This window comes from Micrococcaceae bacterium Sec5.1 (assembly GCA_039636795.1).
GTDB lineage: Bacteria > Actinomycetota > Actinomycetes > Actinomycetales > Micrococcaceae > Arthrobacter.
Window position 1 is genome coordinate 1662327 of record CP143430.1, and the last position, 115343, is coordinate 1777669.

Sequence of the window (115343 nt, forward strand, 5' to 3'; positions counted from 1 at the left end):
TAGAAGCATGGTGTGAGGCCCAGTGCCGCGCAATGGACCAGGAAGCCTGTCGCAGCCTCAGTGTGGTGCTGGCGGGCCCCGAACGGACCCGCCACGGTCAGGGCCACTCCGTTGTGCACCTGGTAGGCGAGGCCAGCCCTCCTGTCCGGAGTGAACCAGTATTGGTTGCTGTCCCACAGGGCCATCCAGGACAGGGTGCCCCCGCCGTCGTGAAGCAATTCACGGGTGTGTCCCAGATCTGCAGCCGGATCCTTTGCCAGCGTCCGGAACCGCTGGAAATTGTTCAGGACCATCAAAAGGATGCAGAGCCAGATAACGTCCCCACCAAGTCCGTAAAGAACTGTACTCAGCAGTCCCTGCGGCAGCTCAACGACGAACGGAACGGGGAAGGGGACCAGGATGTGGGTCAATTGCCCTGCGAGGTCCCACAGCGATGAGCGGCTCGGGTTGCCCTCTACGAACCAGAAGACCACGTAAAGGACCGCCGCCACAGCAGCCATGATGAGGGTAGTCCTGCCCAGGACGCGATATCCGGCATCGCTGGACTCCACCCGGAATTTGTGGCGGTTGATCACCAGCAGGACCGCGATGATCAGCGGCGCCAGGATAGCGGGAACGGCATAGAGCAGGAGGTAACCGATGTCGTCATTGCCCAGTGTCACTTCCGGATCCGTCACGTACTGCAGGATTGCCACGCTCGTCACGAACGCCAGGTAGAGCTGGATGACCAGGGTCAGTCTGTAGGCGAGGCGGCGACCACGGCGCAGCCCCTCGGCACAGACAAGCAGCAACAGCACCGGGATCACTGACAGGATGGTGGCGCCGAAACTCTGAACACCCACAACGCTCTGCAGCGTGACGCAGCTCTTGTCGTTGTCGCAGGCTTCCTTCACTTCGTCCACGCTGGGGCTTGCTTGCAGCATCACCTCGGAAACCACAGAAAGCGGTCCCACCTCCAACGTGCCCGTTAACTGGGTGAGCAAGGGGCCCAGGGCGAATACACCTACCACAGTGCCCACAAGGAACCGGGTCTCACGAAGGCTCGAGGAATGAAGCGAGCCCGCACGCCGTCGCAGCACCAGGGCCTGAACGGCCCAACCGGCCAGAATGCCGATGACAGCGCCGGCAAGGGCCTGCAGTGTTTGTGCGACGCCTACAAACAAGGCAAACATGAGCGTTGCTGCCAGCAGCCATGTCCGGAGGCGACGACGCCAGAGTGCCTCCAGTGCCGCCGTCGAACATCCCAAGGCAGCGGCGGCACCACCGTACGCGCCCACAACGTACTCGCCACCCAGGAAACTAAGCCATTGGTCGCTGTTGTCCGTCCCAAAAGCAACGAGCCCCATCAGCACCAAGGCGCTGAGCGCGGAACCAAAGATAAATGCTGCCAGGGCCAACCATGGACCCATAGTGCGCTCGGCGATGCCCACGCCCACCAGGATCAGAACGGTACATGCCAGATAGTCCAGCAAGGATGAGGCAAAGAATGACGAGGTGAAGATGGACCAACCCGGCCCCGGATCCAGCGCCAAACCCAGCCCGACTTGTTCCAGGAGTGCCTCGTTGGGGCCGGCGATGAGGCTCCCCGTAACTGCGCCGACAAGCCAAAGGAACAGCACGAGTCCCAAGGTCAGGGGCAGACGTCGTATGGCCGCCAGGCCGTAAACAGTGCCCCGATATCCCACAGCCGCACTCATGTGATGTCCCCTTCACCGGCGAAGCGGGGGAAACCCCCGGCTGGCCACCATTCTGCCCTGCCGGGCGCCCTAAGGGGAGGGCTTACGGGGGTCGATAGACCCGGGGCCGGTAGGCCCGATTACGGTTAGTCCCGATTCCAGGGGCCCGGGTTCACCCGGTACAGCAGGGCGGCTCCAATGACGGCGCCAAGTATCGCCCCGAACAGTGCACTCCCGGCCAGGCGGCCCAACAACGCCCCGACGACGGCGCCAAGCACGGCCCCGAGGAAAAGGCCCCTGCCGTTCCGGTGCGGTTTCTTGGTCATGGTCACAGCCTATGGTCCGGTTCTGATGAATGCCGTACTCGTGGATTGAAGGGATTAGTGGATTGCCGGGATTAGTGGATTGACGGGCCTAGTGGATTGAAGGGACCGTCCGCGGCCGGACCACGAGCCACAGCGCGGCGATGGCTCCGGTGATGCAGACCGCCTGGACCGCGCCCATGGGTACCGCTGAATCGACACCGAGCCAGCCGACCACAGGGGGGACAATGCCCGCCATCATGAATTGCGCCGCCCCGAGGAGCGATGCCGCCGTCCCCGCTTGGGCTCCATGGTTCGCCAAGGAGAGGACCTGGACGCAAGGGAACAGGAAGCCTGTAGCGCAAATGTAGAACCACAGAGGGATCAGGATGCCCCAGAGACCTAGGTGCAGGAGATCGAGCACGATAATCAGGGCCGCCATCAGCAGCATGAACACCGTGGCTCCGGCCACGATCCACTGCGGGGCCACGCGTCGGATCAACCTTGAGCTGATCTGGACGCCAGCCACGATGCCCAGCGAATTGACGCCGAAGAGGAGGCCGTATTCCTGGGGAGAGAATTCGTAAATGTTCTGGAACAGGAAAGTGGAGGCCGACAGGTAAGCGAACAAACCACCGAAGTTAAGGCTGCCTACCATTAACATGCCCACGAAGATCCGGTCCGTCAGCACCGTCTTGTACCGCTGCCGCACTGTGACTGCGGACTTCCCGCGGCGTTCCGCCGGCAGGGTTTCGCGAATGAAGAAGATCGCGGCCAATATCACCAACGTGCCGTAGCAGGCCAGGAAGTAGAAGATACCGGGCCACGGGAACACCAGCAGCAACTGGGAACCGATGATAGGGGCAAGGATCGGGGCAAGCCCGTTGACTAAGGACATCCGGGAGAACATGCGGACCATCGAGTAGCCGTGGAACAGGTCCCGAACCATGGCCATTGCGACGACGCCGCCACCGGCGGCACCGATACCCATGAGCACGCGGAAGAGGGACAGGAACCCAATGTCCGGAGCCAAAGCAGCGCCCAACGATGATCCGATATGAAGGGCAGTGGCGAGGATCAAGGGCAGGCGACGGCCAAACTTGTCGCTGAAGGGACCAACCACCAGCTGCCCAAGGCCAAACCCGACGGTGGTGCCGGTCAGTGTCAGCTGGATAGCCGTGGCTGAAACGCCAAAACTCTCCTCCAGCGCAGGGAACGCAGGAAGGTAGAGATCCACCGTAAAGGGCCCCAAAGCGGTCAGGGCACCGAGAAGGACAATGTAGACAAGCTTTTCGCGTCGGCTCAGAGAATCGCCCGGAGCAATGGGATTGGTCACGATCATCTATCCTATGGCCGTCACATCATATTTATGCAGCTACCTCAGGCGCGCCGCGGTGTCATGGGCGAAAGTTGAGCCGGAACCTGAATGATAGTTTTGAGGACAGGTGCCCGCGGCGATCTCTCTCCGGCCGCGTTCGCCCGACACGATGCCCAGAGGAAGCAGTTAGGCGGAACCCAATGAGTGGACGTCACACCGGCCGGACCAGCACGAGACCAGCCATCCGTACTTTGCCGAAGACCCTCAAGCTCGTTGCCCGTTTGGCTCCCAGGCAACTCAACGATGAGATCGCACTTGCCAAGGTCGAACTCAAGCGCAAGGCCACCCAGGTTGGGGTGGCCGGTGCGTTCTTTGGCGTGGCCCTTGTTTTCATGTCGCTCCTTGTGATCGCGCTGGTGGTGGCCGCGATTCTCGGGTTGGCTACCATCATGCCTGGCTGGCTTGCGGCATTGATCGTCGCAGCAGTCTTTCTCATCATCGTCGCGCTCGGAGCCTTGATCGGCGTCGCCAAGTTCAAGAAGGCCATGCCGTTGATCCCTGAGGACACCATCCGTGGACTCAAGCACGATCTGGGAATTGCGAAGGAAGGCTCGGCCTTCGACGAATCGATCCTCGATCCCAATTCGCCCGCTGCCAAGGCGGCGAAGGCCGCGAAGGAAGCTGCCGCTGAAAAGGCGAAGGCAGAAAAGGCCGCAAAGGAAGCAGCCAAGGAAGCGGACGCCGTCAAGGCACCCACCGAAGCAGAACTCCGCCTGCGCCTGGACAAGCGACGCGAACACCTCACGGGCGTGCGCGATGAACTTGGCGAGCAGTTGGACGTCAAGAAGCAGGGCCAGGCTTTGCTGGGCACGGCCACAGTGAAACTCCAGGAGGGAAAGGACTTTGCTTCAGCGAAGTTCGCTGACCTTGGGGAGGCGGTCCCTGAGGACCTCACAGGACGACTTGCTTCCCGATGGAAGGACCTTGTGGCTTTCGCCGCCGCTGCTGCAGTCTTCGTGGTTGCCCTGCGGAAGCTGCTGAAGAAGTAGCAGCCTGCCGCAGTACCGCACACACTGGAGTAGAGGAAGGGGGACACCATGAGGTTTATCGGTGCTGGTTCGCATCCGGACCGTCCCCAGGTGGACCACGACCTCCTCTTCACTGTTCCCAACATGCTCACAGTTCTGCGCTTCATGGGCGTCCCGCTCTTTGTGTGGTTGGTCCTGTGGCAGAAGGAATACGGCTTCGCTGTGCTCGTGCTGGTCATCATGGGCAGCACTGACTGGGTGGATGGCTACATCGCCCGCCGCTTTGACCAAACCTCCAAGCTGGGCAGGATCCTGGACCCCCTGGCGGACAGGGCGGCGCTCATAGCCGTAGCAGTCACTTTGGCGATTGCCGGCGTCGTGCAGTGGTGGTACCTGGCCGCACTGGTGGTGCCGGACGCCATTCTGGCCATTGCCTCCCTGATCTACTTCCGCAGCCATCCGGACCTTCCCGTGAGCATCATCGGCAAGATCCGCACCGGGTTCCTGCTGGTGGGCACGCCGTTGCTGGTTCTTTCCAAATTGCCGATTCCCTACACGGACGCCTACTTCGCCGCCGCCTGGGTTTTCCTCGGCCTCGGACTGCTGGGCCACTGGATCGCGGCCTACAACTACTACTGGGCCATCCTGCGTAAAGGAAAAGAACTGCGGGCCAACGACGGCGGACACGGCTGATGGTGTGGCTGGCGGTTTTCCTTGCCGTGCTTGGTGCCTTTTTCCTTGCCATTGGCGCCCAACGCCAGGGAAGCGCGGTCAAGGCCGATACCGGCGGCCTGGCCCTGAGTTCCAACGGGTTCCTGCGGCTTCTACGCAATCCACGATGGATGCTTGGGCTCTTGCTGTTGTGTCTGGGCATGGTGATGAATGCGATCGCCCTTGTATCGGCACCCCTGACGGTGGTGCAGCCGATTGGTGCGATCGCACTGGTCATTACCACTGTGGTCAATGCCAAGGACCAAGGCCTGAGCATCAACCGCGCCACCGTAGTTGCCATTACCGCCTGCGTCACCGGGTCCGCCTTGTTCGTACTCCTGGCTGTGTTTGTCACGCAGGAAAACCACCACGTCAGCGCTGCAGACGAACTGACAATCGTGCTGCTCCTGGCCCTGGCCGTGGGTCTTTTCGGCACCCTTGCAGTGTTGTTCAAACACCGCATGAGCGCCTTCGTATACATTGTGGGAGCTGGCGTACTCTTTGGCTTCGTGGCCGTCCTGACCCGGATCATCGGCAAGCACCTCCTGGATCCCAACGGCCTGTTCCTGCTCAATGTGCAGTGGTACACGCTCATTGCCATCGCGGCCGCCGGCGGCCTTGGTTCCTGGTTCGTCCAGAGCGCGTATTCAGGCGGCCCTCCGGATCTGGTTATTGCCGGACTCACGGTGGTGGACCCCATGGTGGGCATCGCCATCGGCATCGTCATCCTTGGTGAGCTTCGTCCCGATGTCCAGCCTGTGATGGCAATCAGCATGGCCGCCGCAGCTTCCCTTGCTATCGTGGGGGTTATTGCCTTGAGCCGGCACCATCCGGAAGTCACCAAGCGTAAGAAGGACGCGAAGGCGGCTGCAAGCCGGAAGGCCTAGGCAAAGCTTTATCTTGCGCCACCGCTTCCCAGCGGTCCGGCAACCCGGCGACACCACAGCATTGATCCGTTCAGCGCTGTTCCGCACCGTGACCATCAGGAGTTCTCCACGTGACCATTCCCGACACCAACAAACCCCTTACCATCCTGATCGCGGCGGACACCTACCCGCCGCACATGAACGGTGCTGCGCAGTTCGGCTACCGCCTGGCCAAGGGTATGACCGCGCGTGGACACAACGTGCACGTGTTGGCCTGCCGTCCGGACACGGGCAAGAGCTACACGGAGTTCCGTGACGAGGCCACAGTGCACCGCCTCCGCTCGCATGGAGTGTTCACCCACGAATACTTCCGCATCTGCTTCCCTTGGGAAATCAAGAAGGAAATCAGTCTCCTGTTCGACAAAGTCCAACCCGACGTGGTGCACATTCAAAGCCACTACATGATTGGCGAACACGTACTCTATGAGGCTGTAAAGCGTGGCATCAGGGTTATTGCCACCAACCACTTCATGCCTGAAAACCTGAACCCATTCCTGCCTTTCCCGCAGTGGTTCAAGGACATCGTGGGCCGCATCTCCTGGAAGGATATGGGCAAAGTGATGGGCCAGGCGGACGTCGTCACCACACCTACCCCTCTGGCGGCGAAGGCCATGCACCAGCACGCGTTCCTTCGTAAGGTCCTGCCATTGTCCAACGGCATTGATTCTGCCGCCTATGAGCTTCAGCCGGGCGAGACGATCGAACCCCATGCCAATCCGACTGTTCTTTTCGCGGGACGCCTTGCGGAAGAGAAACACGTCAATGTGCTGATCGACGCCGTTGCCAAGACCCCGCGCGAACTCAACGTCCAGCTCGAGATCGTGGGCGGCGGTGAAGTCCGCCCGGCCTTGGAAGCACAGGTGGCCAAGCTTGGCTTGGGGGAGCGGGTGAAATTCCTTGGACTGGCAAGCGATGAAGAGCTGCGCGAGGCCTACATCAAGGCCGACATCTTCTGCATGCCAGGCACCGCAGAACTTCAATCGTTGGTGACACTCGAAGCAATGTCTGCCTCCACTCCGGTGTTGTTGGCTAATGCCATGGCACTCCCGCATCTGGTCCGCGATGGCGAAAACGGGTACCTCTTCACACCGAACGACAGCACGGAGCTCGCGGCGAAGATCACCAAGCTGGTGGAGCTTCCCGAGGACCAGCTGAAAGCCATGGGCAAGGTAAGCCGCGAGATGGTGGAGCCGCACAGCATCAACGGGACACTCCAGACGTTCGAGGACCTCTACCGCGGGGCTTCCTATGAGGACATGGTGGTGTGACAAAAGCACTCTTAAGTAGCTATTAGTATTGCTAGAGTGCATTTGCCCCAACTGCTGCTTCCTAGCGGCCGGGGGGGGCGTCACGGGGCTATAGCTCAGCTGGTTAGAGCGCGGGACTCATAATCCTAAGGTCCTCGGTTCAAGTCCGAGTAGCCCTACCTTTACACAGGAGCCGTGGTTGGCGTTTCATACGTCAGCCACGGCTCTTTTCTGTACTCTGGCGACGCCCGAATTCTTCAGCGCCTTGCCCGCGGGCTGATGACGCGTAAATCCGGGCGTCGCCAGCCCCTTTCGTGGGCACCAAGGAATTTGCGTGGCGCCGGCTGATCCGCCGGGTAGGAGATCGCGCTGTGAAAATCCCTGAAGCCTGAATTACTCCATCCGTCTCGTTGCGGTGAACCGTGCAACTGCGGTATGTTACTCATCAGTAACTTACTACTCGCCGGTAACTTCCGGGGCCGTGACGTGGTCGCAGGTGACCACCCTTGAAGGAGCGCACATGTCCAACGATGCATTCGATGCCAACAACCTCCCCTATGCCGATGGTGACTTCTACGCCTTTGAGCAGATGCTGACGGGCAAGGAGCAGGACCGCCTGGCCGAGGTTCGGGAGTTCCTGGCCCGCGAGGTCAAGCCCATCGCCGTGGACTGCTGGAACCGCGCTGAGTTTCCGATGGAGCTCATCCCCAAGTTGGCGGAAATCGACCTCGTCAGCCCTGTGCGCCGGCAAGGCTGTTCGAATCTGTTCGCGGGCATCCTCCATGCGGAAGTGACCCGCGCCGATGCTTCCATTGCGACGTTCATGGGTGTCCATGATGGTCTGTTCACCGGCTCCATCGAAACCCTTGCTTCCCAGGAGCAGAAGGACGCCTGGCTGCCGGACATCTACTCCCTGAAAAAGATCGGCGCCTTCGGGCTGACCGAGCCCCTGGGTGGTTCCGATGTGGCCGGAGGTACCCGGACCACCGCACGGCGCGATGGGGACCATTGGATCCTCAACGGTGCCAAACGCTGGATCGGCAACGCCACGTTCTCTGATTGGGTGGTTATCTACGCCAGGGATGTGGCCGACAACCAAGTCAAGGCATTCCTCGTGGACACCACACTGCCCGGCTACTCGGCAAGCAAGATCGAGAACAAGGTCTCCCTGCGTACTGTGCAGAACGCGGACATCATCCTGGACAACGTGGTGGTGCCTGACTTCTTCAAGCTGGCCAACGGCAACAGCTTCCGCGATACCAACAAAGTCCTCAAGGTGACCCGGCTCGCCGTCGCCTGGCAAGCCGTGGGACTTCAGCTCGCTGCCTTCGATGTGGCCCGAGCCTACGCGGTGAAGCGCCAGCAATTTGGCAGGCCCCTGGCGGCCTTCCAGTTGGTGCAGAACCAGTTGGTTCAGATCCTGGGCAATGCGGTGGCATCAATGGGCATGATGGTGCGGTTGGCCCAGCTTGAGGATGCGGGGGTTGCAAAGGACGAGCAGTCAGCGTTGGCGAAGGCGTTCACTACCGCCCGCATGCGGGAAAGTGTTGCCCTTGGCCGCGGGATCCTGGGTGGCAATGGCATTGTCACGGACTACGAAATGGCAAAGATCTTCTCCGACGCGGAGGCCATCTACTCCTACGAAGGCACGCACGAGATCAACACCCTGGTGACCGGACGCGCCATCACGGGAGTTTCGGCCATCGTGTAGGTTTTCTGCCATCGTCCAGGTACAAAGCCCCGCACCAATGCCCTCTATTCCAGCGGCAGCAGGATGGATGGCCTCAGATCCTCCACGAATCCCAAAGGGTTGACGTAATCCTCGCCGCGGCGGACGCCCCAATGTATGCAAGCAGTAGAGCTGCAGTGTCCGGGGACCAGGGAGCCGATAACCTGGCCCTTTTGCACGGCATCTCCGGGCTTTAGGTCGCTGATCACCGGCTCAAAGCTGCTGCGAAGGCCCTCGCCATGATCGATCGTCAGGACCGGACGGTCAACCACGACGCCGGCAAAGGTCACCACGCCATCGGACGGCGAGGTGACCGGGGCGCCGTCGAACGTTGGCCCCAGGTCCACGCCGCGGTGTCCGCTCAGCCACGGCTTGTCCGGCGGATCGAACGCGCGAAGGATGGCGGGCTTGGGGGAGAGTGGCCAAGCCCACCGCTCCTCTGCCGGCGCCGTTGCACCCGGGATTCCGGCCAGGGTGGCGGCGAGGACAAAAGTGGTTATGGAGAGCTTCAAAATGACCATGTACCAAGGCTTTCGGCTCACGCATTGCCGTGCCATCCCCGGGCTTCCCTATGTGGACAACATCGCGTTCGGGCGGTCAAACGAGTGGTGCTGCTGTAGTACACTTGGTGGAGCAGTTTGCTGTGCCCTCAAGCTAGTTCAGAAGCATGTCTCATTCAGATATGTGAGGGTCCAGAGCTGACTACGCGTATCCAGCCCTCCACCAGCGAAGCCTCTTGGCTTTAGGCTGCGGAGGATTGTGCCTCTTGCGGTCCGGTTGAGCCTTATGGCCCCACATCGGATGAGAAGTGCAATGGATGCCAGGAGCCGCGCCCGTCCGGGCAAAGGCTAAACAACCGTCAACTATTGGCAGGGTAAGAGCAGCCCCATGGGCTCTCTCATGAATGACCTGCCGGAAGGAGCGTCGGCATGCCCGTCGTAACTATGCGCCAGCTGCTTGACAGCGGCGTCCACTTTGGACACCAGACCCGTCGTTGGAACCCGAAGATGAAGCGCTTCATCTTCACGGAGCGCAACGGCATCTACATCATTGACCTCCAGCAGTCGCTGTCCTACATCGACCGCGCCTACGAGTTCGTCAAGGCTACTGTCGCCCACGGCGGCACCGTCCTGTTCGTCGGCACCAAGAAGCAGGCTCAGGAAGCAATTGCCGAGCAGGCTACACGCGTTGGCCAGCCGTACGTGAACCAGCGTTGGTTGGGCGGTATGCTCACCAACTTCCAGACCGTCGCCAAGCGTATCCAGCGCATGAAGGAACTCGAAGAGATCAACTTCGAGGACGTCGCCGGCTCCGGTTACACCAAGAAGGAGCTCCTGCTCCTCAAGCGCGAACTCACCAAGCTTGAGTCCAACCTCGGTGGTATCCGCAACCTGACCAAGGCCCCGTCTGTTCTGTGGGTTGTTGACACCAAGAAGGAACACCTTGCTGTCGACGAAGCCAAGAAGCTGAACATCCCGGTTGTTGCCATCCTGGACACCAACTGCGATCCCGATGAAGTTGACTTCCCGATCCCGGGCAACGACGACGCCATCCGCTCCGTCAACCTGCTTACCCGCGTTGTTGCCGACGCCGTTGCTGAGGGCCTCATCGCCCGCAACCAGCGCGCCACCGGCACCACCGAGGCTCCGGAAGAGCCGCTGGCCGAGTGGGAGCGCGAGCTCCTCGAAGGCAGCAAGACTGAAGAAGCTCCGGCCGCCGAGGCTGCTGAAGCTCCCGCTGCCGAAGCTACTGAAGCTGCAGCCGGCGAAGCCGAAGCAACCAAGTAAATTTGGACCTTCCCTGAGACCGGAGACGGCATCGGGGGCATCTGACAGGATGGCGGCTCACACGGTGGGCTGCTGTCCTGTCAGTCCGTAATCACACAACTTTCTAGACAGAGGGGTTCACATGGCGAACTACACTGCTGCTGACATCAAGGCCCTGCGCGAGCGCACCGGCGCCGGCATGATGGACGTCAAGAAGGCTCTTGACGAAGCCAACGGTGACGCCGAGAAGGCCATCGAAATCATCCGCATCAAGGGCCTCAAGGGCGCTACCAAGCGCGAAGGCCGCTCCACCGCTGAGGGCCTGGTTGCTGCCAAGGTTACCGACGGCGTGGGCGTAATGATCGAGGTCAACTGCGAGACCGACTTCGTCGCCAAGGCTGACAAGTTCATCCAGCTGGCTGACAAGGTCCTCAACGTTGCAGTCGAGTCCGGCGCTGCCGACCTCGAAACCCTGCTCGCCACCGAGGTCGACGGCAAGCCGCTGTCCGAGATCGTCATCGAAGAGGGCGCTGTCCTCGGCGAAAAGGTTGTTGTCCGCCGTATTTCCCGCGTTGAGGGCACCACGGTTGACGCTTACCTGCACAAGACCTCCAAGGACCTTCCTGCACAGGTCGGCGTCCTGTTCGCTGTTGATGGTGAAGGCGAAGCCGCTGCCACCGCAGCACACGACATCGCCGTCCACGTGGCAGCCATGGCTCCGAACTACCTGACCCGCGATGACGTCCCGGCCGAACTGGTCGAGTCCGAGCGCCGCATCGCTGAAGAGACTGCCAAGGCTGAAGGCAAGCCGGAAGCTGCCCTCTCCAAGATTGTTGAAGGCCGTGTGACGGGCTTCTACAAGGGTGAGGTCCTGGTTGACCAGGCATTCGCCAAGGATTCCAAGAAGACCGTTGCACAGGTCCTCGAAGAATCCGGCGTCAAGGCAACCGCAGTATCCCGTTTCCGAGTCGGAAACTAGTAATTCATGAAAAGGGGTGGTCACTTCGGTGGCCGCCCCTTTTTCATGCACCCGTCCGGGTAGTATCTGCGCGGACCCACAGCACGATAATCTAGCCAGAATCCACCAACGGGAAGGCACCATGGAAACCGTCAATACTGCAATCCAGCCCGAGAAGACCCGGCGCCGTGTACTTCTGAAACTTTCCGGCGAGGTCATCGGCGGAGGCAAGCTCGGCGTCGATCCTGAGACCGTCCGCGCTATCGCCAAGCAGATCGCTGCTGCCGTCGCTGACGTCGAAGTAGCCATTGTGGTTGGCGGTGGAAACTTCTTCCGCGGAGCCGAACTATCCCAGAGCGGCATGGACCGTTCCCGTGCGGACTACATGGGCATGCTTGGCACGGTCATGAACTGCCTCGCGCTGCAGGACTTCCTGGAGCAGGCGGGCGTCGAAACCCGCGTCCAGAGCGCCATCACCATGGGCCAGGTGGCAGAGGCGTACATTCCTCGCCGGGCCATCCGTCACATGGAAAAGGGCCGCGTGGTCATCTTCGGTGCAGGAGCCGGTCTGCCGTACTTCTCCACGGACACAGTAGCTGCACAGCGTGCGCTCGAAGTCCACGCCGACGTCGTACTGATGGCCAAGAGCGGTGTGGATGGCGTCTACACCGCAGATCCCAAGAAGGATTCCTCCGCCGAAAAGCTTGATGTCCTCAGCTATGACGACGCCCTGCGCCGGGACATCCGTGTCATGGACCAGACAGCCATGACCATGTGCAAGGACAACAACCTGTCCATGGTGGTCTTTGGCATGGAGGGCGAGGGCAACGTTACCCGCGCCATCCTGGGTGAAACGCTGGGAACCCTGGTTACTCCCTAGCAGCGGCTAGGATATTTCTAGGACCGTCCGCCCCTCGTGGCGGATCTTTACTGTGCATTCCTGTAACGTGCATTGCCGCCCGCAGTTGGGCAGCGACTATTTTCTGAGGAGAAACCCGTGATCGAAGAGACCTTGCTCGAAGCCGGCGAGAAGATGGACAAGGCGGTTGAGGTAGCCAAGGAAGATTTCGCCTCGATCCGTACGGGCCGGGCAAACCCCGGGCTCTACAACAAGGTGATCGTGGAGTACTACGGCACACCCACTCCGCTGCAGCAGCTCGCATCCTTCGCAGTTCCGGACGCACGGACCATCCTCATCACGCCGTACGACAAAACGGCACTGCGTGACATCGAGAAAGCCTTGAGCGACTCCGAGGTTGGCGCCAACCCCTCCAACGACGGCAACATCATCCGTGTCACCATCCCGGAGCTCACCAAGGAGCGCCGCAAGGAATACGTCAAGATCGTCAAGGGCAAGGGTGAAGACGCCAAGGTCTCCATCCGCAGCATCCGCCGCAAGGCCAAGGACGCTATCGACAAATTCGTCAAGGACGGCGACGCCGGCGAGGACGAAGGTTCACGCGGTGAGAAGGAACTCGACGCCATCACCAAGCAGCACGTCGACAGCATTGACGAACTGCTCAAGCGCAAGGAAGCCGAGCTGCTCGAGGTCTAATGAACCAGGCAGAGCCGGCACCCGCTGGGCGGGTCCCGACACGCGATACGAGCAAACGCGTCAGGCGTCTGCGAGGGAACCCGACGCCGAAGGCAGGCCGTAATCTTCCGGCAGCCATCGGCGTCGGGCTTGCCATGCTTTTCGCCGTGCTTGGGGGACTGCTGTTCCTCCCGCTCGGATTCGTCCTGCTCACCACATCGTTTGCGGTGCTGGGCGTTTGGGAAGTTTTCAGGGCCCTTGAGGCCCAGGGGACCAGGATGCCGATCATCCCAGTGATGATCGGAACCCTGGTGATGCCTGTTTCCGCCTACTTTGGCGGTTTGGAAGGCTTGTTGTTCACCATGACGGCAAGCTGCGTCGCAGTGCTGCTGTGGCGCTCCATTGAGAGTGCCGCAGGTGCCCCCCGCAGCGTCTTCGCGGGTGTCTTCACTCTCGCTTGGATACCGTTCCTGATCAGCTTCGCCGCGCTCCCGCTGCATGCCAGCGGCGGCGCGACTCCGGTCGGCTTGTGGCCGGACGGCATTCCAGGTGGAGCCTGGCAGATCGCCACCATGCTGCTCCTGGTCGTATCGAATGACACGTTCGGTTACATCGTGGGCGCCTCCTTCGGGAAGCACCCGATGGCACCGAAAATCAGTCCCAAAAAGTCCTGGGAAGGATTTGCCGGTTCTGTCGCAGGCGCCATGATCATTGGTGTTCTTGCGTGTGTCCTCATGTTGGACAAACCGTGGTGGGTTGGCTTGGTGCTGGCTACCGGCATGGTTGCTGCTTCGACGGCGGGAGACCTCGCCGAGTCCATGGTCAAGCGCGAACTTGGCGTGAAGGACATGAGCAGCATCCTTCCCGGCCACGGTGGTGTCATGGACCGTTTGGACTCGATCGTCTTCGCGGCCCCTGTAGCCTATGTTCTGTTCGCGCTGCTGAGCGGCGTCTGACACCCCGATGAAGGAAAATTAGTGACTTTGGATATTCGTCGCCAGATTCCCGCAACGTTCGACCGCGTTGAGCGCAGCAAGTATGGCTATAACGCCAAGCAAGTGGATGCGTTCCTTAGCCGTGCCAGGACTTCTTTCGAGAACCCTGTGGGTGCCGCCGATCAAGTGGCCAGCACGGATGTACGCGATGTAGCTTTTGACCCGGTCAAGGGTGGTTACGACGCCAACAGCGTCGACGCCGCGTTGGATCGGCTTGAAGACGCTTTCGCAAGGCGGGAACGCGATGACCTCATCAGCCAGCAGGGCGAGGAAGCCTGGCTCCGGCAGATCGGTAAGCTCTCCGGCATCCTTCGCGGACGGCTGCACCGGCCCGACGGCGAACGATTCCGCCGCCCGGCCAAGAAGAAAGTCCGCAGCTACAACGTCCAGGACGTGGATGCACTCTGTGCCGAACTCATCGGTTACCTGGAACACGACCAGCCCCTCAGCGTGGACACCGTCCGCCGTGCAGTCTTCCGCGCCGCCAAGGGCGACGAAGGCTATGACGAGGCCCAGGTGGATGCATTCCTTGATCGTGTGGTTGAACTGATGGCGGCCATCGACTGAGAAGGCCTCCAAACTAACGTGGTGTTGGGGAGATGGGTGGGTTGTTCTTCCACACATCGAGGTAGCGGCGCCTCCCTCGAGCCAGCACTGTAACGAAAAAAGCCAGTGCTGCCACGACGGCAACGCCCACCGCGACAGCGGCTGGCAGTCCTGCCACCAACAGCGCCGAGCCAACCAACAAGGCGATCAGTGCTGCGTTTACAGTTGCCATGAATATCATGCTGCTGCCGGCCACTTGGCTGAAGTCCTTCCTATCTCCGAAGAAGTAGTACGTACGCTTCGAACCTTCTTGGTCGTCGTGGGATCCAGCCATAAGGTACTTCGCCATGCCAGGGTCCAGCTCCACGTACGCGGCTCGCAACCGGTTCATGGCGATGACGTACATCAGATCCTCCATTCCGACGCTGATGACGCGTATGTGGGTTAACAGCCCCACCATGAGGTCGATGGTGAGGATGGTCAGCGCGAATGCCCTGAAGGCTTCGGAGAATTGCGTAGCTTGTCCCACCAGGGCAACACTCAGCAGGCTGGCCGATGTGAACGTCAGGAACATGCTGATGCGCGTGAGTACCTCACCTTGTGTAGTGCTTCTTGAAGCAAGAAGACTCCAGTGTTCGGTGGCCAGCAGCTGGGCCCTGATGCTGGGCGACAACGCCGGTAGGGTCATGGGCGGTTCGGGGCTGGCTGCACCCGGTTCCTCGGACATGGCGTCATTGTCCACCTTGCGCCATGCCCGGACAACAGGGTGCCAATACAACAGGGCGCCGCCTTGTGTGCAGCTTCCTAGCGTTCGGTAGCCACTGGCCGTTCTGGAACGTGCAGGCGGGACATGACGCGGTTCACGGAAGCCGGCACACGGTTCTTGGTCCAGACGGAGACTGCCACCGTCACTGCGAAAGCAGCGGGGACCGTCCATGCAGCCGGTTGCGCCAACCAGGCAGGAGCATTGCCCTGGCCCATGACAGTGCCCATCACCATGGCCCCGCCACACAGCAGCGCACCGGTCACCATCCCCGCAATTGCCCCGGCATCGGTCAGCCCACGCCACCAGATTCCCAGCAGCAACACGGGACAAATGGTGGAGGCCGTAAAGGCAAAGACCAGTCCAACGCTCCCGGCCAAGGCCAGAGTGTCTGTCATGAAAGCAAAACCCAAAGGCACGACGGCGGCAAGCAGCGCCGCGAGGCGGAATCCCCGGACGCTTCCTCCGAAGAGGTCCTGGCTGATAACGCCGGAGAGCGAAACCACCAGCCCGGACGTGGTGGACAGGAATGCGGCGAAGGCGCCGGCGACTACGAGTGCTGAGAGGAGTTCACCGGCTGTTCCACCCACGAGCTTGCCGGGCAACAGCAGGACCAAGGCATCGGCTTGTCCGGATTGTGCCAGTTCCGGGGCGAAGATTCTTCCCAGAGCGCCGGACAGCGTGGGGAAGAGATAGAACACAGAGAGCAGTCCAAGGACGATCAATGTGGTGCGGCGTGCCGATTGTCCATCTGGATTTGTGTAGAACCGTACCAGGACGTGCGGCAGGCCCAACGTCCCGAAGAGCAGTGCCACCAGGAGTGAAATGTTCTGGTAGGCGCTGGCGGCTGGCTGGCCAGTGGGATTGACCGGGAGTTGGGCTTGGTGCGGGGTGTCGTTTCCAGCCAGCACCAGGAGCACGAAAATCACGGGAACGGCCAACGCAGTCAGCTTGAGCCAATACTGGAAAGCCTGAACGAACGTAATGGACCGCATCCCACCAGCCACCACAGTGAGGCACACCACCAGCACCACCGCCGTCGAACCTACCCACGACGGCAGTCCCGTGGTGATGCGGATGGTGAGCGCAGCGCCATGAAGCTGGGGCACGATGTACAGCCAGCCGACGGCCACCACTACCAGGCTTGTGACGCGTCGAACCATCCTGGAATCCAGGCGCGCCTCGGTGAAATCCGGGATGGTGTACGCGCCAGAGCGCCGCAGGGGAGCGGCAACGAAAAGCAACAGCATGAGGTAACCAGCGGTGTAACCAACAGGGAACCACAAGGCATCGGTTCCGGACAGCAGGATCAGTCCCGCGACTCCCAGGAAGCTCGCGGCGGAGAGGTATTCGCCGCCAATCGCTGAGGCATTCCACCACGGCGGAACCGTGCGCGAGGCAACGTAGAAGTCTCCAGTAGTGCGTGAGATGCGCAGGCCGTAGAAGCCGATGACCGCCGTCGTGATCGAAACTGCCAGAAAGGCGACCAAACCAACAGCAGGGTTCACTTGTCCTCCACGAGGTCCCGATATCGGGCTTCATTGCGTGCGGCCGCGCGGTTGTACAGCCAGGCGCTCAGGCCGATCACGGGGTAGATCCCCAGCCCCAGCAACAGCCAGTCGAGCGGAATGCCCAGGATCCGAGTCTCGGCCACCCCTGGTCCGAAGACCAGCAATAGGGCGAAGGCAGCGAGAATCAGCAGGAAGCCGCAGGCCACCACCAAGGCGAGCCGCAGTTGCGAGCGGATGAGGGAACGGACGAAAACGCGTCCCGCGTCCGAATCCTCGGCGACTTCGCCGCCGTAAGGGAACCGGGTGGGGGTCGGTATGGCTGCTTGGTGTGGTGCCGTGACCCGAACGCGCGTCATCCTTGAGGCCGGATGCGGGTGGATTGCAGCTTGTCACGCACCGATGGCAGGTGGCGCCGGCTAATGGGCAGTTCCGCGCCAGCCACTCTTACGCTGGGGGCAGTCGCAGAAAGCTTCAAATGCCCCACATGGTCCAAGGCAATCAGGTAGCTGCGGTGGATCCGGATAAAACCGGCTTCGGCCCACTTCTGTTCCAGATCGCTGAGCGGGACGCGGATCAGGTAACTGGCTTCGGCTGTGTGCAGCCTGGCGTAATCGCCCTGCGCCTGCACGTAGCTGACATCATCCCGACGGATCATGCGGGTAGTGCTTCCCAAGTCCACCGTGATCATTTCGGGAGCAGGAGCGCCGTCCTTGATCAGCTCGCTGATCCGGTCCACGGATCGTGCCAGCCGCTCGGCACGGAGCGGCTTGAGGAGATAGTCGATGGCAGCGAGGTCAAAGGCCTCCAACGCGCAGTCTTCGTCAGCGGTGACAAACACGACGGCGGGCGGGCTGCTGCTGCGCGCGATGGCGCGGGCGATGTCCAAACCAGATAGGGCCGGCATATGGATGTCGAGGAACACGGCGTCAACGGACTCCCGTTCCAGGATCCGTAAAGCCTCGGCCCCGGACGAGGCGCGATGGATGGTGCCAATGCGCGCATCCCGCCCGAGCAGGAAAGCGAGCTCCTCCACGGCGGGCAGTTCGTCATCAGCGACGAGCACGTTGATCATGATTAAAGATTAGCCCCGTGTGTCAGGCGTCATGTCCGGGCTGGGATTTGGGGACCCGCATGGTGATCAGCGTTCCTTCACCTGGAGCCGTTTCGATGACGAGGCCGTGCTCGTCCCCATAGACCTGCCGCAAGCGGGCGTCCACGTTGCGCAAGCCCACGTGCTCACCGTCTGTATGTCCGGCAAGCACGGACCGCAGGTGCTCCGGGTCCATCCCCACGCCGTCGTCCTCGATAGTGACCTCGGCGAACGCGCCGGAATCGTTTGCGCAAATGGTGATGTGTCCCGGGCCTTCCTTCGCCTCAAGGCCGTGCCGGACCGCGTTCTCCACCAGCGGTTGCAGACTAAGGAACGGTATGACCGTGCTCAGCACCTCGGGTGCGATCCGAAGGCTGACCTGCACGCGCTCGCCGAACCTGGCCCGTTCCAGAAGAAGGTAGCGGTCGATGCAGCGCAGTTCCTCGGCCACCGTGGTGAAGTCGCCGTGCCTTCGGAAGGAGTACCTGGTGAAGTCGGCGAACTCCACCACGAGCTCCCTGGCCCGGGCGGGATCAGTATTGATGAAGGAAGCGATCACATTCAAGGAGTTGTAAATGAAGTGCGGGCTGATCTGGGCACGAAGCGCACGGACCTCGGCCTCCATCAGCAGGGTCCGCGAAGCCTCCAACTCAGCCAGCTCAAGCTGGGCGGCAATCCAGTCAGCCACTTCGCTGGTGGCCCGTACCAGCCCGGCTCCAGCCGAGGGCGCAAGGGCTGCCACCGATCCGACTACTTTGGAGCCGGCACGGATGGGGGCAATGACAGCACTGAAATCGTGGTGGCCGTGCTCGGATTTTGCGGACGCAGAATGGCCGGCGTGGGGCACCACGGCAGTTCGGCCCGTCGCCAGCACCTCCGCGGCGAGACGCATGAGGGAAGGCCGCAGCTCCTCCGCAACCCCATCCCAGGCAAGGACCGTATCGGTGTCCGTAATGGCCAGCGCGTCGCAGCCGAGGAGCATTCGCAGTTGCTTGCTCGCCTTGGCCGCGCCAGAGGCTTGCAGTCCGCCACGCAGGTGCTGCCCTGCACGCGAGGCCGCGTGAAGTGTGTTGTAGGTGGCCCGCTCAGCGTCCGTGCCCAGGTCCCGGAAGGAGCGGATCACCTTCAGTCCAACACCCACGACGACGGCGACGGCCAGCACGATCACGGCGATCGCGGCTGCGGTGAAGAGCGGGGAGTCAGGCATAGAGCCAGCGTAGCGGGATGCTCGATCACTTCCTGCGCCGTTTTTCCCGACGTTCTCTCATATCCCACCGTTCGGCGCAGCATCCTGACCGTTGGGCGACGGTGGCAGCTGGTTCTCTGGAACCACTGGCACGGCGCGTTCGATAGTGATTGCAGTCACATTGGCAAAGCGTGTGGAGCTGATGTGGACACATCACAATCAGGAGGAACCATGGGTAATGAGGCCCAACCCCAGGACGCAACAGCGTCGGTGGACTTCCAGGAAGTCCAGCAAACGGAACGGTTCAAGACGCTGCGCAAGCGGCACCGCAGTTTTGTCTTCCCAATGGCAGTGGCGTTCCTGCTTTGGTATTTCGCCTACGTTCTCTTGGCCGACTACGCCGTCGGCTTCATGTCCATCAAAGTTTGGGGCAACATCAACGTCGGCCTGATCCTCGGACTGCTCCAATTTGTCACCACGTTCGGCATCACCGCTTGGTACGTGAGCTACTCCAACCGGAAGCTGGACCCCATCGCTGCCGAGATCCGCAACGAGATCGAGGGCCACCAGTTCGATAAGGACGGCAATGTGATCAGCAGGGCAGCCAAATGACCACGAACCACATCAGCACCCTTGTCCCCGCGGTCAACGTCGCCGCATTGAAGGATACGACGCTGCTCAACATGGGTATTTTCGCGCTCTTCGTGGCCGTCACCATGGTGATCGTCTTCCGGGCCAGCAGGAACAACAAGACCGCGGCGGACTACTATGCGGCCGGCCGTTCCTTCACCGGTTCACAGAACGGTACAGCGATCGCGGGCGACTACCTTTCGGCGGCCTCGTTCCTGGGTATCACTGGCGCCATTGCTATCAACGGATATGACGGTTTCCTTTACTCCATCGGCTTCCTCGTCGCATGGTTGGTGGCCTTGCTCCTCGTGGCCGAGCTCTTGCGCAACACCGGCAAGTTCACCATGGCCGATGTCTTGTCGTTCAGACTTCGCCAGCGGCCGGTCCGAATAGCAGCAGCCCTCTCCACCCTTGCGGTTTGCTTCTTTTACCTCCTAGCGCAAATGGCGGGAGCCGGTAGCTTGATTTCGCTCCTCTTGGGCATCAGCGACTGGGGCGGACAAGCTTTGGTGATTATCGTCGTCGGCGCCCTGATGATTATGTACGTCCTCATCGGAGGCATGAAGGGCACCACCTGGGTGCAGATCATCAAAGCCATCCTGCTGATCGCAGGCGCTGCAGTCATGACTGCCTGGGTGCTCGCGATCTACGGATTCAATCTCTCCAATTTGCTCGGTTCCGCGGCCGAGGCCGCCAACAACCCTGCCGTTCTCAACCCAGGCCTGCAGTATGGCAAGACGGAAACGTCCAAGCTCGATTTCATGTCCTTGGGCTTGGCATTGGTCCTCGGCACTGCTGCCCTCCCACACGTTTTGATGCGTTTCTACACGGTTCCCACAGCCAAGGAAGCACGCAAATCCGTGGTCTGGTCGATCTGGCTGATCGGCCTGTTCTACCTGTTCACGCTGGTACTGGGCTACGGTGCAGCAGCTTTGGTTGGAGCAGATACCATCAAGTCCGCACCCGGCGGCGTCAACTCTGCCGCACCCCTGCTGGCCTTCCACCTCGGTGGGCCGCTGCTGCTCGGCTTCATATCCGCCGTCGCTTTCGCCACCATCCTTGCAGTGGTAGCGGGACTGACCATCACAGCGGCGGCGTCCTTTGCCCATGACATTTACGCCAATGTCATCTCTAAGGGCAAGGCCGACGCCACCACAGAGGTCAAGGTGGCCCGGCGCACCGTAGTGGTCATCGGTATTCTCGCCATCCTCGGTGGAATCTTCGCCAACGGCCAGAACGTCGCCTTCCTGGTGGCTCTTGCCTTCGCAGTGGCAGCTTCGGCCAACCTGCCAACCATCGTCTACTCGTTGTTCTGGCGGAAGTTCACCACACAGGGTGCCGTATGGAGCATGTATGGTGGCTTGGGTTCGGCCATCCTGCTCATCGCGTTCTCGCCCGTGGTCTCGGGTGCAAAGACGTCCATGATCCAGGGAGCCAACTTCGCGTTCTTCCCGCTGAGCAACCCGGGCATCGTATCCATCCCCCTCGCCTTCCTGCTGGGCTGGCTGGGGACCGTCCTGGATAAGCGCCGTGAGGATCCGGCCAAGCAAGCGGAGATGGAAGTCCGCTCACTGACTGGTATCGGTGCAGAGAAAGCGGTGGATCACTAAAGTTCAACAAGAATGAGGCCAAACACGGGGGCTCCTTCTGCCAAACGGCGGGGGAGCCCTCGGGCATGCCAGGACTAATCACCTCTTGAGGCTGAGCCATTCCGTCAACTGTTCCAAAGGCCATGTGGTGACGATCCGTTCCTTAGGCACCCCAAGTGCCTCGGCACGTTCGGCGCCATACTGAAGGAAATCGAGTTGGCCAGGGGCATGGGCATCACTGTCAATGCTGAAGAGGCAGCCGGCGTCCAGCGCCATCTTGATCAACGCGTCCGGAGGGTCCTGCCGCTCCGGCCGTGAATTGATTTCGACGGCGACGCCCCACTCGGCACATTCGGTGAAGACCTTCATGGCATCGAATTCGGACTCAGGACGGGTGCCGCGCGATCCTTGAACGAGACGGCCCGTGCAATGCCCCAAGACGTTCGTGTGTGGATCGCTGATTCCGCCAAGCATCCGCTTGGTCATGGTCTTCTTGTCCGAGCGCAGCTTCGAGTGGACACTGGCCACCACCACGTCCAGCCGGTCCAGCATTTCCGGCGTCTGGTCCAGGGTCCCGTCCTCCAGGATGTCCACTTCGATGCCTTTGAGCAGGCGGAAGCCGTCCTGATTAGCATTGATCCCTTCCACCACACCGAGCTGTTTCTCTAGCCGTTCAACGCTGAGGCCATTGGCGATGGTCAGGTTGGGGGAGTGGTCAGTGAGGGCAAGGTATTCACGGCCCAGGGTTTTGGCGGCAGCCACCATGGTCTCAATCGGTGAGCCGCCGTCGGACCAATTGCTGTGGCTGTGCAGATCGCCGCGTAACGCAGCCTTGAGGGTGTCGCCGCCGGACGCCAAGGATTCCGCGCCACGCTCGCGAAGGTCGGCCAGATAATCGGGCACCCTCTCTCCCAGAGCCTGGGTGATGACTTCCCCGCTTCGGTCCCCAACACCTTTCAGGCTCGTGACTCTTCCGTTCCGGACGAGCCTGGCCAACTCGTCGGGCGGAAGCTGCCGAACGGCGTCGGCCGCTTTCCTGAAGGCCTGGACCTTGAAGGTGGGGGCTTGGCCACGTTCCAACCAAAAGGAGATTTCTTCGAGCGCCTCAACGGGATCCATGGCTCCATGATCCACGAACCGGGCGCACCATCAACAGTGGGCAATGTTGATGGTGCGCGGGTTCGGGCGATTGCCACTAGTGGTGGTGGCTTGGAATCTGTGCTGGAGGTGTGCCTTCGGAGGGGGCTTGGCCGTGTTCGCCGTGGGGGACGGCGTGCTGGCCTGCCATGGATGCTGCCAGTCCCGGCGTGGCAACTGACGCAACAACGACGGCGGCCCCGAACGCGGCTGCCAGAAGCCGCCCGGTCCTTGGCAGGCCGTGGGCGCCGCCGTCGTTGGTCTTTTGCTGCCGACCCAGCCAACCGCCTCCGCCAAGTGCCATCAGCGTCAGTCCCAAGGCGGCAAGATGGCTAACGTCAAGCGAGGGTTCCTTAGCCGCCAAATCCCCTGCGACGACGGCGATGTGGGCAGCCGCCGCAACCGCCAGAGCGGGAAAGGCAAGCCGGCGGAAGACAAGGGTGTTGCGGTGCAGCCCCCATAAAGACCACGCCAGGAAAGCGAGTCCAGCTGCCAGGGCAACCGTTCCAGCAACCACCAAGCCAAGCGCGGCAGCTTCTGTCAGGCAGCCAGCCGCAATGGACAGTTCCACCATCCCGGCGGCCATGGCCGCAAAGTAGACGAACAACAACGCGGCCGCGTTCAGTGTGGGGTGATATTTGACTGCCATAGCGCTGTCCTCGGTCTCGATGGTTCCGCGATCAGGGATTCCGTGGGCGGGGTTCCGCGATCAGGCGCGGGCCGAGACGACGACGGCCTTGTCCTGGGACAGGGCGACACCCAGAAGCACAACGGCGCTGGCCAGGTGCAGGACGTTGTCTGCCCCGTTCAGGGCGATGATGTTCAGCGAAGTACCCACGAGGAAAAGGCCGAGGATACCCACCAGCAGATAGACGCCGCCCACCGCGCTGTTAACGGACTTGGAAAGCGTGACGCTGTTCATGCCCGCGTAAAGAAGGGCTGCACCTATGGCCAAGTGAATGACGTTGTGCAGGGGGTTCACCGCGAAGATGATCAGGTTGGCGCCTTCGGTGGCGAAGAACCCGATTCCCGAAGTGACGAAGAATCCGAGCACGCCTACCAAGAGGTATACGGCTCCGAAGATGGTGGCGATCAAGCGATTGGGCGAAGTACGCATTGGTCCGAACCTTCCGGTGATGGCAGGGACTTTCCCGGCCGTCCTGTGGAACCCCGGACGGGGCTCTCAAACAGTGATTCGGACCATGAGCGGATGCGGATGGGTGGAAACTGGATTATTTTTCCGCCGTTATGGACGGAGGCGGATGCTGCTCATTTTGAGATCGTCGGTCCCTTCGAAAACGTACTTGAGATCGATGGTCTTGCCACTGCACTGCAAGGTTCCCGCGATGTCCGCTTTATTATTGCCGTTGTTCGAGTTCACGCTCACCGAGCTGTAATTGGTTTTGCATGAGTCATCAAGTTCCAGGCTGGCAATGCCGTCGATGAAGGACTGCTTATCCAGTTCGTCCTTCAAGGCCTGGTGCAGATAGTTGTCATAAGCCTGCTCTGTTTGCCCTGAAACAACCAGATTGGTGAACTCGTCAGCCAACGATCTTGCCTTCGACGTCGCGCTGCCCACGACATTCACCAGCACCAGGATGCCCACCACGGCCAGGACGATGACTCCTGCCACAATACTCAGGACAATCCAGAGCACCTTCCTGCTCTTGGCCGGCGGTGGAAACTGCTGGCCGTACTGGCCGGGCGCGTACTGGCTCTGCGGGTACTGACCGGGCGGGTACTGGCCTTGCGGGTACGGGTTTTGGTCCGGTGGGTACTGTCCAGGGGCGTTCTGACCTTGGGAGCCCGGGGACGACGGCGGCTGTTGCCACTGCGGTGGAGTTCCGTTCGGTTGGGAGTACCCGGGGCCGGGCGGGACGGGTGGTGGGTTCTGGCCGTATTCGCTTCCACCGTATTGATTTCCGCTGCGCTGTCCGTCGCGACCATTCGGTTCCTGCGGGTTGCTCACTGTAGTGCCCCTTTCGGCAGCCTGCGGCAGCGCCACCACGTAGCCGGAAACCGCTGGCCGGCCCCCGATGCGTCCATCTGAATCAAATCGCACTCACCGTTCCACAGGCAAGGGCCAAAAGGTACTAAACGGCAGGTGAAAGCCGGGGGTTTAGCCTTCAGAGCGCCGACCCAGCAGGGGTTGCACCCGGTACGGAATCATTTCCCGCATCGCCAAGGCAGTGTCGGTGCGGTCAACGCCGTCGCACGCAAGGATCTTGCCGTTGATCCGGTAAAGGTCCTCGGCGTCCAGCGCCACCACCCGCAAGAGCAAGTCGGCTGATCCGGTGAGGCCAAAACCTTCCAGGATCTCCGGGATGTCCGCAAGATCCTTCGCGAGGGAGGCGAGTTTCTGTTGCTGGACATGCACGGTGATGAATGCCGTCAGGGGGTAGCCGAGGGCGACCGGATTGATGCGCCGCTCAAAGGAGAGAAAAGCATGCTTCTTCTCAAGCTGGGCCATGCGTGCCTGGACGGTATTGCGGGACAGGCCAAGTCTCTGGGCGAGGGCCACAACGGTCCCTCTGGGATCCTTTGCCATCGCTGAAAGGAGCCGGGTGTCAGTGCCATCCAAAGGTTGCATAATGCGCAAGATTAGCACGGCCTGGCCGCTGCCAACATGGCAGAATGCTCAAGTTTTTCATCGGTAGTTGTACCCCATGCGTCTTGTGAGTAGGGTCACAATTAACGCTGGCGAAGGAGCCAGGGGGTCGGTCTGTGCTTGGATCACAAGTCCATCAGGGCCGACAAAACCTAGCCGGAAGGTTGCGATCACCTGTGTTGACGGATAAGGCGGGCAAGGGAGTGCAATATGACGCTCCGCGCCCCGGACAAAGTGCACATAATCCTTTGCGGACGGGGGGCAACCTCCTGCAGTTGGTGTCGCCGGAAGGCGAACGGATCAGCCACCCGGAATTTGATCTCTGGATCAAGGACATCGGCGATGAGCAATTGGGCTCCTTGTTGGAGGACATGACAGTCATCCGCCGCATCGATACCGAAGCCACAGCCCTCCAGCGGCAGGGAGAACTGGCCCTCTGGCCGCCGCTGCTGGGACAGGAAGCAGCCCAGATCGGTTCAAGCCGTTCCTTGCGCGACGACGACTTTGTTTTCCCCAGCTACCGTGAGAGCGGCGTCGCGTACATCCGTGGAGCCCATGTCTCTGAGATCGCCCAGGTTTGGCGCGGAAATGCCCTGTACTCCTGGGATCCAAAGCGAATCAACATGGCGACGCCCCAAATCATCATTGGTTCCCAGAGCCTCCACGCCACCGGTTACGCCATGGGCGTCCAGCTGGACGGCGCCAGCACGGCAGTACTTGCCTACTTCGGGGATGGCGCCACGAGCGAAGGCGACGTGAGCGAGGCCATGGTGTTTGCCGCGAGTTACCAGGCGCCTGTGGTGTTTTTCTGCCAGAACAATCACTGGGCCATTTCCGAACCCGTCCGCGTGCAGTCCCACGTCCAATTGGCCGACAGGCCTACAGGGTTCGGCATCCCCAGCCTGCGCGTTGATGGAAACGATGTCCTCGCCGTCATGGCCGCTACCCGTTGGGCTTTGGATCGCGCCCGTAGCGGTGGTGGGCCAACGTTTATCGAAGCGGTCACCTACCGCATGGGTCCGCACACTACTGCCGATGATCCCACGCGGTACCGGGACCCGAACGAGCTGGAGGACTGGGCTGCCAAGGATCCTATTCTCCGCTTGCGGAGGCTCCTTGACGCCAAGGGCCTGCTCACCGAAGATCTTGAGAGCAGAGTCAAAGCCAAGGCCGACGCCGTTGCAGCCGAACTCCGTACCAGCTGCGTTAACATGCCTGATCCGCAGCCGTTGGACGTCTTTAACCACGTTTACAGCACACCCAATTCCTGGATTGAACGCCAGAAGGATCAATATTCGCGCTACCTGAACAGTTTCAACCAGCCGGTCGAGGAAGGTGCACTCTGATGTCCAAGCTCACGTTTGCCCGGGCTATCAATGCCGGCCTCCGCAAGTCCCTGGAAAACGATCCCAAAGTCATCCTCATGGGCGAGGATATTGGTTCCCTCGGTGGTGTTTTCCGAGTCACCGACGGACTCCAGAAGGACTTTGGAAAGCACCGTGTGATTGATACGCCCCTGGCCGAGTCCGGCATCATCGGAACCGCAGTGGGCCTGGCCTACCGGGGCTACCGCCCAGTGTGCGAGATCCAGTTCGACGGCTTCATCTATCCTGCTTTCGATCAGATCGTCAGCCAGGTGGCCAAGATGCACTACCGGACCCAGGGGCGGGTCAAGATGCCCATCACCATCCGCGTTCCTTTCGGTGGAGGCATTGGCTCGCCGGAGCACCACTCGGAATCGCCGGAAGCATACTTCACTCACACCTCAGGACTTCGGGTAGTGGCGGTGTCCAACCCTCAGGACGCCTACACCATGATCCAGCAGGCCATTGCCTCGGATGATCCTGTTCTCTATTTCGAACCCAAGCGCCGCTACCACGACAAAGGTGACGTCGACGAGTCCATGGACCTCTCCAAAGCGATGCCATTGGACAAGGCAGCTGTGGTCAACGCCGGTTCGGACGTCACCCTGGTGGCTTACGGCCCTCTGGTTAAAACCGCCAAGGATGCGGCCCAGGCTGCGGCTGATGAAGGAGTCTCCGTGGAAGTCATCGACCTGCGCTCGTTGGCTCCCGTTGACTACCCGGTGGTGGAAGCATCCGTGCGCAAGACGGGCCGTCTGGTCATCACGCACGAGGCCGGACAATCCGGTGGCCTCGGAGCGGAGATTGCGGCCAGCATTACTGAGCGCTGCTTCAACTACCTGGAGTCCGCCCCCGTCCGGATTACCGGCTTCGACGTTCCCTACCCCTACTCGAAGCTTGAAATGCACCATCTCCCGGATCTGGACAGGATTCTGGATGGCGTGGACCGCACCTTGGGCCGCCCCAACTCCCTGAGTGGACTGGAAGGATGACCACCACCATGATCAAGGAATTCAGGCTGCCGGACCTTGGCGAAGGCCTGACCGAGTCGGAAATCCTGAGCTGGAAGGTCGCAGTGGGGGACACCGTCACCCTCAATCAGGTCATTGCGGAGGTGGAGACGGCCAAGGCCGTCGTCGAGCTGCCGTCGCCTTTCGCCGGCGTCGTAGCGGCCCTGCACGAGCAACCCGGTTCCGTGGTGGAGGTCGGTAAACCGATCGTCTCCTTCGAAGTGGACGACGCCGGGGCCTCCAATGGGGGCAACGGACCGGCCGCTGGCGATCAGGCTGTCAGCGAACCGAAGTCCACCAGCGAACCTGCATCAGACGGGGGATCTGAATCGAAGAGCCGATCCGGATCGAACGGCGGGTCGCAACCAGTCGAGGCGAGCGGGGCGGCCGCAAGTCCCGCCAAACGTGAGCCGAATCTGGTGGGGTATGGCGCCGTCGTCGAGCACACCGGACGGCCGACGCGCCGGGTCCGTGCCAACGTCCAACCCGTCCAAACAGAAACCGTCCAAGCCGAAACGCCGCAGGCTCGCCCCGCGGAAGTGGCGCGTGAGTCAACCCCTCACCCTGACGCAGCCACGGCTGAGCGTCCACGTTCCACACCGCCGGTCCGTAAGCTGGCGCGCGATCTCGGGATTGACCTGCAGTTGGTTCGCGGAACTGGTCCGGGAGGACTGATCACGCGAGAAGACGTCCAGAACTTCACGGATGAAGCGGAAGCCGCAAACGCAGCACTGGCGGAGCCCGCAGCGACCGGCGAGCGTGAAACGCGCTTGCCTATCAAGGGTGTCCGGAAGTTCACTGCGGCCGCCATGGTGCAGAGCGCATTCACCGCGCCGCACGTGACGGAATTCCTGACGATCGATGTCACAGCGACCATGGAATTGCTGGCGCGGCTTCGGGCCAGCAAAGCGTTCGAAGGCTACAAGCTCACCCCGCTCACGATCGCGGCCAAGGCGGTCCTGATAGCGCTACGGAACAACCCAACGTTGAACTCGCGGTGGGACGAGGCGCGCCAGGAGATCATCCAGTACAACTACGTCAACCTTGGCATCGCGGCTGCTACGCCCCGGGGCCTGACGGTACCGAACATTAAGGATGCCGATCGCCTGACCCTACGGGAACTTGCTACGGCGTTGTCGGAACTCACAGATACGGCACGTGCAGGCAAGACGTCTCCATCAGACCTCTCGGGCGGCACCATCTCCATCACCAACATCGGAGTATTTGGGATCGACGCCGGAACGCCCATCCTGAATCCGGGCGAGGCTGCCATCGTGGCCTTGGGTGCTGTGCGGAAGGCGCCGTGGGTGGTGGATGATGAGATCGCCGTGCGGCAGGTGATGTCCCTGAGCTTGTCCTTCGACCACCGCGTTGTGGATGGCGAACAGGGCTCACGCTTCCTGGCGGACCTTGGCGCTATCCTGTCCGATCCCGCCATGGTGTTGACTATGGTCTAGCTTCACGAATGTATGAAGCTGCGCCGACCCACCCCTTTACGAGTGCTTGCAGGAAACTGCGGCTAAGGGGTGGGTCGTCGCGCGTTCAGTCTTCTGTTGTGCGTTCAGTCTTCTGTGGGGGTGGTCCGATTGGAGTGGACGTCGCGCCAGCTGTGTTCCGGCTCGAAGCCCAGGAGCCTGCGGGCTTTGTCGATGGACAGCATGGTTTCATGCTGGCCCAGTTCCTTGACAACCTCGACGCCGGGAAAGACTTCCGAAGCGAGCTCGGCGCTGCTTCGGCTCATCACGGTGTCGGAAGCGGCGATGATGAAGGTCTCGAAACCGGGTGCACCTTTCTCCAGGGCGCGGACAACGGCCTGGGCGCCGTCTCGGGCATCGATGTAGCCCCAGAGATTCCACTTGCGCAGGGTGGCCTCCGAGTCAAAGGACGGGAAGGCGTCGTAGTCTTCGGGGTCCATCACGTTGGAGAATCTTAGTGCGGTGATGCTCAACGCCGGGTCCCAGCGCGTGAGCTGGATGGCCATCTGCTCCTCGAGGTGTTTCACGAGGGAGTACGTGCTTTCAGGCCGCGCCGCGTACTCCTCATCCACGGGAATGTAGGGAGGGTCGATGTCGAAGGGGAGTCCCAGGACCGTCTCGCTGGAGGCATAAACCACCTTCTTGATGCCCGCTCGCCGCGCTGCCTGAAAGACGTTGTAGGTGGAGAGCATGTTGTTTTCAAAAATTGCGGCGTCCGGAGCCAACCCTGGTGCGGGGATGGCAGCCAAATGGACGATGGCGTCCAAGCCGCTGTGTTGGTCGTCCAAGCCGAGGACGACGTCCAGGACCTGTCCATAATTGCGAAGGTCCACGTTTACATAGCCGCGACCCCTCTTGCCTGCGCGGTCAATGTTGAGCACGTTGTGGCCATCCTGCGTCAGCCGGCGGACCACGCTCCTGCCCAGTTTTCCGCTTCCGCCGGTTACGGCAATCCTCATGGTGTGCTCCTCGATAGTGGCTGGTGCCAACCCAGTGGCTTTATGGATTCAGTATGGGTTCGAGCTTCAGCCTAGGCTCCACTACCTCCCCGCACAGCCCCTGAAACTGGCCCTGTGAGTCCTAGGAATACTGGAACGGCCCAAGAACATACGCGCGCAGGCATCCGGCACACTTCCGCATACCCACGGCACCGCGCTGGCGCACTTCGGCATACCCGCGGCACCGCGCTGGCCGCACCCCGCATCATTGTCGGGCAGGTCTATGTTCTCTGGGGTGTGTGGTGGTGGTTGCGTCGGGGTGTTTGTTTGGGGTCGATGTGTGGTGGTGGGGTGAACCAGGGCACGCCGGTGGTCATGTCGATCCGCCACTGTTCTTTGTGGATGACGCCGTGGTGGTGGCTGCAGAGCAGGGTGCCGTTCTCGGTTCCTGTGGTGCCGCCGTGTGACCAGTAGGTGATGTGGTGGGCTTCGCACCAGGGAGCGGGCATGGTGCAGTCGGGGAACGCGCAGCCGCCGTCGCGGGCGGTGATGGCTTTGCGGATGTGCGGTGGGAAGATCCGGGTGGTGCGGCCGATGTCCAGGACGCGGGAGTCGCTGCCGAGCAGGACGGGGAGGATATCGGCGTCGCAAGCGATTTTGCGGATGGTGTTGGGGTGCATCGGACCCAGGAACGTTGCTGTGCCGGTGCTGAGTCGTTGGTGGTCGGTGCGTCGTTCGAAGAGGTCGCGTTCGTCGATGGTGGCCGTGACTTGGGGGCGGAGTCCGCCGTTGGCTGGCAGTTTCCCGGTGGTCATCGCGACGGCACAGGCTCCGACGAGTCCGTCGAGGAGTTTCATGGGGCGGGAACGCCGGTCCAGATCCGGTCCGGTGGGATTACTATCCGTGGTGAGTCGGGGGTTGGTGGCGACGTTCATGGCGGTGGTGAGGGTTTCGTATTGTTCGGCGGTGGCGAAGATTTCGATGTGGTGCAGCCCGTGGCGGCGTCGGCGGCGGAAGAACGCGCCTTGGAGTTGGCGGAGGATTTCCTCGCTGGGTTCGGGACCGTCTTGGTCGATCGAATCGACCCAGCGTTTGGCTATTTTGGTGACGAAGTCCGGGTCGGATTCAATGGCTGTGGCGGTGAGGGCGTGTTCCATCCGGGTGAGCGTGTCTTCGTCGGTGAGCAGCCGGACTTTTTCCAGAGCGCTGCTGATGATCGTAGCGGACCGGGAAGGCACCAGCGCTGAGGAGAGGGCTTCGGCCAGCACTTCGCGCCGGGCCGGGATCTCCTGCCCGGCCATTCCGGTCTGCGGAAGGACGTCGGGTGCGAGGGCGAGCCTGCGCCGGGCTTCCCCGATGCTGATCCGCAACCGGGCCCGAAGGAACTCAGCGGCATTCCGGTACCCGTCATCCAGGAAGCTGGCCGTGCCCGTAACCGTCGCACGCGTGGCTGGTTCAGTCCAACCGGTCCGCCACTCCGGCGCGCTAGCCGAGGACCCCGGCGACGCTTGTTGTGCTTCCTTCCGGGTCCTTTCCACCGCTTGCGCCGCGACAACCTGCAAGTACTCCAACGACCGGGAGATCTCCTCGATCCTGCCGGCAAAGTCAGCGGCCTCAACAAACCCAAACAGCCGCGCCGCATCGGCTGCTGCAGTCAACCGCAAGGGGTCCAGAAGAGCCGCGCCGTCCTCAAGAAGAGCCGCCACGTCCCGTCCGGTAGCCGCAGGTTTGGGATACCTATTTTCGAAATGGGGGCTCGGCTGGGCAAGCCCGGCTCTGTTGCCCAGGCCGGCTCTGTTGCCCAGCCCGTGGAAATGGCCGATCGAGATGATGGGCGCCGTCGAATCCTTGAACCCGGCCCTGACCAAGTCCGGCATGCTCAAGAAGCGCTGTGACCGGGCAGCGGCCAGGGCAGCAACAACAGGGGACGATCCCGTCCGAAGTGCCGTTAGCTGCCCCATATCTTCCATGATCAAATCATTTCATCGGGGTCCGACATTTTAAGAGGAACCTGGAAGACAGCTCCAACCTCCCGGCAAAACCAACAATCAGGCTGAGGTCAGCGCAGCCAGGGCCATCTGCTCCAGAATGGGCCTGGCAGACTTCACAGCGATCCTCCGTCCGTGATGGCGGACGGAGTGGGGCGTGGAATTGATCAGGCCAAAGGCTGCGTGTGCCCGGACACGGAGGCCGGCGACATCTGCGCCGTGGTGGATGCGAGCCAGGACGTCTACCCACGTTTCAACGTAGGTGCGTTGCAAGGATCGGACTTCGGCTTGGTCGGCGCTGCTGAGGCTCCCGAAGTCGCGATCCTGGACGCGGATGACGTCCGGGTTGCTCAGCGCAAAGTCCACCTGGAACTGGATCAAGCCCTTCAGCGCCTCCATGGGATTCTCCGCTTCCGTGACCACGCGGAGGCCGCCGTCGAGCAGGTCGCGGCTGACGCTGAGGAGGAGCTCGCCGAGGACGGCCTGCTTACCGGGGAAGTGCCGGTACACGGCGGGACCGCTGACGCCTGCGGCCGCACCAAGATCCTCAAGCGAAACCCTGTTGAAGCCATTCTCTGCGAAGAGTCCCGCCGCCGCTGAAAGCAATGCCAGCCTGCGGAGTTCCTTGGCCTGGCCCCGCTGGGTTGCTGCGGCTGGGCTGCGGACAGTGCCTGTTTCCGGGCCTCCGGTCACGTTCTCCTCCTCCTAGGCGTGCAACTGTGCTGGACATCACAGTTAATAAAGACTAACCTAAATTTCAGTTACGTGGCACTAACCGAAATGGCCTGGGGCCGGGAATGGAACAGTGGTCAATGGAGACAATCGCCAGCTTGGCAGGACCCAACAGCGGCACCTTTGAAGCCAATCAGGAAGCGCAGCTGGCCCTCGTAGGAGAACTGAAGGAAAGGCTTGCCACAGCAGCCCTTGGGGGGCCCGCGAAATCCAGGGAGCGGCACGTCGCCCGTGGCAAACTGTTGCCCCGCCAGCGCATTGACTACCTCCTGGACGAGGGCAGCCCGTTCCTTGAGATAGCACCCTTGGCCGCCAATGGCATGTACAACGATGATTCGCCGGGCGCAGGAGTGATTGCCGGTATTGGGTTGGTCCATGGCCGGCACGTCCTTGTGATTTCCAACGATGCCACGGTCAAGGGCGGCACGTACTACCCCATGACGGTCAAGAAGCATCTAAGGGCCCAGGAAATTGCCCTGGAAAACAACCTTCCATGCATCTACCTCGTGGATTCCGGGGGAGCGTTCCTGCCCAAGCAGGATGAGGTGTTCCCCGACAAAGAGCACTTTGGCCGGATCTTCTACAACCAGGCGCGCATGTCCGCAGCGAAGATCCCTCAAATCGCCTCGGTGATGGGTTCATGCACGGCCGGCGGAGCATATGTGCCGGCCATGAGTGACGAGACAGTGATTGTCCGCAACCAGGGCACTATCTTCCTCGGCGGCCCCCCACTGGTGAAGGCAGCGATTGGCGAGATTGTCACCGCTGAAGAACTAGGTGGCGGCGAGGTGCACTCTAGGATTTCCGGAGTTACGGACCACCTGGCCGAAAACGATCAGCACGCGCTGGAGATCGTCCGGGACATCGTCGGGACGTTGCCCAAGCCAGCCCCACCGGCGTGGGACGTGCTCGACGTCGTCCTGCCGCCCGTCGTCGACCCCTCCGGGATTTATGGCGTGGTCCCCACAGACGTCAACGCCCAGTACGATGTCCGCGAAGTCATCGCCCGGCTCGTGGACGGATCCCAATTCCATGAGTTCAAGAAGAACTACGGCACCACGCTGGTGACTGGATTCGCTCATCTCCATGGACACCCTGTTGGCATCGTGGCCAACAACGGGGTCCTGTTCAGTGAGTCCTCGCTCAAGGGCGCCCACTTCATCGAACTCTGCGATCAGCGCGGGATCCCGCTGATCTTCCTGCAGAACCTCTCCGGTTTCATGGTGGGCAAAGACTACGAGCAAGGCGGCATTGCCAAAAACGGCGCAAAGATGGTGACCGCCGTCGCAACGGCGAGGGTACCCAAGCTGACAGTTGTCATCGGCGGCTCTTTCGGCGCCGGAAACTACTCCATGTGCGGGCGTGCCTACTCGCCGCGTTTCCTGTGGATGTGGCCCGCTGCCCGTATTTCGGTAATGGGCGGAAGCCAGGCATCCAGTGTCCTTGCAACGGTCAAACGGGACCAGTACGAGGCCGCTGGCCAGGAATGGTCCGCCGAGGAAGAGGAGGCCTTCAAAGCTCCCATTAAGCAGCAGTACGAGGAACAAGGCAGCCCCTATTACTCCACCGCCCGGCTTTGGGATGACGGCATCATCGATCCCGCAGACACCCGACGGGTCCTGGGCATGGCTTTGGACGTCGTCTCCCGCCAGCAACTGCCCGAGACCTCCTTCGGCCTCTTCAGGATGTGACCATGACTCTGCCAACCACCACAGCATCAGCCGCCACCGTGGCGTCCCGTCCGTTCAGCGCCGTCCTCGTTGCCAACCGTGGTGAGATCGCTTGCCGCGTGATCCGAACCCTCCGGGACATGGGCATCCGCTCCATTGCCGTCTATTCGGACGCGGACAAGCATGCCAAGCACGTGGCGCTTGCCGATACCGCAGTGGCAATCGGGGGGACGGCGCCCTCGGAGAGCTACTTGAAAATCGACGCCATCATCGATGCCTGTCGCCGCAGCGGTGCGGTGGCAGTCCATCCTGGCTACGGCTTCCTGTCCGAGAATGTGGAGTTCGCCAAAGCCCTTGACGTGGCGGGGATAACGTTCATCGGACCGGGCGTCGACGCGATCGAGGTCATGGGTGACAAGATTCGTTCCAAGAATCACGTCATGGCCTACGACGTCCCCTGCGTACCCGGAATCGCGGTCCCCGGTCTCACCGATCAGGAACTGATCGACGCTGCGCCCTCGGTAGGTTTTCCTTTGCTCATCAAGCCCTCGGCAGGCGGCGGCGGCAAGGGGATGCACATCGTTCAGCGGCCCGAAGACATGGCTGCCACACTGCAGACCGCACGGCGTGTGGCAGCTTCGGCGTTCGGGGATGACACCCTTTTCCTGGAACGGCTCATCAAGGCACCCCGCCACATCGAGGTCCAGGTCCTCGCTGACAACCACGGCAACGTCATCCATCTGGGCGAGCGCGAATGTTCCCTTCAACGCCGCCATCAGAAAGTTATTGAGGAAGCTCCTTCAGCACTCTTTGAGTCGCTGGCGGACGGCCCGGCCGAACGGGCACGCATTGGAGAGGCAGCTTGCAACGCAGCACGTTCGGTCAAATACAGTGGTGCCGGCACGGTGGAATTTTTGGTGTCCGACGAACATCCCGATGAGTTCTTCTTCATGGAGATGAACACGCGCTTGCAGGTGGAGCACCCCGTCACCGAAATGGTCACAGGGATAGACCTCGTTGAATGGCAGGTGCGGATCGCCGCCGGTGAGGTACTCACCGTTGCGCAGTCCGACGTCGTTCTTGACGGCCACGCCGTAGAGGCACGCGTGTATGCCGAAGTACCGGAGCGGAACTTCATGCCCTCGATGGGGCGCGTCGTGGCGCTCGCCGAGAATGGCGGGACGGATCCCAAGGTGCTTGGCCAGCAACGCTCCCGCGCGAACGTCCGGATCGACTCCGCGATGCGCGAGGACCTTGAGATCACCGGCGACTACGATCCCATGCTGGCCAAAGTCATCGCGTGGGGCGAAAACCGCGCTGCTGCCCTGGACACCTTGGACGCCGCCCTGGGCAGGTACACCCTGCTGGGCTTGGACACGAACGTGGAATATCTCCAGCTGCTGATCAATGATCCTGACGTCCGCGCCGGCCACCTGGACACGGGGCTGATCGAACGCAAGCTGCCGTCCATGGAGTTCAGGCACGCAGGCGCCAACGAATTGATCGCTGCCTCCCTGACGCTGTGGCTTGAAAACAAAGCGCTGTGGCTCGAAAAGAAGGCAAACGCTGGGGCTGCTGCCCATGCCGGCAACGCCTGGAGCTCGCTTGATTCCTGGCGCATTGGCGCCCGCGGCGCCTGGAGTGCCACGTTCGGACTGCCGGGTGGCGGCACCTCCACCGTTGCTTTGACGGAGGACTCCGGCACCTTCTCGGCAGTTATCGACGGCGGCCCTGACGCGGGCCGTTCGGCCAAAGTCAACGCCGTGGAACGGACCGGGGACGGCATCGTCCTGGAGATCGACGGCGGCCGGGTCACCTATGCGGCGGGGCTGCCACCAGCCGAGGCGAACGGAATCCGGGCGATCTACCTTGGCAAGGATGGCTGGTCCTGCCGCCTGGAAGTCCTGGACCGCACCGAACGTCTCCGGAGGATGCTGGCAGGCATCCAGCGCGAAGAAGGTGCGGCAGACCCGGAGGTGCGCTCGCCGATGCCGGGAACGGTGGTTTCGGTGGCAGTGGCCAACGGAGACATGGTCCAAGAGGGGCAGCCACTCCTCTCGGTCGAAGCCATGAAAATGGAACACCAATTGGTGGCATCGGTTGCCGGAACCGTCCACCTCACCAGCAAACGGGGCGACCTGGTCAAAGCCGACCAAGTGCTCGCCACTATTCACGCAGCAGACCCTCTTGAAGGACCCGCAGAAACAGACAAGGATCTCCAGCCATGAGCAGTTTTGACCTTAACGAGGAATACCAGGACCTCAGTGATTCCGTCCGTGAATTCGCCGATGAAGTGGTGGCACCCGTATCTGCCAAGCACGATGAAGAACACAGCTTCCCCTATGAAGTGGTCAAGCAGATGGGGGAGATGGGCCTGTTCGGCCTGCCGTTCCCGGAGGAGTTCGGTGGAATGGGCGGGGACTACTTTGCCTTGGCGCTGGCTTTGGAGCAGTTGGGCCGGGTGGACCAGTCCGTGGCAATTACGCTTGAGGCCGGCGTGTCCCTGGGCGCCATGCCCGTGCACCGTTTCGGCACGCAGGAACAGAAGGAGCGTTGGCTTCCCGAGCTGGCATCCGGACGGTCCTTGGCCGGATTCGGGTTGACCGAGCGTGAGGCCGGTTCCGATGCGGGCGGCACCAAGACACACGCCCACGTGGACAACGGCGAATGGGTCATCAACGGCAACAAGGAGTTCATCACGAACTCCGGCACGGACATCACCACTTTGGTGACCGTCACTGCCGTCACCGGTAAGACGGAAAACCCCGATGGCAGCGCCAAGAAAGAAATATCCACCATCCTGGTGCCCACCGAAACCCCGGGCTTCAAGGCCGAGAAGGCCTACAACAAGGTGGGCTGGAACGCGTCGGACACGCATCCACTGACTTTGGACAACGTCCGGGTTCCTGAAGCGAACCTCCTGGGCCAGCGGGGCAGGGGATATGCCAACTTCCTGTCCATTCTTGACGAGGGGCGGATTGCCATTGCCGCCTTGGGCACGGGCGCGGCCCAGGGTTGCGTGGATCTTTCGGTGAAGTATGCCAAGGAACGTAGCGCCTTTGGCCAGAACATCGGCAAATACCAGGCCATCCAATTCAAGATCGCAAGGATGCAGGCGAGGGCCCATACGGCCCGTTTGGCCTATTACGATGCAGCAGCGAGGATGCTGGCCGGCAAGCCGTTCAAGACTGAAGCGGCCATCGCTAAGATGGTCGCAGGCGAGGCTGCCATGGACAACGCACGGGACGCCACCCAGGTGTTCGGTGGCTATGGCTTCATCAACGAATTCACAGTGGCACGCCATTACCGCGATTCCAAGATTCTGGAAGTCGGGGAGGGAACCACTGAGGTCCAGTTGATGCTCATCGCCCGCGAGCTGGGTCTGTAACCGTAGGGGAAGGATCAAGGATGATTGACAAGGTTGTTGCCAGCGCCGCGGAAGCGGTGAAGGACATCCCGGACGGCGCCTCGCTCGCCGTCGGCGGTTTTGGCTTATGCGGCATCCCCGTATCGCTGATCGACGCGCTCCACAGCCAAGGCACCACGGACCTGGAGACCGTCAGCAACAACTGTGGCGTGGACGATTGGGGCCTTGGAATCCTCCTCAAGGATGGGCGAATCCGACGCACCATCAGCTCCTACGTGGGTGAGAACAAGGAGTTTGCCAGGCAGTACCTCGCGGGCGAACTGGAAGTGGTCCTAACCCCGCAGGGAACCCTCGCCGAGAAATTGCGCGCAGGCGGCGCCGGTATTCCCGCCTTTTACACGAAGGCCGGCGTGGGAACCCAGGTCTCCGAGGGCGGCTTGCCGCAAAAGTACGACGCCGAAGGGAACGTTGCGATCGCCTCCGAACCCAAGGAGGTGCGGACCTTCAAGGACGCCGACTACGTGTTGGAAGAATCGCTGACGCCGGACTTCGGGCTGGTCCATGCGTGGAAGGGCGACCGCCACGGCAATCTCGTTTTCCATGCAACAGCCATGAACTTCAACCCCCTGTGTGCCATGGCCGCCAAGACAACCATCGCCGAAGTCGAGGAACTCGTGGAAGCCGGTGAGCTGGACCCGGAACACATCCATACGCCCGGCATTTTCGTGCAAAGGGTGGTTGTGGCTCCCACAACGGAGAAACGGATTGAGAAACGGACGGTGGCTCTGACCACCAGCCAGGCAAGCAGCCAAGCACCCAGCCAAGCAACCAGCCAGGCAGGAGCAGCACAGTGAGTGACAACTCGTACCACGACATCCCGCCCCGTCCAGAAGCCGTGCGGCACGAGTACCGCCGTGCCGACGTCGACCATCACGAAGCCAAAGGCTGGAACCGCAACGAACTTGCCGCACGCGTGGCCCAGGAACTCACGAACGGCCAGTACGTGAATCTGGGGATTGGGATGCCCACCCTGATTCCCAACTACATTCCCGCAGGTGTGGAAGTGATCCTCCATTCCGAGAACGGCATCCTGGGCGTCGGACCTTATCCGGCCGAGGACCAGGTTGATCCGGACCTCATCAACGCCGGCAAGGAAACTGTCACCATCAAACCGGGCGCTGCGTTCTTCGATTCGGCCTCGTCCTTCGGCATGATCCGCGGCGGCCACGTGGATGTCGCCGTTCTGGGTGCTATGGAAGTGGCAGCCAACGGCGATCTTGCCAACTGGATGATCCCCGGAAAGATGGTCAAGGGCATGGGTGGGGCCATGGACCTCGTGTTCGGCGCCAAGAAGGTGATCGTCATGATGGAGCATGTGGACCGCAACGGCAGGCCCAAGATCGTCAAGGACTGCTCCCTGCCCCTGACGGGCAAGGGCTGCGTGGACCGGATCATCACCGACCTTGCCGTGATCGACGTCGTCAAGGACGAGGGGGAACCGCGGCTGGTCCTTCGCGAGCTGGCTCCCAACGTCACTTTGGACGAGGTCGTGGCTGCCACCGGAGCTGAACTCTTCGAAGAGGACCAGGAACTCACCGTATGACGCGGGTTGTTGAGCAGCGTGGACTGTACTTCGATGAGCTTGAAGAGGGCGTGATCTACGCCCACAAACCCGGACGAACAGTCACGGAGACGGACAACGTCCTGTTCACTACCTTGACCATGAACACCCAGGCGCTGCATCTGGACGCAGCATGGAGTTCAACGCAGCCATTCGGGCAGCGGCTGATGAATTCCATGTTCACCTTGTCCACAATGGTGGGGCAGTCGGTGACCCAGTTGACGCAGGGCACCATCATCGCCCAGCTGGGCTTGACGGATGTCGCCTTTCCCCACCCGCTCTATCACGGGGATACCCTGTACACGGAAACGGTGATCACTGCCAAACGGTTGTCGTCCTCGCGTCCGGGCCAGGGTGTGGTGACCATGCAACATACTGGCAGGAACCAGGACGGAGTGGTGGTGGCGCTTGCCACGCGGACCTGCCTGATGTGGACCCAGGAAGCATACGCCGCACAGTCCTAGGCCGTTTCCGCATTTGTCAGCATTCCAGCAGCCCAGCATTCCAGCAGCAAGGAACCCTTCATGCCTTCTCCCCATTCGTCCCTTCATGGCGCGGTTACACCGTTCACCATGGGGCCGGCACTCCTCTTTTGCCCCGCTGACCGGCCGGAGCGTTTCGGCAAGGCGGCGGATCGTTCGGACGCCGTGATCCTGGACCTTGAAGATGCCGTGGCTCCGGGGGACAAGCAGAGGGCCCGGGGCGCGATCCTCGCGCAGCTCGGATCCGAAGGAGACACTGCTGAGCTGGACCCGAGCCGCACGATTGTCCGCGTCAACCCAGTGGGCTCCGCGGAATTCGAGAAGGACCTGCACAGCCTGGCGCACACTCCCTACCGCACTGTCATGCTCGCCAAGGCAGAGAGTGCCGAACAGCTCAGGGCGCTTGAGGGCTACCGCGTGATCGCACTCTGTGAAACGGCCGCCGGCATCGTCAATGCTTCAGTCATCGCCGCGGAACCCAACGTGGTTGCCTTGATGTGGGGCGCCGAGGACCTGCTTGCTTCCTTGGGCGGTCTCTCCAGCAGGAACGACGACGGCGGCTACCGGGCCGTGGCCCTGCACGCACGGTCCGCTGTGCTGCTTGCCGCCAAAGCCGCTGGCAAGGAAGCCATCGACTCCGTGTATGTGAACATCCCCGATCTTCAGGGCCTGGCTGTGGAATCCCTTGACGCCGTAGCCAGCGGTTTCGGTGCCAAGGCCTGCATCCACCCGAGCCAGGTGGCAACAGTCCGTGAGGCCTACGCACCAACGCCTGAAGCCGTGACCGAGGCCGCCGAGCTCCTCGATGCGGCATCTGCGGCCGGAACGGGGGTCTTCCAGTTCAAAGGCAAGATGATCGATGGCCCCATCCTCAAACACGCGGAGGCAACACTGCGCCGGGCCCGCCACGCGAAGTAACAGTTGAACCCCATGTTGTGGAAGAACATGGGGGTCAACTGTCACCTCGGCGCGAGGCTGCAGCGCTAGGAGACTGCTGAATAAGCGGGTTGGTGGGGCGGGCGGAACGCCACCAATAGCCGTCTAGCGGCATGTTCTGGTCAGCACCCTTGGGTGCGACAACGGGGTCGTTCCGCCCGCTTGCGTTCATTCTGCCTCAGATCCGGAGCGTCATCCAGCGATTTTTTACGGATGGGTCAGGTCCTGCCGGTGGATTATCGCAGCGCCCATGATCCTTGGTTCTCTGTGAGTCCGAGGGCGAGGAGCCGTCGGAGGTTCAGTCCGGCGATCCGCAGTTGGAGCCAGGCGTTGTTCCGTTTGATGCCGCGGTGGGGAACGCGTCGGTTGCCGCGGGTGAGCCAGGCGATGGACCGCTCGACCATGGGCCGGTGCCTGCGGTAAGCGTCCCGGAAGGCCGGGTCCCCGGCGCGTTGACGGTGCTCGCGCTGCAACGCGTCGTGTTCGTGAAGTTCTATTTGGCGTCCCCGGGCTGCGCTGGTGCACCGGTGCCGGAGTGGGCAGTCGGTGCAGGCGGCACCGAACGTGACCCGCCGTTTGGCAGTGATGGTCCTGGTGAGACCGTTCGGGCAGGTCACGGTGCCGGCTGCTTCATCGACGGTGAAATCATCGAGGGTGAACCCGCCTTCAACTGCCGGGCGCAGCGGCCAGGGTTTGATCACCGGGGTATGGCCGGTGCCGGCTAGAGCGGCGAGCATTTCCCCGGAACCGTAGGCCGAGTCGGCCAGGACGTCCACGCTGGTGCCGGCGATCGTGGGATCCGCGCCGATCAGGCGGGCACCGACGGCTCCGTCGCTGTTCTCCGGTCCGGAGGCCTTGGTCAGCTCCGCGGCGGTGACCAGCCCGGTATCGGGCTCGATGACAATATGGGCCTTGAACCCGTCCTGCTGGCGGGACTGGGTCTTGTGCGCGTGCCGGGTGTCCGGGTCCACGGTGGAGATCATCCGGTCCGGTGCGACCTTCCGGGCGATACGCCACCGCCCGTCCGTGCCGTCCGAATCCTCGGCCGGTTCCACGTCCTGCCCCGCGACCAGTGCCAGCAGCGCGTACGCATCGGCGGCTTTGCCGTCCAAGGCCTCGGGATCGACCGCGGCCAGCAGCGCCAGCGCGTCGGTGACAAGCGCCGAAACCAGGCCGTCCCGGGCAGCCGGGTCATCCCACGCGATATCCGGTTTGCCGGTTCGCGTGTAGTCATACCCGTTTGCGTGGGTGCTCAGCAGTTCCTGGCCGGCAGGGACGTCACGGCCGAAGCGGCGGATCCCGGCGATCAGTTGCGTGATGGTGTCCTGCCTCGCGACCGCGTCGTCGAGGACTGTTGAATCCACAGCTCTGCGGCGCTTGCCCTTCAGGATTCCGGTTTCCGCCACGACCTCGGCGATGGCCTCCATGATCCGGTGCGGGTTCCCCGACCCGGCCAGGCGCCGCCGCCAGTACGTCAGCGTACTCGGGTGGAACGCGATATCCGTCAGCCCGTATCCGCACGCGGCTTTCCAACGCAGATCGTACGTCAAGCCCTCGGCCGTTTCCCGGTCAGAGAGCCCCTGCAATGCCTGCAACACCAGCACCGAGCCGATCACCGGCGCCGGAACCGACGGCCGGCCGCGCCGCGACGGAAAGAGATCCTCCATCATTGAATCCGGAAACAGGCGCCCCCGATGCCTGGCCAGAAAAGCGAAGACGCTGCCCGGAGTCAACAACTCTCCGGCCAGCGCCTCCACATCCAAATACCCGCGTTGCCCGTCCTCGCGTCCCTGCATAAGACCAGTCTTAACCACCAGGCCCACCAGTCCAGCCGACGCGCCCCACAACCGCCGATTACTTCAGCAGTCTCCTAGGCGCGTACCGGCGTCGAAAGTTCTGCCAGTTCCACCATGTCCGGGCGGCTTACGGTGCTCTGGATGGCTACCGAGTGTCCTGTCTTGGCTGATTCCAGCACGGACTCCATGACCTCAAGGGCATGGAACGCGAGTTGGCCGCCAGCTCGGGGCTCTTGCCCGGCCGGTGTAGCTGACAAGTCGGCGATGCCAAAGCCGCGGCCGGCGTCAACGTAACCGGCGGAGACAGGCAGCGTTTTCCACTCCTCGGCTCCCAACTCGAACAGCTGCACATCGCCGTCGAAGTGGTTGGGATCCGGAACAATGAGCGAACCCTTTTCCCCATGGATTTCGATGTTGGGGCTCTTGGTCTTGACGGCGTCGAAGCTCATGAACAGCGTCGACAAAGCGCCGGACGCGTGGACCAGGACACCCGTGACGTGGGAGTCGATCTCCACGGGCACTTTTTGCCCCTGGCGAGGACCGGAACCGATGGTGCGTTCGCTGCGGGTGTGGCTGGCCGCGCCCACCACCGACGCTACGGGGCCCAGTAACGTGACCAGTGCGGACACGTAGTAAGGGCCCATGTCCAGCAGCGGCCCGCCTCCGGGCTGGTAGTAGAAATCGGGATTCGGATGCCAACGCTCATGCCCTGCCGTAGCCATGGTGGCTGTCGCCGAAACCGGCGCGCCAATCAGGCCGTCGTCGATCGCTTTTCGGGCGGTCTGGATACCGGTGCCGAGGACTGTATCCGGAGCGCAGCCCACAATCACTCCCGCCGCGTGGGCCGCTTCGAGCACGTGCCGGGCCTCTGCCGTGGTTGCTGCCAACGGCTTCTCGCCATAAACGGACTTGCCCGCCGCGATGGCCTTGAGGGCGATCTCAGCATGCGCTGCCGGGATGGTCAGGTTGAGGACAAGTTCGACGTCGTCGGCCTCAAGCAGCTCATCCACGGACAAGGCACGGACGCCGTCGTAGGAGTCGGCAACCGCCTGGGCGCGGGCTGGATCAAGGTCCGCGACGGCTATGAGGTTGATGGAATCCAGCCGGCGGAAGTTTGTCAGGTATTGGGCGATGATGGCGCCGCAGCCAATGATTCCAACATTCAGCGGGATGCCCACAGCATGCCCCTTTCGATGATCGTGCGTACGTTGCTGTCCTGGAGGATTTCCACGCGGTGGCCGGGAGTGGAGACGAAGATTCTTCCCTTGCCCCATTGCCGGGTCCAAATGGCGGGGGAGGTGACCTCACGGTTCCACGGGTCCCATTCGCGGACTTTTTGCGTAGTGGTCGCTAGGACGTCGATGTAGTCATCGGCCAGAACCCAATACTGCTCGGTGACGAGGTCAAAGTCTCCGATTCCCTGGGTAATGGGGTGCTCGGCCGCAGCGGGAAGCATGTTCACCGTGTAGGGAACATAGTTATCTGACTGCTCGCCAATCCGTTCGTCCTCATGCTTGCCCGGGTGGCAGGCGAACTGGCCCCCGATCAAGTGCAGGTAGTCCGAAGTGTTGCGGTAGGAATCCGCGATCCCGCCGTGCCATCCGGCAAGTCCAGTGCCATTTTCGACGGCGGTGCGGAGCCCCTCGAACTCGTCTTTTTCGATGGTGGACATTGTCATACACTGCACGATGAGGTCCACCCCGGCCATGTATTCAGTGTCCGCGTAGATTTTGGGGGATTCCTCCACCCTGACCTCATAGCCGTTGGCTTTGAGGAAGGGGAGGAACAGTTCGGTCGCCTCAACCGGCTGGTGTCCGTCCCAGCCGCCTCGAACCACCAGTGCGGTCTTGCTCTTGCTTGTCATGTTTTCCTTTATATTCGTAATCGTCCGGGTGAGTCTGTTGGCTGTTCGAAAATCAGTTTCAGCGAGCGGCGAAGGCGGCATCGAAAGCTGCAGCCGGGGGACGGATAGCAGCCAGCCGGCGGACCATGTCCAACGCTTCCGGGGCGCCGATCAGCCGGTCCATGCCGGCGTCTTCCCATTCGATGCTGGTAGGTCCGGTATATCCGATCGCGTTGAGCATCCGGAAAATGGGTTCCCAGTTCACGTCTCCATGGCCTGCGGTGACGAAGTCCCAGCCACGGCGGGGATCCGCCCACGGTAGGTGGGATCCAAGACGACCGTTGCGTCCATTGAGCTGGCGCACGGATTCCTTCACATGGACATGGAAGATCTTGTCCGCGAAGTCCTGGAGGAACATCACGGGGTCAAGGTCTTGCCAGATGAAGTGGGAGGGGTCAAAGTTCAGGCCAAAACTGTCCCTGTGCCCGATCGCTTCCAGTGTGCGTTTGGCAGTCCAGTAGTCGTAGGCGATTTCCGACGGATGGACTTCCAAGGCAAAACGGACTCCTACCTCGTCAAAGACATCCAGAATGGGGTTCCAACGGTCTGCGAAGTCCTGGTAGCCGCGCTCGATCATGCCTTCTGAAGCCGGCGGGAACATCGCAACGCACTTCCAGATGGACGAGCCCGTGAACCCCGTGACGGTCTTGACCCCAAGCCTTGCCGCCGCACGTGCCGTGGTCTTCATTGCTTCGGCGGCCCGCTGACGGACGCCCTCAGGATCGCCGTCGCCCCACACGTTTGGTGCCAGGATGTCCCGGTGACGTTCATCGATGGGGTCATCGCACACTGCCTGTCCAGTCAGGTGGTTGGCGATCGCATGGACCGAGAGGTGGTGCTTCTCCAGGATGTCCAGCTTGCTTTGAAGATACGAGTCGTCCTCGACGATGCGCCGGGGGTCCAGATGATCGCCCCAGCAGGCAATCTCCAAGCCGTCAAAGCCCCACTCGCCAGCCAGCCGGGCTACTTCCTCAAACGGCAGGTCGGCCCATTGGCCGGTAAAAAGGGTGATGGGTCGGGTCATGTTCATTCCTCTCAGACGTTCTGCCAGCGGCTCGCGTTGCCCGCGCTCGCCTCAACCGCGGCCAGCACCTTTTGAACCTGCAAGGCATCAGAGAACGACGGCGTGGGCTGCTCCCCGGCGCCGATGGCATTCACCAGGTCCACCACCTGGTGGGTGAATCCGTGCTCGTAACCAAGGCCGTGCCCGGTGGGCCACCAATTGCCCGTGTAGGGGTGGGACGGTTCGGTGACAATGATCTTGCGGAATCCGGCGTCAGGTTCCAGCGCCGAATCGTAGACCTGAAGCGAGTTCATGTCCTCGAAGTCGAAAGCCAGCGAGCCCTTGGTCCCGTTGAGCTCCAGGCGCATGGCATTCTTGCGGCCCAAGGCAAAACGAGTTGCTTCGAAGATGCCGATGGTGGCGCCAGCACCGTCGTCGTGCTTTCCGGCAAACCGGGCGGTGAACAGCGCGGCGTCGTCCACCGTGACCGGCCCCTTGGGGGCGTCCGTCCCGCCGCGACCTCCGAGGCCCACGTAATCTCCACCCACAGGGCGTTCCTTCACGAAGGTCTCCAGCAGCGCCGAAACGCCGGTGATGGTGGAGCCTGTGATCCACTGTGCGGCGTCGATGCTGTGGGCGCCGATATCGCCGAGTGAACCGGAGCCGGATTTGGACTTGTCCAGGCGCCACGTCAGCGGCGCATCCGCGTCACTGAGCCAGTCCTGCAGGTATTGCGCCCGGACGTGGCGGATGTCGCCCAGGCGCCCTTCCTCCATCATCCGCTTTGCCAATGCCAAGGCCGGAGTGCGCCGGTAACTGAAGCCGCACATGGACAGTACGCCGCGCTCGGCTGCCGCCTGGGCAACCGCTGTCATTTTCTCCGCCTCTTCCACTGAATTGGCCAGTGGCTTTTCGCAGAGCACGTGCTTGCCCGCTTCCAAGGCGGCCATAGCGATCTCGGCGTGCGTGTTTCCTGGGGTGCAGATATCGATGAGGTCAATGTCATCGCGTTCGATCAGTCGGTGCCAGTCCGTTTCCACCGAATCCCAACCGTACTTGGCGGCGGCCGCACGCACGCCGTCCGGGTTGCGGCCGGCGACGGCGGTCAGTTCGGGTATCAGGGGGAGGTCGAAGAATCGCGGCGCTGTCCGCCAGGCGTGCGAGTGGGCAGCGCCCATGAAGGCATAGCCCACCATGCCCACGCGGAGGCGTTTGGGTTCTGACATGTGAAGGTCCTTTCTACTTGCTGAAGCCTGCGGTAAGACCACTGACCAGCTGGCGGCGTCCGAGGACGTAAATCACCAGGATCGGCAGGGTGCTCAGGACGACGGAGGCAAGCACAGCGGGGATGTTGACGCTGAACTCGCCTTGGAAAGTCCACAGTCCCAAGGGGAGGACACGGAGTCCAGGGCTTTGGGTGAGTACCAGCGGCAACAGGAATCCGTTCCAGACATGCAAGCCGTTGTAAATTGCCACGGTTACTATCGCCGGGCGGGTCAAGGGCAGCGCCAGCCTCCACATCGTTTGCCAATCGCTGCAGCCATCCAGGCGCATTGACTCGAACAATTCGTTCGGCACATCGCGGATGAAGTTGGACAGGATCAGCACCGTCAAAGGAATGGCGAATGCAACGGAGGGAAGCATGATGGCAAGGAGGCTGTCATACAGGTTCAGCCGGATGATCATCAAGTAGATCGGGATGATGGTTGCCTGGAGCGGAATCGCCAAGCCCATGAGGAACATGCCGTTGACGAACTTCAGGTATCGGCCGCGACCACGAACTATCGCGAAGGCTGCCATGAAGGAGATCAGAACCGTGGGGATCACGGAGCCGAGTGTGACGATCACGCTGTTCATGAAATACGTGGTGAAGTTGGCCTCGAGAACCAGCTTGTAGTTCTCCAAAGTAGGCGCCGCCGGGAGGGCCAACGGATTCTGCCCAAAGTACCCTTCGGAGGTCTTCAGGCTGGTGATGACGATGTAGTAGATCGGCACAATGATGATGGCCAGCCATATCCAACCGCCAAGGCCTCCGGGAATGTTCAGCCGCCTGACCCGTGAACCGAGGCTCTGTTTGGCCTTGATGGAGTGGCCTGGGGGAGTGGCTGGAGCGGTTTTCGAATCGCTGCGAAGGACAGTGCTCACCTTACAAACCTTCCAATTGGCTGCCCTGCTTGTCCTTGCCTCCAAGGCGCTGGAGGAACAAGGCAAGGACAAGGCCGATGACGACGAGGATGACTGCAATGACACTTGCCGGGCCCATCAGGTTGGCCCGGAAGCCGCGCAAGTACATGTCCAGCGCCAGGATGCGGGTGGAGTTACCCGGCCCGCCACCAGTCAGGACGAAGATGAGGTCGAAGTACGTCAGCGATCCTACGACCATCAGGGTGGATGAGGTGATGATGGTGTATTTCAGCTGGGGAAGCGTGATGTGGAAGAACTGCTTAATGATTCCCGCACCATCGATCTGTGCTGCCTCGTACAGGGACTTGGGGATTTGCCGGACACCACCTTGGTAGATGAGTGTGTGGAAGGGCACGAACTGCCAGGCGATCACAAAGATGACCAAGCCCAATGCCAACTGCGGGACGCCCAGCCAGTCCTGGGCCAGGAAAGGCAAACCCAATCCCATGGCCAGCCCAAAGTTAGGGTCCAACAGTGCTTTGTACGCGATGGCAACTGCCGCGGAGGAGAGCAGAAGCGGCAAGAAGTACAACACCGCCAAGGCAGCCCTGTAACGCTGTGTGCCGGCCGTGAAGACTCCCAGCAGAAGGCTGATAGGCGTCTGGACCAGCCAGGAGACAATCATGATCAGGAAGGTCAGGCCCAGGGCGTTGTACAGTCCGGGGTCGCTGAGAACTGAGGACCAGTTCTCCAGGCCGGCTGCTCCAATGGCGCCGATGCCGTCCCAGTTGGCGAAGCTCAGAACCAGGACACCTACCAGCGGCGCAAGCGCGAACACCACGAAGAAGATCAAAGCCGGGACCGTCAGCCACGCAAGCGCAGATTTTTGCTGCCCGGTCTGCTCGATTTTCCGCGGTGCAGCGGCAGCCCTGTGAGTCGTTGTTGAACTCATTTGCCCAGGGTGGCATTCATGTTCTCGGCGAACTGCTGTGGCGTGATCGACTTGAGGAAGAGTTGGTCGATGTTGTTAAGCAGGGCCTCCGCCGCAGTCGGGCTTAGGGCTTGATCCCATGACTGCTGGAAGTTCGGGGCATTTTTGGCCAGGTCGTACACGAAGTTCAGGAAGTCCTTGTCCGGGGACGTTGCGAGCTTGTCTTCAATTCCGTTGACGATCGGGACCGAACCGGAGTTGATGTAGGCGTCAATGACCGTGTCTGTCATGATGCCCTCCTTGAAGAACTTCTTCGCCGTTTCCTTTTCTTTGTCGGTGGCCTTGGCCGAAATCGACATGTACTGGGCTGGGTTGCCTACGCCATTCTTAGGATCTCCCTTGCCTCCCGCGACTGTCGGGAAGGTGACGAAGCCCAGTTTTCCGTCCTGGACGAAGTTCTGGCCTTCCTTCTTCATGGGTCCGTACGTCCAGGAACCTTGAAGCAACATTGCTGCTTTGCCCGTGAACAACAGCGCCTGATCCGCCTTCGAATCTGCCGTGATGGAGGAGAAGCCCTTGATGAAGCCATCGGCGGACACCAGTTCCTGGATCTTGGTACCCGTTTCAATCACTGCAGGATCCATCCAAGCATTGGGCTTGCCCTCGAAGATCGCCTTGAATACCTCGGCGCCTCCGATGCGGTCCAGCAAGTACTCCAACCACATCATGGAGGTCCAGCGGGATTGACCGCCCAAGGAGAATGGGGCTACGCCCATGTCGTTGAAGGTCTTTACCAGCGACATGACGTCGTCCCAGGTCTTGGGTGGCTGCACCCCCGCCTTCTCAAAGAGCTCCTTGTTGTAGAACAGCACCACTGGGGCCACGTACTGGTTGGGGAGGGCATAGATCTTGCCGTTGACGGTAGCCGCACCGAAGGAAGCGGGGAAGAACTTGTTTTTCAGATCCGGGTTGGCCTCGAACCAGCTGGTCAGGTCCTCCACCTGATTGGCCTCGGCGTAGGTCTTCAACGTCCCGCCACCCCATCCATAGACAATGGTGGGGGCCTGGCCGGCGCCGATCGCGGTTTTGATCTTCGTCTTGTAAGCATCGTTCTGGAAGTACGTCACAGCGATCTTGTTATCGGGGTTCGACGAACCAAAAGCATCGACGGCTTTCTGGATGGTGGTCTGGTTCGGCTCGCCGGAGAGGAACCACATGCTGGCGCCTCCTCCGCTCGCGCTGCCCGGTCCGGACGTACCGCAGGCACTGGTTGCCATGACTGCGAATGGCGTAACAGCCGCTAGAGCCAGAAAAGAACGCCGTGATGATTGGAACTGCTTCATTGCTTCTCCATGTGTAGTCGCCTCGTTGGGCACGTTGCGGTGCCCATCTCCCAAAGGAGTGACCATCTCCCGAAAAATACCGAAATATTTCGCGAATGCGGTTTAGGTCACGGTCTAAACTAAAGTGCATTCCATCACACGTCAAGGTTTACTTTTCGCTGCTTGAGCTGCTGTGGGCGCCTTCTTGAGCTTTCCCTCGGCATCCCGCATACTCGAAACAAGCCGAAATATTTCGAAAGCAGGGGGATTATGGAACGCGAGCTGCGTCCGCTCAAGCTCACACTGGCTGCCGTGGCCAAAGAGGTGGGTGTCTCAGCGCCTACGGTTTCCAAGGTGGTGAACGGCAGGGAGGACGTGGCCGAGGAAACCCGGGCGCGCGTGCTGGCGGCCTTGCAGCGAACCGGATACAAATCGCCGCTCCAACGCAAAAGCCTTCCCGCCCGGCAGTCAGTTGAGGTGGTTTTCGACTCCCTGAACTCGGCCTACTCCGTGGAAGTCCTCAACGGCGTGATGGAGCATGCGGCGGTCTCGGACATGGAGGTCATCCTCTCGGTCACCAGCAGGCAAACAGCGTCACCTTTGGGACCGGAGGAGCGGGCTCAACGCATCATCGACGAAGGACGCAGCGGAATGATCGTGGTCACTTCCGCCTTTGGCTCGGCACAGTTGGAAGCCTTCCAACGACGCCGGATCCCCATCGTGGTGGTGGACCCCCTCAACCCGCCGCCGGCAGAGGTGTTCAGCGTGGGTGCCAGCAACTGGGCCGGCGGCAAGGCCGCAGCGACGCACCTGCTCGAGTTGGGACACCGCAAGATTGCCTACATAGGCGGTCCTGCCACGGCGGAATGCAGCCAGGCGCGGCTCCACGGCTATATGGCCGCACTCATGGCGGAGGGCATCGCTGTGGACGACGACTATGTCTCCGCGGGCCCCTTTCGGCCCGAGAATGGTGTGAGAGGCATGAAGGCCCTGCTGGCACTTGAAGATCCGCCCACGGCAATATTCGCTGGAAGCGACAGCATCGCGTTGGGTGTCCTGGCAGAAGCGCGAAGGCAGGACATCCGGATTCCGAAGGACATGAGCCTGGTCGGTTTCGACGGCACCCATCAGGCGGAAGAATCCGTTCCACCCCTGACCTCCGTCTCACAGCCACTACAGGAAATGGGCCGTTCGGCCCTGCGGTTCATCCTGCGCCAGGTCCATGGCGAAGATATCGATTCCCGAAGGGTGGAGCTGGCTACGCACTTGGTGGTCCGTGAGTCCACGGCGCCGCCGCCCGCATCCAAGGTCAAACCTGCGTCCAAGGCCAAGCCTGCATCTAAGGCCCAGTCCGCCCGCGGCAAAGTCGGATAACGCTAAAGAAGCCGCCGCCGTCGAGGCGTAAGAGAGACGGGCGGAATGGCGTCATACAGCAGCACCCGCACCCAACGCTCACCCGTCTCACGGAACTCCGCACGGCTGGCGAAACGGTAAAGATAGCTGCGCGCACGTACCCAACGCGGCCGTTCGCCGTCGAACGGGTCATGGCGAAGCAGCCCAAGCGTGGTCTCGTCTGCCTCCAACAGCTTCTCCAGGAAGGCATAGAACCAACCCTCGTGGACGGTCCGCAGCGGCAGGAACCACATGAGCCAATCCAGCCTGAGGTGATACGGCGCCCATTGCCGTGGCAGACGGCGGAGGTCGCCGGGTTTGCCTTTGAAGCCGTACTCCAGCCATTGGTCGTCAGCTGCATCGGGCTCTTCAGCCATGGTGCCTTCGACGACGATCTCGATCCGCTGCTTCGTCACCGTACCGAACGCACCATAGGCATTGACCAGGCGCCAGCGGTTGAAGCTCGCATTCATGAGTTGCTGGCGCGAGAAGAGGTTCAGGAGCGGCCGGTAACTGAGGACCAGCAACAGGACCGTCACGGCAAGTACGACGACGAGCCACCACAGCGGTGTTTCGGCACCCGGGTGCCACTCGAGCGGAATGACGGGAAGAACAGCATGCGGCACCGGATCACTCACTGCAGCGAAGGCGAGAACGATTGCCATCCAGTTCAGCCAGGCAAAATTACCGCTGCCCACCAACCAAAGCTGCGTCACAATGATGATTCCTGCCGCGATACTGGCCAGCGGTTGGGGCGCGAACAGGAAGAACGGAACCACCAACTGCGCGAAGTGGTTTCCCACCACTTCCACCTTGTGCAGAGGACGGGGGAGGAGATGGAACTGCCGGCTCAGCGGTCCGGGCATCGGCTGCGTCTCGTGGTGGTAGAACATCGCCGAAAGGTCGCGCCACTCACGCCCGCCCCTGATTTTGATCATTCCCGCGCCGAACTCAAGCCGGAACACCAGCCACACAATCAGGATCAGGATGGTAGTGGGCGGCGGAACCTGGTCCGAGCCAAGGAACGCTACGGTGAAACCGGCCTCCAGCAGCAGGATCTCCCAGCCAAAGCCATAGAACGTCTGGCCCACATTGACGATCGACATGTACAGGAACCAGAGGGCGAGGAACGCCACCATCGGCAGCCACGGTGGTCCCAACTGCGGCAAGCCCAACACCAGCAAGGCGGACACCGCGATGCCCACCCAACAGACTGCACGCAGCAAGGCATCCGAGTAACGCCACTGAAAGAGAGTGGGCCGGGCCAGACGCCGCGCCATCTCAAGAAACGAAGGTACGGGAAGCAAGCCACGCTCGCCAAGAAGGGCCGGAAACTGGTTCATGGTGGAGAGGAACGCAACCAGATAGAGGGCGGCCGTACCGCGTTGCAATACCTGCCGCGCGAATTCGTAGTTCCGCGCGTCAAACCAATCCTGCGCATCAAACCAGGCCAGCCACTCCACAATTCCACGTTACGCGCGGGAAAGAAGTGGTCAAGCAGGGTTTTCCACTTACCCGGGTGCTACGTTCGCACGCTTCTGCGGCTGCTGGGATACTTAAGCAATGCAGCCGCGCAAGATCGTCATCCTCGGGTCCACGGGTTCCATCGGCACACAGGCGATTGACGTCGTCGACGGCGCCCCGCACCTTTTCGAAGTGGTGGCACTGAGCGCCGGCGGCGGAAACCTCGAACTGCTCGCCCAGCAGGCTGTCCACACGCGGGCGCAGGCTGTAGGCATTGCCTACGGCGATCCGGAAGCACTACAGAACTTGATTGACGCCGCGGCAGCCCGAAGCGGCTTGCGTAGCTTTGCTCCGGAAATTTTCGTTGGTCCGGACGCGTCCACCCGTATCGCGGAAGTCGAATGCGACGTCGTTCTCAACGGCATCACCGGCTCCATTGGACTGGCGCCCACCCTGGCCGCGCTCGCATCCGGTGCCACCTTGGCGCTCGCCAACAAGGAGTCGCTGATTGTCGGTGGTGCCCTGGTGAAAGCGGCCGCAGCCCCTGGCCAGATCGTGCCTGTTGATTCCGAACATTCAGCCATCGCCCAGTGCCTGCGTTCGGGTACTGATCAGGAGGTGGAGAAATTGATTCTCACGGCCTCCGGCGGTCCTTTCCGCGGCCGCAGCCGTGCGCAGCTTCACGATGTCACACCCGCCGAGGCTCTGGCGCATCCCACCTGGGATATGGGCCTCATGGTCACCACCAACTCGGCGAGCCTCGTTAACAAGGGCCTGGAAGTGATCGAGGCACATCTGCTGTTCGATGTACCCCTGGACAGGATCGACGTCGTGGTCCATCCACAGTCGGTGGTCCACTCCATGGTTCAGTTCGTGGATGGGTCCATCATCGCCCAGGCGTCGCCGCCTGACATGCGGCTTCCCATTGCCTTGGGACTGGGTTGGCCTGGGAGGGTTCCAAGGGCTGCCCAACCATGTGACTGGACCCAAGCCACAAGTTGGACATTCGAACCACTGGACTCGGTTGCGTTTCCGGCAGTGGAGCTCGCCAAGGAGGCCGCGAAGCAGGGCAGCACCTACCCTGCCGTCTTCAACGCGACCAACGAGGAAGCCGTGGAGGCTTTCCACGCGGGCCGCATCCGCTTTACGGACATCGTTGACACGGTGGAGTCCGTCCTCAGCGAACATTCAGGTTCTTCGGAGCTTACGGTGGAGTCCGTGCTGGATGCTGAGAGTTGGGCACGCACGCGCACCCATGATCGTTTAGCCAACAGCGCCGTATAAACAAAGAACCCCCTATGGAAGCAGTCCCGTCGGTATGAGTCCCGTCCTTCTTTTCATCCTTGGAGTCGTCTTCGTCGCCCTCGGCGTCGCAGTATCCATCGCTTTGCACGAGGTTGGCCACCTGGTCCCCGCGAAGCTCTTTAAAGTGCGCGTGACCAAGTACATGATTGGCTTCGGGCCCACCTTGTGGTCCAAGAAGAAGGGTGAAACGGAGTACGGCTTCAAGGCGCTTCCCTTGGGTGGCTACGTGGCCATGATTGGCATGTATCCGCCCAACAAAGAAGATGGCGGGGTGCGTCCGTCCAGCACGGGCATGTTCCAGACTCTTGCCAGTGAGGCCCGTTCGGTCGCGCATGAAGAAGTGGGCCCGGGGGATGAAGGCAGGGTCTTTTACAAGCTGCCGGTCTGGAAGAAAATCATCATCATGCTCGGCGGACCGGCCATGAACATGCTCATCGGTTTGGTCCTCCTGGCCGTCCTGCTCATGGGTTTTGGCGTTGCCACGGCCACCACCACCATCGCGGACGTCTCAAAATGCCAGGTGGCTGCCGGCAAAACGGTGGACCCGGATTCGGCGGACTGCAAGCCAACACCCGCGGCGGCCGCCGGGCTGCAGCCGAACGACACCGTCAAGACTTTCGACGGCAAAGCCGTCACCAGCTGGGATGAACTCACCGGCTGGATCCGGGCCTCGGCGGGCCGGGAAGTACCCATCACCGTAGAACGCAACGGCTCGGAAGTTTCCACCACCGTTACTCCAGTCTTGTCCTCGCGGCCGGTTGTCGGTGCCGATGGACGCCAGGAGCAGGATGCCAACGGCGTGCTGAAGTACCAGGAGGTTGGCTTCCTGGGAATCGGCGCGCAGAGCGCCTTGGTTCCCCAGCCGGCGTCGTCCGTCCTTCCCATGGCAGGGGAGAATATTAAGCAGATTTCCGGAGTAATACTTAACCTGCCTGCCCGTGTGGTTGGGGTGGCGAAGGCCGCCTTCAGCGAGGAACCCCGTGATCCCAACGGCCCCATCAGTGTGGTTGGCGTCGGTCGGGTGGCCGGGGAAGTTGCTGCCATGGAAGAGGTACCGCTCCAGGCACGCATTGGAACGTTGGTAGGGCTGCTTGCCGGCCTGAACTTCGCGCTGGCCATCTTCAACCTTGTACCCCTGCTGCCCCTCGACGGCGGCCATGTGGCGGGCGCCCTGTATGAGGGGGCCCGGCGCCAGGTGGCAAGGCTGAGGGGAAAGCCGGATCCAGGTGCTTTCGATATCGCAAAGCTGCTTCCCGCTACATATGTGGTGGCAGCGCTGCTGATGGCCATGGGCGCGCTCCTGATTTACGCGGACATCGTCAAGCCGGTGAATATCTTTGGCTGAAACCCCTGACCGGGACCCGGGGCCTGCAGAGTGAGCTGCAATGGATGGCGGATCATCGCTACGCGTCGGGATAGGCTAGTTTCATGACTGTTTTCGCTGTTGAGTATGTATACGTCGCCGAATCCGGCGCCCTCCGCGACGAAGCCCGCCCGTCGCACCGCGCCTGGCTGGGCAACCTCGCAGAGGACGGCACGCTGCTTGCGAGCGGACCCTACGGTGATGGTGCCGGCGCACTGCTCATCTTCAAATCAGCAGATGAAGCCGAACTCAATGACCTCCTGAAGCAGGATCCGTTCGCCGAAGCCGGCGTCATAGCCGGCATCCGCACCACGGAATGGGACCCCATTATCGGCGTCCTGGCTGCCCACGCATCCTAGCTCCGGCGTCCTCCACCACAACGATCCACCCCAAACCCAAGGAGTCCACGTGACCTCGGTCAGCCTGGGAATGCCAGCAGCCCCACCCCCCGTCCTTGCCCCGCGCCGTAAGACGCGGCAGATCAAGGTTGGATCCGTTGGCGTTGGCTCCGATTCACCTATCAGCGTGCAGTCCATGACTACCACGCCCACCACGGATATCAACGCCACGCTTCAACAGATCGCCGAACTGACGGCCTCCGGCTGCGACATCGTCCGCGTTGCCTGCCCGTCAGCGGACGACGCCGAGGCGTTGCCGATCATCGCCCGGAAATCCCAGATCCCCGTGATCGCCGATATCCACTTCCAGCCGAAGTACGTTTTCGCGGCCATTGAAGCAGGATGCGCAGCGGTCCGTGTGAACCCCGGCAATATCCGGAAGTTCGATGACCAGGTCAAGGAAATTGCCGCGGCCGCGAAGGACCATGGGACGTCTATCCGCATTGGCGTCAACGCTGGTTCCCTGGAGCCGGGCATCATGAAGAAGTACGGCAAGGCCACCCCTGAAGCGCTGGTGGAGTCCGCTGTCTGGGAGGCCTCGCTCTTCGAAGAGCACGGTTTCCACGACTTCAAGATCTCCGTGAAGCACAACGACCCCGTCATCATGGTTGCTGCCTACGAGATGCTCGCCGAAAAGGGCGACTGGCCCCTGCACCTTGGCGTAACCGAAGCCGGTCCGGCGTTCCAGGGAACCATCAAGTCCGCGACTGCTTTCGGGGCACTGCTGTCCCGCGGAATCGGTGACACCATCCGCGTTTCCCTCTCGGCGCCGCCCGTGGAGGAAATCAAGGTAGGCAACCAGATCCTGCAGTCATTGAACCTGCGCCCGCGCAAGCTTGAGATTGTGTCCTGCCCGTCCTGTGGCCGCGCCCAGGTGGACGTGTACACGTTGGCTGAGCAGGTAACCGCCGGCCTTGAGGGGATGGAAATCCCCCTCCGCGTGGCCGTCATGGGCTGTGTAGTCAACGGCCCGGGTGAAGCCCGCGAAGCGGACCTCGGTGTAGCCTCCGGAAACGGCAAAGGCCAGATTTTCGTGAAGGGCGAAGTCATCAAGACAGTGCCTGAAAGCGAAATTGTTGAGACACTGATCGAAGAGGCCATGCGTATCGCTGAAGAGATGGGGGAGGCCGATGGCGAAGATGCTGTCAAGGGTAGCCCCGTGGTTAGCGTCTCGTAACGAGACAGGCCTGGGGGTTAGGGTGCTCGGCAGTGCCGACACCTTGGCCCTTCGCGCGCTTGCGAGCGAAGATCCCGTTGCCAACGTCTTCATCCTGGCGCACCTGGACAGCGTAGGATCGGCCGCGCCCACCAGCGGCGGCGCCAGCGTCTTTGGCGTGTTCGACGACGACACCCTCCTTGGAGCTTGTTGGGCGGGAGCCAACCTGGTACCGGTGCAACTCGATCCCGGGCTTACCGGATATGTAGCTACGGCGGCCCACCAATCCGGCAGGCGATACGCCTCCATCTTTGGGCCAGCAGAAACGGTGCTGGCCCTCTACTCCCGCTTTGAGCAGTTGGGCCACTTCGCGCACGAAGTCCGCTCCAGGCAGCCCCTTTTGACCATTTCCGGTGGACCGGCCATCGAAGCCAATCCTTTGCTGACCTTCGGCACCATGGCGGACTTCGAACGCATCCTGCCCGCCTGCGCCGCCATGTTCGAAGAAGAAGTTGGCTACTCGCCGTTCCTGGGCGGCCAGGACTTCTACAGCAGGCGCGTTGCCGGGCTTATCCGCCAAGGGCATTCGCTGGTCCACATCGACGCTGCCGGGACCGTTGTTTTCAAAGCAGAGTTGGGTGCAGTTACCCAGGACGTCACGCAGGTCCAAGGCGTATGGATGAATCCGGAGATGCGTGGGCACCACCAGAGCGCTGGCTACATGGCCGCCGTCGTAAATCTCTCACGTACCTTTGCGCCCGTAACGAGCCTGTACGTCAATGACTACAACGCCAAGGCCCGGGCCACCTACGAAAGAGTCGGCTTCGAGCAAGTCGGCACGTTCGCAACAGTCCTCTTCTAGCCCAAGTAAGTAGCAGTTAACGCCGTTTTGGGGGCTCTAAACGGCATCAGCTGCTACTTACTTGTAGTCTGTACTCGACTGACGCCAGTCAGCTCTTCACTCAACCTTTTGTCGGGGAACAAATGAATAAGAATGCGCTGCGCGGATTGTTCGTGTCAGGACTGTTGGTCATGGGCCTTACAGCCTGTGGCGGTGCCGGAACCAGCACGGAGGCTGCTTCCGCACCCGCAAGCGGGACGACGACTCAGACCTCCACACCGACGCCTGCAGAGGTGAAAAATTACACGGTGGAGGAGCTGACCTCCATTGTTGGTCAGATCCAGGACAAGCACGGAACCAAGCTCAGCGTTACTTCCAGTGCAGATATCAGTGGCTCCCAGGACCAGATGAAAGCTCTGTGGGCACAGATGCAGGTTGAACCCGCGGAGTGCAAGGATTTGGCCATGGGCTCGATGGCCCAGCCAACTACGGGCATAGTAGCCGCGGTTGGCGTTAGCCAGGATCTTGCTGCCGGTACCGTGAGCAGTATTTCCCTGGGGACCGGTCTGACTCCGGAGGCCCTCGAGAAGGCAGAGAAGAGCGTTGACGAACTGGCCACGTGTCAAAACATGACCCTGACAACTCCAAATGGAACCACCACATTGCAGCTGACTGACTTGGGTAATCGGAAGCCCGTCGGTTCGCTCTATGCAACTCGAATGGACAGCAAATTGCCGGATGGTCGGACACAGTCGATGTTGATGTCGCAGGCTACTAAGCAGGGTGTGGTCATCGCAGCGATAGCCGTCGGGGGCAAGACAGAAGACGAAGCCTTGGCAACTGTCACCACTCTTATGGACCAAGCTGCGGCGCTCATCAAATAGCTGCTACTTACTTGGGGGAGTCCAGGTTCCCGGTGAGATACCGCTGGATGGTCGGTGCCATCAGGCTCACTACCTCCTCCTGATCAGCACTCGCCAGCGGTTCGAGCCGGATTACGTAGCGGAGCAGCATCAGTCCAACCACTTGTGTCGCCACCAGATTGCCGCGCAGCCGGACTTCCTCAGCAGGACCCTCCACGCCCACCATGACCCGGGACAGGATGGTCCGGCTCACCGTCTCCCGCAGCAGTGCCGTTTTGGCCTTCGATCCGATGGTTCCCCGGACGAATGCCACCAGGCCGGGCTGCGCCGGGCTCTCCCATAACCGCACTACCGCACGGACCAGTGCTTCAGCCCTCGCCTCCGGTTCCAGGGTTTCAACCCCGGCCAGTACCTCTTCAGGATCGGCAGGTAACTCCACACTGGAAGCGAACAACTCGTCTTTGCCTTTGAAGAAGTGGTGCACCATGGCCGGATCCACTGAAGCTTCCCGTGCCACTTGTCGAAGACTGGTGCCGTCGAACCCTTGCTCCGCGAACAACTTCCGGGCCGCCACCAGAATGGCTTCGCGCGAATGATCGCTCCCGCTTCGACGGCCGCGGCGCAGGGGCTCCAGGCTCATGACGTCTGCCGCCTCAGGGTCAATGAGGCAAGGACAAGGACTCCGACAACGATTCCGCCCATCACCATGGTGTCCTGCCACATGGTTTCAGTTGCGTCGATGTTCCCTGCGATCTCCTGAAGGGCGTCAACAGAAAAGGTCAGGGGAAGGACTCCGGAGATGGCCTCGAGGACGTCGTTCATCTGCTCCCGGGCCACGAAGAGTCCGCAGAGCAGGATCTGGGGCACCACCACTACCGGCATGAACTGCACAGCCTGGAACTCGGTGCGTGCAAAGGCCGAACACAGCAGCCCCAGGGCCACTCCAAGGACAGCGTTGATGACCGCGATCAGCACGACGAACCCGGGACTGCCCTTGATGTCCAGATCGAAGATCCAGTACGCAACAGCTGTAGCCACGAGGGATTGCAGCGCGGCCATGATGGAGAAGGCAATGGCGTAGCCGAACAAGAGGTCCGCTTTATGGATGGGTGTGGTGAGGAGCCGCTCCAGGGTCCCGGAGGTTCGTTCCCGCAGCATGGTGATGGACGTGACCAGGAACATGACGACGAATGGGAAGATCGCCAGCATCATCAGGCCAACGCGGTCGAAGGTGCGCGGAAAGCCCGGGGGCAGTGTTTCGTTCTCGAAAAGATAATAGACGGCTGTGAGCAGCAGCGCCGGAACCACCATAATGAGCGCCACGCTGCGGTGATCGTGCCGCAATTGACCCAGGACCCGGGCGGTGGTTGCAAGGGTCATGCGAAGATTCATGATGCCACCTGGCTTTCCTTTGCCGGCTGACCGCTGTCCGGGCCACGTTCGGCGTCTTTGATCATGTTCAGGAACGCGCGCTCAAGGTCATTGCTGCGTCCCCGGCTTGCGAGCTCGGCGGGTGTGAGCTGCGCCAACAGCAGGCCGTCCCGCAGAAGCAGCAACGAGGAACAATGCGACGCTTCTTCCATCACATGACTGGAAACCAGGAGCGTCGTTCCGCCAGCGGCCATGTCAACGAACCGCTCCCATAACTCCGCACGCAGTACCGGATCCAAGCCCACTGTCGGTTCGTCCAGGACCAGCAGCTTGGGGTGCGCCACCAGCGCGCATGCCAAGGACACGCGGCTGAACTCCCCGCCCGAGAGGTTCCCGGCTTTCTGCTTGGCAAACGATTCGAGCCCGACGGCGGCAATTGACTCCGCGACGTCCGTCGCCGTTGCCTTGTGCATGGCGCCGAAGTACTTCACGTTGGCTTCGACGCTAAGGTCCGAGTAGACGCTGGCACCTTGGGTGACGTACCCGACGTCGTGCCTTAATGGTGCGCTGCCCGCCGGACGGCCAAGGACACTGATGGATCCACGGGTGATGCGTTGTACCCCAACGATGCCGCGCATGAGTGTCGTCTTGCCGCTTCCTGACGGGCCGAGCAGCCCCGTGATCTGCCCGCTGTCCACGGCAAAGTCCAGGCCCCGCAGAATTCTTGTCCGGCCCCGGGAGATGTGCAGGCCACTGGCTTCTATTGCTGCATCTGACATGGCTGCCTCCGGCACCAACGAGTAATTCACCAAGTGATGAATTAACGCTAAGTCTGGCCAACGGCGCGGTCAAGGGCACTTTGCCATCAAAATCCTTGAAAACGTGTCCGCTATCACATAAGTTTTTCCCAAGCCGTGTCGATGGGGCACGGGTGGTTACAGGGGGAATCATGGCAAAAACCTTGAAGGATGCCTTTGGCAGCCGCACCATCCGTGAGCTCGGCAGTCACCAATGCTTCCCAGTCGCAGGCGATCCCGTTCCGCTGGAGGGAACGGGGGACTAGTCCCCGGACAGAGTCTGCGGCCGGCCGGCCGCTGAGCCACGCCATCGCAGGATGACCAGCCGAACTTTGGCCAGGGGCTTCCATACGCGACGGCGTGGCTCTTCTCTGTGCTGAGCTGTTCCGTGCTGGGCCATTCTGTGCTGAGCCGCCCGCCGGCAGCCGGTAGATTAGTAGACAGTTGTTTTTGCCACATCTGCCATAGAAACGGATACGTACCCGTGGTCCTTCGCCTTTCCCAGTTGTTCCTGCGCACCCTGCGTGAAGATCCCGTCGACGCCGAGGTCGCCAGCCACAAGCTCCTGGTCCGGGCTGGTTACATACGCCGTGCCGCGCCTGGCATTTACACGTGGCTGCCGCTGGGACTGAGCGTCCTGCGCAAGGTGGAGGAGATCATCCGGCAGGAAATGTCCGCCATTGGTGCGCAGGAAGTCCACTTCCCGGCACTGCTGCCGCGCGAACCCTACGAGGCCACCAACCGCTGGACCGAGTACGGGGAGGGCCTGTTCCGGCTTCAGGACCGCAAGGGTGCCGACTACCTTCTGGCTCCGACGCATGAGGAAATGTTCACGCTCCTGGTCAAGGACCTGTACTCCTCGTACAAGGACCTGCCGTTGAGCCTGTACCAGATCCAGAACAAGTACCGCGATGAAGCGCGCCCCCGCGCAGGTCTCCTCCGTGGGCGCGAATTCATCATGAAGGATTCTTACTCCTTCGACGTTGACGACGCCGGCTTGGACGCAAGCTACGCCGCCCACCGCGCCGCATACCTGAAGATCTTCGAACGCCTGGGCTTGGAAGTCATTCCGGTTGCTGCCACCGCAGGTGCCATGGGTGGCTCCAAGAGCGAAGAATTCCTCTTCCCCACCGAGATCGGCGAGGACACCTTTGTGCGCTCGGCCGGCGGCTACTACGCCAACGTCGAGGCAGTCACCACGGTTGTCCCTGAGGATATTGATTTCACGGACGCGCCGGCTGCCCAGGTTCTGGGCACACCGAACACACCGACCATCGAGACACTGGTTGACGCAGCCAACCAGCTCGCACCCCGCAGCGAGGCCGACGGCGGTGCCTGGACTGCCGCTGATACGTTGAAAAACGTCGTCCTCGCCGTGACTCTGCCCACCGGTGAACGCCAGATCGTCGTCCTCGGCGTTCCGGGTGACCGTGCCGTGGATCTCAAGCGGGTGGAAGCGAACATTGGATCGTTCCTTCCCATCGCCGGCGAGATCGGGCTGGAAGCAGCCAACGAGGAAGACCTCAAGAAGCTGCCGTGGTTGGTCAAGGGCTACATCGGCCCCGGTTTGTCCCTGGATGAAGCCGTGCTGGGCCTGGAAGGTTCTTCCAAGCTGCTGTTCCTCGTCGATCCCCGCGTCGTCTCCGGTACAACCTGGGTGACGGGCGCCAACATCGATGGCAAGCACGTCTTCGGACTGGTAGCGCGCCGCGACTTCACCTGGGACGGCGTCATCGAATGCACCGACGTCCGGGCAGGGGATCCGGCGCCCGACGGCTCCGGACCGCTTGAAACTGCCCGTGGCATCGAAATGGGCCACATCTTCCAACTCGGACGCAAGTACGCCGAGGCGCTGGATCTGAAGGTACTGGACCAGAACGGCAAGCAGGTAGTTGTCACCATGGGCTCCTACGGTGTTGGTGTCACGCGTGCTGTCGCAGCCCTTGCCGAAGCCAACCATGACGACCGCGGCCTCGTGTGGCCACGTTCGGTGGCCCCGGCCGACGTACACGTTGTGGCGGTGGGCCGCGGCGACGAAATTTTCGAAGCTGCAGAGAAACTATCGGCGGAACTCGAGGCAGCAGGCCTCGCCGTCATCTTTGATGACCGGCCCAAGGTTTCTCCCGGCGTCAAGTTTGGCGATGCCGAGCTCGTCGGCGTGCCCACTATCCTGGCCGTCGGCCGTGGACTCGTGGACGGCGTAGTGGAGATCAAGGACCGTCGCAGCGGTGAAGCCGAGAACATCTCGGTGGAAAAAGCCGTGGATTACGTGGTCAACGCTGTCCGTAACCGGTGATTTCCGGCTTCGAGACCATCCAGCTCACCACCATCATCCTGATTGTGGTGGCTGGATTCGCAGCCGGCTGGGTTGACGCGGTAGTAGGAGGCGGGGGGCTGATCCAGCTCCCCGCACTGCTGCTGGTGTCTGGCATCACCCCCGTCCAGGCCCTGGCCACGAACAAGATGGGTTCCATCTTCGGCACCACCACCAGTGCCACAACGTATTACCGGCGGGTGGGACCGGACCTCAAGACGGCAATACCCATGGCGGTGATTGCACTGGCGGGGAGCTTTGGCGGTGCCATCCTCGCTGCATCGCTGCCAGCCAGCGTCTTCAAGCCCATCATTGTGATGGCGCTGATCGCCGTCGCGATTTTCACGGCACTCCGCCCCAGTGCGGGCGAGCTGACGGCTCTGCGGCACGATGGGCACAAGCACTATGTGGTGGCCTGCCTGATCGGTGCCGTGATCGGTTTTTACGATGGCCTGATCGGTCCCGGTACGGGATCATTCCTGGTGATCGCCTTGGTCTCGGCCATGGGCTACGCCTTCCTCGAAGCCAGCGCAAAGGCCAAGATCGTCAACATGGCCACCAATGCCGGTGCCCTCATTTTCTTCCTCCCTCACGGCTCCTTGCTGTGGGGAGTGGGCCTGGTGCTGGGGCTGGCGAACATGGCGGGCGGATACCTTGGTGCCCGGACAGCTGTGGCCAGGGGGAGCGGGTTTGTACGGATCGTGTTCCTGATCGTCGTGGCGGCATTGATCATCAAGCTCGGCATGGACGTCTGGAACGACAACGTCAGCTGACTGCGTCCCCGGGCTCAGGCAAATCCTGTGCTGCTGGAAGTCCTTCGAGTGTCCTGCCCGCCAACGTGCTGGCCACCCATAAAGAACGGGCCAGATCGCCTTCGTGTCCTCGTTTTCCCGCGTACCACAGGGCGTTGTCCACTTCGCGGGCAACGCTCCACTGTCGCGCGACCTCCGGATCAAGCCCAGCGGCGAGGCTGAATTCCCGGCATCGCTCCCGCAGGGCAGCTGCAGGATCGCGGCGTGACAGATCCTTGATCCGGTTCCACAGAACAGGCGCCACCGCAAATTCGGCCTCACCGATCTGCGGCTGCGGATCGATGGCCACGTATTCGCGGCGGTCCCCGCCCAAGGTGCCGAGGATGTTCATGAAATGCAGATCGGTGTGCACCAGGACGTCCCTGCCGGATCGGCGGCCCACAGCACCGCGGGTCTGGCACACCTCCAGTGCAGCCTCCAACAACCACCGCGGGAAGGGTCGGTCCTGCCGCTCCCACTCAGAAGGCATTTCGTCGCTCCAGCGCTCGGCCGTGGCAGCGATGTGATCGAATCCCCGCCACTCGGGACGATCATCAGGGGTAATGGAAAGCTCGCGCATGATCTCACCCCAGACCTGCCGGGCCTCATCCATGGGGACATCCTGTAGCCAACAGGACGCGTCGAGGCGTTCCAGCAGCATAGAGCAACTGGCGGTGTCGGCAGCCAGGAGCCCGACAGCTCCGTGGCCGCCCCACAGGGCCAAGGCATGGCGCTCCACGAGAGCTTCCTCATGCGGATAGGCGATCTTCAGGGCAGCCTGCCTGCCGTGCTGGAGAACGGGCACAACCAAGGCTCCGTGTCCGTTCCAGGGCTCTTCACCGGGTGCGAGGTCCACGGACAACTGCCAACGGTCCAAAGCCTCACGGATAAGCCCCGGAAGGCTCGCCAGCCAGTCCCGCCCCGCAGAATCGCGGTTGTATCGGGCGTGCAGGTCGCCCGGAATCGGAATCATGGCGTGAAGGGTCACGCCATCAGCCTAGCTCTGCCCGGCGGTACTACCCTCAGAAAACGCCGCTGGCGCCCAAGAGGCTTCCGATCGAGAACGTGGCTGCAAGCGCCAAGGCCCCGCCCAGCACCACCCGGGCTGCTGCCCGGAACCTGGGTGCCCCACCAATCCAGGCCCCCAGGGCTCCCGTGATCGCGAGAGCCAGCAGGACGGCAGCGAACGTCAGTGGAACCCGCATTTCGGGGGGAGGGAGCAGGATGGCCAGCATGGGAAGCACGGCGCCCAGGGTAAATGCCACTGCCGAGGCAAAGGCGGCGTTCCACGGACTCACGATGTCGTCTTCGTGGATATTGAGCTCGGCGGACAAGTGCGCCGCAAGGGCATCGTGCTTCGTGAGTTCTTCGGCCACTGTCCGGGCGGTACGCGGTGTGAGCCCCTTCGCCTGGTAGATCGCGGCAAGCTCCTCGAGTTCTTCCTCCGGCTGTTCGGCGAGTTCCCGGCGTTCCTTCTCGATGAGCGACTTCTGCGTGTCGCTCTGGCTACTGACAGATACGTATTCGCCCAACGCCATGGAAATGGCGCCACCCACCAGGCCAGCCGTACCAGCAGCGAGGATGCTGCCGGTGTTGGTCGTGGCACCGGCCACGCCGACGACGATCGCGGCGACGGAGACGATGCCGTCATTCGCCCCCAAAACTCCGGCGCGCAGCCAGTTCAGCCTATGGGCCAGGTCATCACGATGCGGTTCGTTCTCGTGTGTGGTAGCAGTTTCTGCGGAAGCCATGGTTCAAGCCAAGCACCGCCGGGCCGCCTTGGCCAGCATGGCTAGGCTCGCCTACCCCATCCGCGGCTTGGACTAACTGGCTTTGGACTAACTGCGGGTGGGCGTCGGCAGGGGAGGCAAGTCATCGGCGTCGAAGTCCAACCCCGGCAAAGCGGCCAGCGCGGCACCCCAATGCAAGCTCCTGCGCACGGCCGCCAGCAGGCCGCTGGTGGCCCAGTCCCGGGTCTCTCCTGTCGAAAGCGCGATGAGATCTCCAAATCCCTGCAGGGAGTCCGATTCCAGGGCTCCCAAGCCCGCGGCCGGGTCTTCAGCGAACTGTGCAGGCAGCCTGTATCCGGCCTCCCGGGTAGGGACGTCGCCGCAGTTACGGCGGGTCAAGGCCTCCGCTTGTTGAAGCAGACGCTCGTGCACCGCAAGATCCTTGGCGGCTTGGGCAGTTGCGCCAGCGTCCAATCGCTTCAGCGCCACCTGATAGATGTAGACGGCTTCCTGTTCGGAACGGACAGTGGCGGCCAAAGCCGCATCGGTGGTGGCAGCGGTTGCATCCGGGGTGGGGCTGACTGAAGGGCACTGGTGCACAGCCGGTGTAGTGGCAGGCGGGTTACCACTCGACGTCGGCGACGGTACCGGCAGCTGCCACACCGCAGCCAGCTTTTCGCCTTGGAGAAGTTGGGCGGATCCGACGGCGGCGAGCAACCGGGCGATCCCGCCGTCGGCCTCGCGGGCGTCGTCCAGTCGTTGCCGCCCGCTGGCGGTCAGGCCAGCCACGACTGCAGCGGGCGTCGCTTGCTGGGCCGCATCATCCTCAGAAGGGTCATCTTTATCGCTTGCCGTCGAGGCTGCGGAGGTGGCAGCAGCTGCGGCAGAAGGTGGAAGGAGGGTCCGGGACTGTGTTGTCAGCAATGTCACAGCATCGTCCAGGGCGGGCGTTTGGGAACCAGATCCTCCAGCTGCCATCAATCCAGCAGCCGATTCCAGCAGCCCCTTAGTATCGGCGAAAGCGTCGGCGAGGGCAGACTCGGAGAATGAAACCGCAGGGGGAGTCCCGGAATCCCGCGGTAGAAGTACGATTCCCGTGCCCGCAACGAGCAGCGCAACCACGGAAATGAGAAGGAGCCGACCCCACGCTGGTGATTGTCGTTTTTCACTTGTCTGCTCGTCCACAACACACCATGGTGTCATGTGGACGGGAAACTCCGTGCACCATGTGCTGCCGAAAATCGTTAGGCTAGTAGTCACAACAACATCTATCGGGAGGCGGCGGGCAACGTGAGTGACTCGGAAGCCACGACTTCAACAGACCGTACTGAGTCGAATTCAACGGCCACCATCCACAACCCGGAAGAGCGCAGGCTAAAGGCGCTGCTCGAACCGGCAGTCCTTGCCAACAGGCTCTACCTCGAGGATGTTTCCATCCACGTTGCCGGTTCACACCGCACGGTCCACGTCGTCGTGGACCTTCCGCAGGAGGAGACCGGAGGCGTCAGCCTTGACGCCATCGCAGATGTCTCGCGTGGGTTGTCCGATATTCTGGACAACGATCCCCACGACGACGGCCGTCCCTACGACCTCGAAGTTTCTTCGCCAGGAGTAGGCCGTCCGCTGACGGAACCACGCCACTGGCACAGGGCCCGCGGCCGCATGGTCAGGGTCAACGTCATCCAGGGTGAGAACGTCCTTGGCCGGATTGCGTCAGTAGATGACGCCGGTGTGACCCTCATTCCGGAGCACGAGGTCAAAAAGGGCATGAAGCCCAAACAGGGGGACCCCATCACTATTCCTTTCGACAGGATCCGCCACGGAAAAGTCGAGATTGAATTCAGCCACCTCCACGAGGCCGGGCTGGCAGACGAACACAATGGACCTTCCGAGGAGGCCTAATGGATATTGACATGAGCGCACTGAGACTCCTGGAGCGTGAGCGTGAAATCCCGCTGGACCTCCTGATTCCCACCATCGAGCAAGCGCTCCTGGTGGCCTATCACAAGACGCCCGGTGCCTTCGAGAAGGCCCGCGCCGAGCTGGACCGCAAGAGCGGCCACGTGACCATCTGGGCAACGGAAATCGACGACGACGGGGAGGCCATCGGGGAGTTCGAGGACACCCCGGCCGGTTTCGGCCGTATCGCTGCAAGCACGGCACGCCAGATCATCCTGCAGCGTCTTCGCGACGTTGAGGACGATAACGTATTAGGCGAATTCAAGGGTCGCGAAGGCGAACTCGTTGCCGGCATGATCCAGCAGGGCAACAACCCGCACATGATCCAGGTAAACCTTGGATCCGTGGAGGCCCTGTTGCCGCCACCCGAGCAGGTTCCTGGTGAGAAGTACATTCACGGCAGCAGGCTTCGTGCCTTCGTGGTGGATGTCCACCGTGGGGCGAAGGGCCCGTCCATTACGCTTTCGCGTTCGCACCCGGGCCTGGTCCGTAAGTTGTTCGAAATGGAAGTTCCGGAAATCGCGGACCGTTCCGTCGAGATCGTGGCACTTGCCCGGGAAGCCGGCCACCGCACCAAGATCGCCGTCAAAGCGAACATCCCCGGTGTCAACGCCAAGGGCGCTTGCATCGGCGAAATGGGCTCCCGCGTCCGTGCAGTCATGACCGAGCTGAACGATGAAAAGATCGACATCGTGGACTTCAGCGAGGACCCGGCGACCTTCATCGCCAACTCCTTGTCACCGTCCCGGGTGAATTCGGTCACTATCACGGACGAGGCAACTCGCTCGGCCCGTGTAGTTGTGCCCGACTACCAGCTCTCCTTGGCGATCGGCAAGGAAGGCCAGAATGCACGCCTCGCTGCGAAGCTGACCGGATGGCGGATCGATATCGTGTCCGACGCCGCCCCGGCCAAGACCGACTAACGATCGTTCCGGCGGCCTGGCCGCCGGGAGCCGCGCCGCGCTGGCGGTGTGGCCGGTTTCGGCTGTCCGGGGCCGGGGGGCTAGAATAGATGGAACCGGGCTTACGTCCGGTATCCGCGCGCTTTGACGTGCCTTATCTGCATGTGCAGGGTCGGCCGTCAGCGCAAGTTTGCAGAGGCAGGTAAGGACACGTCGTGGCTGAACTGCTTGAACGCGGCCATGGCCCTGTTCGTACCTGCATCGGATGCCGGAAGCAAGGCTCTCGGTCCGAGCTTGTCCGGCTGGTCGCCCAAGGCCGTGGTTCGTCCACTGTCCTTGTGGATGTTCGACGCCGGATGGCCGGCAGGGGTGCGTGGCTGCATCCCAGCGAAAAGTGCTTGGCATTGGCAATCAAGCGGCGTGCTTTCGGAAGGGCCCTTGCGGGCGCTACTGAAACAAGCGCCGTCGAAAGCTACTTCATGTCAGGCGCGCCACTTGTGGAGGCTCAGGCTGCCACAGGAAAACCGTCCAAACCTGAAAGCGGGTCAGAAAACTGATGGAAACCCGATGAGTTCCCAGCGATGAGTGCGTAACGATGACAACTTTGTTGCGCTCTGCAATGGGCCTTTTAGTCGCGCTGGCGGCAGGGGCCCGCAGTAAGAAGTAGACGGTTCGTGCCTGGCTCGGTGCGGACCGAGACAGGAGAAATGTGGCCAAGGTCCGCGTACATGAGCTCGCCAAAGAGCTCGGTATTACTTCCAAAGATGCAGTAACAAAACTGCAGGAATTGGGCGAATTCGTTCGCTCCGCCTCTTCCACCATTGAGGCCCCCGTCGTGAAGAAGCTTCGCGACGCTTACCCCGGTGCAGGCGCTGCAAAGGCAGCTGCCCCCGCACCTGCAGCCGCCCCCAAGGCTCCGGCTGCTCCCGCAACATCCCGTCCGGCCGCTCCGGCTCCGGGTCCGGCTGCACCAAAGGCTCCGGCTCCGGCAGCACCCGCCGCGGCTGCACCTGCCGCCCCCGCTGCATCTGCTCCTGCGGCGCCTGCCCCGGCAGCGCCCTCGGCTCCCGCCGCATCCACGACGCCGTTTTCGGCGAAGCCCGGTGCCCGTCCTGCTCCCAAGGCAGAGACTCCGGCTCCGTCCCGCCAGGGCGGCCAGGCTCCGCGTCCCGGCGGTCCCCGTCCGGGCAACAACCCCTTCGCTACGTCCCAGGGCATGCCCCGCGGCCGTGGTGGCGATGGCGAACGTCCGCCGCGTCCGGGCAACAACCCGTTTGCAACCTCGCAGGGCATGCCCCGTGCAGGTGGCCGCAACGATGGCGAACGCCCCGGTGGTCCCCGCCCCGCAGCAGGTGCCGGTGGTCCCCGTCCCGCAGCAGGCAGCGGTGGTCCCCGTCCGGGTGCTCCGCGTCCCGGTGCACCCCGTCCCGGTGGTGCTCCGCGTCCGGCCGGCGGTCCCGGTGGTGGAAACCGTCCTACTCCGGGCATGATGCCCAACCGCACTGAGCGTCCGGCTCCCGGTGGCGCAGGTCGTCCCGGTGGCGCAGGCCGTCCGGGTGGCGGCGGACCGGGTCGTCCCGGTGGCGCACCAGGTGCAGGTACCGGTGGCGGCGCTCCCGCCGGCGGTGGCTTTGGCAAGGGTGGCCGCGGTCGCGGTGGTACCCAGGGTGCCTTCGGCAAGGGCGGCGCCGGTCGTGGCAAGCAGCGCAAGTCGAAGCGTGCAAAGCGCCAGGAACTGGAGCAGATGAGTGCTCCGTCGCTGGGCGGCGTGTCCGTACCCCGCGGCGATGGCGAGACCATCATCCGTCTGCGCCGTGGTTCCTCCATCACGGACTTTGCGGAGAAGATCGATGCGAACCCCGCGTCGCTCGTGACCGTTCTGTTCCACCTCGGTGAGATGGCAACGGCCACGCAGTCCCTCGACGAAGACACCTTTGGATTGCTTGGTGCCGAACTTGGCTACAAGCTCCAGGTTGTTTCGCCGGAAGACGAAGAGCGCGAGCTGCTGGACCAGTTCGACATCAACATCCAGGACGAGCTCGACGCCGAGGGTGACGATGTCCTCGAGGCACGCCCGCCGGTTGTCACCGTCATGGGTCACGTTGACCACGGTAAGACCCGCCTGCTTGATGCCATCCGCAACTCCAACGTTGTGGCCGGCGAGCACGGTGGAATCACCCAGCACATCGGTGCTTACCAGATCAGCCACATCCACGAGGGCACGGCCCGCGACATCACGTTCATTGACACCCCCGGTCACGAGGCCTTCACGGCCATGCGTGCACGTGGTGCCAAGGTCACCGACATCGCGATCCTGGTTGTTGCAGCCGACGACGGCGTTATGCCGCAGACGGTGGAAGCACTCAACCACGCCCAGGCAGCCAACGTGCCGATCGTCGTCGCAGTGAACAAGATCGACAAGGAAGGCGCCAACCCTGACAAGGTCAAGGGGCAGCTCACCGAGTACGGCCTGGTTCCCGAAGAATACGGTGGCGACACCATGTTCGTTGAGGTTTCTGCGCGCCAGAACCTCAACATCGATGAACTGATCGACGCCGTCCTGCTGACGGCCGACGCCGCACTGGACCTGCGTGCCAACCCGGACAAGGACGCTCGAGGCATTGCCATTGAAGCGAACCTGGACAAGGGCCGCGGTTCCGTGGCCACCGTTCTGGTGCAGTCCGGTACCTTGGCCGTGGGTGACACGATCGTGGCCGGTACGGCTCACGGCCGCGTCCGTGCCATGTTCGACGAGAACGGCGAGGCACTCGATGTCGCACTGCCGTCCCGCCCGGTCCAGGTCCTCGGCCTGTCCAACGTGCCGCGTGCAGGTGACACCTTCCTGGTGACCCCGGACGAGCGTACGGCCCGCCAGATCGCCGAGAAGCGTGAAGCTGCCGACCGCAACGCCGCACTGGCGAAGCGTCGCAAGCGCATCAGCCTGGAAGACTTTGACCAGGCCGTTGCTGAAGGCAAGATCGACACCCTCAACCTCATCCTCAAGGGTGACGTTTCCGGTGCCGTGGAAGCCCTCGAAGACGCCTTGCTCAAGATCGATGTCGGAGACGACGACGTTCAGCTCCGTGTCATCCACCGCGGTGTGGGTGCCATCACGCAGAACGACGTCAACCTGGCAACAGTGGACAACGCCATCATCATCGGCTTCAACGTCAAGCCGGCTGAGCGCGTCGCCGAACTGGCTGACCGTGAAGGCGTGGACATGCGCTTCTACTCCGTCATCTACGCAGCAATCGATGACATTGAGATGGCCCTCAAGGGCATGCTCAAGCCGGAGTACGAAGAAGTCCAGCTCGGTACTGCCGAAGTCCGCGAAGTCTTCCGTTCCTCCAAGTTCGGAAACATCGCCGGTTCGATCGTCCGCACTGGCATCATCCGCCGTAACACCAAGGCACGTGTTAGCCGCGACGGCAAGGTCATCGGTGACAACCTCACCGTTGAGACGCTCAAGCGCTTCAAGGATGACGCAACCGAAGTCCGTACCGACTTCGAGTGTGGTATCGGTCTTGGCTCGTTCAACGACATCTCCGAAGGCGACATCATCGAGACCTTCGAGATGCGCGAAAAGCCGCGCGTCTAGGTTCCGCTTGGAGCGGGTCCGTCGGGTAGCCCCGGCGGACCCGTTCCGTACCCGTTTCTACTTTCCAGGAGGAAGTCATGGCCGATCCGGCACGCGCTGCCAAGTTGGCGCAGCGGATAAAGGTCGTCGTCGCCGAGGCCCTCGGCCGCAGGGTCAAGGACCCACGCGTCGAGTCCATCACGATCACGGACGCCCGCGTCACCAACGACCTTCAGCACGCCACCATTTACTACACCGTCTTTGGTGACGAGATTGCCCACGCGGATGCCGCCAGGGCATTGGAGAAGGCCAAGGGTGTGCTGCGACAGGAAGTCGGCCGCAACATCACTGTCCGGCTTACTCCCACCCTCGAGTTCGTTGCTGACCAGATTCCGGTCAATGCATCCAACCTTGAGGAGCTGCTTCGTGAAGCAAAGCGTCGCGACGCCGAGGTAGCCGCTTTGGCTGCCGGTGCCAAGCACGCAGGCGAGGCTGACCCCTATAAGGGCGAGGCTTCCGAGGGCTCCGAAGAAATCGACGAAGACGACTTCGACGAAGAAGACATCGACCTCGCGGACGATGACGAACTCGACGAAGACGCCAACCGCTAAGAATCTTTTGAGTTTGTGTACACGTAATGCCCTTGGGACGCGTTCCCAGGGGCATTACGTGTGTACACAAACTCGCTAGTATCTGAACATGTCCGCGCACAACGCCCAGCAGCATGATGAATTCCTGAACCGTGATGAATTCCTGAACCGGGCCATACGGCTCGCAGTTCAGAACGTCTCCGACGGCGGTGGGCCGTTTGGCGCTGTTGTCGTCACGCCGGACGGCAGCGTCCATGAGGGTGTCAACCGCGTAACGCGAGACAACGATCCCACGGCGCATGCCGAAGTGGTGGCCATTCGCCGTGCCGCAGCGGATCTGGGCAGCTTCGATCTCAGCGGCTCGGTTCTCTATGCCAGTTGCGAGCCTTGCCCCTTGTGCCTCTCGGCCACACTCTGGGCCAGGATTGGCCGGGTGTATTTCGCTGCGGATCGGCACGGAGCCGCCAGGGCCGGTTTCGATGATGCAGTGTTCTACGAGTACTTCGCCGGTACGCGGCCTGAGCTGCTTCCTGTGGAACATGCGCCGGTAGCTGCCTCCGAGACACCCTTTGAGGCCTGGCGGAACAACACCGAACGCACCGACTACTAGCGGCCCTTACGGCCGGGCAGGAAGCCGGCTGACGCCGTCGAGCAGTTCCTGCTGATCGCCGCACAACGCAATCCGGATCCAATCCTCGCCGATCGACCCAAAAGCGGTGCCTGGCGCGAAGGCGACACCCGAATCCGCCAGGAACGCGTGCACCCAGGCCCGGACGTCGCCGCCACTGACATGGGAGACATTGGCCCACAGGTAGAAAGCTCCCTGTGCGCCGAGGAAGGGGATGCCCTTGCCTTCCAGGATGGCGGAAGCGGCGTCACGGTTGCTCCTATAGTGGTTTCGCGCGTCCGTCACGTAGTCCTGGGGGCCGGTCAACGCGGCCAAGGCCGCATACTGCGATGGCGAGGCAACGCAGGAAACGATTGCTTCCATGACATTGTTCATCCTCTTTTCCATGCCCGGCGGGCAGATCAAGGCTCCGATTCGCAGGCCGGTGAGCCCGTAGGTCTTTGACAGTGTCAGTGATGTGAAGACGCGTGCCTCACCGGGGATGTCGCTATCGAAGCGGACAGGGCTGACATGCGGGACGTCAAAGGTGAAGGCTTCATAGCACTCATCAGAGATGATCCAGAGATCGTGCCGGACGGCGAGTTCCACGAGCTGCCGGGTCGCGTCCTCGCTGATGACGGCGCCCAGGGGGTTGGAGGGCGAGTTCAGCATGAGGACCCGGGTCTGCCCAGTGATGAGGGCTTCGATGTCCTCGATGTCCGGCTGGAAGTCGTTATGCGGATACAGGGGATACGGAACGGGCACCGCGTGGAGGAGCCGACTGGTCATGGCGAACGTGGGGTAGCCGGGGTTGGGCAGGAGGATTTCATCGCCGGGGGAGAGAAGCAGGCTCATGGCGAAGTGCAGGCCTTGTTGGGCTCCGTCCACTATGTAGACGCGTTCGGCACCGATATCCACGTGATGATGCTCACGGAATCTCTTGGCGAAGGCTTCGCGGAGCGCGGGAATTCCTGCGTTTGGGGTGTAGTTGGTTTCGTCCCGTTCAAGGCACGCTATTCCGGCGTCGAGGACGTGCCGTGGGAGCGCAAAGCCCGGCTCGCCGATGCTGAGCACGATCGCCCCGGGGGTGGTCCAGGCGGCCTCAGTGATTTCTCGGATCTGGTTCACGGGGACATCGCGGACGTGTGCTGCAAGCTCAGGCATGGGAGCTATCCTAGCCACCCATATACTGGTAAGCGTGCTTTCTGGACTGGTAATCGTTGACAAACCGCAGGGATGGACCAGCCATGATGTGGTTGGCCGGATGCGGCGGCTGGCCGGTACCCGGAAAGTGGGGCATGCTGGAACGCTTGATCCCATGGCTACAGGCGTGCTGGTCCTTGGGATCAACAAGGCCACACGTCTCCTGACCTACATTGTGGGAACGTCCAAGACGTATACGGCCACTATCAGGCTCGGCGAAACCACCATCACCGATGACGCCGAAGGCGAAGTTACCCAGGCGCGCAGCGCAGTGGAGGTCAGCGACGAAGCGATTGCTCAAGGCGTCGCCGCCCTCACGGGCCCCATCCAGCAGGTACCCAGCAGCGTCAGCGCGATCAAGGTCAACGGTGAACGCTCCTATGCCCGTGTCCGCTCCGGCGAAGAAGTCAAGCTTGCGGCCCGGCCCGTCACCATCCACCGCTTCGACATCCACTCCATCACCAGGATCGACGGCGGCCGGGTAGTCGACGTCGATGTCACCGTGGAATGTTCCTCCGGCACGTACATCCGGGCCTTGGCCCGCGACCTCGGCATCGCCTTGGGCGTCGGCGGACATCTCACCGCATTGCGGAGGACGCAGGTGGGCCCTTACACGATCGACCAGGCGCGGACGCTGGAAGAACTCGCCCGGGAACTCGAAGTCCTGGACATGTCCCTTGCGGCGCGTTCCCTGATGCCCAACCGGGAATTGAGCGATCAGGAAACCACCGAGATCTCCTTTGGCAGACGCATCGCCGCAGGCCCTGGCGCCGGAACGCCGGCAGCTGCCACTGCTGAGAATCCTGCCGCAGCGTTCGCGCCGTCGGGAGAGCTGGTGGCCCTGTTGGCCGATACGGGGAGCTTTGCGAAGCCTGTGTTGGTCTTTGCCCCCGGAACCGGCACCGCCACAGTCGGCGAGGAAAAGTAGGCATGGACGGCTATTTCTACTCCATCCTTATTGTTGGTTTGGTATCCACGATCGCGTGCGTCGTGGCAGGTTTGATGAAGAAAGCCCCCAACGACGTCACAATCTTTTCCGTGTTGGCTGTGGAGCTGGCCCTGCTGGTCTACTTGGTTGGCTCGATTGTCCGCGTTGCCACGGGTGAACAGATGGCCGGCGAAGCCTGGGAGTTCTGGGGATACCTGATCACGGCGCTGATGATTCCGCTGGGAGCTGTGTACTGGGCCATCCTTGAACGCACCCGTTGGAGCAACTTCGTCCTGGCGGCGGTCGGCGTCACTGCGCTCGTCATGGCCGCCCGCATGAACCAGATCTGGTACTGACCTTGAAGGAAAAACGCAAAATGACTGGAACCGAGACTGAGGCAAATGCCGGCCGGACACCCCAAAAAGACACACGGAACACCGGCCCTGGGCGCTTGCTGATCGCGGTGTATGCCGTCTTCGCACTCTCGGCCACGGCCCGTGCCGGCTACCAGATTGCCACCAAGTTTGCCGAAGCTCCGCTGGCGCATATCCTCTCGGCGTTCGCCGCCGTCGTCTACGTCGTAGCGACCATCTCGCTGGCAAAACCGGGCCGCACATGGTTCAAGGTGTCGTTGGCCGCTGTACTCGTGGAACTCGTCGGAGTGCTGGTAGTTGGGGCCATAAGCCTGTTCGATCCGGTGGCCTTCCCGCATGACACTGTGTGGTCGCTGTTTGGACGCGGTTATGGTTTCGTCCCGCTCGTGCTGCCCATCCTTGGACTCCTGTGGTTGAACAAGAGGCGGCCGTCCAAGGCGAACAGCCACAACGGGTAACCTTAGAATGTTCCGGCGCCGGGAGGTTGCCGGGCGGAACGAATATCTGCAGTAAAAGGCGAGGTTGATGGTCCACATCTGGAACGATCCCACCGAAGTCCCCGAGGACTTCGGACCAACAGTCGTTACCATCGGGAACTTTGACGGCGTCCATCGTGGCCACCAGCATGTTCTCGCGCAACTGACAAACACCGCCAAGCGCCACCACATACCTTCAGTGGCCGTGACTTTTGATCCCCACCCCGCCCAGGTCCACCGCCCGGAGTCGGCCCCGGAGCTGATCATGGGCCTCCAGGACAAACTGGACGCCCTCGGCGAAACAGGCGTGGATGCCGTCCTGGTCATGAAGTACACACTGGACCTCGCCTCCATGACGCCCATCGAGTTTGTCCGCCAAGTCCTCCTTGAGGGCCTTCATGCTGCGCACGTCGTGGTCGGCCACGACCTCCGCTTCGGTGCAGGGAATATCGGCGACGTCGTCACCATGCAGGAACTCGGCGAGCAGTTGGGCTTTGGCGTCCAGGTGGTCAATGAGTATGGGGCAGGAGGCTTCCCGGTCCACGACGACGGCGACGCCGACCGCCGCTGCTCCTCCACCTGGGTGCGGGAAGCCTTGTCCGAAGGCGACGTCGTTACCGCTGCCGCCGTTCTGGGACGCCCCCACCGCATGCGCGGCGAGGTGGTTCATGGAGCAGCGCGCGGGAGGAACCTCGGTTTCCCCACTGCGAACCTTGCGCATGATTCCACGGGGTACGTACCGGCGGACGGTATCTATGCAGGCTGGTTGATAGACCAGTCCGGAACGCGGTGGCCCGCTGCGATTTCCGTCGGTTCCAACCCCACGTTTGACGGTGTGAGCCGTCAAGTGGAGGCCCACGTTATTGATCGTCCGGAGGAGAACGTGGAGGACTTCGACCTCTACGGACAGACTGTCGCGGTCGAATTTACCCAGCGCCTCCGCGGCATGGTGGCGTATCGCGGGCCCGAGGCGCTGGTGGAGCAGATGTGCCTGGATGTAGCGCAGGCACACGAGCTGCTGACCCAGCGCTAGCGGTATTTCGACAACAATGCTGACCTGCCGGTAAACTGTTACTGGATCCGGCTGCAGTCCGTGGCGGCTGGACCTGTTTTTGTGTGCGGAGACGCACCGGAAGCAACCCGTCAGCGAGGCGCTGCACCGGGAGGCACGGCACAACTCTAGGAGTTCACGTGGCACTTGACGCCGCTGTAAAGCAGTCCATCATCAAGGAATACGCAACCTCTGAAGGCGACACCGGTTCGCCCGAGGTCCAGGTTGCAGTCCTGACCCAGCGGATCAAGGATCTGACTGAGCACATGAAGGAGCACAAGCACGACTTCCACACCCAGCGCGGTCTGCTGGCCATGGTTGGTCGTCGCAAGCGCATGCTTACCTACCTGAAGAACACTGACATCGCCCGCTACCGTTCGCTCATCGAGCGCCTCGGCCTGCGCCGCTAGTCTGCCTTTGGGGGCGGCCCGGTCCCTCGCGGAACGGGCCGCCTTCTTCAAAAACAACTAAAAACAGGAAATCAACCGCATCGCGCATTCGCGGTCCTCGGTAGTGATTCCCGGGAGGGTCATCGGTGACGATGAAGCCCGTGGATCTCGATCGATGACCGGGTGTCGTACAGGCCAGGAATAAAGAAGAGGCCTGGGTTGATGCGGCGGACTTCCGCTAAATCAGAAACGGAGGTGACTCTCAATGGAGGGTCCCGAAATCCAGTTCTCCGAAGCGATTATTGACAACGGCCGTTTTGGCAAGCGTGTCATCCGCTTTGAAACCGGCCGCCTTGCCAAGCAGGCTGCCGGCGCTTCGATGGTCTACATCGACGAAGACACAGCACTCCTCTCGGCAACCACCGCAGGCAAGCAGCCGCGCGAAGGCTTCGACTTCTTCCCGTTGACGGTTGACGTCGAGGAGCGCATGTACGCTGCCGGACGTATCCCGGGTTCGTTCTTCCGCCGTGAAGGCCGCCCGTCCACGGAAGCCATCCTGGCTTGCCGCCTCATGGACCGCCCGCTGCGCCCGGCCTTCGTCAAGGGCCTTCGCAACGAGGTCCAGATCGTCGTGACCGTCCTGGCGATCAACCCGGACGAGCTCTATGACGTCGTGGCGATCAACGCCTCCTCCATGTCCACCCAGCTCTCCGGCCTCCCGTTCTCCGGCCCGATCGGCGGCGTCCGCGTTGCCCTCATCGCCGACGAACAGGGTTCGCAGTGGGTTGCTTTCCCCAAGCACTCGCAGCTTGAGAACGCCGTGTTCAACATGGTTGTTGCCGGCCGCATTGCAGGTGACGACGTCGCCATCATGATGGTTGAAGCCGAAGCAACCGACAACTCCTGGAACCTCATCAAGGAACAGGGCGCAACTGCTCCCACCGAAGAAGTTGTTTCCGAGGGCCTCGAAGCCGCAAAGCCGTTCATCAAGGCTCTTTGCGAAGCCCAGGCCGATCTTGCTGCCCGTGCAGCGAAGCCGACCGTCGAGTTCCCGGTCTTCCTGGACTACCAGGATGACGTCTACGCGGCTGTGGAAGCCGCTGCTGCCGACAAGCTGGCTGCAGTCTTCCAGATCGCCGACAAGCAGGAGCGCGACAACGCTTCCGACGAGCTCAAGGACGAAGTCCTCGGTGCACTCGCCGGTAACTTCGAAGGCCGTGAAAAGGAGCTGTCCGCAGCTTTCCGCTCGGTCACCAAGCACGTTGTCCGCCAGCGCATCCTCAAGGACCAGGTCCGCATCGACGGCCGTGGCCTGACGGACATCCGCCAGCTGACCGCCGAGGTAGAGGTTCTGCCCCGCGTTCACGGTTCTGCCATCTTCGAACGTGGCGAGACCCAGATCATGGGTGTCACCACGCTGAACATGCTCAAGATGGAACAGCAGATCGACTCGCTGTCGCCGGTAACGCGCAAGCGCTACATGCACAACTACAACTTCCCGCCCTACTCCACCGGTGAAACCGGCCGCGTCGGTTCCCCGAAGCGCCGCGAAATCGGTCACGGTGCCCTCGCAGAGCGCGCACTCGTGCCGGTTCTGCCTTCCCGCGAGGAATTCCCGTACGCCATCCGCCAGGTATCCGAGGCCCTCGGTTCCAACGGTTCGACGTCAATGGGTTCCGTGTGTGCTTCGACCCTGTCCATGCTCAACGCTGGTGTCCCGCTGAAGGCAGCCGTTGCCGGTATCGCCATGGGCCTGGTTTCCGACCAGGTTGATGGCCAGACCCGCTACGCAGCCCTGACCGACATCCTCGGCGCCGAAGACGCATTCGGCGACATGGACTTCAAGGTTGCCGGTACGTCCGAGTTCGTCACGGCTATCCAGCTGGACACCAAGCTCGATGGCATCCCCGCTTCTGTGCTGGCAGCAGCACTGAAGCAGGCCCGCGAAGCCCGCCTCCACATCCTCGAGGTCATCAACGCAGCGATCGACACGCCGGACGAGCTCTCCGAGTTCGCCCCCCGCGTCATTGCCGTCAAGATCCCCGTAGACAAGATCGGCGAGGTCATTGGCCCCAAGGGCAAGATGATCAACCAGATCCAGGAAGACACGGGCGCGGACATCTCCATCGAAGATGACGGCACGGTCTACATTGGCGCCACCAACGGTCCGTCTGCTGATGCAGCACGTTCCGCCATCAACGCCATCGCCAACCCGCAGGTACCGGAAATCGGTGAGCGCTACTTGGGCACGGTCGTCAAGACCACCACCTTCGGCGCCTTCGTTTCCCTTACCCCGGGCAAGGACGGCCTGCTGCACATCTCCGAGCTCCGGAAGCTGGCCAACGGCAAGCGCGTGGACAACGTTGATGACGTCGTCTCGGTGGGCCAGAAGGTCCAGGTTGAGATCACCAAGATCGATGACCGCGGAAAGCTTTCCCTCTCCCCGGTTGTTGCCGAGGAAGAAGGCGCAGCCTCCGAGGAAGCTCCGGAAGAAGCTGAAGTTTCCGCAGAGTAGTCTGTAAAGCAGTATCCGGCGGGGCCGGTGGGCTTGAAAAAGCACCACCGGCCCTTCCGGCCTTAACTCGAAAACCTGAAAGGTCTTAATGACTGTCGTACCCTTGCCGTTGGAGCAGACCCTTCCCGGCGGCGACCTGATCCATGGTGCAGAGGGCGGTTCCGTCGTACGGCGTTCGGTCCTTCCCGGAGGCGTTCGCGTTCTCACCGAGGCAATGCCCGGGCAGCGTTCGGCCACCATCGGATTCTGGGTGGCAGTCGGATCCCGCGATGAAGCCGATGGCCAGCATGGTTCCACGCACTTCCTGGAACACCTCCTGTTCAAGGGCACAAAGCGGCGCACCGCGCTGGAAATCGCTTCAGCCTTTGATGAGGTGGGTGGCGAGTCCAACGCTGCCACTGCCAAGGAAAGCACGTGCTACTTTGCCCGGGTGTTGGACTCGGATCTTCCCATGGCCATTGACGTCATCGCGGACATGATCACCGGGGCTGTCCTGGATCCGGCGGAGTTGGAACAGGAGCGGGATGTCATCCTTGAAGAAATTGCGATGGACAGCGATGACCCAACAGACGTAGCCCACGAAAAATTCGTTGCAGCTGTACTCGGCAGCCACCCGCTCGCGCGTCCTATTGGTGGTACACCGGACGCCATCAAGGCGGTAGCCAGGGACTCGGTCTGGGAGCACTATCAGCGCTACTACCGTCCGGAAGAACTGGTCATCACCGCGGCTGGCGGCTTGGACCATGACGTCGTCTGCGATCTCGTGCAGAAGGCGTTGGAAGCTGCAGGCTGGCAGTTGGATCCGGAAGCAGCTCCGGTAGATCGTCGGGCCACCAACCGCGCCGTGATCACGGGCACGTCCGGCCTTCACGTGGTCAAGCGTCCCGTGGAGCAGGCCAATATCATCATGGGTTGCCCCACTATCGTGGCAACGGATGATCACCGATTCGTCATGAGTGTGCTCAACGCGGTGCTGGGCGGGGGAATGTCTTCCAGGCTTTTCCAGGAGATCCGCGAGAAGCGCGGCCTCGTCTACTCCACGTATTCCTTCACCGCCGCCTACGCCGATGCCGGCTATTTCGGCATGTATGCGGGCTGCACGCCGTCAAAAGTGCGCCAAGTGCTCGATCTCCTTGGTGTTGAGTTGGACAAGCTCGCCAAGGAGGGCATCACTGAGGAGGAACTCCGGAAGGCTGTGGGACAACTCAGCGGCGGCATCGTCCTCGCCCTCGAGGACACGGGCTCGCGCATGTCCCGGCTGGGCCGGGCAGAACTCGTTTCCGGGGAGTTCCAGGATATTGACGAGACATTGGCACGGATCAAGGCGGTCACTGTGGACGAAGTCCAGGAACTCGCCCAGGAACTTGCCGCAGCTCCCCGCACGATCACCGTCGTCGGGCCGTTTGAAGAAAGCGAAACCTTCGGTCTCTAGGAGACAGCGCGTTCAGCGGGTCTACCATCTCTGGACTCACGCACGGTAAACAGGGCAGCATGATCATACGATCATGCTGCCCTGCTCACATTGGAGTCGTGATGGATCTGCCCCCCAAAGGACACGCCGCAGGACTGCTGAAAGACTTCATCGGACATTGGCGGGGCATCACGGAAATAGCACAGTCTCCATGGGGTGCAGCGCGCACTGCGGAGGCCGAAGCCGTTTTCACAGAAGCCGCTGGGGGCTACGCCGTTGTGCAGAGCTACCGGCACCGTGAACCGGACGGAACGCACTTTGAAGGGCACGGGATGTTCACCGTGGATCCCGCCCATGGGGACACGCTCTGGTATTACGTGGACAGCATGGGCCGTCCGCCAACTGCCCCGGTGCGCGGCACATGGCATGACGGGACGCTGACGGTGGAACGGCGAACGCCGGAGGGGGTAGCCCGGCACACCTTTCGTGTTGAAGATGGCGTCCTGGTGCACACCGCGGAACTGCGGCTCGAGGGCACAGCCGAGTTCAGTCCCTTGCTCAAGAGTGTGTTCCGGAAAACCTGACGGCGGCACGAGGAATGTGCCCAGGACTCCGGCCAGGCAGGAACTGGCGTCAATAGGTTCCCGTGTACACTGTTTCGGCAACCCGTGTCTTTGGTGCGCCTTGGAGGGCCGGGGCGTTGGCTGGGGAGCTCCAGACAGACGCGTGCAGGCGCTCCACCATGTCCGTTGCCTGCTCTGCACGCTCGAAATCCATTTCAACCAGCACGTAGCGGGGATCCTCCATGGGCGTCCCCACCCGGAACTGCTTTACTCCTGAGGCGGCGCGGTCCAGGGGGTCACGGTCGAAGGCGGCTTTCCACTGGGTAAAGTCCTTGATTCCGTGTTCGATGTACAGGGTGTACATGGCAATCCTTCCTGTGGAGTCCGCGTTGGTGCTGCCAGCTTAGGGGCCGATGACAGGCGCCGATATCCCAGATTCATGGGGGTCCGGAACCGCCGGCAGCGGCGCATACTGGCTGCATGGCCAGCTCATGGGCAACCCACCGGACACGGGAACGGATTGAGGACTTGTTTCTCGCCGCTGGGGATGACCATGCCCTTCGCGAGGCTGCCGTGGCGGAGCTCCGACACGCGGTGGGCTTCAGCGCTTTCGTCTGGCCCCTGACTGATCCCGAGTCGGCCACCGGTGTTGCGCCCATGGCGGCTGTGCCGTGCCCCAGCGAAGTGCCGCTGGTCATCAAGGCCAGATATGCCAGCCGAATAAACCGCTGGACAGTCCTGTCCGAAGCCGAACGGCCGGCTGCCTCACTCTTTGCGGCCACAAATGGCGATCCCGCCCGACACCCGCTCTGGGACACCGTCCTGCGCGGATACGGAGTGGGAGACATAGCGTCACTTGCACTGGGGGACCAGCACGGTATCTGGTCATGGCTTGATCTCTGGAGGGAGGACACAGATCCTGCGTTCAGCGAGGAGGACCTCGACTTCCTTGTTTCGCTCGCGCCGGCAATGACCCGCGGACTGCGCCGCAGCCGGGCCCGGCAATTCGCCGCATCTCCTGTTGGGTCCAAAGGGTCCATGCCCGCCCAAGCGGTTCTGGTCATGGACGAAGACATGCAGGTCCTCGGGCAGACAAGCAGCGCCAGCAACTGGTTGTCCCTTCTGCAACGGGCGCCCCGGCCCCACGCCGGCATCCCGGCAGAGGTATACAACGTGGTGGCGCAGCTGTTGGCCAAGGAAGCGCATATTGACAATCGTGCGTCTGCAGCCAGAATCCATGTCGGTGGAGGCCAGTGGGCCTCCTTGCGGGCCGCGCGGATGGATAGTCCCACTCACTCGCCAAATGGTCCGGCCATCGCCGTCACCATCCAGGAATGCCTGCCCGCAGCCCGGCTTGGCGTATTCGTTCGGGCCTACGGATTGACGGCACGCGAAAGGCAGGCTTTGGCCTTGTTGGGGGCAGGCATGGATAACGAGGTCCTCGCCGGCCGGATGCGGATCTCGCCCCTCACCGCACAGGATCATTTCAAGAGCATCTTCGCGAAAACCGGAATGCACAGCCGTGCCGGCGTCTTGGCGTTGGCACTTGGAAGCGCCGCAGGCGGTGACGCCGAATTTGTTGACTCTGCCGTTTAGCCGCCTGCGAACGGCGGAAGGACGTCGATAACGTCCTCCGCACCCAGCGGGGCAGAAGGGTCCCGGACGGCTACTTCGTTCCTGAGGAAGCTGCTGCGGGCCACGACGCGGGCGAGCGTCGGCGTCCCCTCCGGGGGCACTGGACGTTCGACGGCGAGGGCAGCTTCCAGCAACGCCTCGAGGCTCGATCCTTCCGGGAGCGGGTGGATCTCCTCTTCGACACCTGCAGCGGCGCGTGCGGCAGCGAAGTAACGTACAAGCAAGGGTTCAGCCTCCGATTGCGCTCATGCTGCGGTCCGGCTGCACGAAGTCCGGTGCGCCGAGGCCGGTGTGGTCCATGCCGTGGGCTTTGGGTTTGACCCACATGGCGTCCTGCCAACGTTGGGCAAGCTCGTCGTCGGTAGCGCCCTCCCGAAGCAGTCCGAGGAGGTCGAACTCCTCACGGGAGAACAGGCAACTCATGATCTTGCCCTCGGCAGTAATACGGGTGCGGCGGCAGTCTGAACAGAACGGTTCGGTGACCGAGGCGATGATCCCGACTGTGCCGAGGACGGACCCGCTGGCTTCACCGGTTGCCTGGTCCCGGCGTCGTACTTCAAAACGTTCGGCAGGGGCGCCGTCGCGTTCACGTGGATCCCGGCTGAGGACGAAGTCCTTGGACAGCAGTTCCCGGATTTCAGCCGCGGTGATCATGTTGCGCCGGGTCCAACCGTGGTCAGCGTCCAGCGGCATCTGTTCGATGAAGCGAAGTTCGTAGCCGCGGCCCAAGGCCCAAGCGAGGAGGTCCGGAGATTCGGCATCGTTGATGCCCCTCATCAGCACGGCATTTAACTTGACCGGACCCAGACCTGCGGCCCACGCGGCGTCCACGCCGGCGAGGACACGGTCCAGGAAAGGCCGGCGCGTGAGCTTGGTGAAGGTTTCCTCGTGGAGCGAATCCAGGGAAACGTTGATCCGGGTGAGTCCTGCGGCCTTGAGGGCGGCCGCTTTCTTGTCCAGACCCACGCCGTTGGTGGTCATCGAAATGGGAAGGTCAGGGTGCTCGTTCCGGATGCCTGCTATGACATCCACCAGGTCCGCCCGGACCAGGGGCTCACCGCCGGTGAGGCGCAACTCCCGTACGCCCAGGGCGTTAACGCCTACCCGCACAATCCGAATGATTTCGTCTTTGGTCATCACCGCCTGCTTGGAGAGCCATTCCAACCCTTCGGCAGGCATGCAGTAAGTACAGCGCAGATTGCACTTATCAGTCAGGGACAGGCGCATATCAGTAGCCCGGCGTCCGTAGCGGTCCCACAAGCCCGCGGGCGTGCCAGCCGGACGCGGCGGCGGAACCGGGCCGCTGCCCGCAGCGCTGCCCAAAGGAGGCACAGGCATGCCTAGCTGAACACTCATAAATTCAGGCTACGCCACCCAGGCCTGAACAGTGATACCGGCTACATTCCGTTTCACTCATCGGACGCTTCGTTCAGGTGCCACCGAATGTGGCCCCTGACATGTCGCCGGCGGTAGGCAGTTCTTACGGAATGCGTACATTCGCGCGGAAGTGACCCGTATCCGGTGCCGGGCAGCTCCGGCGTACTTATGCTGAAAGCGTGACCATGCAATCGGCATCATCAGCGGCAGAGCCTGGCAATCGCCGCATCCTCCTCGTCGAAGACGAGCAGACGATCGCTGATGTTGTCCGCGACTATCTCCTGCAGGCCGGTTTCCAAGTGGACATGGCTGGCGATGGGTTCACGGCGCTCAAGCTGGCCGCAACGCGCCAGCCTGATCTGGTGATCCTCGATCGCATGCTGCCAGGACTGGACGGCGTGGAAGTGTGTCGTCGGCTCCGTCAAAGCATGAGCGTGCCGGTCATTATGGTGACGGCCCTGGGAACCGAAGATGACCGGATCCTGGGTTTGGAGATGGGCGCGGACGATTACGTCACCAAGCCGTTCTCGCCGCGCGAGCTTGTCCTTCGCGTCAAGTCCGTGCTGCGCCGCAGCGTCAAGGAATTCTCCCCTGAACCACCTGTTGAAGTGGCGGGCTTTGAACTCGATCCCGCATCCCGGACCGTCACTCACCTTGGAGCGCCGCTGACGTTGACACTGCGTGAATTCGATCTGCTGGCCTTCATGCTGCGCAGGCCCAACCAGGTCTTCAGCCGGGAAGAACTCATCAAGGCAGTGTGGGGCTGGGACTTTGGCGATCTTTCCACCGTGACCGTCCATGTACGCCGCCTCCGCGAGAAGATCGAAGTCAACCCCACCAAACCTGAGCTCCTGAGGACGGTTTGGGGCGTTGGCTACAGGTTCGATGCCAAGGGGGATGGCCATGGAGAGCACTGAGCTTGTCACCATCCTTGCCTGGGTGCTCCTGTGGGCAATGGTCATCGGTGCCATCACGTTTTTGCTGCTGCGTGTCCTTCGCCGGGCCTCCGTGTTGGCCCAGATCTGCCTGGTGGTGGTAGCTACCGTGGCCGTTCTCGTGGCAGGGATGGTCAGTGCCTTCAACGCCATGTTCATTTCGGCCAGGGACCTTGAGGTTATGTGGTACATCCTGGCCATGGCTTCGGCAGTAGCAGTGGCCTTGTCGCTCGTACTGGGAGCCAGGGTTTCCCGGAACGCAGCGCGCCTCGTGGCGGCGGCCAGGAGACTCGGCCGGGGCGAAACCCTGGATCACAACAGTGCGGATGGAAAGCGGGCTGAACCTGCCATGACCTCGGAACTCGCTGAACTGGCCCAGGAGTTGGAGGCCAGCAGCCGTAACCTGGCGGAGTCGCGGGCCAGGGAAGCCGCTATTGAAACCGCGCGGCGCGAGCTGGTCTCGTGGATTTCACATGACCTCCGGACTCCACTTGCCAGCATGCGCGCCATGACCGAAGCCCTCGAGGACGGCATGGTCGCTGATATCCCGGAGTATTACCGGAAGATCATCGGGCAGACCGAACAAATGACCGCCATGGTCAACGACCTCCTGGAGTTGTCCAAGATCCAGGCCGGAAGCCTTCGCTTGCGCGCCGAATCGCTGGACCTCTATGACCTTGTCAGCGATGCGTTGTCCGATCTGGCGCCGCTGGCCGCCCAACGCGCCATTAGGCTCACTGGCGGCGGAGACCGCGAATGCATGGCCGTAGCCGACGGACCCAGCATGGCCCGGGCTGTCCGGAACGTGCTGCTCAACGCGATTATTTACAGCACGCCGGACACCGAGGTACACATCAGCGTTGGGCGTGACAACGGAAACGCTGTGGTCGCCGTGGAAGACCACTGCGGGGGCATCCCGGAGGAAGACCTTCCCCACCTGTTCGAAACCGGCTGGCAAAAGGACCCTTCCCGGGGGAGCCCGTCGGGAGCACAGGGAAGCTACACAGGGGCAGGAATCGGATTAAGCATGGTGTCCGGCATCGTGAAAGCCCACGGGGGAGCTGTGAACGTGGAAAACGTCGACGGCGGTTGTCGGTTTGCGCTGTCGCTTCCGGCCGGCTCCCTTCCGGAGGGCTCCCTTGCGGCAGGATCTGCCGTGGATCGCCAAGGAGGCGCAGCATGAGAAAGCCTGGATTCTGGGCAGCGGTTGCCGGGGTGGCTGCCGGGGCAGCAGGCATTGCTGCAGGCGAGTTGAGCGCCGGCTTCCTCAGCCCCCTCGTTTCGCCGGTGACGGCCCTGGGCGGTGCCGTCATCGATTCCGTTCCTCCCGGGGTGAAGGACCTCGCCGTGCAGCTCTTCGGGACGGCGGACAAGATCGTGCTGGTCGCTTCCATCCTGATTGTGGCCGTGGTTCTGGCTGCCCTGGCCGGGATTCTGGAGCGCCGTCGGACCGGACTCGGACTTGTTCTGGCGGCCTTGGCAGGCGCGGCGGGCCTAAGCGCAGTCCTGACCCGGGCCCAAACAACACCGCAAGCCGCCATCGCGCCCATCGTGGCCGCCGTCGTCACCATGCTGCTGCTCCGCACGCTCATTCGCCGGCTGGGCACCTGGGTGCCGCCGCGTGAAGCGTCATCCGGCGTGGTGCCATCTGCTGAAGGGTCCACAGCCAGTGCCTCACCCTCGCCGGAGCCTGCCCCTCTGGCAAGGCGGAGCTTCCTGAACGCACTGGCGGTCACATCGATTGCGGCAGCTGTTGGCGGCGTTGTCACCAGCGTCCTCACGCGCGCGACGGCCGTGGCTTCCGGTTTCAGGGGCTCATTAACGCTGCCAGCTCCGGCGACAACCCAGCAGGCGATCCCTAACGGGGCTTCACTGCCGCTGGAAGGGATCAGCACCTTGGTGACACCGAACCCTGACTTTTACCGTATCGACACTGCATTGACCGTTCCGGCCATCGACCCTCCAGCGTGGAAATTGAAAGTGACCGGAATGGTGGATCGCGAGATCGAACTCGATTTCGCGACGCTCCTCACCAAGCCGATGACGGAACGGCACATCACTATCGCGTGCGTGTCCAATGAAGTGGGCGGCGATCTCATCGGCAATGCCCTGTGGCTCGGGTGGCCTGTGCGGGAGCTCCTGGCCATGGCGGGTCCCAAACCAGGAGCGGACATGGTGCTGTCCACCAGCAACGATGGCTTTACAGCAAGTACGCCGCTGGAAGCGCTCACGGATGACCGCGATGCCCTCCTGGCCGTTGGCATGAATGGCGAGCCGCTGCCCCTGGAACATGGATTCCCAGTGCGGATGATCGTGCCCGGACTCTACGGCTTCGTCTCAGCAACCAAATGGCTCACCGAACTCAAGGTCACCCGATTCGCGGACGATACCGCTTACTGGACTCCCCGCGGCTGGAGTGATCACGGCCCCATCAAGACGCAGTCCCGGATCGACGTACCGCGCAGTGGCCGCACGGTCAAAGCAGGCAAAGTGCAGTTTGGTGGTGTCGCTTGGGCCCAGCACCGCGGCGTTGACCATGTGGAGCTCCGCGTCAACCGTGGTCCTTGGCGCCAGACGATGCTTGCACCGGGGATATCCACGGATACCTGGTACCAGTGGCAGCTGGGACTTGATCTCACGCCCGGCAACTATGAAGTCCAGGTGCGTGCCACTGACTCCACGGGCAAACCACAGACCGAAGACCGGACCCCGGTAGCTCCCGACGGCGCCACCGGGTACCACACCATCAACGTGAAGGTCACTTAAGGCCCTACTCTGGGTACGTCCGGATAATCTCCGGCCCCGAGCGTGACCACACAGCGTGACCACACAGGAGGATGTCCTTGCCCAGATCCGTTGCTGCCCATCGCGACGCCGTGGTGGAACTACTGAGCGGTCCAGCCGCGACCACGTCAACTGAACAGCTGCCGCTACTGGAAGCCCTGGGCAAGGCGCTCGCCGTCGACCTCCAGGCGCCACTTTCCCTGCCGCCCTTCGCCAACTCCCAAATGGACGGCTTTGCCGTCAACTCTGCTGACATTCCCGACGGCGGCGCGAAGCTACGCGTGGCGGCACCGGTTCCAGCGGGGGCGGCTCCGGAGGCGTTGAAGCCAGGCTATGCCGTGCCCATCATGACCGGCGCCATGATTCCCGAGGGTGCCGACGCCGTGGTTCCCATTGAGCGGGCGCGTCCCAGCACTTTCCCGAATCCTGAGGCCAGGGACGTTGAGGTTGATCTGCCCGCCACTGCTCCGGGCACCTATGTTCGAAACGCCGGCAGCGACATCCAGGAAGGGGAGTTGGCCCTCCCCGCGGGGACCTGTTTAGGACCAGCGCAGCTCGGCTTGTTGGCCGCATTGGGGCTGACCGCCGTCGAAGTCCGCAAGCCATTGCGCGTCCTGCTGGTCACCACGGGCGATGAGGTCCTGGAACCGGGCCGGAATCTCACGCCCGGCAAGATCTACGACTCCAACGGAATCCTCCTGGAAGCATCCATGCGCCAAGCGGGTCTTGACGTGGTACGAAGCGGAATCTCCGATGACGATCCCGCACGATTGCTCGCAGTACTTCGCAACCACGTCGGAAGCGAAGACGGCAAGCACCCGGTGGACCTGATCGTGACCACCGGTGGCGTCAGCAAGGGGGCGTACGAGGTTGTCCGCCAAGCCATGGCCGCCCAGCACGTGGAGTTCCTGCCAGTTGCCATGCAGCCCGGCGGCCCACAGGGGATCGGCCGCTTTGAAGGTGTTCCGTTCCTCGGCTTTCCCGGCAACCCTGTCAGCTGCCTTGTCTCCTACGAAATGTTCCTGCGCCCTGCCTTGTCGCTGATCCACGGTGTCCCGGCACCGCGGCCAGTACAGCGGGCACGCTTGGCGGAACCCCTGCGCTCACCCGAGGGCAAGCATCAAGTGCGCCGCGGAACAGTGCTGCCTGACGGCTCCGTTCGAATGGAAGGTGGCGCGGGAAGCCACCTGATGCACGCCTTGGCGCGATCGAACGCCCTGGTGCAGATTCCCAGCGACGTCACGGAACTCGCGGAGGGAAGCGAAGTGGAAGTATGGATGCTGTGAATGAAATTCCCACGAACACGTCCGGCAACAGCGGCGGCCTGACCCATCTCCGGCAAGACGGTACTGCCCAGATGGTGGATGTCTCAGAGAAAGCAGTTACCACCCGTGAGGCAACTGCCACGGCCACGGTGCGCAGCACTGCCGAAGTCCTGGCGCTTCTCGGCGCTGGCGAATTACCCAAGGGCGACGCGCTCGCAGTGGCGCGCGTGGCAGGGATTATGGCCGCTAAGAAGACACCGGAACTGATCCCGCTGTGCCACCCGTTGCCGATCTCCAAAGTCACCGTTGATTTTGAGCTGGGAGCCGACTCGATCGAAGTACTGGCTACCGTGAAGACCCGCGGTGTCACCGGCGTCGAAATGGAAGCACTTACGGCTGCGTCCGTAGCGGCCCTGAGCGTCTACGACATGATCAAGGCTGTGGATAAGCATGCAGTGCTGACGGACATCCAGGTGCTGGCAAAAAGTGGTGGCAAAAGCGGGGATTGGAAGCACGGAGAGTGGAACCGAGGCAGCGCAGCCCCGGAATCCGCCCCGGAAGCCGCCCCGGAAGGAGCCCAAGCATGAATGCGTGCGAACCAAACGCCCACGGGCCGCGGAAGGCCGGCGTCGTTATTGCCTCCACCCGTGCGGCAGCGGGAATCTACGCCGACGAAACCGGCCCCGTCATCCTGGATTGGCTCAAGGAGCATGGCTTTGATGCCTTCCCCACCATGGTGGTGCCGGATGGCGAGCCCGTTGGCGCGGCTTTGAGGGCGCTCCTGACGCAGCAGCCCGCCGTCGTCATCACCAGTGGTGGAACGGGCCTGAGTCCGGACGACCAGACGCCGGAAGTAACGTTGCCGCTGCTGGATCGTGAGATCCCGGGCATTATGGAAGGCATTCGGCGGGCGGGCACTGCAAAGACGCCCATGGCCATGCTGAGCCGTGGCCACGCCGGAGCAGCAGGAAAGACATTCATCATTAACTTGCCCGGCTCCCCGAAGGGCGTCATGGATGGCTTGACTGTCCTGGATCCGGTGATCGGGCACCTTTGCGATCAATTGGAAGGAAGCCATGGGCACTGAAACAGATTTTGAAGTTGTTAGCGCGGTCCTGAGCGACGAGCCTATCTCCGTGGACCAGGCAATTGCCGCCGTGGAGTCTGACACCGCCGGGGCAGTAGTCAGCTTCAGCGGCGTGGTGCGCAACCACGATTCCGGTAAGCCCGTGGACCGCCTGAGCTACAGCGCCCATCCCACAGCGCACCGGATCATGTCCGACGTCGTCGCGCAGCTGGTCGCGGAGCACTCCGGCGAAGCAGAGCAACCGGTCAGGATTTGGGCCGCGCACAGGATTGGGATGCTGGAGATCGGTGATCCCGCGCTGGTGTGTGCCGTTGCGGCCGCCCACCGGGGCCAGGCGTTTGCCGTTTGTGCGGAACTCGTGGACCGGGTCAAAGCTCAGGTGCCCATTTGGAAGGAACAGTTCTTCAGCGACGGCACGGTGGAATGGGTCGGGTCAGGGGAGTAGGCGCGGAGTCACGGTTCCTGCCGTACCCCGGCCCGGCGGTAGGGTTAAAGGCATGACCGAACAACTTGCCGTTGCAGTGCTGGGCGCCCACGGGCGCATGGGAATTGAAGCCGTGAAGGCTGTTGAAGCAGCCGATGATATGAAGCTGGTAGCAGCTCTCGGTCGCGGCGATTCCCTGCAGACACTTCTCGACACAGGTGCCAAGTACGTTGTGGACCTGACTGTTCCTGACACTACCGAGGCCAACGTGCGCTTCGCGGTTGAACATGGCATTCATGCGGTGGTTGGGACCACGGGTTGGGATGGGCAGCGTCTTGGATCGCTGCGCACCCTCTTGGAACAGAAGCCGGAAACAGGCGTCCTGATCGCCCCGAATTTTGCTTTGGGTTCTGTGCTGGCGTCGGCATTTGCGGCGAAGGCTTCGCAGTACTTCGAGTCCGTGGAGATCATTGAACTGCATCACCCGAACAAGGTAGACGCTCCTTCAGGTACGGCCGTGCGTACGGCACAGCTGATTGCCCAGGCCAGGCAGGAAGCCGGTGTGCCAGCAAGTCCTGACGCTACGGAAACGTCCCTGGACGGCGCCCGGGGCTGCGACGTGGAGGGTGTACGCGTCCACAGCGTGCGGCTCCGCGGGCTGGTGGCGCACCAGGAGGTGCTCTTCGGCGGGCCTGGTGAACAGCTGACGTTGCGCCATGATTCCTTCGACCGTGCCTCGTTCATGCCTGGTGTCCTGCTCGGGCTTCGCAAAGTTGCGGACCACCCAGGCTTGACCTTGGGCCTGGATGGCTACCTGGACCTGGGGCTCTAGGACCATGGGAACTCTTTGGGAGTCTGTGAAGAAGAACCGCACCAAAATCTGGGTTGGTGCCATCACCTTGCTGTTGGTGCTGTATCTGGTGGTTTCCCTCCAGCGGTCCATCCTGTTGCTTGGTGATCCCAATCTGGTGGCAAAGGGCATCGGCGCTGCTTACCTCGTTTTGCCCATGATTGGCGCTTGGGCGCTCATTCGTGAGGTGTTGTTTGGCGCGAGAACCGAACAGATGGCCAAGGTTTTGGAAGCCGAGGGCGGACTGCCTGTGGATACCCTGCCGCGCACGCCCGGTGGCCGCATTGTCCGTGCTGCCGCGGACGCCGAGTTCGAAAAGTACCGTGAGGAGGCCGAGGCAGCGCCGGGGGATTGGCGTTCCTGGTTCCGGTTGAGCTGTGCCTACGATGCCTCTGGAGATCGCAAACGTGCCCGCGCTTCAATGCGCGACGCCGTGAAACTGTTCCGTTCTCAGCCCACGGCAGCCGGGCGGTAACTGCCCAAACGCGAGGCCTGGTGTGCCAGCCACTCCAGAGGTCCCCGGCGTCGGAAGAGGGCAAAGCACACGCCGATGCTTACGGCGGCCAGCGCCTGCGTCCAATACATTCCTTCGTCGGTCCACCCCGCTGGAAGTGGCTTGTTGTGGAAACCGGAGACCGCCCACACGTGGAGTGAATACAACGTGAGGGTCATGGCACCCGGACCGCTGAGGAGTATGAGGAAGTTGACCTTGATGCGTTCGGCCAGCGTGCCGAGCATCAGGAAGAACCCGACGACGGCGGCCGCCACCCCGCCGGTATGAAGCAGGTCCAGGGTTGTGCCAGCATGTGGTGCCGCGCTTGCCAGCCACCACCAGGAATCCACCTGTTGCAATCCGGTCAGATTCACCTGGAGCATGCTCTCGAGCGGGTATCCGCGTGTTCCGGGAAGTGCTTCGAGGGCGGCGCGACCGCCCCATACCTCCATGGCCAGGGTTCCTGCGATTTTCGCCAAAGCGGCCACGGCGAATCCGCAGGTGAAGAGCAGCAACTGGACGTTCGCCGTCGTGAGCGCCAAACGTCCGATCGCCAGTCCGATCAGCAAATAAGCGATCCACTGGAACACGGGGTAGTAGCCACTGAAGAACAGGTCCGCGACAAGGCGTCCCGGCGTCTCCAGGTCCTCGCTGTTTGGATTGTGGCCCAACTGCAGGGGAGGGGTGGCGTCGAGAAACCAGGGGTGGACGAGGTAGGCGATCAGGGGTGACACCAGGACCCAGCCGAGCGCCCACAAGAAGAGCGCTTTCAGTCGCAATCCCAGAAACGGCAGGATGCACAGGAACAGGACGGCATAGTGCACCAGGATGATCGCGATGTTGACGTCCAGACCCCCAAGAGTCAGCCCGACGACGGCAATCACCAAGGCCCGCATCGCAACACCGCTTCTGGCCGCCCAGAGGTCCATGCCTTGGCGCGGCTCTTGTTTCCCGGTGGTGAGTGCCAACCCGATTCCGGCGAGGACTGCGAACAGCGCAGCGGACCTGCCCGAGAAAACCAGTCCCACCCAGGTGGGTTCCCACTGGGGGGAGGGCCCGAACGTCGGCATCAAATGGGTGGCCATCATTCCGAGCAGGGCCAGGCCGCGGGCGGCGTCAATGCCCGTGAGGCGGGTGGAGACTTTGCGTCCCCTGGGCACCTTCCGGGCTGGCGCCGTCTCTTGCGAAGTCATGCTGCGATCGTCTCACAAGCGCCTATGGCGCCGCTGTGATGCGGGTTGGAAGCATCTTCGCGGCAGGTGGCTCATAGCGGAATTGCGCGCGGCTCCGGCTCAAGGGCCTTGTTTTCGAATATATGTTCGAATAATATGGCTGCATGAACGATGCTCCAAGTCCTCTGCCTCCAAGTCCTCTGCCTCCAAATCCTCGGCCTCAAAATCCTCGGCAAGGCCTCCACGGACCCATGAAGGCGATGAGTCCGGGTGTGGTCGACTTCCTCTTCAGGCAACTCGTGGCAGGGGAGCCGCCAGAGGACGTCCAGTGGCGCAGCGAGGGCACGGTCCTGATCGAGCAGCCGCCGGGTGCTGAGCTTGCACGTCGCCTGGCTGAAACAGACCTTGAAGCCCTCACGCCAAGGGAACTCTTCGACTACGTCCGCGCTTCCCAACGCCTGGTTGCGTGGGCGGAACAGCTGAAGGAAAAAGCGGTGGCGCAGTATTGCTCGGAGGGGACGGCGAGTTCGGAGGGGACGCTGAAGACGCCCAAGCCCGCATAGTCAGCAGTGCCGATGACGACCATCACGCGGAACCCATTCCCGGAACATGGCCGTGACAAGGTAACGTTTTTCTTATGTCTGACTCCCGCGCCCACATTCCCGCACTTGGTACCCTGTTGACCGCCATGGTCACCCCGTTCACCGAGGATGGCAAGGTCGACTACGACCAAGCTGCAGCATTGGCGGAGAAGCTGGTCCAGGACGGTTGCGACGGACTCGTGGTCACCGGTACCACTGGAGAGACCTCAACCCTTACTGACGAAGAAAACCTCGGCATGTTCCGTGCGGTCAAGGAAGCCGTGGGGGGCAAAGCTGCCATCATTGCCGGAACCGGCACCAATGACACCGCGCACTCGGTGCACCTGTCCCAGCGTGCGGCCCAGATTGGCATCGACGGCCTTCTGATCGTCACTCCTTACTACAACAAGCCCAGCCAGGCCGGCGTTCGGGCCCACTTTGAGGCGATTGCGTCCTCTACGGACCTGCCGGTCATGCTCTACGACATCCCCGGACGCTCTTCCATTGCCATCGCTCCCGAGACCATGATTGGGCTTGCGAAGCACCCGAACATCGTGGCCGTGAAGGACGCGAAGGCGGACTTCGCCGCAGCCACCCGCGTCATGGCCGAGACCGATTTGGTCTTTTACTCCGGCGACGACGGCCTCACACTGCAGTGGATGGCGCTCGGCGCCGTAGGGCTCGTGGGCGTAACCACCCACGTGGCCACCCGACGTTTCCGCGAACTCATTGACGCTGTCAATGCCAATGACCTCGCCAAGGCGCGGGCCATCAACTTTGAACTGGAACCCGTGGTGCGTGCAACCATGACGCGGGTCCAAGGCGCTGTAGCCGCCAAGCAGATTCTCAAGTGGCAGGGAGTCCTGCCCAACTCGGTTGTCCGTTTGCCCCTCGTGGAGCCGGACGAGGCCGAGATCCAAACCATCCGCGGGGATTTGGCGGAAGCCGGAATGGACTTCAACGTCTAGGACGGTTCCGCCGGAAAGAAGCACAATATGACCCAAACAGCCCTTCCTGGATTGGTTACTCCGCCGAAACTGCCGCAAGGCACATTGCGGATTGTTCCGCTGGGTGGACTGGGGGAGATAGGCCGCAACATGGCGGTCTTCGAAATCGACGGCAAGTTGCTGATCGTTGACTGCGGCGTACTTTTTCCCGAGGAAACGCAGCCCGGCGTTGATTTGATCCTTCCCGACTTCTCTTACATCGAGGACCGGCTGCAGGATGTTGTTGGTGTGGTGCTCACTCACGGCCACGAAGACCACATCGGTGCTGTTCCCTATCTGCTGCGCCTCAAAGCGGACATCCCTTTGATCGGCTCCCAGTTGACGCTGGCCCTGGTGGAGGCGAAGCTCCAGGAACATCGGATCAAGCCGTACACGCTGACCGTTACCGAGGGCCAGGTGGAGCAGTTCGGCCCGTTCGAATGCGAATTCATCGCAGTGAACCACTCGATCCCGGACGCCTTGGCAGTCTTCATCCGCACCGAGGGCGGCACTGTCCTGCATACGGGCGACTTCAAGATGGACCAACTGCCCTTGGACGGCCGCATCACCGACCTCCGTCACTTCGCCCGCCTGGGCGAAGAAGGAGTGGACCTCTTCATGGCAGACTCCACTAACGCCGACGTTCCCGGGTTCACCACCGCCGAGAAGGAGATCGGCCCCACGCTTGATCGATTGTTCGGGCAGGCGAAGAAGCGCATCATCGTGGCTTCTTTCTCTTCCCACGTTCACCGCGTCCAGCAGGTTCTCGACGCCGCAGCCAAGCACGGCCGCAACGTTGCCTTCGTGGGCCGTTCCATGGTTCGGAACATGGCCATCGCGGCCAAACTGGGCTACCTTGACGTGCCCAACGGGATCCTGGTGGACATCAAGAACATTGACAACCTCCCCGATGACCGGGTGGTCCTCATGTCCACCGGCTCCCAGGGCGAGCCCATGGCGGCACTATCTCGCATGGCCAACGGCGACCACCGAGTGGTTGTCGGCCAGGGCGACACCGTGATCCTGGCCTCCAGCCTCATCCCAGGCAACGAGAACGCAGTCTTCCGCATCATCAACGGCTTGCTGAAGCTCGGTGCCGATGTGATTCACAAGGGAACGGCCAAGGTTCACGTGTCCGGACACGCAGCTGCCGGCGAATTGCTGTACTGCTACAACATCCTTGAGCCCCTCAATGCGATGCCTGTCCACGGTGAAACGCGTCACTTGATTGCCAATGGAAATATTGCCGAAGAATCCGGCGTGCCTTCCGACGGCATCATCCTCAGCGATAATGGCACCGTTATTGACCTGAAGGACCACAAGGCCAACATCGTTGGCCAGGTAGAGGTCGGCTTTGTTTATGTGGACGGTTCCAGCGTGGGTGAAATCACCGATGCGGATCTGAAGGACCGGCGTATCCTCGGCGACGAAGGCTTCATCTCCATCATCACGGTTATTAACCGGACCACCGGCAAGATCGTCTCCGGACCGGAAATCCATGCACGTGGCGTAGCGGAGGATGACGCCGTCTTCGACGAAATCATTCCCAAGATCAACGCCGCGTTGGAAGAAGCTGTGCTCAACCACGCAGACCACACCAACCACCAGCTGCAGCAGGTAGTGCGCAGGATCATCGGAACATGGGTGAACCGGAAGCTTCGTCGCCGTCCCATGATCATTCCGGTGGTCCTGGAGGCGTAGTCCACCGGCAACATGCATCCCAGGGGGTCTGAAATCCGCGGATTTCGGGCCCCCTTGGGGTAGCGTGGCAAGCATGGCGACCCGTACTTCCTCCACGCCACGAGGCAGCTCCAGTAGTAAATCCGGCGGCACAGGCCGGGGCGCAGCTGCATCCAAAAGCACCGCAGCCACGCCCAGGAACGGTCGGGGCAGCAGTGCCCGCACCAAGCAGCCGGCCGCCGTCGAGCCCCATGCGCCGCTGCCCGTGCGCATGCTGGCGGGCGTCTGGCAGGGCATTGGGCACGTAGTTGGCGCAGGAGTCCGCCGGATCGGATACGACGTCAGCGATCTCGATCCCGCCGATCGCCGCGACGGTGCAGCCCTGTTCAACCTCGTGCTGGGAATCGGCATTGCCACCTTCGCTTGGTGGGGCCTGACCGGATGGCTGCCTGACGCCGTCTACAGCGTGGTCAATGGCACTTTCGGCTGGATGTCGCTTGTTTTGCCTTTCATGCTTTTCATCTGCGCTTTCCGCCTCTTCCGCAAACCGCAGGATGGCCGCGGCAACAACCGCGTTGGCATCGGCTTCATGATCATGACTTTTGCCGGTTCCGGCTTGGCCCACATCATCGGCGGCCAGCCCACCGTGGCCGATGGCTTCGATGGGCTGCGCAGGGCGGGCGGAATGCTGGGCTTCCTTGCAGCGTCGCCACTTGCTGCAATTCATGCCGCCGTCCCGGTGATCGTCTACAGCCTGTTGGCCTTCGTGTCAGTGCTGATCGTTACGGCCACGCCCTTCGGGGCGATCCCCTCCAGGATCCGCTCCGCCTACGAGCACCTCATGGGCGTGGACCTCATGGATGCCGAGTCCGGCAAGGATGCCCATGATCGCAGCTACCTCTATGAAAACGGGGCGGTTGCAAAGCCCAAGAAGAAGAAGCGGATGCGCTTCTTCGGCAAGGATGAGGATACCGACGCCGGTTTGGAAGGCTACGTCGGTGACGAAGCCTTTGAGCATGCAATAGTCGACGACGACGAAACTCCCCAAGCATCTGCCCCGCGCGTTCCGCCGGGCGTACGCCGCCCCACCCAAGCTGAGATAGCAGTGGGTAAGATCAAGGCTGCCCAGGGCTTGGGTGCTGCTCCAGGCATCGACAACCCCACAGAGGCCATTCCCGTCCTCACCCCGGAAATGACGGCACCCACAGTGGCGCAGGTTCCGGCCCGGCCAGCAACGCCCCCTCCGCCGCCCACGCCAATTCCGCAGCGTACAGAGCAACTGTCACTGGCCGGGGACGTCACGTACACCCTGCCTGCCTCGGACTTCCTGACACCAGGCTCCATTCCGAAGGAGCGCACCGAAGCGAATGACGCCGTCGTGGCCGCCCTGACGGACACGCTGACCCAATTCAATGTTGATGCCGCCGTAACCGGCTTCAGTCGCGGCCCCACAGTGACACGCTATGAAATCGAACTGTCTCCCGGCACCAAGGTGGAGCGCGTAACGGCGCTGTCCAAGAACATCTCCTACGCGGTGGCATCCAGCGACGTCCGTATTCTGAGCCCCATTCCCGGCAAGTCCGCAATCGGCATCGAGATTCCCAACACGGACCGCGAAACGGTATCCCTGGGCGATGTGCTGCGGAGCCAGAATGCACGCCGCACTGACCACCCGATGGTCATGGGCGTCGGCAAGGACGTCGAGGGCGGTTATGTCGTCGCCAACCTGGCCAAGATGCCCCACCTCCTGGTGGCCGGTGCTACAGGTGCTGGTAAGTCAAGCTTCGTGAACTCCATGATCACCTCGATCCTGATGCGCGCTACGCCTGACGAAGTCCGCATGGTCATGGTGGACCCCAAGCGCGTGGAACTGACTGCGTATGAAGGCGTTCCACACTTGATTACGCCCATCATCACCAATCCCAAGAAGGCGGCCGAAGCCCTGCAGTGGGTGGTTCGGGAGATGGACGCCCGTTATGACGATCTCGCCAACTACGGGTACAAGCACATCGACGACTTCAACAAGGCGGTCAGGGCAGGCAAGGTCACGCCGCCCGTTGACTCCAAGCGAGTCATCAAGCCCTACCCGTACTTGTTGGTCATTGTGGACGAGCTAGCGGACCTCATGATGGTGGCGCCACGCGACGTCGAAGACTCGATCGTCCGCATCACCCAGCTGGCACGTGCCGCCGGCATCCACCTGGTGTTGGCTACGCAGCGGCCATCCGTGGACGTCGTCACGGGCCTCATCAAAGCCAACGTGCCCTCCCGCATGGCGTTCGCCACCTCGTCCGTCACGGACTCCCGCGTGGTGCTGGACCAGCCTGGCGCCGAAAAACTCATTGGCCAGGGCGATGCGCTCTTCCTGCCGATGGGCGCTTCCAAGGCCATGCGTGTGCAGGGTGCCTGGGTGACGGAATCCGAAATCCACAAGGTTGTTGAACATGTCAAGGGCCAGTTGCAGGCTGTGTACCGGGACGACGTCGCTGCTGAGGCCCCCAAGAAACAGATCGACGACGACATCGGAGACGACCTCGAGGTGCTGCTGCAGGCCACCGAATTGGTGGTCACCACGCAGTTCGGTTCCACCTCCATGTTGCAGCGCAAGCTTCGTGTCGGCTTCGCCAAGGCCGGACGCCTCATGGACCTCCTGGAGTCCCGCGGCGTCGTGGGTCCCTCCGAAGGCTCCAAAGCCCGGGATGTCCTGGTTAAGCCGGATGACCTCGCTGCCGTGCTTGCTGCCATGAAGGGACAGGAATCGCCGGCTGCGCCTGACGCCCACACTGCGGCACTGAGCGATAACGCGAACTCCAATATCGCCGTCGGCGGCTACGCCGAGGACCTGGTGGCAGCGGACCTCGACAACCGGACCCAAGCTGTTGAATATTTCGACGGCGCCGACGTCCCCGATGATGAGGACGAGGGCGGCGAGGACGCCTGGTCGCTCACCGGACGGTAGCCTAGAGGGGTGACTACAGCCGAGGGTGACAACGCCGCTTCCACCAGCTCCGATGTCTGGAACCTTCCCAATATCCTCACGATGCTCCGTATCGTCCTGGTTCCATTTTTCGTCTGGTTCCTGGTGGCGGATGATAACCATCAAGGTATTTGGCGGTGGGCTGCCGTTGTGGCCTTCGCCGTAGCGATCTACACGGACAAGCTCGACGGCGATATCGCCCGTGCCCGTGGCCTCATCACCAACTTCGGCAAGATTGCGGACCCCATTGCCGACAAACTGCTGATCGGCTCAGCGCTGGTGCTCTTGTCCATCCTCGGGGAACTGCCCTGGTGGGTGACTATCCTCATCCTGGTCCGCGAGTGGGGCATCACGGCACTGAGGTTCTTTGTGATCCGATACGGCGTTATGCCGGCTTCCCGCGGCGGAAAGCTCAAGACCGTCATCCAGACAGTGGCCATCTTCCTGTACATCCTGCCGCTTGAGGCCATCGCGCCGTGGCTGGTCATTGTGGCCTTCTGGGTCATGATGGCCGCCCTTGCCATCACGCTATGGACCGGAGCGGAGTACGTCGTCCAGGCGCTCCGCCTTCGGGCTGCGGGCCGCCGCGCATGAGCAACCCCGTGGACGCCGCCAAAGCCTCGGAACTAGCGACGGCGGCAGTTGCCTTGGCATTGGGAAAGAGCCTTACCGTTGCCACCGCCGAGTCGCTGACAGCAGGAATGGTGGCGGCCAGCCTGGCCAACACACCCGGTGCGTCCGGAATGTTGCAGGGCGGCGTGATTGCTTATCAGAACTCCGTGAAGGCCTCAATCCTCGGTGTTTCGACGGAGCTGATTTCTGCCGTTGGTTCAGTGGATGGCGGAGTAGCGGCGGCCATGGCCGAAGGTGCCAGGCGCGCCTGTACGGCCGACGTCGGAATATCCACTACTGGTGTGGCCGGTCCGGAGGCCCACGACGGCAAAGCCGTGGGAACAGTCTTCGTTGGGGTCGCCACCAGTACTGGCACTGGTTCGTTTGAATTCAGCTTTTCGGGGGACAGGCAAAGTATCAGGGAAAAGGCCTGCGAAGCTGCGCTGGCGCATCTGATTGATGCACTGGAAGGGGTTGGTTACCGTTCGTAAAGTAGCCGGGAACAAAAACTCATTGCCAATAGTTGTGTCATTGTGTCGCTTCGGAACAGCCGGGGCGCCTAGGATGTAAAAAACCATACCGGTCCGCCAGCCAGCGAACCGGATGAACGAGGGAGCAAGGCGATACAGATGGTAAAGCAGCCCGTATCCGTAAACGGCGTTGTCCGCTGGAAGGATGTGGGCTTGGCTAAGCAGGCACAGAGCGAACAGAAGGAGCGCAAGATGGTTGTACTACGCCACGAAATCGGTGATGTATTGCGCGATGTCCGCCAGCGTCAGGGCCGAACCCTCCGCGAGGTCTCGCACAGCGCCCGCGTCTCACTCGGATACCTGAGTGAGGTTGAACGCGGCCAAAAGGAGGCTTCTTCCGAGCTCCTGTCCTCTATCTGCACCGCCCTGGACGTTCCGTTGTCCAGCATGCTCCGCGAAGTCAGCGACCGCGTGGCCGTTGCGGAGGGCGTAGCTGTTCCGGACACCGTTCCGCAGGAATTCTCCCAGCGCTACGGTCGCGATCTTGACCTTACCGACGACTTCCCGCAGGGGATGCTCTCCGGAGCCCGGTAACGGTCAGACCAGGAATTATCACGAAAGGTCCCCAGCCTCAGGCTGGGGACCTTTCGCATTGGTGCTGCTGTCAGTCCTGCGTGGGATTGGCAGTCTCCCCGGACTCGGTGTCCTTCAGGGTGGTGTCCTTGATGATGCTTTCGCCATAGACGGCGTTGAGCCGGCCCATGTAGTCGGCCAAGGTTTGGACGTCTTCCAGCGGCCACTCACCGAGTCGCTCACGGAACACCTGGCGGCGCGCGTCCTGGACTTGATGCATCTTCTCCTCGCCTTTTTCCGTCAGGCGGATGGACTGAGCCCTTCCGTCCTGCGGATCTGCCTCCTTGTAGACCAGGCCAATACTTTCCAGAAATGCGATCTGGCGGCTCACTGAGGGCTTGCCCACTCCGATGCACGAGGCAAGGTCCGTCAGGCGGATGGGACCTTCGCGGCGAATGATCGTCAGCAGGCCGTACGCGGCAGGCTCCATGTCGGGGTGGACCTGACGGGACAACTGATGCGAGATGGAACGGGCACGGCGCCAGAGCAGGCTCAGCTGGTGTTCCACCTGCTGAAGGGCGTCGTCTATGGTGTCACCTGGCACGGCCTCGGGGGGCGTGCTCTGGAGAGGATTGCTCATGGCAACCATTCTAGAGTCCGGCGTCGTGAGAGACTCTATCCGTGAGGGCAAGTGACTTCTGGCGTTTAATGGACGATGAATTTGGGGCAGGCTATTCCCGCGTCCTGGCCAATTCCCTGGTGCTGGCCGGCGTGGGAGGGCGGACCGCCGTGGAGGCACTGGCTGCCGGCTACCAGCCCCGGGACGTCTGGCTGGCAATGTGCGAAGTCCAGGATGTACCGCCGGAGCGCAGGCTCGGCCGGGATATCAAGCCTGCGGCGAACTGAAGTCCAGCCACGTTTGCCGAGGGACTTCCAGGCTCCATGGTGGTGACACGCCCGCATGCATTGTTCGAATATCTGTTCGGATGGGGATATGCTCCTGTGAGAGGAAAATTGTTCCTGAAGGACGCATTCCACAGGCAATCGGAGGGCGTGGTTATCCACATAGCCCACGTCGGCTTCAAAAAATGTCAGGGAGCCGTAATAGCGTCTGACATGACAGGAAAGCGGCCATTCAGGCCACTCCACAGCGAGAAAGCATCAGAGGTGTGAACCATGGCGGCAACCCCGGATCGTGAGAAGGCGCTCGAAGCAGCGCTTGCCCAGATCGACAAGCAGTTCGGCAAAGGCTCCATCATGCGCTTGGGTGATGACACCCGCGCACCGATCGAAGTTATTCCAACCGGATCCATTGCACTGGACGTCGCCCTTGGCATTGGTGGCTTGCCCCGAGGCCGCGTCGTGGAGATCTACGGCCCGGAATCCTCTGGTAAGACCACAGTGGCCCTGCACGCTGTAGCCAATGCGCAACGTAACGGTGGCATAGCGGCCTTCATCGACGCCGAGCACGCCCTGGATCCTGACTACGCAGCCAAGCTGGGCGTGGACACGGATGCCTTGCTCGTGTCGCAGCCGGACACAGGTGAGCAGGCCCTGGAAATCATGGACATGCTGGTGGGCTCCGGTTCCCTGGACGTCATCGTCATTGACTCCGTGGCTGCTTTGGTTCCGCGTGCTGAAATCGAGGGCGAGATGGGCGATTCCCACGTCGGCCTCCAGGCTCGGCTCATGAGCCAGGCCCTGCGAAAGATTACCGGCCGCTTGAGCCAGACCAAGACCACCGCAATCTTCATCAACCAGTTGCGTGAGAAGATCGGCGTCTTCTTTGGATCGCCCGAAACCACCACCGGTGGTAAGGCCCTGAAGTTCTACGCCTCAGTGCGCATCGATGTCCGTCGCATTCAGACGCTGAAGGAAGGTGCCGACTCCGTCGGTAACCGCACCAAGGCCAAGATCGTCAAGAACAAGATGGCCCCGCCCTTCAAGATTGCTGAATTCGACATTATTTACGGCCAGGGCATCTCCCGCGAGGGAGGAATCATTGACATGGGCGTCGAGCACGGCATCATCAAGAAGTCCGGCTCGTGGTTCACGTACGACGGCGATCAGCTGGGCCAGGGTATGGAGAATTCACGGCGCTTCCTGCGTGATAACCCGGAGCTGGCCCAGGAACTTGAGCGCCTCATCAAGGAAAAGCTTGGCGTGGGTGTCAAGCCGGAGGCAGATTCCCCGAAGCTGAAGGCCGTTGACGGCTAGGAGCGGGCCGGACCCGGAGTCCTCCGTATCCGGCGATCCTGAGCCTGATCCCGAATCCGTGGCCCGCGCCATCGTCCTGCGGCAATTGACGATGGCGCCACGGAGTCGGCTGCAGCTGTCCCGCAAGCTGGCAGAACGTAATGTTCCCCAAGAGGTTGCAGAGGCCGTGCTGGACCGTTTCGAGGAAGTCCAGCTCATTGATGATGCTGAGTTTGCCAGAATGTGGGTGCGCAGCCGTTCCCAAAGCAGGAAGCTGGCCAAGGGTGCCATTCGTCGTGAGCTGACGGAGAAGGGCATCGATCTCGATGATGCCGAGGAAGCACTCTCACAGCTCAGCGATGAAGATGAGGAAATCGCCGCCCGCGAGCTTGTGGAGCGCAAACTGAGGCCCGGCATGGATCTCTCGGATCGCGCAGAACGTGACAAGTACACCCGCAGGTTGGCGTCCATGCTGGCACGGAAGGGCTATGCCCCTTCAATGGCCTTCCGGATCGTCGGTGAGATACTTGCCCAAGCCGGTACCCTTGAGTAGTGAGTTTGACCATTCCTTCCCCCTCAGCAGAATCCACGCCTTCGGCCCTGGCATTGGCAACCAGTGCTGGTGCCCAAGTGACGGATGCCTCTGCCCCGTTTGAGCCTGACCCGTTTGAACCGAGGACGTATCAGGTCCGGACTTTCGGCTGCCAGATGAACGTCCACGATTCCGAACGTATGGCCGGCCTCCTTGAGGACGCCGGCTACGTGCCCGCGGACGGTGAGGTTGCGGACATTGTGGTGTTCAACACGTGCGCCGTTCGGGAAAATGCCGACAACAAGCTCTATGGAAACCTTGGCCAGCTTCGGCAGGTCAAAGCAGCCCACCCTGGCATGCAGATCGCTGTTGGTGGCTGCCTCGCCCAGAAGGACCGGGAAACCATCGTCAAGAAGGCTCCTTGGGTTGACGCTGTCTTTGGCACCCACAACGTAGGCGCACTTCCGGCACTGCTGAAGCGGGCGCGGCACAACAACGAGGCCCAACTTGAAATCCTGGAATCGCTGGACGTCTTCCCCTCCACCCTTCCCACCAAGCGCGACTCCGTCTATTCCGGCTGGGTTTCGATTTCAGTAGGTTGCAACAACACGTGCACGTTCTGCATCGTGCCCTCCCTTCGTGGCAAGGAGAAGGACCGCCGTCCGGGAGAAATCCTGGCGGAAATTCAGGCCTTGGTGGACGACGGCGCCGTGGAAGTCACGTTGCTGGGCCAGAACGTGAATTCCTACGGGGTTGAGTTCGGTGACCGCCAGGCCTTCTCCAAGCTCCTTCGGGCCTGTGGGGAAATTGAAGGCCTTGAGCGCGTGCGCTTCACCAGTCCGCACCCAGCCGCATTTACTGACGACGTCATTGATGCCATGGCCGAGACACCCAATGTGATGCCGCAGCTGCACATGCCCCTTCAATCGGGCTCGGACAAGGTCCTCAAGGACATGCGGCGCTCGTACCGGTCCAGCAAGTTCCTGGGCATCCTGGACAAGGTTCGTGAGCGGATCCCCAACGCGGCCATCACTACGGACATCATTGTTGGCTTCCCGGGTGAAACCGAGGAGGATTTCCAAGCGACCCTTGACGTCGTGGAGAAATCGCGGTTCGCCACAGCCTTCACCTTCCAGTACTCCAAACGGCCTGATACGCCGGCCGCCGAGCTCCCGGAGCAACTTCCCAAAGCAGTGGTCCAGGAGCGCTTTGAACGTCTGACCGCCCTGCAGGACCGTATCGCGGCGGAGGAGAACGCCAAGCAACTGGGTTGCCGTGTGGAAGTGCTGGTGACAGCGCAGTCCGGCCGCAAAGCAGAGGAAACGCACCGGTTGTCTGGCCGATCCAAGGATCAGCGACTCGTTCATTTCTCAGTACCTGACGGTGCGCAAACCCCTCGCCCCGGGGACTTTGTCACCGTGACCATTACCGAAGCCGCGGCATTCCACCTGGTTGCCGATCCTGCAAGCCTGGACGATTACATGTTGCGCCGGTCGAGGGCGGGTGACGCCTGGGATCGCTCGCAGGCAGATTCCTGCGGTGTTCCCAGTGCTGGTGCGGCCTCGGGCAAGAAGGGTGTGTCCTTGGGCATGCCGTCGCTGCCTGTTCGCGGCGCCTGACGTCGATTATTCGAGATCGAATGGCCCTCTCCCATGCCGCGCCGCCGGTGATTGCCGTCGTCGGGCCAACCGGGTCCGGTAAATCGGACCTGGCCGTCGAGCTGGCCCTTGCACTCAATGGCGAGGTCATCAACGCTGACGCCCTGCAGTTCTATCGCGGCATGGACATCGGTACGGCCAAGATCACTGTGGACGAACGCAAGGGCGTGCCACATCATCTGCTGGACACAAAGGACGTCACGGAGGAAGCCAGCGTGGCGGACTTCCAAGCGGAATGCCGCGCCGTCATCAATGACATCCACGCCCGGGGCAAGCGGGCCATCATGGTGGGCGGCTCTGGCCTCTACGTGCGGGCCGCCCTGGATGTACTGGAGTTCCCCGGCACGGACCCCGACTTGCGAAAACGGCTTGAGGACGAATGGGAAACCTTCGGTCTGGCGCCGTTGCGGGCCCGGCTTGAAAAGGTGGATCCCGTCTCGGCAGGCCGTCTGGGGGATGCCCGGCGGGTGATCAGGGCCCTGGAGGTTTACGGAATGACAGGACGCCCGTTCAGCTCGTTCATGCCACAACGCGAGTACTTCCAGCCGGCCCTGCAGATTGGCCTGTCTGTGGACCGCGAGGTCCTGCGGGAGCGGCTGGCGATCCGCGTACACCGGATGGTGGATGCGGGGTTGCTGCAGGAAGTGGAACGGCTTGATGCGGCCGGGCTGCGGCGCGGCAAGACAGCCTCGCGTGCACTGGGATATGCACAGTTCCTTAGGGTGCTCGACTCCGAAGTCAGCGTCCCGGAGGCAGCTGAAGAAACCATTGTGGCCACGAGGCAGTTCGCCCGGCGACAATTGACGTGGTTTCGGGCCGATCCGCGGATCGCGTGGCTCGATTGGCAGGATTCGGAGCTCGTGTCCAAAGCAGTCGCGCTGGCCTAGCCGGGCTGGCGCTCACTACAGCAATTTCTGGCCGAACCTGCCCGGCGGGTAGCCTAGTCCCATGGATCAAACCGCCGCAGTTCCCGCCCAGCAGTCCGCCGCTGCGGGCGCCCCCGTGCCCACTGCCAGCCTTTCCGGCTTGGCGTTTTCCAAGGGCCATGGAACGGGCAATGATTTCGTCCTGATTGCTGATCCCGGTGATGTCCACGAGATCTCTCCCGAGCAAGTAGCACAGCTGTGCGAAAGGCATCGGGGGATAGGTGGCGACGGTCTTATCCGTGCTGTTCCTTCGCGGTATCTGCCCGAAGGCCGCGTCCTGCTCGAGCAGGACGCCTCTGCGGAATGGTTCATGGACTACCGTAACGGCGATGGCTCGTTGTCGGAGATGTGCGGCAACGGCGTCCGCGTCTTCGTGCATTTCCTGATCGCCCAAGGCTTGGTTGAGCTCGGGCCGGGTCAATCCTTGACCATCGGAACACGTGGCGGGATTAAGAAGATTGTGCGCACGGCCGACGGCTATGCCGTGGATATGGGCCCGTGGGAATTCATTTTCCCTGCAGAAGCACAAAGCAAAGCCATGGATGCCTTGGTCAGCGCAGACGGCCTGGAAGTGGCCAGGCCCGGCCTCTCCGTCAGCATGGGCAACCCGCACACTGTGGTTGCGCTTGCCGAGCTCAGCGAACTCTCCGCTACGAAATTATTCACCGCTCCGGCAGTGGATCCCAAGCCTGCCAACGGCACCAATGTCGAGTTTGTAGTACCCGCAGAGCCGCTGGTTCACGACGGTGTGGGAACCATCACCATGCGCGTCCACGAGCGTGGAGTCGGCGAAACCCAATCGTGTGGCACCGGGGCTTGTGCCGCCGCCGTCGCGATCCGTCATTGGGCTGGCAGCAGCGCCCCCAACTCTTGGCACGTCAACGTTCCCGGTGGCGTGGTGGACGTGAAGTTCTTCCCGGGTGAGGATGGCCGGGAACACGTTGAGCTCAGCGGCCCCGCAGTCATTGTGGCTAGTGGGACGCTTTCCTGACGCGAAGGATCCTGAAGGACTTGGAGGTGCTCTCGCGGGAAACCGTGAAGGACTTGTCCAGTTCGTTGGCCAGCCAGCGTTGGAGGGAGTCCGAGCCCAGGTTTTTCTGAACCACCATCCACGCGTTGCCGCCAGGTGCCAGCCGGGGCAGCCACGTTAGTAGCAGCGAGTGTAGTTCGTCCTTGCCGATGCGGATCGGCGGGTTGGACCAGATCGTGTCGAATTCGACGCCGGGGTCTACCTCATCCGGGAGGCTGGCCTTCACGTTGTTCAAGCCCAGGGCAGCCGCGTTCTCGTTGGCCAACGTGATGCAGCGCTCGTTGACATCCACGGCGTAGACCTGTGCCAGGGGCGCCATGAGCCCCATCGTGAGGGCGACAGGACCCCAACCGCACCCAATATCCAGCAGGTTGCCCCGGGGCGAAGGCGGTGGAACCTCGGCCAAAAGTACCTTGGTGCCCTTGTCCACACCGTCGGGGCTGAAGATGCCCGACGACGTCTGCACATGACGGGTAGCTCCAGCCAGTTCCACAGTGAGGGGCTTGCGGGTGAACGGACCGGCCGGTTGGGCGCTGAAATAGTGTGCAGACTCCATAATTTGCCAGATTAGTTGGCTATCGGCGGCTTGGGAAACTGCCCTCGGGCCGGGACAGTTTGACAGTGCTGCTAATGTGGAAGGCATGTTCTTGATCTTTGAGTAATCAGCCCGAGCCGACCCTTTCACGTCGGCAAGGCACCTGCCCGCGATGCAGGCCCGCTTGGCGTATCAACCCAGCTCATGGCCATTCCGCCCGCAGGTTCCGTCCGGCAGACTCCGCAATCGCCCGTTGTTGGTTGATCGCGGTTGCTCAGTAGAACATGTCCCACCCCAGCTGTCGCGAAAGCAGTGGCCCTGCCATCTGCTGTTAGCTCTTGGTTTATGGGTTTGGCGATGAATTCTCCTGCAGGACAGGACCTCCCGCGGACCAACCCGCTCGATCCAAGCACCACAGGAGGCCCTATATGGCCGAAGCTCGTCAGCCCACCGCGAATACCGTCCCATTGGACGCAAAACAGCACTATTCTGGATATGCCGAACAGTCTAAGGAGACCATGACCACCCAGAAGCACTCCGGATCCGATTCCGACGCCCAGGACATGAGTCCTGAACAAATCCAGGCCGTCATTGACCGGATTCTTTCCAAGGATGTACCCGCACAGGCATCCGATGACAATGATGCCAAAGGTGTTTTCGGCAGGGCACAAGCGATCTCCACGCTTGACCACGAACACAGCATTTACGACGGCGACCAGGAAGACCTGGCGGACCGACGTGCGCTCCGCCGCACCGCGGGCCTTTCCACCGAACTCGAAGACGTCACAGAGGTTGAGTACCGGCAGCTGCGCCTGGAGCGCGTTGTCCTGGCTGGCCTGTGGACAGAAGGCACTTTGGCTGACGCCGAGAATTCGCTTCGCGAACTCGCAGCATTGGCAGAGACAGCAGGATCCGAGGTCCTTGACGGCCTGGTTCAGCGGCGCACAAAGCCGGACCCCGGCACGTTCCTCGGATCGGGCAAGGCGCAGGAACTCAAGGACATCGTGGCCGCCACTGGCGCCGATACCGTGGTGGTCGACACCGAACTTTCCCCCTCGCAGCGACGCGGACTCGAGGACATCGTCAAGGTCAAGGTGGTGGACAGGACCACGCTGATCCTGGATATCTTCGCGCAGCATGCCAAGAGTCGCGAAGGTAAGGCACAGGTTGAACTCGCACAACTCGAGTACCTGCTCCCCAGGCTCCGTGGTTGGGGTGACTCCATGTCCCGTCAGGCCGGTGGCCAAGTGGGTGGAGCCGGTGCCGGTATGGGTTCCCGTGGTCCAGGCGAAACAAAGATCGAGCTCGATCGCCGAAGGATCCGGACGCGCATGGCCAAGCTGCGTCGGGAGATCGCCGCGATGAAGCCGGCGCGCGAGACCAAGCGGGCCAACCGCCGTCGTAATGCCGTGCCTTCGGTGGCTATCGCCGGCTACACCAACGCTGGAAAGTCTTCGCTCCTGAACCGGCTGACCGATGCTGGGGTGCTGGTGGAAAATGCCCTGTTCGCCACCCTGGACCCGACCGTCAGGAAGGCACAGACCCCGGATGGCATCGGCTACACGCTGGCTGACACCGTTGGATTCGTCCGCTCGCTGCCTACGCAGCTGGTGGAAGCCTTCCGCTCCACGTTGGAGGAAGTTGCGGACGCAGACCTGATCCTGCACGTCGTGGACGCCTCCCACCCGGACCCGGAAGGACAAATCGCAGCTGTGCGTGCTGTCTTCACCGAGGTGGACGCCCGCAAGGTTCCGGAAATCATCGTCCTGAACAAGGTGGACGTTGCGGATCCTTTCGTGGTGGAACGCCTGAAGCAGAAGGAGCCGCGGCACGCCGTGGTTTCCACCCGCACGGGCCAGGGCATACCTGAACTCCTCGAAGAGATCAGCCGGTCGATTCCCCGGCCGGGAGTCCGCCTCGAGGTCCTCATCCCGTACGACCGTGGTGACATGGTCAACAAGCTGCACAACTCCGATTCGGAAATCCTGAGCCTCGAGCACGAGGAAAACGGGACCCGCGTGGTGGCCATGGTCCGTGAGGGATTGGCCGCCGAGCTGGAGTCATTCGTCAGCAATGGTTGAGAAGGTGGCGGCGGACGCCGTCGAGTCGGTGGGGGAGAAGTTCACCCTCGAGTTGTTGGACAAAGCAGTTGCTGGAATGGGCGGTCAAAGCCGTTCAGGCCAGCACGAAATGGCACGGCAAGTCACCAGGGCCATCGAGTCCGGTGAACATTTGCTGGTCCAGGCGGGAACGGGAACGGGTAAGTCCTTGGCTTACCTGATTCCGTTGATCGCCCATTCCATGGACAGCGACAAACCGACGCTGGTGTCCACCGCTACCTTGGCCCTGCAAACACAGATTGTGGGCAGGGACCTGCCCCGGCTATTGGAGACCATAAGCCCGGCCCTCGAGCGTCCTGTGAACGTGGCACTCGTCAAGGGCCGGGCGAACTATGTTTGCCTGCAAAAGCTGGAGGGCGGCTTCCCCAGCGAAGAGCCGTCCGAGGGCCAACTTTTTTCCCTGGGTGAGGACACCAGCGTGCCGCATTTCGCAGCGGCGGTTGGCGGCCCGTCGTCGCAATTGGGCAAGGAAGTGGTCCGGCTCCGCGAGTGGGCCGAAAAGACGGCCACGGGCGACCGCGATGAACTGATGCCGGGGGTGACGGATCGGGCCTGGAGGCAGGTCTCCGTGACGTCAATGGAGTGTTTGGGGGCACAGAAGTGCCCACTCGCTGAGGAATGCTTCAGCGAGCAGGCACGGGCCCGGGCGGCTGAGGCGGACGTCGTGGTCACCAACCATGCCATGCTTGCCGTCAGTGCCTTCGAAGGGCTTGCTGTACTGCCCGAGTACGACGTCGTTGTGGTTGATGAAGCTCATGAGCTGCAGGACAGGGTCACGGGGGCCGTCACGGGCCAGCTGTCCGTAGCAATGGTGCATGCTGCGGCTTCGAGCGCGCGTAAGCACACCGCCATTACCGTAGACGCCCTGAACGCGGCAGCCGACCGACTGGACATGGCCATTGCCGGAGTCCCCAACGGACTGCTGCCCAACGGGCTCAACGACGAACAACTGGACTGCCTGGACCAACTGCGTGATGCCACACGCGCTGCGTTGTCTGACTCGAAGACTGACTCTTCAAACGCGGTCGACGGCGGCCGGCAGCTTGCGCGCTCACGGCTCATGCTCATTCTGGAACTGTGCGAGCGGATGCTCGCAGCCAAGGAGAACCGTGAAGTGGTGTGGTTCTCCAGGAACAGCACCTTCGATCCCCAGCAGGGGTACTCCCCGCCGGATGAGACCGCGCCCGCACTGATCAACATCGCTCCGCTTAGCGTTGCCGGCCGGCTGCGGGAAGGCCTTTTCGCAGGGCACACAGTGGTGCTTACTTCTGCCACGCTCGCTATTGGATCCGCCTTTGAGCCTGCCGCCGGTGGCCTGGGGCTGATTGGAGAGGGTGCACCGAGCTGGACTGGGTTGGACGTCGGATCGCCTTTTGATTATCCGAAGCAGGGCGTCCTTTACGTGGCCAAGCACCTGCCCAAGCCCGGCAGGGGCACTTCTCCCGAGGCACTGGATGAGCTTGAAGACCTCATCCGTGCTTCCGGTGGGGGAGCCCTGTGCCTCTTCTCCTCACGTCGGGCGGCCGAGGAAGCCGCAGAGGCGATGCGTCCACGTCTGGATGTGGACATCCTCTGCCAAGGCGAATCCACTATGGCAGCGCTCGTGAAGCAGTTTGCCGACGAACCGGACACCTGCCTCTTTGGCACGATGTCCTTGTGGCAGGGCGTCGACGTCCCTGGCGGTTCATGCCGCCTTGTGGTGATTGACCGCATTCCGTTCCCGAGGCCGGACGACCCGCTGATGACCGCACGCTCGCGAGCTGTTGCGCAGTCCGGGGGCAACGGGTTCATGGCGGTGTCAGCTACGCACGCGGCAATTCGCCTGGCACAGGGGGCAGGACGCCTCATTCGCTCCACTGGCGACAAAGGCGTGGTCGCCGTGCTGGACTCACGGCTTTCCACGGAACGGTACGGCGCGTTCCTGCGCGCAGCTTTGCCACCCTTCTGGGCAACGACGGATCGCAATGTTGTGCGCGGCGTCCTGGAACGCTTGGGCGCAAAGACAACGTAGGCAAACGCCCCTAAAGGGAGCGCAGGACCGAGACGACCTTGCCCATAATGGTGGCCTGGTCTCCCAGTATCGGTTCGTACTGCGTGTTCTGGGGGAGCAGCCATGTGTGGCCGTCCCGCTGGCGGAAGGTTTTTACCGTGGCTTCGTCATCCAGGAGTGCTGCCACGATGTCACCGTTGATGGCGTCATTCTGGCGCCGGACAACTACCCAGTCACCGTCACAAATTGCGGCATCGATCATGGAGTCACCAGCGACCTTCAGCATGAACAGTTCGCCGTGGCCCACCAGTTGCCGGGGCAGGGGCAGGACGTCCTCAATAGTCTGGTCTGCGAGGATGGGGCCACCGGCCGCGATGCGTCCCACCAGGGGCACCATGGCAGTGTCGCTGGCACTGGCCAACTCCGTCACGGCGAGTCCACCTGCACTACGCAGTGTGGTAGCTGCTTCGACTCCGGGAATTGTCCCGCCGTCAAGGGTCAAAGGCATGAGGACTTCCATGGCGCGGGGGCGCTTGGGATCTCTGCGCAGGTAGCCCAGCTTCTCCAACTGGGAGAGCTGATGGGTGACGCTGGACAGGCTCGCCAGACCAACGGTGTCACCAATTTCGCGCATGCTGGGCGGATAGCCGTTGTCATTGACGGACCGCTGGATGGTTTCCAGGATTTTCTTCTGCCGGACAGTCAGGCTTTTGGGACTCTTTTGAGGCTGCTGGCTCCGCAGGGGTGCCCCGCCGCCGGTGGCTTTCGCTGCCATGTTCGCCAATGCCCTTCTGTTCCGCCCGGTCACGGTCTGAAGTGTGCCCGGGGATGTTGGATCTGAAAAAATGTCAGACCCTCCTGTTCCACTGAAACAGTGCCTGTTTCTTCACTCAAACCTAGGCCAGGCACAGGCGTTTATCAAACATTCGTTCTAGCGAGTCTCGACACCGTTCGTTGATAAGTGCTAAAAATGTCATAGCAAGGTTCGAATATGTGTTCTATAAAAGTTGAACCTGGCTCGGATGTTCGAAGAAAGTGTTCGAATATCCGGGGCGGGTCCAACGAACACAAGGAATTGGCAGCCGGCAACGGGCATCCGATGCAGGCAATCGCTCAGAAGGGCTCAGCTCATGTCCGCAATCTCTACGTTCCACGAATTCCGCAACACCCCGGCGCCTACGCGTCTCCGGCTTACCCGGCGCGGCAGGATCGTGTTCTTCGGCATCCCCGCCATGCTGCTGCTTGCCGCGCTGCTGAGCCTTGCCGGCTTCATCAACTCTCCGGCCAAGGCTTCGGATTCCCAGTCCCAACTGCAGCCGCCGGTGGCCGTCACGGTTACTGTCCAGCCCGGGCAGTCACTGTGGGGCATCGCCGGTGCGGCTGCGCCGGAGCGGGACCCGCGTGATGTCATCGCAGAAATCATCCAGTTGAACGATCTCCGCGGGGGACGCATCCAACCCGGCCAGCAACTGTTCGTTCCCGCGAACTGAGTGGCCAGGGGGCTATGGGTCACCGTCCCTGGCGTCACAGTTACTCTGCAGTCGCACCGGCACCTTAAACTGTCTTGGTGAGTGACCAGCTTGAGCGACTTGACCGACTTCCCCTCCGGACCAACCTGCGTGGACTGAGCCCCTATGGCGCGCCGCAGCTTGATGTCCCCATTTTGCTCAACGTCAACGAGAACACCCATGGCGTGCCGGCCGATGTGCAAGCGGCCATTACCGAGGCCGTTGCGGCCGCGGCCACGGGCCTGAACCGATACCCTGACCGCGAGTTCACCGAACTTCGTGAATCCCTCGCCGATTACCTCGGTCACGGGCTTTCCGCGGACAACATCTGGGCGGCCAACGGCTCCAACGAGGTCCTGCAGCAGATTCTGCAGGCCTTCGGAGGTCCGGGGCGCAAGGCATTGGGCTTCCCTCCCACGTATTCCATGTACCCGTTGCTTGCCAGTGGCACGGACACTGAGTACGTCCGTGGAGTGCGAGCTGATGACTATGGCCTGGACGCGGCTTCTGCTGCCGCCCAGGTGAAGGAGACTGGCGCGAATATCGTGTTCCTGTGCTCTCCGAACAACCCCACGGGAACGGGACTGGGGCTGGACGTCGTCGAAGCTGTGTACGAAGCCGGCGATGCCAGCCAGGCTATCGTCATCGTGGACGAGGCCTACCACGAGTTTGCGCACGACAACACGCCGAGCGCGCTGACGCTTC

General features: G+C 62.0%; 113 protein-coding genes and 1 tRNA gene (2 of these 114 cut by a window edge). 74 read left to right on the top strand and 40 right to left on the bottom strand.

All coding sequences use genetic code 11. The features are described from left to right. From VUN82_07675 to VUN82_07685, 3 genes are all read right to left on the bottom strand, one after another. A protein-coding gene (locus VUN82_07675; GenBank protein XAS73704.1) for a DUF2156 domain-containing protein crosses the window boundary here: on the bottom strand, positions 1-1697 show its 5' portion. Its footprint begins 802 nt before the window's first position; 1697 of the gene's 2499 nt are visible here — the first part of the coding sequence; its start codon is at positions 1695-1697; the stop codon falls past the left edge of the window. Between the two features lie 125 nt (positions 1698-1822). Continuing rightward, entirely contained in the window at positions 1823-2002 is a 180-nt protein-coding gene (locus tag VUN82_07680; protein XAS73705.1) for a glycine zipper domain-containing protein, read from the bottom strand. Between the two features lie 88 nt (positions 2003-2090). Beyond that, the gene (locus VUN82_07685; protein ID XAS73706.1) at positions 2091-3320 is read right to left on the bottom strand and encodes a multidrug effflux MFS transporter; all 1230 of its coding nucleotides are present in this window, start codon (positions 3318-3320) and stop codon (positions 2091-2093) included. 176 nt (positions 3321-3496) lie between these two features. On the opposite strand from VUN82_07685, the gene VUN82_07690 reads away from it, so the two are divergent. The 6 genes from VUN82_07690 (at position 3497) to VUN82_07715 (ending at position 8919) form a co-directional block, all read left to right on the top strand. Continuing rightward, a complete protein-coding gene (locus tag VUN82_07690; GenBank protein ID XAS73707.1) occupies positions 3497-4345 on the top strand; it encodes a phage holin family protein in 849 nt (282 codons plus the stop codon). 48 nt (positions 4346-4393) lie between these two features. Continuing rightward, the gene (locus VUN82_07695) at positions 4394-5017 is read left to right on the top strand and encodes a CDP-alcohol phosphatidyltransferase family protein (protein XAS73708.1); all 624 of its coding nucleotides are present in this window, start codon (positions 4394-4396) and stop codon (positions 5015-5017) included. After that, positions 5017-5922, top strand: a complete 906-nt coding sequence (locus VUN82_07700) for a DMT family transporter (protein XAS73709.1) — start codon at positions 5017-5019, stop codon at positions 5920-5922. The genes VUN82_07695 and VUN82_07700 overlap by 1 nt, the downstream gene beginning before the upstream one ends. A 110-nt stretch (positions 5923-6032) precedes the next feature. Continuing rightward, positions 6033-7229, top strand: coding sequence for a glycosyltransferase (locus VUN82_07705; protein XAS73710.1), 1197 nt, complete (start codon positions 6033-6035; stop codon positions 7227-7229). Positions 7230-7313: 84 nt separating this feature from the next. Continuing rightward, positions 7314-7387, top strand: a tRNA-Ile gene (locus VUN82_07710). Positions 7388-7728: 341 nt separating this feature from the next. Continuing rightward, complete coding sequence (locus tag VUN82_07715; protein ID XAS73711.1) at positions 7729-8919, top strand: acyl-CoA dehydrogenase family protein; 1191 nt, start codon at positions 7729-7731, stop codon at positions 8917-8919. Between the two features lie 44 nt (positions 8920-8963). Here the strand turns inward: VUN82_07715 and VUN82_07720 are convergent, their stop codons facing one another. Next, on the bottom strand, positions 8964-9458 hold the full coding sequence (locus VUN82_07720) for a M23 family metallopeptidase (GenBank protein ID XAS73712.1): 495 nt from the start codon (positions 9456-9458) through the stop codon (positions 8964-8966). A 408-nt stretch (positions 9459-9866) separates the two neighbouring features. Here VUN82_07720 and rpsB point away from each other — a divergent pair, with 408 nt between their 5' ends. The 6 genes from rpsB (at position 9867) to VUN82_07750 (ending at position 14757) form a co-directional block, all read left to right on the top strand. Then, complete coding sequence (gene rpsB / locus VUN82_07725; protein ID XAS73713.1) at positions 9867-10724, top strand: 30S ribosomal protein S2; 858 nt, start codon at positions 9867-9869, stop codon at positions 10722-10724. A gap of 121 nt (positions 10725-10845) precedes the next feature. Further along, entirely contained in the window at positions 10846-11682 is an 837-nt protein-coding gene (gene tsf / locus VUN82_07730; GenBank protein XAS73714.1) for a translation elongation factor Ts, read from the top strand. Positions 11683-11803: 121 nt separating this feature from the next. After that, positions 11804-12541: a UMP kinase gene (gene pyrH / locus VUN82_07735; protein ID XAS73715.1), complete on the top strand. Its 738-nt coding sequence runs from the start codon at positions 11804-11806 to the stop codon at positions 12539-12541. 117 nt (positions 12542-12658) lie between these two features. After that, positions 12659-13216, top strand: coding sequence for a ribosome recycling factor (frr, locus tag VUN82_07740; GenBank protein ID XAS73716.1), 558 nt, complete (start codon positions 12659-12661; stop codon positions 13214-13216). Continuing rightward, positions 13216-14151, top strand: a complete 936-nt coding sequence (locus VUN82_07745; protein ID XAS73717.1) for a phosphatidate cytidylyltransferase — start codon at positions 13216-13218, stop codon at positions 14149-14151. The genes frr and VUN82_07745 overlap by 1 nt, the downstream gene beginning before the upstream one ends. Before the next feature lie 21 nt (positions 14152-14172). Next, positions 14173-14757 carry a DivIVA domain-containing protein gene (locus VUN82_07750; protein XAS73718.1) on the top strand — a complete coding sequence of 195 codons (585 nt, stop codon included), beginning with the start codon at positions 14173-14175 and terminating at the stop codon, positions 14755-14757. 13 nt (positions 14758-14770) lie between these two features. Here VUN82_07750 and VUN82_07755 read toward each other — a convergent pair whose 3' ends face one another. The 5 genes from VUN82_07755 to VUN82_07775 all read right to left on the bottom strand — a co-directional run bounded on the left by VUN82_07755 (position 14771) and on the right by VUN82_07775 (position 19307). Next, positions 14771-15463, bottom strand: coding sequence for a hypothetical protein (locus VUN82_07755; GenBank protein XAS74643.1), 693 nt, complete (start codon positions 15461-15463; stop codon positions 14771-14773). A 77-nt stretch (positions 15464-15540) separates the two neighbouring features. Beyond that, complete coding sequence (locus VUN82_07760; protein ID XAS73719.1) at positions 15541-17007, bottom strand: cation acetate symporter; 1467 nt, start codon at positions 17005-17007, stop codon at positions 15541-15543. Continuing rightward, entirely contained in the window at positions 17004-17366 is a 363-nt protein-coding gene (locus VUN82_07765; GenBank protein ID XAS73720.1) for a hypothetical protein, read from the bottom strand. Before VUN82_07765 ends, VUN82_07760 begins: the two co-directional genes overlap by 4 nt. Next, positions 17363-18082 carry a LytTR family DNA-binding domain-containing protein gene (locus VUN82_07770; GenBank protein ID XAS73721.1) on the bottom strand — a complete coding sequence of 240 codons (720 nt, stop codon included), beginning with the start codon at positions 18080-18082 and terminating at the stop codon, positions 17363-17365. The genes VUN82_07765 and VUN82_07770 overlap by 4 nt, the downstream gene beginning before the upstream one ends. Before the next feature lie 22 nt (positions 18083-18104). After that, positions 18105-19307 carry a histidine kinase gene (locus tag VUN82_07775; protein ID XAS73722.1) on the bottom strand — a complete coding sequence of 401 codons (1203 nt, stop codon included), beginning with the start codon at positions 19305-19307 and terminating at the stop codon, positions 18105-18107. Positions 19308-19517: 210 nt separating this feature from the next. On the opposite strand from VUN82_07775, the gene VUN82_07780 reads away from it, so the two are divergent. Both VUN82_07780 and VUN82_07785 read left to right on the top strand, forming a co-directional pair. Beyond that, on the top strand, positions 19518-19898 hold the full coding sequence (locus tag VUN82_07780) for a DUF485 domain-containing protein (GenBank protein ID XAS73723.1): 381 nt from the start codon (positions 19518-19520) through the stop codon (positions 19896-19898). Continuing rightward, positions 19895-21526, top strand: a complete 1632-nt coding sequence (locus VUN82_07785) for a cation acetate symporter (GenBank protein ID XAS73724.1) — start codon at positions 19895-19897, stop codon at positions 21524-21526. The genes VUN82_07780 and VUN82_07785 overlap by 4 nt, the downstream gene beginning before the upstream one ends. A 78-nt stretch (positions 21527-21604) precedes the next feature. Here VUN82_07785 and VUN82_07790 read toward each other — a convergent pair whose 3' ends face one another. From VUN82_07790 to VUN82_07810, 5 genes are all read right to left on the bottom strand, one after another. Further along, positions 21605-22624: a PHP domain-containing protein gene (locus VUN82_07790; GenBank protein ID XAS73725.1), complete on the bottom strand. Its 1020-nt coding sequence runs from the start codon at positions 22622-22624 to the stop codon at positions 21605-21607. A 76-nt stretch (positions 22625-22700) separates the two neighbouring features. Further along, positions 22701-23291, bottom strand: coding sequence for a hypothetical protein (locus tag VUN82_07795; GenBank protein ID XAS73726.1), 591 nt, complete (start codon positions 23289-23291; stop codon positions 22701-22703). A 60-nt stretch (positions 23292-23351) separates the two neighbouring features. Beyond that, the gene (locus VUN82_07800; GenBank protein ID XAS73727.1) at positions 23352-23759 is read right to left on the bottom strand and encodes a DUF4383 domain-containing protein; all 408 of its coding nucleotides are present in this window, start codon (positions 23757-23759) and stop codon (positions 23352-23354) included. Between the two features lie 129 nt (positions 23760-23888). Further along, positions 23889-24704 (bottom strand): hypothetical protein, encoded by an 816-nt coding sequence (locus VUN82_07805; GenBank protein ID XAS73728.1) that lies wholly within the window; start codon positions 24702-24704, stop codon positions 23889-23891. 57 nt (positions 24705-24761) lie between these two features. Beyond that, the gene (locus VUN82_07810) at positions 24762-25232 is read right to left on the bottom strand and encodes an Lrp/AsnC family transcriptional regulator (protein XAS73729.1); all 471 of its coding nucleotides are present in this window, start codon (positions 25230-25232) and stop codon (positions 24762-24764) included. Positions 25233-25426: 194 nt separating this feature from the next. Here VUN82_07810 and pdhA point away from each other — a divergent pair, with 194 nt between their 5' ends. Genes pdhA through VUN82_07825 form a run of 3 tightly spaced genes read left to right on the top strand, consistent with a single transcriptional unit; the run spans position 25427 to position 29081 of the window. Then, positions 25427-26596, top strand: a complete 1170-nt coding sequence (gene pdhA / locus VUN82_07815) for a pyruvate dehydrogenase (acetyl-transferring) E1 component subunit alpha (protein XAS73730.1) — start codon at positions 25427-25429, stop codon at positions 26594-26596. Then, positions 26596-27606 (top strand): alpha-ketoacid dehydrogenase subunit beta, encoded by a 1011-nt coding sequence (locus VUN82_07820; protein ID XAS73731.1) that lies wholly within the window; start codon positions 26596-26598, stop codon positions 27604-27606. The genes pdhA and VUN82_07820 overlap by 1 nt, the downstream gene beginning before the upstream one ends. After that, positions 27603-29081 carry a 2-oxo acid dehydrogenase subunit E2 gene (locus tag VUN82_07825; GenBank protein XAS73732.1) on the top strand — a complete coding sequence of 493 codons (1479 nt, stop codon included), beginning with the start codon at positions 27603-27605 and terminating at the stop codon, positions 29079-29081. Before VUN82_07820 ends, VUN82_07825 begins: the two co-directional genes overlap by 4 nt. Before the next feature lie 104 nt (positions 29082-29185). Here the strand turns inward: VUN82_07825 and VUN82_07830 are convergent, their stop codons facing one another. The 3 genes from VUN82_07830 to VUN82_07840 all read right to left on the bottom strand — a co-directional run bounded on the left by VUN82_07830 (position 29186) and on the right by VUN82_07840 (position 32718). Further along, positions 29186-30058 (bottom strand): NAD(P)-dependent oxidoreductase, encoded by an 873-nt coding sequence (locus VUN82_07830; protein ID XAS73733.1) that lies wholly within the window; start codon positions 30056-30058, stop codon positions 29186-29188. A gap of 260 nt (positions 30059-30318) precedes the next feature. Beyond that, positions 30319-32007 (bottom strand): DUF222 domain-containing protein, encoded by a 1689-nt coding sequence (locus VUN82_07835; protein ID XAS73734.1) that lies wholly within the window; start codon positions 32005-32007, stop codon positions 30319-30321. A 78-nt stretch (positions 32008-32085) separates the two neighbouring features. Next, positions 32086-32718: a TetR/AcrR family transcriptional regulator gene (locus VUN82_07840; GenBank protein XAS73735.1), complete on the bottom strand. Its 633-nt coding sequence runs from the start codon at positions 32716-32718 to the stop codon at positions 32086-32088. A gap of 119 nt (positions 32719-32837) precedes the next feature. On the opposite strand from VUN82_07840, the gene VUN82_07845 reads away from it, so the two are divergent. Genes VUN82_07845 through VUN82_07875 form a run of 7 tightly spaced genes read left to right on the top strand, consistent with a single transcriptional unit; the run spans position 32838 to position 40815 of the window. Next, on the top strand, positions 32838-34448 hold the full coding sequence (locus VUN82_07845) for a carboxyl transferase domain-containing protein (protein ID XAS73736.1): 1611 nt from the start codon (positions 32838-32840) through the stop codon (positions 34446-34448). 2 nt (positions 34449-34450) lie between these two features. After that, positions 34451-36655 carry a biotin carboxylase N-terminal domain-containing protein gene (locus tag VUN82_07850; GenBank protein ID XAS73737.1) on the top strand — a complete coding sequence of 735 codons (2205 nt, stop codon included), beginning with the start codon at positions 34451-34453 and terminating at the stop codon, positions 36653-36655. Beyond that, the gene (locus tag VUN82_07855; GenBank protein XAS73738.1) at positions 36652-37815 is read left to right on the top strand and encodes an acyl-CoA dehydrogenase family protein; all 1164 of its coding nucleotides are present in this window, start codon (positions 36652-36654) and stop codon (positions 37813-37815) included. Before VUN82_07850 ends, VUN82_07855 begins: the two co-directional genes overlap by 4 nt. A gap of 20 nt (positions 37816-37835) precedes the next feature. Further along, on the top strand, positions 37836-38648 hold the full coding sequence (locus VUN82_07860) for a CoA transferase subunit A (protein XAS73739.1): 813 nt from the start codon (positions 37836-37838) through the stop codon (positions 38646-38648). Continuing rightward, the gene (locus tag VUN82_07865) at positions 38645-39397 is read left to right on the top strand and encodes a CoA transferase subunit B (protein ID XAS73740.1); all 753 of its coding nucleotides are present in this window, start codon (positions 38645-38647) and stop codon (positions 39395-39397) included. Before VUN82_07860 ends, VUN82_07865 begins: the two co-directional genes overlap by 4 nt. Next, positions 39394-39879: a MaoC family dehydratase gene (locus tag VUN82_07870; protein ID XAS73741.1), complete on the top strand. Its 486-nt coding sequence runs from the start codon at positions 39394-39396 to the stop codon at positions 39877-39879. Before VUN82_07865 ends, VUN82_07870 begins: the two co-directional genes overlap by 4 nt. Positions 39880-39939: 60 nt before the next feature. Then, positions 39940-40815 carry a CoA ester lyase gene (locus VUN82_07875; protein ID XAS73742.1) on the top strand — a complete coding sequence of 292 codons (876 nt, stop codon included), beginning with the start codon at positions 39940-39942 and terminating at the stop codon, positions 40813-40815. Positions 40816-41069: 254 nt separating this feature from the next. On the opposite strand, the gene VUN82_07880 is transcribed toward VUN82_07875, so the two are convergent. The 8 genes from VUN82_07880 to VUN82_07915 form a co-directional block, all read right to left on the bottom strand. Beyond that, positions 41070-42629: an IS1182 family transposase gene (locus VUN82_07880; GenBank protein XAS73743.1), complete on the bottom strand. Its 1560-nt coding sequence runs from the start codon at positions 42627-42629 to the stop codon at positions 41070-41072. Positions 42630-42703: 74 nt separating this feature from the next. Beyond that, complete coding sequence (locus VUN82_07885; GenBank protein XAS73744.1) at positions 42704-43807, bottom strand: Gfo/Idh/MocA family oxidoreductase; 1104 nt, start codon at positions 43805-43807, stop codon at positions 42704-42706. Then, a complete protein-coding gene (locus tag VUN82_07890; protein ID XAS73745.1) occupies positions 43792-44493 on the bottom strand; it encodes a ThuA domain-containing protein in 702 nt (233 codons plus the stop codon). The genes VUN82_07885 and VUN82_07890 overlap by 16 nt, the downstream gene beginning before the upstream one ends. A gap of 58 nt (positions 44494-44551) precedes the next feature. Further along, complete coding sequence (locus tag VUN82_07895) at positions 44552-45556, bottom strand: sugar phosphate isomerase/epimerase family protein (GenBank protein XAS73746.1); 1005 nt, start codon at positions 45554-45556, stop codon at positions 44552-44554. A gap of 11 nt (positions 45557-45567) precedes the next feature. Beyond that, the gene (locus VUN82_07900; protein ID XAS73747.1) at positions 45568-46761 is read right to left on the bottom strand and encodes a Gfo/Idh/MocA family oxidoreductase; all 1194 of its coding nucleotides are present in this window, start codon (positions 46759-46761) and stop codon (positions 45568-45570) included. 13 nt (positions 46762-46774) lie between these two features. Continuing rightward, a complete protein-coding gene (locus VUN82_07905) occupies positions 46775-47680 on the bottom strand; it encodes a carbohydrate ABC transporter permease (GenBank protein ID XAS73748.1) in 906 nt (301 codons plus the stop codon). 1 nt (position 47681) lies between these two features. Then, on the bottom strand, positions 47682-48611 hold the full coding sequence (locus VUN82_07910; protein ID XAS73749.1) for a sugar ABC transporter permease: 930 nt from the start codon (positions 48609-48611) through the stop codon (positions 47682-47684). Beyond that, positions 48608-49933 carry an extracellular solute-binding protein gene (locus tag VUN82_07915; GenBank protein XAS73750.1) on the bottom strand — a complete coding sequence of 442 codons (1326 nt, stop codon included), beginning with the start codon at positions 49931-49933 and terminating at the stop codon, positions 48608-48610. The genes VUN82_07910 and VUN82_07915 overlap by 4 nt, the downstream gene beginning before the upstream one ends. A 249-nt stretch (positions 49934-50182) precedes the next feature. Between VUN82_07915 and VUN82_07920 the strand changes: the two genes are divergently transcribed. After that, positions 50183-51286, top strand: a complete 1104-nt coding sequence (locus VUN82_07920) for a substrate-binding domain-containing protein (GenBank protein ID XAS73751.1) — start codon at positions 50183-50185, stop codon at positions 51284-51286. A gap of 2 nt (positions 51287-51288) precedes the next feature. Here the strand turns inward: VUN82_07920 and VUN82_07925 are convergent, their stop codons facing one another. Beyond that, positions 51289-52767, bottom strand: coding sequence for a lipase maturation factor family protein (locus VUN82_07925; GenBank protein XAS73752.1), 1479 nt, complete (start codon positions 52765-52767; stop codon positions 51289-51291). Between the two features lie 100 nt (positions 52768-52867). Between VUN82_07925 and dxr the strand changes: the two genes are divergently transcribed. The 6 genes from dxr (at position 52868) to VUN82_07955 (ending at position 58715) form a co-directional block, all read left to right on the top strand. Next, entirely contained in the window at positions 52868-54052 is a 1185-nt protein-coding gene (gene dxr, locus VUN82_07930; GenBank protein XAS73753.1) for a 1-deoxy-D-xylulose-5-phosphate reductoisomerase, read from the top strand. 34 nt (positions 54053-54086) lie between these two features. Further along, complete coding sequence (locus VUN82_07935; GenBank protein XAS73754.1) at positions 54087-55418, top strand: site-2 protease family protein; 1332 nt, start codon at positions 54087-54089, stop codon at positions 55416-55418. A gap of 83 nt (positions 55419-55501) precedes the next feature. After that, positions 55502-55795 (top strand): YciI family protein, encoded by a 294-nt coding sequence (locus tag VUN82_07940; GenBank protein XAS73755.1) that lies wholly within the window; start codon positions 55502-55504, stop codon positions 55793-55795. A 49-nt stretch (positions 55796-55844) separates the two neighbouring features. Then, the gene (gene ispG / locus VUN82_07945; GenBank protein ID XAS73756.1) at positions 55845-57011 is read left to right on the top strand and encodes a flavodoxin-dependent (E)-4-hydroxy-3-methylbut-2-enyl-diphosphate synthase; all 1167 of its coding nucleotides are present in this window, start codon (positions 55845-55847) and stop codon (positions 57009-57011) included. Then, positions 56974-57852, top strand: coding sequence for a DUF4081 domain-containing protein (locus VUN82_07950; GenBank protein XAS74644.1), 879 nt, complete (start codon positions 56974-56976; stop codon positions 57850-57852). Before ispG ends, VUN82_07950 begins: the two co-directional genes overlap by 38 nt. A 122-nt stretch (positions 57853-57974) precedes the next feature. Further along, the gene (locus tag VUN82_07955; protein XAS73757.1) at positions 57975-58715 is read left to right on the top strand and encodes a hypothetical protein; all 741 of its coding nucleotides are present in this window, start codon (positions 57975-57977) and stop codon (positions 58713-58715) included. A gap of 7 nt (positions 58716-58722) precedes the next feature. Here the strand turns inward: VUN82_07955 and VUN82_07960 are convergent, their stop codons facing one another. From VUN82_07960 to VUN82_07970, 3 genes are read right to left on the bottom strand one after another with little or no spacing between them, the layout of a single operon-like run. After that, positions 58723-59334 (bottom strand): TetR family transcriptional regulator, encoded by a 612-nt coding sequence (locus VUN82_07960; GenBank protein ID XAS73758.1) that lies wholly within the window; start codon positions 59332-59334, stop codon positions 58723-58725. After that, positions 59331-60074, bottom strand: a complete 744-nt coding sequence (locus tag VUN82_07965) for an ABC transporter permease (GenBank protein XAS73759.1) — start codon at positions 60072-60074, stop codon at positions 59331-59333. The genes VUN82_07960 and VUN82_07965 overlap by 4 nt, the downstream gene beginning before the upstream one ends. A gap of 8 nt (positions 60075-60082) precedes the next feature. Beyond that, positions 60083-60844, bottom strand: a complete 762-nt coding sequence (locus VUN82_07970) for an ABC transporter ATP-binding protein (protein ID XAS73760.1) — start codon at positions 60842-60844, stop codon at positions 60083-60085. Positions 60845-61346: 502 nt separating this feature from the next. On the opposite strand from VUN82_07970, the gene VUN82_07975 reads away from it, so the two are divergent. Next, on the top strand, positions 61347-63158 hold the full coding sequence (locus VUN82_07975) for a proline--tRNA ligase (protein ID XAS73761.1): 1812 nt from the start codon (positions 61347-61349) through the stop codon (positions 63156-63158). Next, on the top strand, positions 63155-63949 hold the full coding sequence (locus tag VUN82_07980) for a TSUP family transporter (protein XAS73762.1): 795 nt from the start codon (positions 63155-63157) through the stop codon (positions 63947-63949). Before VUN82_07975 ends, VUN82_07980 begins: the two co-directional genes overlap by 4 nt. Here the strand turns inward: VUN82_07980 and VUN82_07985 are convergent. From VUN82_07985 to VUN82_07995, 3 genes are all read right to left on the bottom strand, one after another. Continuing rightward, complete coding sequence (locus tag VUN82_07985; protein ID XAS73763.1) at positions 63942-64955, bottom strand: aminoglycoside phosphotransferase family protein; 1014 nt, start codon at positions 64953-64955, stop codon at positions 63942-63944. The genes VUN82_07980 and VUN82_07985 overlap by 8 nt on opposite strands. A 34-nt stretch (positions 64956-64989) precedes the next feature. Next, positions 64990-65718 (bottom strand): VIT family protein, encoded by a 729-nt coding sequence (locus tag VUN82_07990; GenBank protein ID XAS73764.1) that lies wholly within the window; start codon positions 65716-65718, stop codon positions 64990-64992. Between the two features lie 87 nt (positions 65719-65805). Beyond that, positions 65806-66882 carry a DUF4439 domain-containing protein gene (locus tag VUN82_07995; GenBank protein ID XAS73765.1) on the bottom strand — a complete coding sequence of 359 codons (1077 nt, stop codon included), beginning with the start codon at positions 66880-66882 and terminating at the stop codon, positions 65806-65808. 105 nt (positions 66883-66987) lie between these two features. On the opposite strand from VUN82_07995, the gene rimP reads away from it, so the two are divergent. The 6 genes from rimP (at position 66988) to VUN82_08025 (ending at position 73335) form a co-directional block, all read left to right on the top strand. Further along, complete coding sequence (gene rimP / locus VUN82_08000; protein ID XAS73766.1) at positions 66988-67599, top strand: ribosome maturation factor RimP; 612 nt, start codon at positions 66988-66990, stop codon at positions 67597-67599. Then, positions 67599-68579 (top strand): transcription termination factor NusA, encoded by a 981-nt coding sequence (gene nusA, locus VUN82_08005; protein XAS73767.1) that lies wholly within the window; start codon positions 67599-67601, stop codon positions 68577-68579. Before rimP ends, nusA begins: the two co-directional genes overlap by 1 nt. 194 nt (positions 68580-68773) lie before the next feature. Beyond that, a complete protein-coding gene (locus VUN82_08010; GenBank protein ID XAS73768.1) occupies positions 68774-69115 on the top strand; it encodes a YlxR family protein in 342 nt (113 codons plus the stop codon). A 152-nt stretch (positions 69116-69267) separates the two neighbouring features. Continuing rightward, positions 69268-72156, top strand: coding sequence for a translation initiation factor IF-2 (gene infB / locus VUN82_08015; GenBank protein ID XAS73769.1), 2889 nt, complete (start codon positions 69268-69270; stop codon positions 72154-72156). 77 nt (positions 72157-72233) lie between these two features. Further along, positions 72234-72746 (top strand): 30S ribosome-binding factor RbfA, encoded by a 513-nt coding sequence (gene rbfA, locus VUN82_08020; GenBank protein XAS73770.1) that lies wholly within the window; start codon positions 72234-72236, stop codon positions 72744-72746. A gap of 88 nt (positions 72747-72834) precedes the next feature. Next, a complete protein-coding gene (locus tag VUN82_08025; GenBank protein ID XAS73771.1) occupies positions 72835-73335 on the top strand; it encodes a nucleoside deaminase in 501 nt (166 codons plus the stop codon). Positions 73336-73341: 6 nt separating this feature from the next. Here the strand turns inward: VUN82_08025 and VUN82_08030 are convergent, their stop codons facing one another. Beyond that, on the bottom strand, positions 73342-74496 hold the full coding sequence (locus tag VUN82_08030; GenBank protein ID XAS73772.1) for a pyridoxal phosphate-dependent aminotransferase: 1155 nt from the start codon (positions 74494-74496) through the stop codon (positions 73342-73344). A 34-nt stretch (positions 74497-74530) separates the two neighbouring features. Here VUN82_08030 and truB point away from each other — a divergent pair, with 34 nt between their 5' ends. From truB to VUN82_08070, 8 genes are all read left to right on the top strand, one after another. Continuing rightward, entirely contained in the window at positions 74531-75463 is a 933-nt protein-coding gene (truB, locus tag VUN82_08035) for a tRNA pseudouridine(55) synthase TruB (GenBank protein ID XAS73773.1), read from the top strand. Between the two features lie 2 nt (positions 75464-75465). Next, positions 75466-75819, top strand: coding sequence for a hypothetical protein (locus VUN82_08040; GenBank protein ID XAS73774.1), 354 nt, complete (start codon positions 75466-75468; stop codon positions 75817-75819). A 20-nt stretch (positions 75820-75839) separates the two neighbouring features. Beyond that, positions 75840-76295, top strand: coding sequence for a hypothetical protein (locus tag VUN82_08045; protein XAS73775.1), 456 nt, complete (start codon positions 75840-75842; stop codon positions 76293-76295). A gap of 67 nt (positions 76296-76362) precedes the next feature. Further along, entirely contained in the window at positions 76363-77346 is a 984-nt protein-coding gene (locus tag VUN82_08050; GenBank protein XAS73776.1) for a bifunctional riboflavin kinase/FAD synthetase, read from the top strand. A gap of 158 nt (positions 77347-77504) precedes the next feature. After that, positions 77505-77774, top strand: coding sequence for a 30S ribosomal protein S15 (gene rpsO / locus VUN82_08055; protein XAS73777.1), 270 nt, complete (start codon positions 77505-77507; stop codon positions 77772-77774). 244 nt (positions 77775-78018) lie between these two features. Beyond that, the gene (locus tag VUN82_08060) at positions 78019-80268 is read left to right on the top strand and encodes a polyribonucleotide nucleotidyltransferase (protein ID XAS73778.1); all 2250 of its coding nucleotides are present in this window, start codon (positions 78019-78021) and stop codon (positions 80266-80268) included. Positions 80269-80356: 88 nt separating this feature from the next. Beyond that, on the top strand, positions 80357-81700 hold the full coding sequence (locus tag VUN82_08065) for a pitrilysin family protein (GenBank protein XAS73779.1): 1344 nt from the start codon (positions 80357-80359) through the stop codon (positions 81698-81700). Positions 81701-81801: 101 nt separating this feature from the next. Beyond that, positions 81802-82263: a DUF1579 family protein gene (locus VUN82_08070; protein ID XAS73780.1), complete on the top strand. Its 462-nt coding sequence runs from the start codon at positions 81802-81804 to the stop codon at positions 82261-82263. 49 nt (positions 82264-82312) lie between these two features. On the opposite strand, the gene VUN82_08075 is transcribed toward VUN82_08070, so the two are convergent. Further along, a complete protein-coding gene (locus VUN82_08075) occupies positions 82313-82606 on the bottom strand; it encodes a hypothetical protein (GenBank protein ID XAS73781.1) in 294 nt (97 codons plus the stop codon). 116 nt (positions 82607-82722) lie between these two features. On the opposite strand from VUN82_08075, the gene VUN82_08080 reads away from it, so the two are divergent. Then, entirely contained in the window at positions 82723-83838 is a 1116-nt protein-coding gene (locus tag VUN82_08080; protein XAS73782.1) for a helix-turn-helix transcriptional regulator, read from the top strand. Here VUN82_08080 and VUN82_08085 read toward each other — a convergent pair. Next, a complete protein-coding gene (locus VUN82_08085; GenBank protein XAS73783.1) occupies positions 83835-84101 on the bottom strand; it encodes a MoaD/ThiS family protein in 267 nt (88 codons plus the stop codon). The genes VUN82_08080 and VUN82_08085 overlap by 4 nt on opposite strands. Positions 84102-84105: 4 nt before the next feature. Beyond that, the gene (gene moaA / locus VUN82_08090) at positions 84106-85233 is read right to left on the bottom strand and encodes a GTP 3',8-cyclase MoaA (protein ID XAS73784.1); all 1128 of its coding nucleotides are present in this window, start codon (positions 85231-85233) and stop codon (positions 84106-84108) included. A gap of 206 nt (positions 85234-85439) precedes the next feature. Here moaA and VUN82_08095 point away from each other — a divergent pair, with 206 nt between their 5' ends. From VUN82_08095 to VUN82_08135, 9 genes are all read left to right on the top strand, one after another. After that, positions 85440-86171, top strand: coding sequence for a response regulator transcription factor (locus VUN82_08095; protein ID XAS74645.1), 732 nt, complete (start codon positions 85440-85442; stop codon positions 86169-86171). Then, positions 86158-87372 (top strand): HAMP domain-containing sensor histidine kinase, encoded by a 1215-nt coding sequence (locus VUN82_08100; protein ID XAS73785.1) that lies wholly within the window; start codon positions 86158-86160, stop codon positions 87370-87372. The genes VUN82_08095 and VUN82_08100 overlap by 14 nt, the downstream gene beginning before the upstream one ends. After that, positions 87369-88955, top strand: a complete 1587-nt coding sequence (locus tag VUN82_08105; GenBank protein ID XAS73786.1) for a molybdopterin-dependent oxidoreductase — start codon at positions 87369-87371, stop codon at positions 88953-88955. Before VUN82_08100 ends, VUN82_08105 begins: the two co-directional genes overlap by 4 nt. A 71-nt stretch (positions 88956-89026) precedes the next feature. Continuing rightward, positions 89027-90259, top strand: coding sequence for a gephyrin-like molybdotransferase Glp (gene glp / locus VUN82_08110; protein XAS73787.1), 1233 nt, complete (start codon positions 89027-89029; stop codon positions 90257-90259). After that, positions 90247-90825 (top strand): cyclic pyranopterin monophosphate synthase MoaC, encoded by a 579-nt coding sequence (moaC, locus tag VUN82_08115; protein ID XAS73788.1) that lies wholly within the window; start codon positions 90247-90249, stop codon positions 90823-90825. The genes glp and moaC overlap by 13 nt, the downstream gene beginning before the upstream one ends. Beyond that, complete coding sequence (locus tag VUN82_08120) at positions 90822-91325, top strand: MogA/MoaB family molybdenum cofactor biosynthesis protein (protein ID XAS73789.1); 504 nt, start codon at positions 90822-90824, stop codon at positions 91323-91325. Before moaC ends, VUN82_08120 begins: the two co-directional genes overlap by 4 nt. Next, positions 91315-91770 (top strand): molybdenum cofactor biosynthesis protein MoaE, encoded by a 456-nt coding sequence (locus VUN82_08125; GenBank protein ID XAS73790.1) that lies wholly within the window; start codon positions 91315-91317, stop codon positions 91768-91770. The genes VUN82_08120 and VUN82_08125 overlap by 11 nt, the downstream gene beginning before the upstream one ends. A gap of 52 nt (positions 91771-91822) precedes the next feature. Continuing rightward, positions 91823-92581, top strand: coding sequence for a 4-hydroxy-tetrahydrodipicolinate reductase (gene dapB / locus VUN82_08130; GenBank protein XAS73791.1), 759 nt, complete (start codon positions 91823-91825; stop codon positions 92579-92581). A 4-nt stretch (positions 92582-92585) separates the two neighbouring features. Then, entirely contained in the window at positions 92586-93074 is a 489-nt protein-coding gene (locus VUN82_08135) for a hypothetical protein (GenBank protein XAS73792.1), read from the top strand. Here the strand turns inward: VUN82_08135 and VUN82_08140 are convergent. Beyond that, entirely contained in the window at positions 93050-94285 is a 1236-nt protein-coding gene (locus VUN82_08140) for a heparan-alpha-glucosaminide N-acetyltransferase domain-containing protein (GenBank protein ID XAS73793.1), read from the bottom strand. The genes VUN82_08135 and VUN82_08140 overlap by 25 nt on opposite strands. A gap of 239 nt (positions 94286-94524) precedes the next feature. Between VUN82_08140 and VUN82_08145 the strand changes: the two genes are divergently transcribed. The 7 genes from VUN82_08145 to VUN82_08175 all read left to right on the top strand — a co-directional run bounded on the left by VUN82_08145 (position 94525) and on the right by VUN82_08175 (position 102164). Further along, complete coding sequence (locus VUN82_08145) at positions 94525-94827, top strand: hypothetical protein (protein ID XAS74646.1); 303 nt, start codon at positions 94525-94527, stop codon at positions 94825-94827. A 74-nt stretch (positions 94828-94901) separates the two neighbouring features. Beyond that, entirely contained in the window at positions 94902-95813 is a 912-nt protein-coding gene (gene dapA / locus VUN82_08150) for a 4-hydroxy-tetrahydrodipicolinate synthase (protein ID XAS73794.1), read from the top strand. A 27-nt stretch (positions 95814-95840) separates the two neighbouring features. Then, complete coding sequence (locus VUN82_08155) at positions 95841-97532, top strand: ribonuclease J (GenBank protein XAS73795.1); 1692 nt, start codon at positions 95841-95843, stop codon at positions 97530-97532. Between the two features lie 73 nt (positions 97533-97605). Beyond that, positions 97606-100470 (top strand): DNA translocase FtsK, encoded by a 2865-nt coding sequence (locus tag VUN82_08160; GenBank protein ID XAS73796.1) that lies wholly within the window; start codon positions 97606-97608, stop codon positions 100468-100470. A gap of 9 nt (positions 100471-100479) precedes the next feature. Beyond that, complete coding sequence (gene pgsA, locus VUN82_08165) at positions 100480-101082, top strand: CDP-diacylglycerol--glycerol-3-phosphate 3-phosphatidyltransferase (GenBank protein ID XAS73797.1); 603 nt, start codon at positions 100480-100482, stop codon at positions 101080-101082. Next, positions 101079-101591, top strand: coding sequence for a nicotinamide-nucleotide amidohydrolase family protein (locus tag VUN82_08170; GenBank protein ID XAS73798.1), 513 nt, complete (start codon positions 101079-101081; stop codon positions 101589-101591). Before pgsA ends, VUN82_08170 begins: the two co-directional genes overlap by 4 nt. Positions 101592-101729: 138 nt before the next feature. Next, positions 101730-102164: a helix-turn-helix transcriptional regulator gene (locus tag VUN82_08175; GenBank protein XAS73799.1), complete on the top strand. Its 435-nt coding sequence runs from the start codon at positions 101730-101732 to the stop codon at positions 102162-102164. A 70-nt stretch (positions 102165-102234) separates the two neighbouring features. Here the strand turns inward: VUN82_08175 and VUN82_08180 are convergent, their stop codons facing one another. Further along, positions 102235-102783: a MarR family transcriptional regulator gene (locus tag VUN82_08180; protein ID XAS73800.1), complete on the bottom strand. Its 549-nt coding sequence runs from the start codon at positions 102781-102783 to the stop codon at positions 102235-102237. Positions 102784-102851: 68 nt separating this feature from the next. Between VUN82_08180 and VUN82_08185 the strand changes: the two genes are divergently transcribed. The 6 genes from VUN82_08185 (at position 102852) to dapF (ending at position 108446) form a co-directional block, all read left to right on the top strand. After that, positions 102852-103049, top strand: coding sequence for a DUF3046 domain-containing protein (locus VUN82_08185; GenBank protein ID XAS74647.1), 198 nt, complete (start codon positions 102852-102854; stop codon positions 103047-103049). Between the two features lie 270 nt (positions 103050-103319). Continuing rightward, positions 103320-104360 (top strand): recombinase RecA, encoded by a 1041-nt coding sequence (recA, locus tag VUN82_08190; GenBank protein XAS73801.1) that lies wholly within the window; start codon positions 103320-103322, stop codon positions 104358-104360. Continuing rightward, positions 104350-104892, top strand: a complete 543-nt coding sequence (locus VUN82_08195; protein XAS73802.1) for a regulatory protein RecX — start codon at positions 104350-104352, stop codon at positions 104890-104892. Before recA ends, VUN82_08195 begins: the two co-directional genes overlap by 11 nt. A 155-nt stretch (positions 104893-105047) precedes the next feature. Next, positions 105048-106490, top strand: a complete 1443-nt coding sequence (gene miaB, locus VUN82_08200) for a tRNA (N6-isopentenyl adenosine(37)-C2)-methylthiotransferase MiaB (protein ID XAS74648.1) — start codon at positions 105048-105050, stop codon at positions 106488-106490. A 20-nt stretch (positions 106491-106510) separates the two neighbouring features. Further along, on the top strand, positions 106511-107416 hold the full coding sequence (gene miaA, locus VUN82_08205; GenBank protein XAS73803.1) for a tRNA (adenosine(37)-N6)-dimethylallyltransferase MiaA: 906 nt from the start codon (positions 106511-106513) through the stop codon (positions 107414-107416). Between the two features lie 61 nt (positions 107417-107477). Further along, positions 107478-108446, top strand: a complete 969-nt coding sequence (gene dapF / locus VUN82_08210; protein XAS73804.1) for a diaminopimelate epimerase — start codon at positions 107478-107480, stop codon at positions 108444-108446. Here the strand turns inward: dapF and VUN82_08215 are convergent. Further along, a complete protein-coding gene (locus VUN82_08215) occupies positions 108427-109041 on the bottom strand; it encodes a methyltransferase (GenBank protein ID XAS73805.1) in 615 nt (204 codons plus the stop codon). The genes dapF and VUN82_08215 overlap by 20 nt on opposite strands. Before the next feature lie 497 nt (positions 109042-109538). On the opposite strand from VUN82_08215, the gene hflX reads away from it, so the two are divergent. Together hflX and VUN82_08225 are read left to right on the top strand one after the other, a co-directional pair. Next, positions 109539-111101 (top strand): GTPase HflX, encoded by a 1563-nt coding sequence (gene hflX, locus VUN82_08220; protein XAS73806.1) that lies wholly within the window; start codon positions 109539-109541, stop codon positions 111099-111101. Continuing rightward, positions 111094-113151 (top strand): ATP-dependent DNA helicase, encoded by a 2058-nt coding sequence (locus VUN82_08225; GenBank protein ID XAS73807.1) that lies wholly within the window; start codon positions 111094-111096, stop codon positions 113149-113151. The genes hflX and VUN82_08225 overlap by 8 nt, the downstream gene beginning before the upstream one ends. Positions 113152-113161: 10 nt before the next feature. On the opposite strand, the gene lexA is transcribed toward VUN82_08225, so the two are convergent. Then, the gene (gene lexA / locus VUN82_08230; protein XAS73808.1) at positions 113162-113905 is read right to left on the bottom strand and encodes a transcriptional repressor LexA; all 744 of its coding nucleotides are present in this window, start codon (positions 113903-113905) and stop codon (positions 113162-113164) included. Between the two features lie 355 nt (positions 113906-114260). Here lexA and VUN82_08235 point away from each other — a divergent pair, with 355 nt between their 5' ends. Continuing rightward, positions 114261-114620 carry a LysM peptidoglycan-binding domain-containing protein gene (locus tag VUN82_08235; protein XAS73809.1) on the top strand — a complete coding sequence of 120 codons (360 nt, stop codon included), beginning with the start codon at positions 114261-114263 and terminating at the stop codon, positions 114618-114620. A 77-nt stretch (positions 114621-114697) separates the two neighbouring features. Next, positions 114698-115343: the 5' portion of a histidinol-phosphate transaminase gene (locus VUN82_08240; protein XAS73810.1), read on the top strand. It continues 473 nt past the right edge of the window; only the first 646 of its 1119 coding nucleotides appear in the window; the start codon lies at positions 114698-114700; the stop codon falls past the right edge of the window.

Bases quoted from the DNA above. Each gene is read 5' to 3' on its own strand.
- VUN82_07680 (XAS73705.1), bottom strand. From the start codon at position 2,002: ATGACCAAGAAACCGCACCGGAACGGCAGGGGCCTTTTCCTCGGGGCC.
- VUN82_07685 (XAS73706.1), bottom strand. From the start codon at position 3,320: ATGATCGTGACCAATCCCATTGCTCCGGGCGATTCTCTGAGCCGACGC.
- VUN82_07690 (XAS73707.1), top strand. From the start codon at position 3,497: ATGAGTGGACGTCACACCGGCCGGACCAGCACGAGACCAGCCATCCGT.
- VUN82_07695 (XAS73708.1), top strand. From the start codon at position 4,394: ATGAGGTTTATCGGTGCTGGTTCGCATCCGGACCGTCCCCAGGTGGAC.
- VUN82_07700 (XAS73709.1), top strand. From the start codon at position 5,017: ATGGTGTGGCTGGCGGTTTTCCTTGCCGTGCTTGGTGCCTTTTTCCTT.
- VUN82_07715 (XAS73711.1), top strand. From the start codon at position 7,729: ATGTCCAACGATGCATTCGATGCCAACAACCTCCCCTATGCCGATGGT.
- VUN82_07720 (XAS73712.1), bottom strand. From the start codon at position 9,458: ATGGTCATTTTGAAGCTCTCCATAACCACTTTTGTCCTCGCCGCCACC.
- rpsB (XAS73713.1), top strand. From the start codon at position 9,867: ATGCCCGTCGTAACTATGCGCCAGCTGCTTGACAGCGGCGTCCACTTT.
- tsf (XAS73714.1), top strand. From the start codon at position 10,846: ATGGCGAACTACACTGCTGCTGACATCAAGGCCCTGCGCGAGCGCACC.
- pyrH (XAS73715.1), top strand. From the start codon at position 11,804: ATGGAAACCGTCAATACTGCAATCCAGCCCGAGAAGACCCGGCGCCGT.
- VUN82_07745 (XAS73717.1), top strand. From the start codon at position 13,216: ATGAACCAGGCAGAGCCGGCACCCGCTGGGCGGGTCCCGACACGCGAT.
- VUN82_07755 (XAS74643.1), bottom strand. From the start codon at position 15,463: ATGTCCGAGGAACCGGGTGCAGCCAGCCCCGAACCGCCCATGACCCTA.
- VUN82_07765 (XAS73720.1), bottom strand. From the start codon at position 17,366: ATGACGCGCGTTCGGGTCACGGCACCACACCAAGCAGCCATACCGACC.
- VUN82_07770 (XAS73721.1), bottom strand. From the start codon at position 18,082: ATGATCAACGTGCTCGTCGCTGATGACGAACTGCCCGCCGTGGAGGAG.
- VUN82_07775 (XAS73722.1), bottom strand. From the start codon at position 19,307: ATGCCTGACTCCCCGCTCTTCACCGCAGCCGCGATCGCCGTGATCGTG.
- VUN82_07780 (XAS73723.1), top strand. From the start codon at position 19,518: ATGGGTAATGAGGCCCAACCCCAGGACGCAACAGCGTCGGTGGACTTC.
- VUN82_07785 (XAS73724.1), top strand. From the start codon at position 19,895: ATGACCACGAACCACATCAGCACCCTTGTCCCCGCGGTCAACGTCGCC.
- VUN82_07790 (XAS73725.1), bottom strand. From the start codon at position 22,624: ATGGATCCCGTTGAGGCGCTCGAAGAAATCTCCTTTTGGTTGGAACGT.
- VUN82_07795 (XAS73726.1), bottom strand. From the start codon at position 23,291: ATGGCAGTCAAATATCACCCCACACTGAACGCGGCCGCGTTGTTGTTC.
- VUN82_07800 (XAS73727.1), bottom strand. From the start codon at position 23,759: ATGCGTACTTCGCCCAATCGCTTGATCGCCACCATCTTCGGAGCCGTA.
- VUN82_07810 (XAS73729.1), bottom strand. From the start codon at position 25,232: ATGCAACCTTTGGATGGCACTGACACCCGGCTCCTTTCAGCGATGGCA.
- VUN82_07820 (XAS73731.1), top strand. From the start codon at position 26,596: ATGTCCAAGCTCACGTTTGCCCGGGCTATCAATGCCGGCCTCCGCAAG.
- VUN82_07825 (XAS73732.1), top strand. From the start codon at position 27,603: ATGACCACCACCATGATCAAGGAATTCAGGCTGCCGGACCTTGGCGAA.
- VUN82_07830 (XAS73733.1), bottom strand. From the start codon at position 30,058: ATGAGGATTGCCGTAACCGGCGGAAGCGGAAAACTGGGCAGGAGCGTG.
- VUN82_07835 (XAS73734.1), bottom strand. From the start codon at position 32,007: ATGGAAGATATGGGGCAGCTAACGGCACTTCGGACGGGATCGTCCCCT.
- VUN82_07845 (XAS73736.1), top strand. From the start codon at position 32,838: ATGGAGACAATCGCCAGCTTGGCAGGACCCAACAGCGGCACCTTTGAA.
- VUN82_07850 (XAS73737.1), top strand. From the start codon at position 34,451: ATGACTCTGCCAACCACCACAGCATCAGCCGCCACCGTGGCGTCCCGT.
- VUN82_07855 (XAS73738.1), top strand. From the start codon at position 36,652: ATGAGCAGTTTTGACCTTAACGAGGAATACCAGGACCTCAGTGATTCC.
- VUN82_07860 (XAS73739.1), top strand. From the start codon at position 37,836: ATGATTGACAAGGTTGTTGCCAGCGCCGCGGAAGCGGTGAAGGACATC.
- VUN82_07870 (XAS73741.1), top strand. From the start codon at position 39,394: ATGACGCGGGTTGTTGAGCAGCGTGGACTGTACTTCGATGAGCTTGAA.
- VUN82_07875 (XAS73742.1), top strand. From the start codon at position 39,940: ATGCCTTCTCCCCATTCGTCCCTTCATGGCGCGGTTACACCGTTCACC.
- VUN82_07880 (XAS73743.1), bottom strand. From the start codon at position 42,629: ATGCAGGGACGCGAGGACGGGCAACGCGGGTATTTGGATGTGGAGGCG.
- VUN82_07890 (XAS73745.1), bottom strand. From the start codon at position 44,493: ATGACAAGCAAGAGCAAGACCGCACTGGTGGTTCGAGGCGGCTGGGAC.
- VUN82_07895 (XAS73746.1), bottom strand. From the start codon at position 45,556: ATGACCCGACCCATCACCCTTTTTACCGGCCAATGGGCCGACCTGCCG.
- VUN82_07900 (XAS73747.1), bottom strand. From the start codon at position 46,761: ATGTCAGAACCCAAACGCCTCCGCGTGGGCATGGTGGGCTATGCCTTC.
- VUN82_07910 (XAS73749.1), bottom strand. From the start codon at position 48,611: ATGAGTTCAACAACGACTCACAGGGCTGCCGCTGCACCGCGGAAAATC.
- VUN82_07915 (XAS73750.1), bottom strand. From the start codon at position 49,933: ATGAAGCAGTTCCAATCATCACGGCGTTCTTTTCTGGCTCTAGCGGCT.
- VUN82_07920 (XAS73751.1), top strand. From the start codon at position 50,183: ATGGAACGCGAGCTGCGTCCGCTCAAGCTCACACTGGCTGCCGTGGCC.
- dxr (XAS73753.1), top strand. From the start codon at position 52,868: ATGCAGCCGCGCAAGATCGTCATCCTCGGGTCCACGGGTTCCATCGGC.
- VUN82_07935 (XAS73754.1), top strand. From the start codon at position 54,087: ATGAGTCCCGTCCTTCTTTTCATCCTTGGAGTCGTCTTCGTCGCCCTC.
- VUN82_07940 (XAS73755.1), top strand. From the start codon at position 55,502: ATGACTGTTTTCGCTGTTGAGTATGTATACGTCGCCGAATCCGGCGCC.
- VUN82_07950 (XAS74644.1), top strand. From the start codon at position 56,974: ATGCTGTCAAGGGTAGCCCCGTGGTTAGCGTCTCGTAACGAGACAGGC.
- VUN82_07955 (XAS73757.1), top strand. From the start codon at position 57,975: ATGAATAAGAATGCGCTGCGCGGATTGTTCGTGTCAGGACTGTTGGTC.
- VUN82_07960 (XAS73758.1), bottom strand. From the start codon at position 59,334: ATGAGCCTGGAGCCCCTGCGCCGCGGCCGTCGAAGCGGGAGCGATCAT.
- VUN82_07965 (XAS73759.1), bottom strand. From the start codon at position 60,074: ATGACCCTTGCAACCACCGCCCGGGTCCTGGGTCAATTGCGGCACGAT.
- VUN82_07970 (XAS73760.1), bottom strand. From the start codon at position 60,844: ATGTCAGATGCAGCAATAGAAGCCAGTGGCCTGCACATCTCCCGGGGC.
- VUN82_07990 (XAS73764.1), bottom strand. From the start codon at position 65,718: ATGGCTTCCGCAGAAACTGCTACCACACACGAGAACGAACCGCATCGT.
- nusA (XAS73767.1), top strand. From the start codon at position 67,599: ATGGATATTGACATGAGCGCACTGAGACTCCTGGAGCGTGAGCGTGAA.
- rbfA (XAS73770.1), top strand. From the start codon at position 72,234: ATGGCCGATCCGGCACGCGCTGCCAAGTTGGCGCAGCGGATAAAGGTC.
- VUN82_08025 (XAS73771.1), top strand. From the start codon at position 72,835: ATGTCCGCGCACAACGCCCAGCAGCATGATGAATTCCTGAACCGTGAT.
- VUN82_08030 (XAS73772.1), bottom strand. From the start codon at position 74,496: ATGCCTGAGCTTGCAGCACACGTCCGCGATGTCCCCGTGAACCAGATC.
- VUN82_08040 (XAS73774.1), top strand. From the start codon at position 75,466: ATGGACGGCTATTTCTACTCCATCCTTATTGTTGGTTTGGTATCCACG.
- VUN82_08045 (XAS73775.1), top strand. From the start codon at position 75,840: ATGACTGGAACCGAGACTGAGGCAAATGCCGGCCGGACACCCCAAAAA.
- VUN82_08050 (XAS73776.1), top strand. From the start codon at position 76,363: ATGGTCCACATCTGGAACGATCCCACCGAAGTCCCCGAGGACTTCGGA.
- VUN82_08060 (XAS73778.1), top strand. From the start codon at position 78,019: ATGGAGGGTCCCGAAATCCAGTTCTCCGAAGCGATTATTGACAACGGC.
- VUN82_08065 (XAS73779.1), top strand. From the start codon at position 80,357: ATGACTGTCGTACCCTTGCCGTTGGAGCAGACCCTTCCCGGCGGCGAC.
- VUN82_08070 (XAS73780.1), top strand. From the start codon at position 81,802: ATGGATCTGCCCCCCAAAGGACACGCCGCAGGACTGCTGAAAGACTTC.
- VUN82_08075 (XAS73781.1), bottom strand. From the start codon at position 82,606: ATGTACACCCTGTACATCGAACACGGAATCAAGGACTTTACCCAGTGG.
- VUN82_08080 (XAS73782.1), top strand. From the start codon at position 82,723: ATGGCCAGCTCATGGGCAACCCACCGGACACGGGAACGGATTGAGGAC.
- moaA (XAS73784.1), bottom strand. From the start codon at position 85,233: ATGAGTGTTCAGCTAGGCATGCCTGTGCCTCCTTTGGGCAGCGCTGCG.
- VUN82_08095 (XAS74645.1), top strand. From the start codon at position 85,440: ATGCAATCGGCATCATCAGCGGCAGAGCCTGGCAATCGCCGCATCCTC.
- VUN82_08100 (XAS73785.1), top strand. From the start codon at position 86,158: ATGGAGAGCACTGAGCTTGTCACCATCCTTGCCTGGGTGCTCCTGTGG.
- VUN82_08105 (XAS73786.1), top strand. From the start codon at position 87,369: ATGAGAAAGCCTGGATTCTGGGCAGCGGTTGCCGGGGTGGCTGCCGGG.
- glp (XAS73787.1), top strand. From the start codon at position 89,027: ATGTCCTTGCCCAGATCCGTTGCTGCCCATCGCGACGCCGTGGTGGAA.
- moaC (XAS73788.1), top strand. From the start codon at position 90,247: ATGGATGCTGTGAATGAAATTCCCACGAACACGTCCGGCAACAGCGGC.
- VUN82_08120 (XAS73789.1), top strand. From the start codon at position 90,822: ATGAATGCGTGCGAACCAAACGCCCACGGGCCGCGGAAGGCCGGCGTC.
- VUN82_08125 (XAS73790.1), top strand. From the start codon at position 91,315: ATGGGCACTGAAACAGATTTTGAAGTTGTTAGCGCGGTCCTGAGCGAC.
- dapB (XAS73791.1), top strand. From the start codon at position 91,823: ATGACCGAACAACTTGCCGTTGCAGTGCTGGGCGCCCACGGGCGCATG.
- VUN82_08135 (XAS73792.1), top strand. From the start codon at position 92,586: ATGGGAACTCTTTGGGAGTCTGTGAAGAAGAACCGCACCAAAATCTGG.
- VUN82_08140 (XAS73793.1), bottom strand. From the start codon at position 94,285: ATGACTTCGCAAGAGACGGCGCCAGCCCGGAAGGTGCCCAGGGGACGC.
- VUN82_08145 (XAS74646.1), top strand. From the start codon at position 94,525: ATGAGTCCGGGTGTGGTCGACTTCCTCTTCAGGCAACTCGTGGCAGGG.
- dapA (XAS73794.1), top strand. From the start codon at position 94,902: ATGTCTGACTCCCGCGCCCACATTCCCGCACTTGGTACCCTGTTGACC.
- VUN82_08155 (XAS73795.1), top strand. From the start codon at position 95,841: ATGACCCAAACAGCCCTTCCTGGATTGGTTACTCCGCCGAAACTGCCG.
- VUN82_08160 (XAS73796.1), top strand. From the start codon at position 97,606: ATGGCGACCCGTACTTCCTCCACGCCACGAGGCAGCTCCAGTAGTAAA.
- VUN82_08170 (XAS73798.1), top strand. From the start codon at position 101,079: ATGAGCAACCCCGTGGACGCCGCCAAAGCCTCGGAACTAGCGACGGCG.
- VUN82_08175 (XAS73799.1), top strand. From the start codon at position 101,730: ATGGTAAAGCAGCCCGTATCCGTAAACGGCGTTGTCCGCTGGAAGGAT.
- VUN82_08180 (XAS73800.1), bottom strand. From the start codon at position 102,783: ATGAGCAATCCTCTCCAGAGCACGCCCCCCGAGGCCGTGCCAGGTGAC.
- VUN82_08185 (XAS74647.1), top strand. From the start codon at position 102,852: ATGGACGATGAATTTGGGGCAGGCTATTCCCGCGTCCTGGCCAATTCC.
- recA (XAS73801.1), top strand. From the start codon at position 103,320: ATGGCGGCAACCCCGGATCGTGAGAAGGCGCTCGAAGCAGCGCTTGCC.
- miaB (XAS74648.1), top strand. From the start codon at position 105,048: ATGAACGTCCACGATTCCGAACGTATGGCCGGCCTCCTTGAGGACGCC.
- miaA (XAS73803.1), top strand. From the start codon at position 106,511: ATGGCCCTCTCCCATGCCGCGCCGCCGGTGATTGCCGTCGTCGGGCCA.
- dapF (XAS73804.1), top strand. From the start codon at position 107,478: ATGGATCAAACCGCCGCAGTTCCCGCCCAGCAGTCCGCCGCTGCGGGC.
- VUN82_08215 (XAS73805.1), bottom strand. From the start codon at position 109,041: ATGGAGTCTGCACACTATTTCAGCGCCCAACCGGCCGGTCCGTTCACC.
- hflX (XAS73806.1), top strand. From the start codon at position 109,539: ATGACCACCCAGAAGCACTCCGGATCCGATTCCGACGCCCAGGACATG.
- VUN82_08225 (XAS73807.1), top strand. From the start codon at position 111,094: ATGGTTGAGAAGGTGGCGGCGGACGCCGTCGAGTCGGTGGGGGAGAAG.
- lexA (XAS73808.1), bottom strand. From the start codon at position 113,905: ATGGCAGCGAAAGCCACCGGCGGCGGGGCACCCCTGCGGAGCCAGCAG.
- VUN82_08235 (XAS73809.1), top strand. From the start codon at position 114,261: ATGTCCGCAATCTCTACGTTCCACGAATTCCGCAACACCCCGGCGCCT.